99 protein-coding genes, 6 pseudogenes and 1 riboswitch (2 of these 106 running past the window's edge) are annotated in these 115,343 nt (G+C 60.2%); of the genes and pseudogenes, 65 read left to right on the top strand and 40 right to left on the bottom strand.

Annotation, left to right across the window (positions count from 1 at the left end; translation table 11 throughout):
- The 7 genes from ACVINW_RS06735 to ACVINW_RS06705 form a co-directional block, all read left to right on the top strand.
- Positions 1–744 carry the 3' portion of a CaiB/BaiF CoA transferase family protein gene (locus ACVINW_RS06735; RefSeq protein ID WP_456750571.1) on the top strand. It extends 456 nt beyond the left edge of the window, so the window shows 744 of its 1,200 coding nt (coding positions 457–1,200); the start codon falls outside the window, past its left edge; it ends in the stop codon at positions 742–744.
- A gap of 377 nt (positions 745–1,121) precedes the next feature.
- Entirely contained in the window at positions 1,122–1,937 is an 816-nt protein-coding gene (locus ACVINW_RS06730; RefSeq protein WP_456750570.1) for a crotonase/enoyl-CoA hydratase family protein, read from the top strand.
- A gap of 364 nt (positions 1,938–2,301) precedes the next feature.
- Positions 2,302–2,646 carry a CU044_2847 family protein gene (locus ACVINW_RS06725; RefSeq protein WP_456750569.1) on the top strand — a complete coding sequence of 115 codons (345 nt, stop codon included), beginning with the start codon at positions 2,302–2,304 and terminating at the stop codon, positions 2,644–2,646.
- A 33-nt stretch (positions 2,647–2,679) separates the two neighbouring features.
- Positions 2,680–3,726, top strand: coding sequence for a S1 family peptidase (locus ACVINW_RS06720; RefSeq protein ID WP_456750568.1), 1,047 nt, complete (start codon positions 2,680–2,682; stop codon positions 3,724–3,726).
- A 9-nt stretch (positions 3,727–3,735) separates the two neighbouring features.
- Positions 3,736–6,279, top strand: coding sequence for a hypothetical protein (locus ACVINW_RS06715; RefSeq protein ID WP_456750567.1), 2,544 nt, complete (start codon positions 3,736–3,738; stop codon positions 6,277–6,279).
- Positions 6,280–6,794: 515 nt separating this feature from the next.
- A complete protein-coding gene (locus ACVINW_RS06710; RefSeq protein ID WP_456750566.1) occupies positions 6,795–8,312 on the top strand; it encodes a CoA-acylating methylmalonate-semialdehyde dehydrogenase in 1,518 nt (505 codons plus the stop codon).
- 32 nt (positions 8,313–8,344) lie between these two features.
- Positions 8,345–9,817 carry an MmgE/PrpD family protein gene (locus ACVINW_RS06705; RefSeq protein ID WP_456750565.1) on the top strand — a complete coding sequence of 491 codons (1,473 nt, stop codon included), beginning with the start codon at positions 8,345–8,347 and terminating at the stop codon, positions 9,815–9,817.
- Here the strand turns inward: ACVINW_RS06705 and ACVINW_RS06700 are convergent.
- The 3 genes from ACVINW_RS06700 to ACVINW_RS06690 all read right to left on the bottom strand — a co-directional run bounded on the left by ACVINW_RS06700 (position 9,801) and on the right by ACVINW_RS06690 (position 12,420).
- Positions 9,801–10,748, bottom strand: a complete 948-nt coding sequence (locus ACVINW_RS06700; protein WP_456750564.1) for a LysR substrate-binding domain-containing protein — start codon at positions 10,746–10,748, stop codon at positions 9,801–9,803. The two genes, ACVINW_RS06705 and ACVINW_RS06700, sit on opposite strands and share 17 nt — an antisense overlap.
- Positions 10,749–10,854: 106 nt before the next feature.
- On the bottom strand, positions 10,855–11,550 hold the full coding sequence (locus ACVINW_RS06695; protein ID WP_456750563.1) for a substrate-binding domain-containing protein: 696 nt from the start codon (positions 11,548–11,550) through the stop codon (positions 10,855–10,857).
- A 135-nt stretch (positions 11,551–11,685) separates the two neighbouring features.
- Positions 11,686–12,420: a molybdate ABC transporter substrate-binding protein gene (locus ACVINW_RS06690; protein WP_456750562.1), complete on the bottom strand. Its 735-nt coding sequence runs from the start codon at positions 12,418–12,420 to the stop codon at positions 11,686–11,688.
- Positions 12,421–12,598: 178 nt separating this feature from the next.
- On the opposite strand from ACVINW_RS06690, the gene ACVINW_RS06685 reads away from it, so the two are divergent.
- The 4 genes from ACVINW_RS06685 (at position 12,599) to ACVINW_RS06670 (ending at position 15,623) form a co-directional block, all read left to right on the top strand.
- On the top strand, positions 12,599–13,837 hold the full coding sequence (locus ACVINW_RS06685) for an MFS transporter (RefSeq protein WP_456750561.1): 1,239 nt from the start codon (positions 12,599–12,601) through the stop codon (positions 13,835–13,837).
- A 27-nt stretch (positions 13,838–13,864) separates the two neighbouring features.
- Positions 13,865–14,266, top strand: coding sequence for a PaaI family thioesterase (locus ACVINW_RS06680; RefSeq protein ID WP_456756320.1), 402 nt, complete (start codon positions 13,865–13,867; stop codon positions 14,264–14,266).
- Positions 14,267–14,344: 78 nt separating this feature from the next.
- Positions 14,345–14,893, top strand: coding sequence for a pyridoxamine 5'-phosphate oxidase family protein (locus ACVINW_RS06675; protein WP_456750560.1), 549 nt, complete (start codon positions 14,345–14,347; stop codon positions 14,891–14,893).
- A gap of 109 nt (positions 14,894–15,002) precedes the next feature.
- Positions 15,003–15,623 (top strand): DsbA family protein, encoded by a 621-nt coding sequence (locus ACVINW_RS06670; RefSeq protein ID WP_456750559.1) that lies wholly within the window; start codon positions 15,003–15,005, stop codon positions 15,621–15,623.
- 116 nt (positions 15,624–15,739) lie between these two features.
- On the opposite strand, the gene ACVINW_RS06665 is transcribed toward ACVINW_RS06670, so the two are convergent.
- Both ACVINW_RS06665 and ACVINW_RS06660 read right to left on the bottom strand, forming a co-directional pair.
- Positions 15,740–15,958: a helix-turn-helix domain-containing protein gene (locus ACVINW_RS06665; RefSeq protein ID WP_456756319.1), complete on the bottom strand. Its 219-nt coding sequence runs from the start codon at positions 15,956–15,958 to the stop codon at positions 15,740–15,742.
- 171 nt (positions 15,959–16,129) lie between these two features.
- Positions 16,130–16,327, bottom strand: a pseudogene (locus ACVINW_RS06660) (Ada metal-binding domain-containing protein); the annotation flags it as partial.
- 174 nt (positions 16,328–16,501) lie between these two features.
- Between ACVINW_RS06660 and ACVINW_RS06655 the strand changes: the two are divergent.
- The gene (locus ACVINW_RS06655; RefSeq protein WP_456750558.1) at positions 16,502–17,740 is read left to right on the top strand and encodes an MFS transporter; all 1,239 of its coding nucleotides are present in this window, start codon (positions 16,502–16,504) and stop codon (positions 17,738–17,740) included.
- Here the strand turns inward: ACVINW_RS06655 and ACVINW_RS06650 are convergent.
- Positions 17,731–18,498: an enoyl-CoA hydratase gene (locus ACVINW_RS06650; protein ID WP_456750557.1), complete on the bottom strand. Its 768-nt coding sequence runs from the start codon at positions 18,496–18,498 to the stop codon at positions 17,731–17,733. The two genes, ACVINW_RS06655 and ACVINW_RS06650, sit on opposite strands and share 10 nt — an antisense overlap.
- Before the next feature lie 181 nt (positions 18,499–18,679).
- On the opposite strand from ACVINW_RS06650, the gene ACVINW_RS06645 reads away from it, so the two are divergent.
- The 4 genes from ACVINW_RS06645 to ACVINW_RS06630 all read left to right on the top strand — a co-directional run bounded on the left by ACVINW_RS06645 (position 18,680) and on the right by ACVINW_RS06630 (position 21,690).
- Positions 18,680–19,402 carry a TetR/AcrR family transcriptional regulator gene (locus ACVINW_RS06645; protein ID WP_456750556.1) on the top strand — a complete coding sequence of 241 codons (723 nt, stop codon included), beginning with the start codon at positions 18,680–18,682 and terminating at the stop codon, positions 19,400–19,402.
- 24 nt (positions 19,403–19,426) lie between these two features.
- The gene (locus ACVINW_RS06640) at positions 19,427–20,500 is read left to right on the top strand and encodes an NAD(P)H-dependent flavin oxidoreductase (protein ID WP_456750555.1); all 1,074 of its coding nucleotides are present in this window, start codon (positions 19,427–19,429) and stop codon (positions 20,498–20,500) included.
- Positions 20,404–21,141 (top strand): GFA family protein, encoded by a 738-nt coding sequence (locus ACVINW_RS06635; RefSeq protein WP_456750554.1) that lies wholly within the window; start codon positions 20,404–20,406, stop codon positions 21,139–21,141. The genes ACVINW_RS06640 and ACVINW_RS06635 overlap by 97 nt, the downstream gene beginning before the upstream one ends.
- A gap of 72 nt (positions 21,142–21,213) precedes the next feature.
- Positions 21,214–21,690: a DUF1330 domain-containing protein gene (locus ACVINW_RS06630; RefSeq protein ID WP_456750553.1), complete on the top strand. Its 477-nt coding sequence runs from the start codon at positions 21,214–21,216 to the stop codon at positions 21,688–21,690.
- 130 nt (positions 21,691–21,820) lie between these two features.
- Here ACVINW_RS06630 and ACVINW_RS06625 read toward each other — a convergent pair whose 3' ends face one another.
- Genes ACVINW_RS06625 through ACVINW_RS06610 form a run of 4 tightly spaced genes read right to left on the bottom strand, consistent with a single transcriptional unit; the run spans position 21,821 to position 25,945 of the window.
- Complete coding sequence (locus tag ACVINW_RS06625) at positions 21,821–23,041, bottom strand: MFS transporter (RefSeq protein WP_456750552.1); 1,221 nt, start codon at positions 23,039–23,041, stop codon at positions 21,821–21,823.
- Complete coding sequence (locus ACVINW_RS06620; protein ID WP_456750551.1) at positions 23,038–24,222, bottom strand: MFS transporter; 1,185 nt, start codon at positions 24,220–24,222, stop codon at positions 23,038–23,040. The genes ACVINW_RS06625 and ACVINW_RS06620 overlap by 4 nt, the downstream gene beginning before the upstream one ends.
- Entirely contained in the window at positions 24,219–25,577 is a 1,359-nt protein-coding gene (locus ACVINW_RS06615) for an NAD(P)-binding domain-containing protein (RefSeq protein ID WP_456750550.1), read from the bottom strand. Before ACVINW_RS06615 ends, ACVINW_RS06620 begins: the two co-directional genes overlap by 4 nt.
- Before the next feature lie 50 nt (positions 25,578–25,627).
- Complete coding sequence (locus tag ACVINW_RS06610; RefSeq protein ID WP_456756318.1) at positions 25,628–25,945, bottom strand: ArsR/SmtB family transcription factor; 318 nt, start codon at positions 25,943–25,945, stop codon at positions 25,628–25,630.
- Between the two features lie 140 nt (positions 25,946–26,085).
- Here ACVINW_RS06610 and ACVINW_RS06605 point away from each other — a divergent pair.
- The 3 pseudogenes from ACVINW_RS06605 to ACVINW_RS06595 all read left to right on the top strand — a co-directional run.
- A pseudogene (locus tag ACVINW_RS06605) lies at positions 26,086–26,409 on the top strand (ArsR/SmtB family transcription factor); the annotation flags it as partial.
- Between the two features lie 3 nt (positions 26,410–26,412).
- Positions 26,413–26,957: pseudogene (locus ACVINW_RS06600) on the top strand (arsenate reductase ArsC).
- Positions 26,957–27,706 (top strand): annotated as a pseudogene (locus ACVINW_RS06595) (aquaporin). The pseudogenes ACVINW_RS06600 and ACVINW_RS06595 overlap by 1 nt, the downstream one beginning before the upstream one ends.
- Positions 27,707–27,801: 95 nt before the next feature.
- Here ACVINW_RS06595 and ACVINW_RS06590 read toward each other — a convergent pair.
- From ACVINW_RS06590 to ACVINW_RS06580, 3 genes are read right to left on the bottom strand one after another with little or no spacing between them, the layout of a single operon-like run.
- Complete coding sequence (locus tag ACVINW_RS06590; protein ID WP_456756317.1) at positions 27,802–28,722, bottom strand: LysR substrate-binding domain-containing protein; 921 nt, start codon at positions 28,720–28,722, stop codon at positions 27,802–27,804.
- Between the two features lie 49 nt (positions 28,723–28,771).
- Positions 28,772–29,725, bottom strand: a complete 954-nt coding sequence (gcvA, locus tag ACVINW_RS06585) for a transcriptional regulator GcvA (RefSeq protein ID WP_456750549.1) — start codon at positions 29,723–29,725, stop codon at positions 28,772–28,774.
- The gene (locus tag ACVINW_RS06580) at positions 29,722–30,393 is read right to left on the bottom strand and encodes a TetR/AcrR family transcriptional regulator (protein WP_456750548.1); all 672 of its coding nucleotides are present in this window, start codon (positions 30,391–30,393) and stop codon (positions 29,722–29,724) included. The genes gcvA and ACVINW_RS06580 overlap by 4 nt, the downstream gene beginning before the upstream one ends.
- A 153-nt stretch (positions 30,394–30,546) precedes the next feature.
- Here ACVINW_RS06580 and ACVINW_RS06575 point away from each other — a divergent pair, with 153 nt between their 5' ends.
- Positions 30,547–31,197 (top strand): glutathione S-transferase N-terminal domain-containing protein, encoded by a 651-nt coding sequence (locus ACVINW_RS06575; RefSeq protein WP_456750547.1) that lies wholly within the window; start codon positions 30,547–30,549, stop codon positions 31,195–31,197.
- Positions 31,198–31,199: 2 nt separating this feature from the next.
- Positions 31,200–32,285 (top strand): acyl-CoA dehydrogenase family protein, encoded by a 1,086-nt coding sequence (locus ACVINW_RS06570; RefSeq protein ID WP_456750546.1) that lies wholly within the window; start codon positions 31,200–31,202, stop codon positions 32,283–32,285.
- Between the two features lie 26 nt (positions 32,286–32,311).
- On the opposite strand, the gene ACVINW_RS06565 is transcribed toward ACVINW_RS06570, so the two are convergent.
- Together ACVINW_RS06565 and ACVINW_RS06560 are read right to left on the bottom strand one after the other, a co-directional pair.
- Positions 32,312–33,832, bottom strand: a complete 1,521-nt coding sequence (locus ACVINW_RS06565; protein ID WP_456750545.1) for an amidohydrolase family protein — start codon at positions 33,830–33,832, stop codon at positions 32,312–32,314.
- Between the two features lie 179 nt (positions 33,833–34,011).
- A complete protein-coding gene (locus ACVINW_RS06560; RefSeq protein WP_456750544.1) occupies positions 34,012–34,629 on the bottom strand; it encodes a TetR/AcrR family transcriptional regulator in 618 nt (205 codons plus the stop codon).
- Positions 34,630–34,788: 159 nt separating this feature from the next.
- On the opposite strand from ACVINW_RS06560, the gene ACVINW_RS06555 reads away from it, so the two are divergent.
- On the top strand, positions 34,789–35,313 hold the full coding sequence (locus tag ACVINW_RS06555; RefSeq protein WP_456750543.1) for a DUF6622 family protein: 525 nt from the start codon (positions 34,789–34,791) through the stop codon (positions 35,311–35,313).
- 476 nt (positions 35,314–35,789) lie between these two features.
- Here ACVINW_RS06555 and glgX read toward each other — a convergent pair whose 3' ends face one another.
- From glgX to ACVINW_RS06540, 3 genes are all read right to left on the bottom strand, one after another.
- On the bottom strand, positions 35,790–38,003 hold the full coding sequence (gene glgX, locus ACVINW_RS06550; protein WP_456750542.1) for a glycogen debranching protein GlgX: 2,214 nt from the start codon (positions 38,001–38,003) through the stop codon (positions 35,790–35,792).
- A 127-nt stretch (positions 38,004–38,130) separates the two neighbouring features.
- Complete coding sequence (locus ACVINW_RS06545) at positions 38,131–38,619, bottom strand: YciE/YciF ferroxidase family protein (RefSeq protein ID WP_456750541.1); 489 nt, start codon at positions 38,617–38,619, stop codon at positions 38,131–38,133.
- An 85-nt stretch (positions 38,620–38,704) separates the two neighbouring features.
- Positions 38,705–39,781, bottom strand: coding sequence for a zinc-binding metallopeptidase family protein (locus tag ACVINW_RS06540; RefSeq protein WP_456750540.1), 1,077 nt, complete (start codon positions 39,779–39,781; stop codon positions 38,705–38,707).
- Positions 39,782–40,456: 675 nt separating this feature from the next.
- On the opposite strand from ACVINW_RS06540, the gene ACVINW_RS06535 reads away from it, so the two are divergent.
- The 4 genes from ACVINW_RS06535 (at position 40,457) to ACVINW_RS06520 (ending at position 43,394) form a co-directional block, all read left to right on the top strand.
- Entirely contained in the window at positions 40,457–40,684 is a 228-nt protein-coding gene (locus tag ACVINW_RS06535) for a DUF6894 family protein (protein ID WP_456750539.1), read from the top strand.
- A 40-nt stretch (positions 40,685–40,724) separates the two neighbouring features.
- Positions 40,725–41,408 carry a Crp/Fnr family transcriptional regulator gene (locus ACVINW_RS06530; protein ID WP_456756316.1) on the top strand — a complete coding sequence of 228 codons (684 nt, stop codon included), beginning with the start codon at positions 40,725–40,727 and terminating at the stop codon, positions 41,406–41,408.
- Positions 41,409–41,786: 378 nt separating this feature from the next.
- On the top strand, positions 41,787–42,020 hold the full coding sequence (locus tag ACVINW_RS06525) for a hypothetical protein (protein ID WP_456750538.1): 234 nt from the start codon (positions 41,787–41,789) through the stop codon (positions 42,018–42,020).
- A gap of 543 nt (positions 42,021–42,563) precedes the next feature.
- Positions 42,564–43,394 (top strand): haloalkane dehalogenase, encoded by an 831-nt coding sequence (locus ACVINW_RS06520; protein WP_456750537.1) that lies wholly within the window; start codon positions 42,564–42,566, stop codon positions 43,392–43,394.
- 566 nt (positions 43,395–43,960) lie between these two features.
- On the opposite strand, the gene ACVINW_RS06515 is transcribed toward ACVINW_RS06520, so the two are convergent.
- Together ACVINW_RS06515 and sdhA are read right to left on the bottom strand one after the other, a co-directional pair.
- A complete protein-coding gene (locus ACVINW_RS06515; RefSeq protein ID WP_456750536.1) occupies positions 43,961–44,503 on the bottom strand; it encodes a hypothetical protein in 543 nt (180 codons plus the stop codon).
- 133 nt (positions 44,504–44,636) lie between these two features.
- Positions 44,637–46,433, bottom strand: a complete 1,797-nt coding sequence (sdhA, locus tag ACVINW_RS06510; RefSeq protein ID WP_456750535.1) for a succinate dehydrogenase flavoprotein subunit — start codon at positions 46,431–46,433, stop codon at positions 44,637–44,639.
- Between the two features lie 875 nt (positions 46,434–47,308).
- On the opposite strand from sdhA, the gene ACVINW_RS06505 reads away from it, so the two are divergent.
- Positions 47,309–47,953 (top strand): DsbA family protein, encoded by a 645-nt coding sequence (locus ACVINW_RS06505; RefSeq protein ID WP_456750534.1) that lies wholly within the window; start codon positions 47,309–47,311, stop codon positions 47,951–47,953.
- A gap of 196 nt (positions 47,954–48,149) precedes the next feature.
- Here ACVINW_RS06505 and ACVINW_RS06500 read toward each other — a convergent pair whose 3' ends face one another.
- The 3 genes from ACVINW_RS06500 to ACVINW_RS06490 all read right to left on the bottom strand — a co-directional run bounded on the left by ACVINW_RS06500 (position 48,150) and on the right by ACVINW_RS06490 (position 51,611).
- Positions 48,150–48,554: a RidA family protein gene (locus ACVINW_RS06500; RefSeq protein WP_456750533.1), complete on the bottom strand. Its 405-nt coding sequence runs from the start codon at positions 48,552–48,554 to the stop codon at positions 48,150–48,152.
- Positions 48,555–48,602: 48 nt separating this feature from the next.
- Complete coding sequence (locus ACVINW_RS06495; protein ID WP_456750532.1) at positions 48,603–49,937, bottom strand: MFS transporter; 1,335 nt, start codon at positions 49,935–49,937, stop codon at positions 48,603–48,605.
- A gap of 213 nt (positions 49,938–50,150) precedes the next feature.
- A complete protein-coding gene (locus ACVINW_RS06490; protein WP_456750531.1) occupies positions 50,151–51,611 on the bottom strand; it encodes an L-lactate permease in 1,461 nt (486 codons plus the stop codon).
- A 657-nt stretch (positions 51,612–52,268) separates the two neighbouring features.
- Between ACVINW_RS06490 and ACVINW_RS06485 the strand changes: the two genes are divergently transcribed.
- From ACVINW_RS06485 to ACVINW_RS06470, 4 genes and pseudogenes are all read left to right on the top strand, one after another.
- A complete protein-coding gene (locus ACVINW_RS06485; RefSeq protein WP_456750530.1) occupies positions 52,269–53,432 on the top strand; it encodes a mandelate racemase/muconate lactonizing enzyme family protein in 1,164 nt (387 codons plus the stop codon).
- 6 nt (positions 53,433–53,438) lie between these two features.
- Positions 53,439–53,790: pseudogene (locus ACVINW_RS06480) on the top strand (sulfite exporter TauE/SafE family protein); the annotation flags it as partial.
- A 132-nt stretch (positions 53,791–53,922) separates the two neighbouring features.
- The gene (locus ACVINW_RS06475) at positions 53,923–54,828 is read left to right on the top strand and encodes an EamA family transporter (protein ID WP_456750529.1); all 906 of its coding nucleotides are present in this window, start codon (positions 53,923–53,925) and stop codon (positions 54,826–54,828) included.
- 433 nt (positions 54,829–55,261) lie between these two features.
- The gene (locus ACVINW_RS06470; RefSeq protein ID WP_456750528.1) at positions 55,262–57,241 is read left to right on the top strand and encodes an esterase/lipase family protein; all 1,980 of its coding nucleotides are present in this window, start codon (positions 55,262–55,264) and stop codon (positions 57,239–57,241) included.
- Between the two features lie 146 nt (positions 57,242–57,387).
- Here ACVINW_RS06470 and ACVINW_RS06465 read toward each other — a convergent pair whose 3' ends face one another.
- The 3 genes from ACVINW_RS06465 to ACVINW_RS06455 are packed head-to-tail and all read right to left on the bottom strand — an operon-like array spanning position 57,388 to position 59,752.
- Positions 57,388–58,119: a hypothetical protein gene (locus ACVINW_RS06465; protein WP_456750527.1), complete on the bottom strand. Its 732-nt coding sequence runs from the start codon at positions 58,117–58,119 to the stop codon at positions 57,388–57,390.
- A 47-nt stretch (positions 58,120–58,166) separates the two neighbouring features.
- On the bottom strand, positions 58,167–59,309 hold the full coding sequence (locus ACVINW_RS06460; protein WP_456750526.1) for a hypothetical protein: 1,143 nt from the start codon (positions 59,307–59,309) through the stop codon (positions 58,167–58,169).
- Between the two features lie 17 nt (positions 59,310–59,326).
- Complete coding sequence (locus tag ACVINW_RS06455; RefSeq protein ID WP_456750525.1) at positions 59,327–59,752, bottom strand: hypothetical protein; 426 nt, start codon at positions 59,750–59,752, stop codon at positions 59,327–59,329.
- Between the two features lie 634 nt (positions 59,753–60,386).
- Between ACVINW_RS06455 and ACVINW_RS06450 the strand changes: the two genes are divergently transcribed.
- The 5 genes from ACVINW_RS06450 to ACVINW_RS06430 all read left to right on the top strand — a co-directional run bounded on the left by ACVINW_RS06450 (position 60,387) and on the right by ACVINW_RS06430 (position 64,414).
- Positions 60,387–61,343: a hypothetical protein gene (locus ACVINW_RS06450; RefSeq protein WP_456750524.1), complete on the top strand. Its 957-nt coding sequence runs from the start codon at positions 60,387–60,389 to the stop codon at positions 61,341–61,343.
- A 10-nt stretch (positions 61,344–61,353) separates the two neighbouring features.
- Positions 61,354–61,554 (top strand): hypothetical protein, encoded by a 201-nt coding sequence (locus ACVINW_RS06445; protein WP_456750523.1) that lies wholly within the window; start codon positions 61,354–61,356, stop codon positions 61,552–61,554.
- 149 nt (positions 61,555–61,703) lie between these two features.
- On the top strand, positions 61,704–62,393 hold the full coding sequence (locus tag ACVINW_RS06440) for an esterase/lipase family protein (protein ID WP_456756315.1): 690 nt from the start codon (positions 61,704–61,706) through the stop codon (positions 62,391–62,393).
- 89 nt (positions 62,394–62,482) lie between these two features.
- A complete protein-coding gene (locus tag ACVINW_RS06435) occupies positions 62,483–64,009 on the top strand; it encodes an alkaline phosphatase family protein (RefSeq protein ID WP_456750522.1) in 1,527 nt (508 codons plus the stop codon).
- A 237-nt stretch (positions 64,010–64,246) separates the two neighbouring features.
- Positions 64,247–64,414: a hypothetical protein gene (locus tag ACVINW_RS06430; RefSeq protein ID WP_456750521.1), complete on the top strand. Its 168-nt coding sequence runs from the start codon at positions 64,247–64,249 to the stop codon at positions 64,412–64,414.
- A gap of 552 nt (positions 64,415–64,966) precedes the next feature.
- Here the strand turns inward: ACVINW_RS06430 and ACVINW_RS06425 are convergent.
- A complete protein-coding gene (locus ACVINW_RS06425) occupies positions 64,967–65,881 on the bottom strand; it encodes a LysR family transcriptional regulator (protein WP_456750520.1) in 915 nt (304 codons plus the stop codon).
- A gap of 125 nt (positions 65,882–66,006) precedes the next feature.
- On the opposite strand from ACVINW_RS06425, the gene leuC reads away from it, so the two are divergent.
- The 5 genes from leuC to ACVINW_RS06400 all read left to right on the top strand — a co-directional run bounded on the left by leuC (position 66,007) and on the right by ACVINW_RS06400 (position 72,030).
- Positions 66,007–67,428 carry a 3-isopropylmalate dehydratase large subunit gene (gene leuC, locus ACVINW_RS06420; RefSeq protein ID WP_456750519.1) on the top strand — a complete coding sequence of 474 codons (1,422 nt, stop codon included), beginning with the start codon at positions 66,007–66,009 and terminating at the stop codon, positions 67,426–67,428.
- A complete protein-coding gene (gene leuD / locus ACVINW_RS06415; RefSeq protein WP_456750518.1) occupies positions 67,425–68,033 on the top strand; it encodes a 3-isopropylmalate dehydratase small subunit in 609 nt (202 codons plus the stop codon). Before leuC ends, leuD begins: the two co-directional genes overlap by 4 nt.
- A 55-nt stretch (positions 68,034–68,088) precedes the next feature.
- Positions 68,089–69,423, top strand: a complete 1,335-nt coding sequence (locus tag ACVINW_RS06410) for a 2-hydroxycarboxylate transporter family protein (protein WP_456750517.1) — start codon at positions 68,089–68,091, stop codon at positions 69,421–69,423.
- A 39-nt stretch (positions 69,424–69,462) separates the two neighbouring features.
- On the top strand, positions 69,463–70,686 hold the full coding sequence (locus ACVINW_RS06405) for a mannonate dehydratase (RefSeq protein ID WP_456750516.1): 1,224 nt from the start codon (positions 69,463–69,465) through the stop codon (positions 70,684–70,686).
- Between the two features lie 84 nt (positions 70,687–70,770).
- Positions 70,771–72,030: a lipase family protein gene (locus tag ACVINW_RS06400; RefSeq protein ID WP_456750515.1), complete on the top strand. Its 1,260-nt coding sequence runs from the start codon at positions 70,771–70,773 to the stop codon at positions 72,028–72,030.
- Between the two features lie 284 nt (positions 72,031–72,314).
- On the opposite strand, the gene ACVINW_RS06395 is transcribed toward ACVINW_RS06400, so the two are convergent.
- From ACVINW_RS06395 to ACVINW_RS06385, 3 genes and pseudogenes are all read right to left on the bottom strand, one after another.
- The gene (locus ACVINW_RS06395) at positions 72,315–73,118 is read right to left on the bottom strand and encodes a hypothetical protein (protein ID WP_456750514.1); all 804 of its coding nucleotides are present in this window, start codon (positions 73,116–73,118) and stop codon (positions 72,315–72,317) included.
- Positions 73,099–74,778, bottom strand: a pseudogene (locus ACVINW_RS06390) (AAA family ATPase). Before ACVINW_RS06390 ends, ACVINW_RS06395 begins: the two are co-directional and overlap by 20 nt.
- Before the next feature lie 609 nt (positions 74,779–75,387).
- Positions 75,388–77,031 carry a hypothetical protein gene (locus tag ACVINW_RS06385; protein ID WP_456750513.1) on the bottom strand — a complete coding sequence of 548 codons (1,644 nt, stop codon included), beginning with the start codon at positions 77,029–77,031 and terminating at the stop codon, positions 75,388–75,390.
- 737 nt (positions 77,032–77,768) lie between these two features.
- Between ACVINW_RS06385 and ACVINW_RS06380 the strand changes: the two genes are divergently transcribed.
- Both ACVINW_RS06380 and ACVINW_RS06375 read left to right on the top strand, forming a co-directional pair.
- A complete protein-coding gene (locus ACVINW_RS06380; RefSeq protein ID WP_456750512.1) occupies positions 77,769–77,978 on the top strand; it encodes a DUF2945 domain-containing protein in 210 nt (69 codons plus the stop codon).
- Positions 77,979–77,989: 11 nt separating this feature from the next.
- Entirely contained in the window at positions 77,990–78,538 is a 549-nt protein-coding gene (locus ACVINW_RS06375) for a DUF488 domain-containing protein (protein ID WP_456750511.1), read from the top strand.
- A 34-nt stretch (positions 78,539–78,572) separates the two neighbouring features.
- On the opposite strand, the gene ACVINW_RS06370 is transcribed toward ACVINW_RS06375, so the two are convergent.
- Together ACVINW_RS06370 and ACVINW_RS06365 are read right to left on the bottom strand one after the other, a co-directional pair.
- A complete protein-coding gene (locus ACVINW_RS06370) occupies positions 78,573–79,727 on the bottom strand; it encodes a caspase family protein (protein ID WP_456750510.1) in 1,155 nt (384 codons plus the stop codon).
- 73 nt (positions 79,728–79,800) lie between these two features.
- The gene (locus ACVINW_RS06365; RefSeq protein WP_456750509.1) at positions 79,801–81,033 is read right to left on the bottom strand and encodes a hypothetical protein; all 1,233 of its coding nucleotides are present in this window, start codon (positions 81,031–81,033) and stop codon (positions 79,801–79,803) included.
- Positions 81,034–81,238: 205 nt separating this feature from the next.
- Here ACVINW_RS06365 and glf point away from each other — a divergent pair, with 205 nt between their 5' ends.
- Positions 81,239–82,447: a UDP-galactopyranose mutase gene (gene glf / locus ACVINW_RS06360; RefSeq protein ID WP_456750508.1), complete on the top strand. Its 1,209-nt coding sequence runs from the start codon at positions 81,239–81,241 to the stop codon at positions 82,445–82,447.
- A 64-nt stretch (positions 82,448–82,511) separates the two neighbouring features.
- On the top strand, positions 82,512–83,783 hold the full coding sequence (locus ACVINW_RS06355) for a serine hydrolase domain-containing protein (protein WP_456750507.1): 1,272 nt from the start codon (positions 82,512–82,514) through the stop codon (positions 83,781–83,783).
- A 101-nt stretch (positions 83,784–83,884) separates the two neighbouring features.
- Here ACVINW_RS06355 and ACVINW_RS06350 read toward each other — a convergent pair whose 3' ends face one another.
- Positions 83,885–84,172: a hypothetical protein gene (locus ACVINW_RS06350; protein WP_456750506.1), complete on the bottom strand. Its 288-nt coding sequence runs from the start codon at positions 84,170–84,172 to the stop codon at positions 83,885–83,887.
- Positions 84,173–84,614: 442 nt separating this feature from the next.
- On the opposite strand from ACVINW_RS06350, the gene ACVINW_RS06345 reads away from it, so the two are divergent.
- A complete protein-coding gene (locus tag ACVINW_RS06345; protein WP_456750505.1) occupies positions 84,615–85,916 on the top strand; it encodes a PQQ-dependent sugar dehydrogenase in 1,302 nt (433 codons plus the stop codon).
- 14 nt (positions 85,917–85,930) lie between these two features.
- Here ACVINW_RS06345 and ACVINW_RS06340 read toward each other — a convergent pair whose 3' ends face one another.
- Together ACVINW_RS06340 and ACVINW_RS06335 are read right to left on the bottom strand one after the other, a co-directional pair.
- A complete protein-coding gene (locus tag ACVINW_RS06340) occupies positions 85,931–86,785 on the bottom strand; it encodes an alpha/beta fold hydrolase (protein ID WP_456750504.1) in 855 nt (284 codons plus the stop codon).
- Positions 86,786–86,824: 39 nt separating this feature from the next.
- Positions 86,825–87,529 carry an alpha/beta fold hydrolase gene (locus tag ACVINW_RS06335; RefSeq protein ID WP_456750503.1) on the bottom strand — a complete coding sequence of 235 codons (705 nt, stop codon included), beginning with the start codon at positions 87,527–87,529 and terminating at the stop codon, positions 86,825–86,827.
- A gap of 166 nt (positions 87,530–87,695) precedes the next feature.
- On the opposite strand from ACVINW_RS06335, the gene ACVINW_RS06330 reads away from it, so the two are divergent.
- From ACVINW_RS06330 to ACVINW_RS06300, 7 genes are all read left to right on the top strand, one after another.
- Complete coding sequence (locus tag ACVINW_RS06330) at positions 87,696–88,301, top strand: CGNR zinc finger domain-containing protein (RefSeq protein WP_456756314.1); 606 nt, start codon at positions 87,696–87,698, stop codon at positions 88,299–88,301.
- A gap of 281 nt (positions 88,302–88,582) precedes the next feature.
- Positions 88,583–88,942, top strand: coding sequence for a hypothetical protein (locus ACVINW_RS06325; protein WP_456750502.1), 360 nt, complete (start codon positions 88,583–88,585; stop codon positions 88,940–88,942).
- 391 nt (positions 88,943–89,333) lie between these two features.
- Positions 89,334–90,803 carry a phenylacetate--CoA ligase family protein gene (locus ACVINW_RS06320; protein WP_456750501.1) on the top strand — a complete coding sequence of 490 codons (1,470 nt, stop codon included), beginning with the start codon at positions 89,334–89,336 and terminating at the stop codon, positions 90,801–90,803.
- 23 nt (positions 90,804–90,826) lie between these two features.
- Positions 90,827–91,624, top strand: a complete 798-nt coding sequence (locus ACVINW_RS06315) for an ABC transporter permease (protein WP_456750500.1) — start codon at positions 90,827–90,829, stop codon at positions 91,622–91,624.
- A 12-nt stretch (positions 91,625–91,636) separates the two neighbouring features.
- Complete coding sequence (locus tag ACVINW_RS06310; RefSeq protein ID WP_456750499.1) at positions 91,637–92,461, top strand: ABC transporter ATP-binding protein; 825 nt, start codon at positions 91,637–91,639, stop codon at positions 92,459–92,461.
- Entirely contained in the window at positions 92,461–93,054 is a 594-nt protein-coding gene (locus tag ACVINW_RS06305) for a GNAT family N-acetyltransferase (protein ID WP_456750498.1), read from the top strand. Before ACVINW_RS06310 ends, ACVINW_RS06305 begins: the two co-directional genes overlap by 1 nt.
- A 157-nt stretch (positions 93,055–93,211) precedes the next feature.
- The gene (locus tag ACVINW_RS06300; RefSeq protein ID WP_456750497.1) at positions 93,212–95,158 is read left to right on the top strand and encodes a DEAD/DEAH box helicase; all 1,947 of its coding nucleotides are present in this window, start codon (positions 93,212–93,214) and stop codon (positions 95,156–95,158) included.
- A 233-nt stretch (positions 95,159–95,391) separates the two neighbouring features.
- Here the strand turns inward: ACVINW_RS06300 and ACVINW_RS06295 are convergent, their stop codons facing one another.
- Positions 95,392–96,885, bottom strand: coding sequence for a sensor domain-containing diguanylate cyclase (locus ACVINW_RS06295; RefSeq protein ID WP_456750496.1), 1,494 nt, complete (start codon positions 96,883–96,885; stop codon positions 95,392–95,394).
- A gap of 116 nt (positions 96,886–97,001) precedes the next feature.
- Between ACVINW_RS06295 and ACVINW_RS06290 the strand changes: the two genes are divergently transcribed.
- Positions 97,002–97,259, top strand: a complete 258-nt coding sequence (locus ACVINW_RS06290) for a DUF7662 domain-containing protein (RefSeq protein WP_456750495.1) — start codon at positions 97,002–97,004, stop codon at positions 97,257–97,259.
- Between the two features lie 159 nt (positions 97,260–97,418).
- Here the strand turns inward: ACVINW_RS06290 and ACVINW_RS06285 are convergent, their stop codons facing one another.
- Together ACVINW_RS06285 and ACVINW_RS06280 are read right to left on the bottom strand one after the other, a co-directional pair.
- On the bottom strand, positions 97,419–100,295 hold the full coding sequence (locus tag ACVINW_RS06285; protein WP_456750494.1) for an EAL domain-containing protein: 2,877 nt from the start codon (positions 100,293–100,295) through the stop codon (positions 97,419–97,421).
- Positions 100,296–100,415: 120 nt separating this feature from the next.
- On the bottom strand, positions 100,416–101,414 hold the full coding sequence (locus tag ACVINW_RS06280) for an NAD(P)H-quinone oxidoreductase (RefSeq protein ID WP_456750493.1): 999 nt from the start codon (positions 101,412–101,414) through the stop codon (positions 100,416–100,418).
- Between the two features lie 287 nt (positions 101,415–101,701).
- On the opposite strand from ACVINW_RS06280, the gene ACVINW_RS06275 reads away from it, so the two are divergent.
- The 6 genes from ACVINW_RS06275 to ACVINW_RS06250 all read left to right on the top strand — a co-directional run bounded on the left by ACVINW_RS06275 (position 101,702) and on the right by ACVINW_RS06250 (position 105,891).
- Positions 101,702–101,893 (top strand): DUF1192 domain-containing protein, encoded by a 192-nt coding sequence (locus tag ACVINW_RS06275; RefSeq protein ID WP_456750492.1) that lies wholly within the window; start codon positions 101,702–101,704, stop codon positions 101,891–101,893.
- A 480-nt stretch (positions 101,894–102,373) separates the two neighbouring features.
- Positions 102,374–102,886: a protease adaptor protein RcdA gene (rcdA, locus tag ACVINW_RS06270; RefSeq protein WP_146988279.1), complete on the top strand. Its 513-nt coding sequence runs from the start codon at positions 102,374–102,376 to the stop codon at positions 102,884–102,886.
- Positions 102,887–102,920: 34 nt separating this feature from the next.
- Entirely contained in the window at positions 102,921–103,514 is a 594-nt protein-coding gene (locus ACVINW_RS06265) for a hypothetical protein (RefSeq protein ID WP_456750491.1), read from the top strand.
- A gap of 173 nt (positions 103,515–103,687) precedes the next feature.
- Positions 103,688–104,314 (top strand): FMN-binding negative transcriptional regulator, encoded by a 627-nt coding sequence (locus ACVINW_RS06260; protein WP_456750490.1) that lies wholly within the window; start codon positions 103,688–103,690, stop codon positions 104,312–104,314.
- Between the two features lie 199 nt (positions 104,315–104,513).
- Positions 104,514–105,128 (top strand): LysE family translocator, encoded by a 615-nt coding sequence (locus tag ACVINW_RS06255; protein WP_456750489.1) that lies wholly within the window; start codon positions 104,514–104,516, stop codon positions 105,126–105,128.
- A 430-nt stretch (positions 105,129–105,558) separates the two neighbouring features.
- Entirely contained in the window at positions 105,559–105,891 is a 333-nt protein-coding gene (locus ACVINW_RS06250; RefSeq protein WP_456750488.1) for a hypothetical protein, read from the top strand.
- A 197-nt stretch (positions 105,892–106,088) separates the two neighbouring features.
- On the opposite strand, the gene ACVINW_RS06245 is transcribed toward ACVINW_RS06250, so the two are convergent.
- Together ACVINW_RS06245 and rpmE are read right to left on the bottom strand one after the other, a co-directional pair.
- Entirely contained in the window at positions 106,089–106,595 is a 507-nt protein-coding gene (locus tag ACVINW_RS06245) for an N-acetyltransferase family protein (protein WP_456750487.1), read from the bottom strand.
- Between the two features lie 1,121 nt (positions 106,596–107,716).
- Positions 107,717–107,944, bottom strand: coding sequence for a 50S ribosomal protein L31 (gene rpmE, locus ACVINW_RS06240; RefSeq protein ID WP_016845230.1), 228 nt, complete (start codon positions 107,942–107,944; stop codon positions 107,717–107,719).
- 194 nt (positions 107,945–108,138) lie between these two features.
- Between rpmE and ACVINW_RS06235 the strand changes: the two genes are divergently transcribed.
- The 5 genes from ACVINW_RS06235 to ACVINW_RS06215 all read left to right on the top strand — a co-directional run.
- Entirely contained in the window at positions 108,139–109,995 is a 1,857-nt protein-coding gene (locus ACVINW_RS06235; RefSeq protein WP_456750486.1) for an ABC transporter ATP-binding protein/permease, read from the top strand.
- A 170-nt stretch (positions 109,996–110,165) separates the two neighbouring features.
- Entirely contained in the window at positions 110,166–111,656 is a 1,491-nt protein-coding gene (locus ACVINW_RS06230; protein ID WP_456750485.1) for an amidohydrolase family protein, read from the top strand.
- A 1-nt stretch (position 111,657) separates the two neighbouring features.
- Positions 111,658–112,581 carry a CobW family GTP-binding protein gene (locus tag ACVINW_RS06225; RefSeq protein ID WP_456750484.1) on the top strand — a complete coding sequence of 308 codons (924 nt, stop codon included), beginning with the start codon at positions 111,658–111,660 and terminating at the stop codon, positions 112,579–112,581.
- A 53-nt stretch (positions 112,582–112,634) separates the two neighbouring features.
- Positions 112,635–112,830, top strand: a riboswitch (cobalamin riboswitch).
- A gap of 107 nt (positions 112,831–112,937) precedes the next feature.
- Positions 112,938–115,220 (top strand): TonB-dependent receptor, encoded by a 2,283-nt coding sequence (locus ACVINW_RS06220; protein ID WP_456750483.1) that lies wholly within the window; start codon positions 112,938–112,940, stop codon positions 115,218–115,220.
- A 2-nt stretch (positions 115,221–115,222) separates the two neighbouring features.
- Positions 115,223–115,343, top strand: partial view of a PepSY domain-containing protein gene (locus tag ACVINW_RS06215; RefSeq protein WP_456750482.1) — the start only. It continues 1,379 nt past the right edge of the window; only the first 121 of its 1,500 coding nucleotides appear in the window; the start codon lies at positions 115,223–115,225; its stop codon lies off the right edge, out of view.

The following is a 115,343-nucleotide window of genomic DNA, read 5'->3' as shown; positions in this document are numbered from 1 at the left end:
ATCCAGTCACAGCCGGTGACCAATCGGCCGCAGATGATCCGTGCCATCGTCTGCGATACGACTACTGCTGTCATGACGGCGCAGGCTGTGGCGGCAGCGCTCTACGCACGGGAGAAGACGGGGCTGGGCGATCATATTCAGGTCGCGATGCTCGATACGATGATTTCCTGTCTCTGGCCTGAAGGCATGATGCAATACACCGTAATCGGCGCGGAGGCCCAAGCAGTTGAACCAAAAGATCGACCCGACCTCGTGTTCAAGACCTGCGACGGCTACATCACGTGCGGCACGATCTCGGATTCCGAGTGGCAAGGCTTTTGCCACGCCACCGGTGATCTCGAGCTCATCAAGGATGACCGCTTCTCAACACCGACAAGCCGAAGCATCAACGCGACGGCCCGCATCAATAAGATGCAGGAATACATTGTCCAGCACAGTACGGATGAGTGGCTTAAGCGACTCGATGCCGCGGACGTGCCCTGTGCTCCCATCCTGCGCCGCTCTGAAATCATTCACAATGAGCAGGTTGTTGCTCGCGGCCTGATTCAGGAGATCGATCAAACGGGTGTCGGTAGGGCGCGGCAACCAAAGCCCGCTGCGCGGTTCGAACTGCACCCGTCAGCTATTGCAGGACCAGCTCCCAGGATCGGTGAGCATTCACGAGAGGTGCTACTCGAGCTCGGCTACGATGAGCCTACCATCAACAAGATGGCTGAGGACAAGGCGGTTCGCCTCGTCGACTAAAACCATGCTCACAGCAGTTGATACCAGGACGGATGCGATTGAATCAGAGTTCATGCTAGAGGGACGCCATCTGAACTCCAGCAATCCGTCTTGCATGGAAGCGGGCAGTGATGCCGTCCGGGCAGTATGGATATCTTCCGCCTCAGCTGGGGGCGCCCAGGTGGTCAAGCAAAGAGTCTATTTCTCGCTGTCCTGTGGCCTGTTCCTTTTTTGCGCCGGCCGCTCGCCAATCAAGGGCGGCCGTAACGGTTGCTTTCCGATCGCGCAAAAGCCCGATGTTTTGCGTCTACGAAGTCTCGTGAGTTAGTGCTGCGTCGTCTCGTAGCTATGGTTGTCCAGATGGTACGTCCAACCTGAATATGAAAGGAGCAATTGTGATGGCAGTCCGTATCGAACGCGATGGCCCAGTGTTGACGGTGATTCAGTCGCGCCCGGAGGTGCGCAATGCGATCGATCCGGAGCATGCTGACGCGCTGCAAGATGCCTTTCTCAGCTTTGACGCCGACGAAACGGTGAACGTTGCGGTTCTTTGCGGTGAAGGCGACGTGTTTTGCGCTGGCGCGGACCTTAAAAGCCTTGCCACGCGCGGCATCGCTACGCCAGAGAACAGAGCGACCCACCGGTCCCTGGAGTTTCCTACAGACGGCGGCCCTGTCCCGCGGGGCTCGATTGGTCCAAGCCGGTTGCAGTTAAGCAAACCGGTGATCGCCGCGATCGAAGGACCGGCGGTCGCGGGCGGTATGGAGCTGGCACTCTGGGCGGACTGCCGTGTAATGGCCGAGGGGGCCTATATGGGGACCTTCAACCGACGGTGGGGCATCGCATTGACAGACGGCGGCACCGTACGACTTCCGCGTCTTGTCGGTGAAGGTCGCGCGCTTGAGCTCATCATGACAGCGCGAAGGGTGGACGCTGAGGAATGTCATCGGATCGGGCTCTGCGAGCTGCTGGTACCAAAAGGGCAAGCGCGACAAGCCGCCGAAGAAATGGCGCACCGCATTGCAAAATTCCCACAGGTGTCCTTACGGGCCGATCGCCGCTCGGTATATATGCAATATGGCCTACCAACGCTTGCCGCGCTCGAGCGGGAATGGGCCAACTCGGAAGGGACATTTAAATCAGAAGGAGCTGCCGGCGCCGCTCGGTTCGCGAAAGGTGCTGGACGCCACGGGGACTTTGGCGATTTCAGTTAGTCCTGAATTGCCATCAGCATGCGAGCATTACGAGGTTACGGATTGCGGTCCCCCTCTGGGGAGCATGCACATGCTCTTCACGCGCTAAACCTGCCTGAATTTGCGTCAGCGAATCTGGCGCGATCCGTCCCTTCGCGCGATTGCCCGGGTCCTTTGACCCTCTCATTCGATGCCTGCTCCAGCCCCAGTCCTCCGGGTGCTGCGGACGCCTGCGTTCGCAGTGCCGGCCTGACAGCGTTCGGCAAGTTCGATAGGCAGAAGGGTGTAATCCGAAAAAAGCGACGTCAGTGAGCGATCAACCTTGCCGTGTACCGTTCTTCCTGTTAGTTGAGTGTATTCCTTTTTTCTATCAAGGAGACCTACCTTGGATGCGGTCAGGGTTATACCCGTCGACGTCGCGGGTAAGGAGTTTCGGATAGAGGTCACGTCGCTTGGCGGCGTCGCGGACAACGAGCGGAATGTCGCGGGAGGGCTCGGAAACGCTCAGTTCTCCGACGTTCTGGATGGTATCGAGGCGATCACAGGCGAATTAGGAAGTCTGCTGAAGCGCGTCGCGCCCTCTAAGGCCAGTATTGAGTTTTCAATTGAAGTTGGAATTGAGTCCGGCAAGCTTACCGCCTTATTGGTCAAGGGTACTGGCAAGGCGAACTTTAAAATCGCAATGAGCTGGGACGACTTGCACGGACCCAAACCTACTACGACTTCTTAGGCAAATCATACGGCTTCTCTCAGGGGGCATGATTTGGACCTACAGGAAACCATTACCGGCTGCACGGTCAGGATCGTCGAAAAGGGCGGAAAGCGATTTGGCACCGGTTTTTTCGTTGCGCCTGGGCTCATCGTAACGTGTGCGCATGTGGTCGAGCCAGACGGAGGTCCGACCTCATTTGCAATCAGTGGCAAGTTCGGCAATGCCGAAGCTGTCGCTGAGCAGTGTAGACCAAGTGGACTGGCAGACCTCGCGCTGCTGCGGATAGGCCTCGAAGATCATCCTGTGGTGTTGCTCGGAGGCGCCCTAGAGATTGGGGACCCCGTTTGGACGTTGGGTTTCGTATCACATGGCAAAGAAACGCGTTTGGTGCCGTCGAGCGGTACTCATGAAGGAGAGCTGATTTCAACCGTCGACGATGAGAAAAACAGCGGCTCCAAAAGATACACGCTGATCAAATTCAAAGGAGGTCAAATTGTCCCTGGGATGAGCGGGTCTGCGCTTGTGAACACCCGTACGATGCAAGTTTGCGGCGTGGTCGCACGGACTCGCAACGAGCAGGGGGACGCCGGCGGGCTGGCCGTGCCGTTCCGCCTGATCTTGGCGTGCTACCCAGAGATCATCAAGGCTCAATCTGACCATCACTCGCGCAATCCTACCTGGAAAGAAGGAAATATTGTCCTTCCGTCATCTGAGCTGAGTACCGAGCAGAAGGAGGAAGCACTCCTTTTTTTTCCGGAAGGGCCTGGCCTCACCGTTGGCGAAGTCCCGCACGAAATCATGACGTCGTTCTTTACATTGGATGCGGGCTTCAGTGGATTGACCATCGCGCAAGCCAATAATCTGCGCCTTCGAAGTCTTCGTCGCGGTGTACCACCATATTCGGTACAAGTTCAGTTGAGTGATCCGGGTAAGGTACCCATCCCGTCATATTGGTTGGACGCGTTCACGACAGCGGCAGGGAGAGGCCCGCGGATGCTGGCCGCGCTCCTGTATGCCGCGCCTCCAGGCACGCTAGACGGGTTGGAGAAATCGGTCGCGAAATTTCTTTCAATGTTGAGGACTTGGCCAATCAGGTAGGGGAGTGCAATGAAGCGTTGGGCTCGATCCGCTCTTCTTAAGGCTGTTATTCTTTTCGGAGTTCTTACCGGTTCGCTTCAACCGTTATGCGCGGAGCAGGTTTCAGCAGATCAGCAGAAGCAGCTCAGTGATGTTACCGAGGCGCTTGCTGCGAAGGACCTGCGTATCTCGGAGATACTCAAGCAGATCGGTTTCCCGCCGTCACAAGCACCACCGACGTGGGCTAAGTGGACTCAATGGCCGGACGTTCACATTCTCGAAACAGCCTACCGGGCTGCTGAAGCCGCAAAGCCGCAAGCTGGCGGTGATGAGATGCTGAAACAAGTTGTTCGCTTGATTGCGGTACACAACCCCAGCATTCGCTATGAGCCGTCGCTGGCATTGATGTTTCGCGACGATCCGATCGATACTCCGATCAGGCATCAGGCGCAGACGATGGAATTCGTCGTTCCAGCAGGACAATCGGAGAAAGCTCAACCCCTGCCACCGAGAATTCGCAGCATCATACTGACAATTGCCAAGTACGCTGAATCTACCTCTCGCGCATTTTTGCTTAGTGCCTGCTTTGGCCTTTCAGAAAATGAGGCCTATAGCGTATTGAGAACGAGTCAGACTGACCACGCGGCCTTCGAAGCAGCAATTGCATTGAAGAAGCCTCCGCCAAGCGCAGTTAAGAAGATATCAAATTGCATCGAAATCATTCATCGCGACAATCCGGCGATCGCATTTGAACCCGACATTGAGAAATTTAAGGCAGCCGAGCTGCAGGTTATCGAGAAGGAAGTAACGGCGCAAGACGAGCAAACCGCGGACGATTACCGTAAGGCTCTCTTGCCGATGGTTGGAGGAGCTGCGCTGTTGCCCGGCACGGCGCCCGCTCCAAGCCCACCTAGAGGCACCGGGTCAGCGAGCGCCCAGGCCCTCAGTGACAGTTATACTGCGTTCCGCAATTCTCGATACCCGGGCGCGAGCGGCTCTGCCTCCGGAACCGGCGGCCCGGGAGGTGGACCAGGTGGTAGCCCCGGTGGTGGCCACGGCGGTGGCTGGACACATGGGAGAATGGTTAGCCGAGAAATTGGCTTTGGAGGCGTGATCTTTGGCAATGACATCGCCTCCACATTGCCGTCCGTCATTCACGTCTCTTGGGTTAGTGGTTTCAAGGCGGCCTCGTTGACTTCTCCCAGCGTGGTTGAGGAATGGGGTCGCTTTGCCTTTCAATTCAAAGATAACTCCGTGTTGTTCTCGAAAGTGATCCGTGCGGATTCGGCGCTCGCTGCAAAGCTGCTTGCTTTTGATCATAAACAAGGCGTAGGCGCTGGGTACGGCCTTGTAGGCCTCCTCGGACAGTTCCCGGTGGAAACACTCGATGGCACAGGCGCATTACACATCTCTGGATTCGGATTTTCTTACGTGGTGCATCCAGATCTCGTGGCGACGCGTCTTGCGCGCGCTCTTATGATGCTGGATATGTACCCGCTGCTGCTCGAACAGAGCTCCAAACTGCAACATCAAATCGACGATGCTGGGGCAAGATATCGCCAAAAGTTGGATGCAGTCTTCGCAAAGAAATTGGGCTGGTACAAGTTTAGTGATGTGAAGCTTGAGGTCGTCAAATCGACGGGCGGGATCATTACGGTGCAAAGGGCAAAGTCCGATTATCCGTCCGCAAGTGCGGAGACACTGAAGAAGGCTTTTATCACCTTGCACGCCTTTGACGGATCAAAGCCGCAGAGCGAGGCCGCGGTTCCGATCTATGAACTGATGCCGACGTTAATTGAGCGTACCGATCCCTTCGCACGCGCCAATGAATTTGCGGAGGCGTTCGCGCTCCTGAGATGGGTATCGAGTCGAGACGGGAGTTGGACGGGAGAGATACCTCGAAATCCACCATTGGGCTCCGTCAGCGCCATGTCTTTCGGTAAGGATGGCACCGTTAGCTATGCCAGTTCTGAATTGGCGTTCGTTCACCCTTTCATCAATGGATTGCAAGATCGCGCCTTGGAGATCGCAAAGGCTAGCGGCAACGAGAAACTCGAGCAAAGAACGGAAGAGATCCGAGCGCAGCTTTTGAAGTTCAGCACGTCTCGTTATGAGCTAAAAATCGTAGGGACTGTCGAAGACGTAATTGAGGCGAATCTGGCGCCCGAGGAGTTGCGCATTCAATTCCCAGAACCTGGCAAACGGCTAGCAGAGAAAAAGCGAACAGGGTTGGTTAGCGTCGGCGCAGAGAAGCCAACGTTAGCGCCCCCGATGGCGCGTCGCCCCAATTTGTCTACGGAAAAGATACCGGGAGTAAGTGAGCGCGTCTCGTTGGAATTGAGGTTATTGGCAACGAGTACGAAGCTGGTCGAGTCAATAAGCGATTTCAGCGGAGTATTCCCACCAGAGTTGGCCGCTAAGATAGATCAAGTACGTTTGGATGTTCAAAGCGGGCGATTGAGCTCAAGCGACGGCGTGAAGGGACTTATAGAAGCCACTAGGACGGCAATCCCTGGCTTCGAGCGCTGGCTCACTTTAGAGTTGGCGCTTGTTCAATCTATTGTGCTGCTCTGACTACAGTCTAAGCGCGCCTTGAGCAGTGCACTGACCGCAACGTGCCGAACTCGAACTGGCCCTGTTTTTAGCACGCGTCTTAAACGTTCAAGCCGCCATTGCGCTGAAGAGTGCCCGAACCAACTTCCGCCGCCGCTGTTGGCGGCAGTTCGGAGTGGTCGCAATGCTACTGGAGCAGCCAGCGGCAACTAACCCTCTCAGCCCGCAGAAAAAGCCTCTGCCAAGTGACGAATCAATAGCGCAGTCATTCGCTCGTGGCAGGGTCGATTCCGCTTATCTCGTCTCCAAACCAGCATCTTGCGAACGATTTCGATCGCGGTCCAACAGCGAATAGGGATCGCGTAGGCCTTGCATTCAACGCCAATCAGCTCCGATCTGGCATCGCTACGGTTGATCGCGCTCATCTCTAAATCTAATTTTCGCAGGCCCGCGGGTTGAACTAGTACTCCCAGAACTGAAGCGGCTGTGAGCCGACATCTCAGTGTGACTCCGCCAAGAATAAGGAGAGCGGGAGTATGAACAAGACCATTCGGCCCGAAATTCAGTCTATTCGGCATTTCATTGCAGGAAAGCAGGTCCACGCAGCCAAGGCCAGTGCAGACGTATTTAACCCCGCCACTGGCGCGGTGACCGGCAAGGTCGCGCTTGGGGAGACGGAAGACGTCGTTGCTGCAGTGGCATCGGCGAAGCGCGCTTTCGCCGAGTGGTCCGAAATGCCGCCCGTCACCCGAGCGCGAGTACTATTCCGCTTTCGTGACTTGTTGGATCGTTACACTAAAGACCTAGCTATGCTTATCACCTCTGAGCACGGAAAAGTGCATTCGGATGCGGTCGGCGAAGTTGTGAGGGGGCTGGAAGTTGCAGAGTTTGCGTGCGGCATTCCTCACCTGCTCAAGGGCGAACATTCGGAGCAAGTAGGGCGCGGGATCGACTCCTGGTCTATGAGGCAGCCCCTGGGGGTTGTTGTTGGGATTACGCCCTTCAACTTTCCGGTCATGGTTCCGATGTGGATGGCGCCGATCGCGATCGCGTGTGGCAATGCCTTCATTCTCAAGCCGTCCGAGCGCGATCCCTCAGCAAGCGTCCGGTTGGCCGAATTGTTCATGGAGGCCGGGCTCCCGGACGGGGTGTTCAATGTACTGCACGGAGACAAAAGGGTCGTGGATGGCCTTCTGGAACATCCGGACGTGGAGGCCGTCAGCTTTGTAGGCTCCACGCCTGTGGCTGAGCATGTGTATCGTACATGTAGCAACGCAGGAAAGCGGGTCCAGGCGCTGGGCGGCGCGAAGAACCATATGATCATTCTTCCAGATGCCGATATTGGGTTGGCAGCTGGAGCGCTGATGGGGGCCGCCTATGGTTCAGCTGGTGAACGTTGCATGGCCATATCGGTGGCCGTTGCGGTTGGCGACGACGTCGCAGACGCGCTGGTACGGGAGCTAAGGCAACGGATTTCGAAGTTGAAGGTCGGGCCAGGAAATGGCGCTGACGTCGAAATGGGTCCGCTCGTCACGCGCCAGCATATGGAAAAAGTACGGGACTATGTGCGCCTCGGCGTCGAGGAAAAGGCTGAGCTCGTCGTCGACGGTCGAAACCACTCAGTCGCCGGTCACGAGCTCGGGTTCTACCTTGGTGCCTGTCTATTTGACCGCGTGACGCCGAATATGCGGATCTATGCTGAGGAAATCTTCGGTCCTGTCCTATGCGTCGTCCGCGTGCGGTCGCTCGAGGAAGCAATCGATCTTGTGAACAGGCACGAGTTCGGAAATGGGACGGCAATTTTCACAAATGACGGTGGCTCGGCCCGGGGGTTCGCGCACAGGATCAAGGTTGGAATGGTGGGCATCAATGTTCCCATCCCCGTCCCGATGGCGTTTCACAGCTTTGGCGGCTGGAAGCGCTCGCTCTTTGGCGATGTCGCTATGCACGGTCCGGAAGGCATCAGATTTTACACCAGACTGAAGACGGTCACGGCCCGATGGCCGAAAGATAAGCGCGTAGTGGATGGGTTCAGCATGCCCACCATGAACTGAGAACAATATTCAACGCGAATATAGGAGGAGTTATGCAACAAGAAGTGGTTCAGAAAACAGCAGTGGGGTCCTGGGGACCGGTCGGACAATCGGCGCAAGATGGACGCGAACCGGCCCTCAAGCAGATTGCTCGCTTCGTAAGCGAAGCAAATTACGCACGCGTGGATGTTGAGACGCGGTTGGCGCTCAAGCGGACGGTATTGGATACTGCTGCCTGCGCTATTTCCGCCTTGGGAGGCGAGCCAGCTACGAAACTGCGCGAACAATTCAGTGAGTATGGCGGAAACCCGCTGTGCACAATGATCGGCGGGGGTAAGACGTCGCCAGACCAGGCCACGTTGCTGAATTCAGTTCTCGTACGGTATGTCGATGTCCTTGACACCTACATGTCGCCTGGTGGGCTCTGTCATCCTAGCGATAATTTTGGCGCGGTCCTCGCCGCAGCTGAAATGGCGGACCGGAGCGGGCAAGACTTCTTGCTCGCGCTCGGAATCGCTTACGAGGTGCAATGCCGTTTCACGGAAGTGGTTCCCGTGATGTTCCGCGGACTGAATCATGCCCTGCAACTGTCAATATCAGTCGCAGCCGCTGCGTCCCGATTGCTTGATCTGACACCGATCCAGGCAGCGAATGCGATGGCAATCGCAGCTGCGGATAACGTTTCGCTAGCTGTGGTGCACGTTGAGCCCGTATCCAACTGGAAGGGTGTTTCCCCGGGCTGGTCGGGCATGAGAGCGCTGTATGGTACCTCGCTTGCGAAAAAGGGATTTACAGGTCCAATTGGGCTCTTCGAGGGGCCGAACGGGCTCAACCGGCTATTCGATCAGGACATCGTAGTCGACTGGATCAATCCGTCGCTCCATGCATCGCGAAAGACCGTTTTCAAAAAATATGCTGCTCTGGTGCATGGCCAACCCGTGCTCGAGACTGTTCTTTCGCTCCGAGCTGAGCATGGCATTCAGGCTGATGAGGTCTCCGAAGTTCTGGCTGAGGTCTTCCAATTCGCGTACGAGATCTCTGGAGGTGGGCATTTCGGGAATAAAGACAAGCCGCAGAGCAAAGAGCAGGCGGACTACAATCTCAAGTACCTTATTTCGGCAGCCCTGATTGATGGGGAAGTCGGTCCTGCGCAGTTGGAAACAGAACGCGTAAGGCGAGACGACGTGCAGCGGCTTCTCCAGCGGGTGAGTATTAAGCCTCAGGATGAGTTCACTCGACTTTATCCGCAGCAACTCGCCTGCCGAATCACGATAAAGTTGCGGGACGGTCGGGAATTTGTCCGAGAGCAAACGGATTTCGAGGGTTCGGTGACACGGCCGTTCTCGTGGGAGCGCGTCGTGGAAAAGTTCCACTGGCTGTCCGAGCCATTTGCAGATGACCAGCTGAGGAATGAAATTGTTTCCGCCGTTGAGCATCTCGACGAGATCAAGACGTCAGAGCTTACCAATCTCCTCGGAAGGGTGAGTCCAACAGCGTTTCAGCCGCGAACTAGGAAGCCGCTCTAGTTGCCTCGCTAAGCGAGTTAGGCAGACGTTGTGCCGGCGAGCGTAAAGGTCGCTCGCCGGCATCGAACAGTGATCGCTGCTTCATCTGTTCAACCAGCATCCGGGCAGAATTTGAGAAGAATCCGTCGGCTCGACGGATAAAGACGGTATCCACGCGACAAGGAGTGGGATGCAGCGGTTGAGCGGAAATTCGTCCTTCGGACGCAGCTCGTGCGACGACCACCTTTGGCAATAGCGAGATCCCGATCCCCGCAGACGCAAGTCCCACGATCGCTTCTATCGTGCCCAACTCCATAATGCGGAAGTTAACAATTCCCCGGGCTGCCAGAATTCCCTCAAGCTGATGCCGATAAGAGCAGCCTGATTTCAAAACAAGGAGCACAAGTGAAGTGTCCAACAGGTTGTCGAGAGGAGCCTTATTCGGGGCGCCAACCAAGAAAAGCTCTTCTGGGAACATCACCTCTTCGATCAGTTCCGGATGTCGAACCAGGCCAGCAACGAATGCCCCCTCGATCTTATACTGAAGTACTGCTTCGACTAATTCTTGTGTCGTGCCGGTGCGGATCGCGATTTCGACATTGGGAAAGGCCTCCTTATAGCGAGCCAGCACGGGGGGCAGCCTTATAGCCGCCGTCGTCTCGAGCGTCCCCACAGATAGTTTTCCACTGGGAGGCGACACCTCGCTAACTGATGCGCGGGCTTCGGCCAAAAGATCCGCAAAACGCATGGCGTAAGGGAGGAGCTTTTGACCTGCAACCGTGGGGGTCACTCCGCGAGCATGGCGATGAAGGAGCGAAACGCCGAGCTCATCTTCCAGAGCATGTATTCGGGTCGTGACGTTGGACTGAACGGTATTTAGGATACTCGATGCCTTCGTAATCGATCCAACGCGAACAACGGTTTCAAACACTCGAAGATCTGAAGCGTCCATGAAGGCGTCGCCCTTTGCTGCTGTCCTCTAAACGCACCACAATGTGGTGATCGACGCATCTTCACAAATATGTTCTTGAGATTGCCGCTATCTCTTCGATTGATGGCTAGGCTGCAACGCAGCGCATCAGCCCGCGTGACTCGAACACTTGATCGGCGACGGGCGCAATAAGCGACTTGATCAGTGCTGTAGCCGAAGCCGATTGTCTCGTCGATGCATTCACCCCAGCAGACAATATCGCGTACCTTTGAATGGCGTCTGGAAAGCTTGAAACGAGCTCGACACCGTCAACAGGCAGCAGCTCGCTTACGAGCTGCACTGCGAGCGGAGCTTCGCCTCTGGCCGTGAGTTGAGCGGCATATCCGCCAGAGTAGTCGAGCTTGAGTTTTGGCTTGATCTGATCGGCGATGCCCAGTTCTGCAAGGATATCCAGGAAGTAGAATCCAGCTAACCCGTTGCCGCTCGAAGCGATCGATTCCGCCTCAAACAGGGTTGCTTTGAGGCTTTCGACCGAACTGATATCGGGCTTGGCTGCGCCTGTTCGAACTGCCAAGCCTAAGCCAGAACGTGCAATATCAACCACCGATGCGGCGTTTATTTTTCCCGTGTTCGCAAGCTCTCCAGCGATCGCTTTGGTCAGGATGGCAACATCGAATTCGGTGCCGTTTTCGATGTTTTCCTTGAAGGCGGTCGCAACGCCGAATGTAACATCGATCGCCGCCTTTGCCTGTTGTTCTAGCTGAGGCAGCAAAGCAGTGAATGCGTTCTGAATTCCGATAGTGCACAGTACTTTTAAGCTCATGATATCCGCCTGATAGTTCCGAGGGTCTAAGGTCGCGTTCCGCCTAGGTTGCGACAGAGAAGCAAGTGATTCGATACGGGGGTTGCATTGATAGGCGGCAAATGGCGTAAGAGTCTGCCGCCCTGGCAAAAATACTTAGGGAGTATCGAGCCCGACGTTTGCAATGACGCTCTTGGCTTGCGCTGACGACAAGAAGCGAACCAGCTCTTTTGCAGCGTACGCGTTCGGGGTCGAGTCTGAAATATCGAGATCCAGCTCGGTCACATTCTGCAGCTCGGCGGGAAACTTACCGAGCAGGGTCACTCCTTTGACTGGCAAGATTTCACTGACGAGTTGAACCCCGAGAGTGGCCTGACCTTCTGCGACTGCTTCGATCTCCTTGGCGCCGGTCATCGGAAGTAGTTTGTTCGCCAGCTGGTCCTCGAGGCCAAGCTGAGCGATTAGCTTCTTGAAGTAGCGACCGCTGGCGCCATCGCGTGCAAAGGAGATCTTGTCTGCGCTCAATAAGGTTTTGGTGAAAGCGTCTTTGCTGGAAATGTCTTGGGTCGGGCTACCCGTCTTGATGGCCAGTCCGACCTTAGCGTAGGCAAACACGCGATGGTCTGCGGCCGCGATATGCTTCTCGATCGTCAATTCTGACGAAACGTTGGAAGTGAGCAGGGCGACATCGAACGGGGTTCCCTGGTCGATCGCCTGCTTGAGAGCGGCTGCGGTATCGTAGCGTATTGTTAGATGATGACCTTCTTTCTCGAATTCAGGGGCAAGGCGCTCGACAGCAGCCCTGGCGCCTACTGAGCTCAAGAGAACAAGTTCGGCTGCATTGGCTTGGTGCAGGAAGGTAAGCGTAAGAATTAGAACTAGATAGCGCATTTCAATTCTCCATATGCGCGCTCATGTAAGGGCAATGGGGCAGGCTAGGAAAGTGAAGTTGTGAGAACACTTCGATCTCTAACTTCGATATCTCAAGCCCTCTCTCCTATACTCACTAGTGTAGCCACACACTCTCGCGAACAATCTACATTGCGGCTGAATGACGAGAGGATCAGCCATGAAGGCCAAAACATCGTTTTCGCGGCCCAGCATAGTCGTAATCGTTACAGTGGCGGCTGCGATCATGTCGATCTCGATGGGTATCCGGCAGTGCTTCGGGCTATTTCTTGAAGCGATTACGTCAGATCTCGGAATTTCCGCGACTGCTTTTGGCTTTGCGCTGGCTCTGCAAAATCTAGTCTGGGGGGTCACGCAGCCAATCGTTGGTGCCCTGGGTGATCGATTTGGTCCGCGGCCGGTCTTGGTCGGATGCGGGCTCATCTACCTTTTGGGACTTGTTTTGATGTCATTCTCGTCGAACCCGATCATTGGATTGGATGTTGGCATCGGCGCTTTTGCGGGACTTGGGATCGCAGGAACGGGCTTCGGTGTTCTCCTTGGAGCTGTTTCCCGAGCAGCTCCGCCCGAACGAGCGAGTCAACTTCTTGGTCTTGTTTCTGGGGCGGGATCAATCGGAGTCCTCGGTCTTGCGCCTCTTGGTCAACAACTTCTTCAGCTGCATGATTGGCGAATTGCGATTCTTGCTTACGCAGGAATTTGCGGCGCCATCATCGTTCTATCCATTTTCATCGGGAGCCGCCCGGCTCCGACGCAGACCGAGACTGGTTTGAGTTCATCCGATCAAAACATCGCGGGAGCGATGAGCGAGGCGCTATCGCACGGCGGGTTCGTTGCCATGACGGTAGCCTTCTTCGCCTGCGGCTTTCAGCTCGCGTTTATCACAGCGCATTTGCCGAGATTCTTGGGGTTGTGCGGGCTCCCACCCTCGGTCGGCGCGACAGCCCTAGGTTTGATCGGCGTATTCAATGCTATCGGGTCGTATACTTATGGTGTGCTTGGCGCACGGTATAGCCGAAAACGCTTGCTGGCGGGTATCTACGCGATACGGACGCTCACCATCATTGCCTACATCTCCTTCCCGATCACCGAACCGAGCACGTTTCTGTTTGCCGCAGTAATGGGCTTTACGTGGCTTGGTGTCGTGCCTTTAGTCTCCGGGTTGATCGGGCGCCTCTTCGGACTTGGTCATTTCAACTTGCTGTTCGGAGTGGTGTTCTTCTGTCACCAGCTGGGCGGGTTCCTAGGGCCGATTATGGGCGGTTGGGTCCTAGACACGACGGGGGGTTATCAGCTCGGATGGTATGCCATGATCGCGATCGGAGCGGCGGCAACAATCCTACAGTGGCCCATGAACGACACGCCTAAGCAGGTAGCCGGGCAACCTGCGATCGCATGAACCTCTAACAGGAGGATGCCATTGAGTGTGCCATTCGATTTTGAACGCGTACTTGCCCTGAACGCGAGTGCGGGGTTCAACTCCTGGGCAGCAATGCGCGTGATCCGAGCTGAAGGCGGTGAAGCTGAGGTGCAGCTAAGCTGGAAAGATGAACTTGGCCAGTATTCCGGCTTTCTGCATGCTGGCATGATCGGAGCTCTCCTTGATACCACGGCGGGATTTGCCGCTACGACCTTAGTCGGTCCGGTGATTGCCAGCCATCTTTCGGTGAATTTTATGCTGCCTGCCGTCGGCAATTCGTTCCGAGCGACGGGGCGTGTGGTTCGATCGGGAAAACGTCAGATATTCGCTCGCAGCGAGCTCTTCGCTTACCGAGAAGCGGAAGAAAGGCTGGTGGCGACCGGCGAAGTGTTGCTGCTTCCCGCCTAAAGGTACAATGCTGCTTGGTTTAACGGTCATATAGAGCGACGCGTGTGCCGTCGTCCTCCGGATGCAAGGAACATTGCAATGAGTTCGCCAAATTTGCGCCGCTCCGAAAAGGCTATGCCAGAAGACCAGGTCCTGCGGCTGCTTGAACGCGGATACGCTGGACGGCTCGCGACTATAAGTGAGGACGGCTACCCATACTGCATCCCCTTACTTTACATTTGGGCAGACAATCGGATTTTTGTGCATGGAACGCGCGCGAGCGGTCATTTACAGGCGAACTTGAGGTCGGAGCCCCGTGCGTGCTTTGAAGTCGACGAACCAGGCGACGTATTCGATTATGGTCGTTTTGAATGCGATAGCGGCCTCGCATATCAGAGTGTAGTCTTGTTTGGAAAAGCCCACATCGTCGAAGCTGATGCAGCCAAGCAGCTGTTCTGCGAGAGACTAATGGAAAAGTACGGGAAACCGAATTCAATCCGTCCGAAGAACTTCTTCCCGAGACTTGACGCTATCAATGTCTATGAAATGGCGATTGAACGAATGACCGGCAAGCAGCAAGCACTACCGGAGCTTGCCCAGCAATGGCCGCTGAAAGATCGCACGATGACGCCGGATGCGCGGCCCTAGCAGCGTCACACATGCCGGGTTCTCATCGGAACGCGTCGTATTGCGCCAGCGGCTGTGTTGCTCATGACGCGCATAGCGCGGCCGTGCACAAGAGCTCGTAAGGTGTCGAATGACGATCAAAATTGAGACGTACTACGATTTTCGTTCACCTTACGCTTATTTCGCCGACTACCGGATCCGCAAAAGCGACCTCGGTTTTCCGAAACAAGTTGAGTGGATTGGGCGGCCGATATTCATTGACGTCATTTTGAACCTTCAGGCCGGCCGCGGGCCATGGGCTTCGTACGTTGATGCGCTCATTCCGCCGAAGCGAGCATATCTCATGGCCGATGTCCGCCGCATGGCTGATTTTTACGGCGCGCCCTATCAACCGTCTTGGAAGTGGCCGTCTCGACCAAACCAGATCCCTGCACTGTGTGTCGCGTCATTGCTAACGGGAAAAGCAGAAGGGACATTCCGAAGCAGCATTTTCGACTGCTTGTGGCACGAAAAGAAGGATATCGGTGATCCGGCGGTCCTCAAAGACGTCCTGATTGGCAGTGGCGCTGATGTGAAGCTATTGGAGCGGGCAAGCGACCCGAGTGTTCAGCAGGCGCTGACGCAGCGGACTGTGGACGCTTACGCAAACGGTGTGTTCGGTACCCCTACATTTGTGTGGAATGGACAGATTTTCTTCGGGGCGGATCGCCTCGAAGTGTTGGCTTGGAAAGTCGCGCGCGAAGGCGTGTAGATTTCCGGCAGATGGCATTGCTACGGGGCTTTGCGGAGGTTTGGTTGGCAAACGTCCGCTAATGCCGATCTCGATCGAGTTGGGAGCGGGAAAGCAGGCGCGCGCCCGGGCTTGTCTCAGGCGGAGCTTTTGGCGATCTCTGACCGTCGTCTGCTGCGCCTGAGTTCGCTGGGTGATCGCCGGTACACCTCTGCGAAGACGGTGTTGAATCTTCTAATGCTGCCAAAGCCGGCGCGGAAGGCAATTTCGGCCAGTGGCAGGTTCGTCTCATCAATTAGCCGCTTGGCCCGTTGAATCCGGACCGTTTGAGCGACTTGAGTCGGTCTCGCTCCGATGTGCTTCTGAAAGAGTCGGCTCAGATGACGGACCCCGACCCCGAGGCGCTTGGCGAGGCTCTCTACGTCGCCACGATCCATAGCGCCTTGGTGGATAAGCCGCATGCCCCGATCAACGATCGCCTGTGAGCCCCTCCAAGCCGGAGAGAACGGCGCAGCTTCCGGCCGGCATCTAAGACAGGGTCGATAGCCTGCCACCTCTGCGGCGGCGGCAGATGGGAAAATCTCGACATTGGACGCGCGAGCCGGCCGCACTGGGCATACAGGGCGGCAATACACGCCCGTGGTACGTACGCCTGTAAAGAAGCGCCCATCGTAAGCGTGGTCACGGCTGACGCGAGCCTGCTCACACTCAATTAGATCCAACATCTTGACCTTTGGGGGATGGAGTCCGTTTCCGGCCAGCGCTTTTCGTTGAGTGTGCATATTTGCCAGCGGGATACCGCGAGGCAGGCCGCTGGATCCTGGGCTTTCTCCACCCAATAAAAGCCGCACCAGCCGAAACGAGGTTCTTCGAGACCGAAGCGAAGAGGAGCGCGCCAAGTGATTCCGAGCAATGCTGACAAGAACCAGTCGAGCTTTTTCGGTTGGAAAGTTGCGTGGGCGGCATTCTGCATTGCGGTCTTCTCTTGGGGCATCGGATTCTACGGGCCGTCAATTTTCCTGCAGACGTTATCGACGACACGGGGCTGGTCTATATCGACCGTATCTGCGGCTATCACCACGCACTTCCTGTTGAGCGCGGCGTTGGTCGCGCTTCTTCCCGAAGTGTACCGCAGTTTCGGTTTGTTGAGGGTAACGCTAGCCGGCATTGTCCTGACTGCTTTGGGCGTCTTGGCCTGGGCGAATGCTCAGCAAGAGTGGCAGCTTTTCGTCGCTGCGCTAGTCAGCGGAGCCGGATGGGCAGCCACGAGTGGAGCAGCGATTAACGCGATCGTTGCGCCATGGTTCGACCAAGACAGATCCAAGGCGCTAAGTATCGCCTATAATGGCGCGAGTGTGGGGGGCGTCATTTTCGGCCCACTGTGGGTTAGTCTCATTGCAAATGTAGGCTTCCCGTCCGCTTCCTTGCTAGTCAGCATGGCTATGGCTGTTGTTCTGTTGCCTTTGGCAGTGCTGGTACTGCGTCATTCGCCTACCGAAGCCGATGCTAAGCTTGATCCCGTGCCGCAAAGCCCAGCACGACAGGAGGTGGTTAAAGAGCCAAGCATGAGCCGAGGAGCTTTGCTGCGGGATCGGCGCTTCGTCACGGTCGCGGGAGCCTTTGCTCTGGCGCTGTTTGCTCAGATCGGATTGTTCACCCATCTGATCACGCGCCTCGAGCCGGAATTTGGCTCAAATGGTGCCGCCTGGGCCCTAAGCCTCACGACAGTTTGCGCTGTAATAGGACGTACGCTGTTTGGATGGATGCTACCGCGGTGGGACCAACGCATCGCGAGTGCTGCGAACTTCGCCATGCAATCAGTTGGAGTAATCCTGCTGACTCTAGGCGATCAAACGACCATTCTACTCGGCTGCGTTCTGTTCGGTCTCGGTGTCGGAAACCTAATCTCATTGCCTCCAGTGATCGCACAGAAGGAGTTTAAACGGAGTGAGGTGGGAGTGGTCGTGGCACTTATCACGGCGATCAATCAAGCGACTTTCGCGCTGGCACCTGCCGTCTTTGGGTTTCTCAAAGATGCTACGGGTCAATATGTTCTACCTTTCGCAGTGGCCGCGATCGGACAAGTCGCCGCCGCGTTTATTGTACTCGCTGGCCGTCAGCGATTGCCTCAGTCCTGAAATCTCGAAAAGTCCGGTTTGCGCTTCTCTTTGAACGCTTGCATTGCCTCGGACGCCTCACCTGAGCCGAGCTGGCTTTGGAAAAACTGCATTTCTCGATGCATTTGTAGTGCCGCCTCGTTGGTCTCGCTACGCAGTAGAGACTTGGTCAGCCTCACGGCGCGAGGAGGCTTAGAAGCGATCTTTTGAAGAATGGTGGTCATGGCCGGCTCCAATTCACTAGTGGGATGGATCGACCTGATGAGGCCAAGGCTCAAAGCGGCCTTTGCGTCCAATGCGTCGTCGCAGAACATCATGCCTGCTGTCCGCTGATAGCCAATCAAGCGCGGAAGCAAGAGGCTCGAACCGGCCTCCGGGACAAGGCCAAGATTGACGAACGGAAGGCGGAAGCTCGCGTTCTCGGACGCGAGCACGATGTCGCAGTGGAGGAGCATCGTCGTGCCGATGCCAACGGCCAGTCCATTGACGCCGGCAACGACGATCTTCGGAAAGCTCGAGAGCACGCGAAGGAAGCGGGGTGCTGGACGCTCACCGGACCGGCTCGGACCGTTGAGGAAGTCATCAATGTCGTTACCGGCCGTAAAGCTATCGCCACTACCAGTGATAGAAACAGCACGGATCTTCGGGTCTGCTTCCGCTTGTTCAAGACTGTCGGAAATCGCGTCGTACATCGCGCCGGTCAGAGCGTTCTTCTTGTCTGGTCGGTTCAATTGAACAGTCAGCACGTTAGCCCGGTGTTCAACCAGAACATCCTTCATTTTATCCTCCCGAACCGAACGTTCGACGTCCAACGTTGAAGCGTATGGCCGAATTTCGCGGTGTCGGTTGCGAGTGGCAACGTACTGCCGGGTATAGCTATCGCGCCATGTAGCCCGACCGGTGTGAGTAGAATTCAAGGGGGGCGTAACTTTTTTCGCTTGTTGCGGCGCGGAAACTGCGGTGCAGTCGGTTGCGTATTTAAAGGAAAATCGGGAGATGGCGGTGACAAAGGTCTCAAGTGAAAGTCCCACTCGGCGGAAGATCTTGGACGCTGCGATCGCCCTCTTCGATTCCGAGGGCGTACGATCCGCTACGGTCGACGCAATTTCCGCAAACGCGGGAGTGACCAAGCGAACGCTGTATTACCACTTTAGGAGCAAAGATGACCTTATGGTCGCTGCACTGGAGGAGCTACAGCATTCAGGGGACGGCATGTTGGATGCTAGCCTGATGGCGCGCGACGTGGATGCCAGGAGGTTTGTTGTCGCCGCGTTCGGTGAGGTAGCGGCAGGCGCGCGGGATATTCGTTGGAAGGGATGCGCTTTTATCAGGGCTGCGACCGAGCTCGCCGGGTTTCCTGGTCATCCAGCGGCAGCGGCCGCGAGAAAGTATAAGCAAGATATGGAGAAGCTCCTGTTCCACAAGTTGGTCGGTGAAGGCTTCAGGAATGCGCGCTCGCTAAGTAGGCAGTTGGTGCTGCTGCTCGACGGAGCGATCGTACATGGTGTGGTCCATCATGACCCAACCTATGCTCTTGAGGCGGCGCGTTGCGCTCTCGATCTGCTCGACAACTCGCCGATTGGGCACGACCAAAGAAGCGCAAATCAACAGAGCGAGCTTAGCCTCGCTTCCGATCCCTTTGTCGATCACGCCAGCAAGACCCCCACATCTTGTTCGCATTAGTTCAAGTCCTATCGGAGTAAGAAAGTGAACGAAGCTCTAACGCGTGCAGAAAAGTTTGCAGCTGCAATGGGAGTACGGGTGCCGATCTTCATGGCACCGATGGCGGGCGCGTGCCCAGCATCGCTTGCAATTGCGGTTGCTAACGCCGGCGGCATGGGTGCCTGCGGTGCGCTCCTCATGAAGCCTGACGAGATCTCCGGGTGGTCGCGGGAAGTCCGGTCGAACAGTAATGGCGCCTTTCAGCTGAACGTATGGATCCCAGATCCATCGCCGGTGAGGGATGAGGTCAACGAAGCCCGGGTTCGCGAGTTCCTCGGTAAATGGGGTCCGGCGGTGCCGCGGGAGGCGGGGGACGCAACGCCGCCGGACTTTGAGTCACAGTTGGAGGCCATGCTTGAAGTGGGGCCGCCGGTCCTGTCGTCGATCATGGGACTATATCCGGCACCGTTTGTGGAGAAGATGAAGAAGCGGGGAATCAAGTGGTTTGCGACCGCTTCTACTGTAGCGGAGGCGAAGGCTGCTGAAGCGGCTGGCGCGGACGTTGTCGTTGCGCAAGGCTCGGAGGCGGGCGGCCACCGCGCTAGCTTTATCGCCGGCGATGCCATGGCAAGGCAGGTCGGCTTGTTCGCTCTGCTTCCTGCCGTCGTCGATGCTGTGAGGGTACCAGTGGTCGCAACCGGCGGCATTTCCGATGCACGAGGAGTGGCGGCCGCGCTATTGTTTGGCGCGAGCGCGGTCCAAGTCGGAACGGGGTTTCTTCGCTCCCCTGAAGCCAAGACCCACCCCGCCTGGGCTGATGCGATCGGTAAGGCAGCTCCTGAGGATACGGTTGTAAGTCGGGTATTCAGCGGTAGAGCAGGCCGTGCCATTGCCACGAAGTACGTAGTGGCAGCCACGGGGCCTGATGCTCCGGAGCCTGCGCCCTATCCGGTGCAGCGCGGGTTGACGGCCGTTATGCGAGCAGAAGCAGGAAAAGCCAACGACGTGGAGCGAATGCAGGCATGGGCAGGCCAATCGGCCGGTCTGGCCAAGGCTATCCCGGCTGGAGAAGTAGTCGACGAGCTGTGGAAAGGCGCGCAATCATTGCTCGGTGGGTGAGCAGTGCAATGAAAGGTAGATCAACCGACAGGTATAACGCGCCATCTTTACGATCGTCCTGCGCAAGCTACATTGCGCCCGCCCGTCATTTCTTATCTGCCGGCAAAGCTTGTGGGCTTGCCGGCGAAAGGGCATCGGGGGAATCGATGAAGAGACCCTTTCGTACTGGCGGGTGCAATTGTGGTGCGGTGCGTTACACGGCCTTTGGCGAACCACTAACTTGCTTCATCTGCCACTGTCGTCGGTGCCAGAGGCGCACGGGCAGCGCATTCGGTATGTTTCTGGTTTATCCGACCGCAAATGTGAGGATCTCCTGCGGAAGCCCAGAGAAGACGACTAGGGTGACACCGCAAGCTGGAAGAAACACAACGACTGAATGCCCAGTTTGTCGTAGCAAACTGTGGGTGCAGCGCAATGGCTCGAAAGCCGTGAATTTGCGAGCGGGGACCTTAGATTACGTCGGCGATCTGAGGCCCGTTGCGCAGTGTTGGACGTCAAGTGCTCAACTGTGGGCGTTGTCGTCCGGCATTTTGTCGTTTGACGAAGAGCCATCAAACTACTTGGTCTTATTCGAAGCGTGGAAGCGTGCCTTCCCTCCAGACAGAGAAAGTAAGCGAGAAGAAGCGACGCGATCTACTTAACCCATACTGACCGCAAGATCACCAGCGCGGATGAACGACTGCTCTTCTTAAAAGTAACTAGAAGAGGCCTCAATGAACTTACTTCGACGCATTCGTCGCTACATCGAGTTTCGCAATGCCCTGGGCGAACTCTCCTCCATGGATCAGTTCACCTTGCAAGATCTGCGGATTTGGCCCTCGGAGTTCGAAGGTCTGGCAACGGAAGCGGCTGAAGCGCGCGCCGAGCCAAATAGATCGTCAAGACGCCATTGCGAACCTGATCACAGCTACATTCTGGCTCAGCTAAAGTTCACGAACCGGCGAGCCTATGATCGGTATACAGCACGTTTCATGTCGGTACTCAAAAAATTCAACGGCAGGCTGCTTATTGCAGACGAAAACGCCGAACTCTTGGCTGGCAGTTGGCCAATGGACAAAGTAGTCCTGCTATCATTCCCAAATAGGGAAGACGCGTTTAGATTTCACGTGTCGCCTGAATATGAGGAGATTGCACAAGATCGACGAGCTGGCGCGGAAGCCACCGTGCTTCTGTTGAATGGTATCTCGTGACACAGAGCTATAGTACGTACTCATAAATGGCCTGGGACGTCCGTCTTCGAGGGCGCAGCGACACCCGCGCTGCGCGCAGGCGTAGTCAGCCTATGACCCAAAGCGGTCATTTTGCCCAACAGTAACTGGTCTAATTTGCGCGAAGCTGTCGCAAGATCAGGAACCCCACCAACGTCACGATTGCCAAGTGGCCAAATCCTATCCCCCAGCCGAGTAAAGCGTTGTCTCCGCAAAGATCTAAGGAAAGGCCCACGCCGAGCGGGCCGATGAAGCCACCGGCATAGCCGCTCATGCTGTGCAGACCCATCGTGGTGCCACGAAGCTTTGGGTCGGCTGCTTGGACGGTACCCGCTGTTAGCGCCGCGCTGTCGATGAAGATGGTCCCCATCCAGAATATGATCAGCGCTGCCGACAGCAGTATCGATGTGCCGAGCGTCCATCCCGTCACCAGCGCAAACGATGCGGCCGCGCAGAATGCAAGCGAAACCACGCGAATTCGCCCATAGCGCTGCGCCAGTTCGTTTCCAGAGACGGAGACTACGATACCGGCGAAATTCGCGATCGACAGCAACACGGTCGGTGAGGGTAGCCACAACGGGGGCGCGGCCTGTGCCGCGGCGGCAGTCAGGAACGCGACGCCCCAGGCACGCAGCGCCGCCATCTCCCAAGTATGGACGGTATAGCCAGCGATCCAGGCCATCGCCGGGCGGTTGCGAAATATGGGACGGAAATCGAGCAGAGCGCGAGGGTCGGCCGCCACTGTGTGCGTCGACGTGGTGTCCGGCATGACGGCCCATGCGATCAAAAGCGCGATGAGAGCGGCGATGCCGCCGAACAAAAATGCGGCGGACGGACCTACCCAGGCGGCGAACAGCCCGGCGATACCGAATGAGCTGGCGCCTGCGATGCCGACGCCGGCTGCATGCATTGAAACCGCGCGCGACTGCTCGTTGCCCTCAAGCGTGTCGGCGATCGCCTTCAGACCCGGCATGTAGGCACCGGACCAGCCCATGCCAGCCAGCGCACGGAAGATTAGCGCTGACCAGAAACCGTCGGCAAGAAAGGCAAAGCCGAGATGCGCCATCGCGGTAAGGCCGGCGCCGGTGGCGTACACGTAGCGCGTAGGGACGCGATCGGTGAGTGCCACCAGGACCGGCACGGCAACCACGTAAGCCGCGAAGAAAATGCCGACCAGCCATCCGGCTTCGGTTTTCGACAGATTCCAGGCAGCGATGTAGGTCGGGAGCAGCGCCGGCAGGCTGAATGCACCGATTTGCACCAGCATTTGTGCGGCCACGATCGCCCAAACGAAGCGGCGGCTTTCGCGCGAGATGATCGGCGTTTCACTCATGTCTTGCCTGTGCGCAACAGCAGCAATGCGCCGAACGCGGACAACGAAAACAACGCGCTGACCCACAGCGCGCCGGTGCCCATGACTTCCACCAAAAAGCCGACGGCGAGCGGCGCCAGCGCGCCGGTTGCGCGCGCGGGCAGGGAGATCATGCCGACGCGTCGTCCGAATCCCTGCGGGCCAAACAGGGCCAGCGGCAACGTGCCCCTCGCAATAGTGAGGATGCCGTTGCCGGTTCCATAGAACACGGCGAAGAGGGGAGCTAGCAGTGGTCCTCCGATCGCGAGGACCACCACGCCGATCGGGTTGGTGAGTGTCGCGAGCCGCGCTGAGAGCAGGGGATGATAGCGCGCCAGCCAGCCCGCTTCGACGATGCGCGCCGTGACCTGGGCCGGTCCGATCAGCATGCCGGCGAACAATGCGGCCGTCGGTGTCGCGCCGAACTGCACCAGCATCGTGGGCAACAGCGCCGACAAGCCTGAACTTACAAAGCCAGTGGCAGCGAAGACATAGGCGACGACGACCATGGCTGAGGTTTCATTCTGTACTGCGCTTAAATTGCTCGATGCCGATGCTGCCGCCTTGGAGGCTGACGTGATGCTAGGCAGAGACAGATTGAGCGGTACAGCTATCAGCAAATGCACCGTCGCCCACACCTCGCAAGCCACACGCCAACCGTAGCGCGCCTCGAGCCAGGACGTGATCGGCCAGCCGACGGTGCTGGCAAAACCTGCGATCAAGGTGATGCCGGTGATCGACGAGCGCGCCGCGCTGCCGTAGATGCGTGTCAGCGTGGCGAAGGCGGATTCGTAGAGACCCATCCCCATGCCGATCCCAAGCAGAAGCCATGAAGCGCCGAGAAGCAGCGGTCCGTGAGCGAACGAGAGCAGCCACAGGCCGGCAGCGAGGGCCACGTTAGAGACGGCCAACAGGCCGCGCCCCCCCGACGTATCGACGAAGTGCCCGACTTGTGGGCCAAGCAATCCCGAGACAACAAGCGCACCGGACAACGCTCCGAAAATGACGGTCGGTGTCATGCCGAGGTCGCGCGCGATCGGGGCCGCCAGAATGGCCGGCAGATAATAGCTCGATGCCCAGGCAATGGTCTGGGCCGTGCCCAGCGCCAGGATGACGCCAATTGACCTGAAATGTCCCGGGGTGTCCTGCGCTACCTCATTCATGAATACCCGCAGCCGCTGGCGCCTGCCTTTTTCGCGCTCTCGTGGGCGGTGGCGCAGGCCGAGGCATCGGCCTTTGCGGCTCCGCTGCAGCAGCTTGCTCCCTGTAAGGAAGGCGCGGGGCTGCTGCAAACGCCTGTCTCCGGCAAGCTCAGCTCGACGCGTCGCGCCGCTTCCGCGTCGCCAGCAAGCTCGGCAGCGATCGAGCGGACCTGCTCGTAACCGGTGAGCATCAGAAATGTCGGTGCGCGGCCGTACGACTTCATGCCGGCAAAGTAGAAGCCTGGCTCGGGTTGCGCCAGCTCGCGCGAGCCATGCGGGCGCACGGTGCCGCAGCTGTGCAGATTGGGATCGATCAGTGGTGCGAGCGGCACCGGGCTTTCCACGGTCGGATCGACTTCGATGCGGAGCTCGCGCGAGAAATCGAACTGCGGCCGAAAGCCGGTCGCTACGATCAGTTCATCGACAATAACTTGCCGTCTCGCATCGTCCGCGCCAATAAGAAGGTTCGCTCCATCGAGCGCGATATGGGAGACGCGGAATTGGCGTTCGATGCCGATCTTGCCTTCGGCAACGAGCCGAGCGAACGCTGCGCCCAACGCCCCGCGCGCGATCAGCTTGTCGTTGGCGCCGCCGCCAAATGCTTTCGCGGGGTCGTTGCCGCGCAGCAGCCACAGCGGCCGCGTGTTAGGTTCTTGTTGCGCGAGTTGGGCCAGGTCGATCAGGGAGCCGATGGCAGAATGTCCCGCGCCGAGCACGGCAACCGTCTTGCCTGCATATCGCGTGCGATCCCTGCCGAGCACGTCAGGCATGCTATAGAAAACGCGGCTCGTTGCAGACTCTTCGCCGATGGCGGGCAGGCCGTTGGCGCCGGCCGGATTGGGCGACTGCCACGTGCCGGAAACGTCGATCACTGCATCCGCGCGCAAGACCTCCGAACCTCGGCCGTTCTGGTATCTAATTTCGAATGGGGCGCCCTCGCGTCCCGAACTCTTCAGTTTGTCTAAGCCTGCGCGGCTGATGTCGGTGACGCGACTCGATGTGCGGATATGAGCGGCGAGGGCGGTTCGAATGGCGAGCGGTTCGAGGTAGCGCTCCACCAGTTGCGCGCCGGTGGGGTACTGCTTTGGGTCCGGTGAATTCCATCCCGTAGGCTGAAGCAGCCGCTCCGCCGCGCGATCGATGCTGTATTCCCAAGGCGAAAACAGCTGGACGTGTGCCCATTGCCGAACCGAATGGCCAATCTTATCACCGGCTTCCAGAACGATCGGCTTCATCCCGCGTTCGAGGACGTGGCACGCCGCAGCAAGGCCAACGGGGCCGGCTCCGACTATGGCGACAGTTTTGGGCTCGCTCAAATCGCTTCTCCCATAGTACCAGAAACATCGAAATTAAAGACAGGGCAATGTCATGCCGCATTCTTGGCGTCTCCACTTTCAGAAGACTCGGCGCAGCACTCGGCGACAAGGTAGGCGACGAGTTCACGCATGACGCCGTAGTTGGCGTGACAGACCAGCGTCGTCGCTTCGCGCACCTGCGTTACCAGCCCTGCCACCACGAGCGCCTTAATGTGATGGGACAGGGTGGACGGCGCGATCTTCAGCCTGTCCTGCAGACGTCCAACCGGCATGCCGGGTCCGCCCGCGCGGATCAGCGTGCGGTAGATTTTCAGCCGGGTCGGATTGCCGAGGGCTTCGAGATGGGCGGCAGCGTCATCTAGGTTCATGATTTGCAATGTAATTCGAGTCGAGGCGTTCGTCAACGGAATTTCTAGAATAATCGAAATATAACATTCGTTTCCGATTGGCGCGTCGAACATACATCCATAAATTTAGATATATCAAAATAAAACCCGCTATCATCTCAATGGCCGCGCTGGCGCAAGCCACTCGGCTCGACGTTTTCCGGCTGTTGGTCAAGCGCGAGCCCGAGGGGCTTGCCGCCGGCGAGATCGCAAAGGCACTGGCCGTCCCGCAGAACACGATGTCAGCGCACTTGTCGGTCCTGTCGCGGGCGGGGCTGGTCACAGCGCGCCGGATCAGCCGTTCAATCATCTATCGCGCCGATCTGGCCCGCTTTCAGGCCGTGATGTCGTTTCTCGTCAACGACTGCTGCGACGAACGACCGGAAATCTGTGCGCCATTAATTGAATGCATCACGCCTTGTTGCCCACCGAAGCGGAAGGAAAAGCCAATGTCCGATCGCACGTTTGACGTTCTGTTTCTCTGCACCGGCACTACCGCGCGCTCGATTCTCGCGGAGTCGATCCTGCGCAAGGAAGGCCGCCGTGGGCGCTTCAAATCGTTCCCGGCTGGAAGCCAGCCCCCAGGGAGCGGACAAGCCCCTCGCGATCAAGGTTTTGCGCCACATGGACTATCCAGTAGAGTCCAGTAGAGGATCTTTCGGTCGAAGAGCTGGGAGGAATTTGCGCGGGCTGACGCGCCGGTGATGGATTCGTCTTCACGGTTTGCGACGACGCCGCGGGGGAGGCTTGCCCGATATGGCCGGGGCAGCCCATGACGGCGCATTGGGGAATCGGGGACCCCGCCGCCGTCGAGGGCACCGACCTTCAAAAGGAAGCGGCTTTCGTCCAAGCATTCCGCTACCTGAAAAGCCGGATAGCGGCCTTTGCCAGCCAGCCTGCCTTTCGCCAGCATCGACTCGCTGTCCTCGGCACGTGGCTGCGCGACATCGGCCGCATGGACGGCACTACGATCGAGCGAGGAAAGGCCGGTTGATGTCCGAATTCGATTTGCTGCGGCGGCTGGCGGCTGAACTGCTGGGCACCGCCTTGCTTGTCTCGACTGTCGTCGGCGGGGCATCATGGCGGAGACCCTGACAAAGGACGTGGCACTGCAGCTGCTCTGCAACGCACTGCCGACCGGCGCTATTCTCGTGGTGCTGATTTCTATGCTCGGTCCGGTCTCGGGAGCGCATTTCAATCCGGCGGTTTCGCTCGTGATGGCACTAAAGGGCGATCTCCCGGCGGGCGGGGTGGCCCGCTACGTGGTCGTGCAAATTTTGGGCGGAATCGCTGGGACCGTGATCGCACATGCGATGTTTGGCATGCCGCTGTTCGAATTCTCCATGAAAGTACGAACCGAAAGCGCAGTGGTTGGCTGAAGCCATCGCCGCCTTCGGCTTGGTCGCCACCATCCTTTCTGGCGTCCGCTTTGACCGGTCGGCTGTGCCTTGGCTGATCGGCCTTTACATCACAGCCGCATACTGGTTCACCGCCTCTACTTCTTTCGCCAATCCGGCGGTTGCGATCGCGCGCTCTCTGACCAACACGTTCTCAGGTATTCGTCCAATCGATCTTCCCGGCTTCATGGCAAGTGAACTTGTTGGCGCGGTGATCGGATTAATGTTTATGGGCTGGCTACTTCGCGGTGCAAGTGACACTGCAGCAGTAAGAAAAAACGCATCTTTTCGGCGTTACGTAGTTATTACGCAGGGGAAGTGGTGGCCCTTCGCATTGCGGAGCTGATGTCAGCTTGTGGCTCAAAGCCGAGATGCCGTGGTCACCGGGCGATGTCCGATTTTAGAGGGAGAGCCGATATGGCGGATTTATGGGTACGCGACCTAAGGCGCGGCAATGCGCCCGCATGTCTCGGACGAGGCTCTTTCCGACGAACTGACATCTAACAACCACTCACGAAAAGTCTGGGCGGCGCGTCTCCTGGTACCCTCAGCAGTTTCTAACAACCAATATCCTTCTTCGATTGAAACGCGCGCAGGATGGGCGGGCTGAACGGGGGCATGACCGGTCGACGTACTAAGCAGTGACAGCGGAACGCGTCCCATGGCTATACCTAACCCCGTAGCTGCAGCTCGAACAGCTAGCTGTAACTTGTCAAACGCAGCGTCTTGCCGGAATTCTAATGATTGCCCTGTGCCTTCGGCCCAGGTGCGCCAATCCGAGGGAAACGCCGACGTGTGTATGAAGGTCACCCGGCTCCAATCCAGCAACCCACCTGGTGTCCGCACGCTTCTGAGGTAAGATTCGGACGCAACCGGGACCAAGCACTCCTTGAAGAGGAGTGTTGCAGACGCTTGCGGCCAGCTGCCCTTTCCGTGCCGAATGGCCAGATCAAAATCTTCTGTTGCAGCCTCGGTAGGTTCCGAAGAACTAGCAATACTTACCTGGATCTGTGGGTGCCGCTCCCGAAAAAGGTGGATGCGCGGCAGTAAGAACAATCTCGTGAAGTCGGGCTCAGCCCGGACCCTGACCTGGGCGTCGCGCTCAGAGAGGGTGATGTGTGAGAGCCCAGCCGCGATCAACGACAGAGCTTCTGAGATATATGGCAAGTAGTCTGTCCCCGCGGATGTCAGTGAGACGCCCCGGGGACCGCGCAGGAACAACTCCACGCCAATGGCCTTCTCAAGGGCATCGACGGCATGGCTGACCGCACTGCCTGTCATTCCGAGCTCGGCTCCTGCGTCACGAAAGCTCCCGTGTCGCGCAGCCGCTTCAAACACGCGCAGGGAGGAAAGGGGCGGCATTCTCTGGCCTGTGGTCCGCGACGTGCCCTTCGTTCCCGTGCGACCGAGCTTAGCCATCGGCGTCCCCCGGCAACGCGCGATCTAGATCACCTTCCCGATGGACTAAACTCGCGTCCAGCAACCCAGGTCGCTTAATCTCTGCCTTTATCCACTCTCGGAACAGTCGGACCGGTTTACGTCGCTCGTTCTTCTCTGAACAGACCAGCCAATAACCCATGTCGCTAGGAACTGGCGCATTCCAGATTTCAACCAATCGACCACTGCTCAGTTCAGGATCAACGAGGGGCTTTCGTCCGAGCGCGACACCTAATCCCTCGGCGGCCGCTTGAAACGCCATCTCCAATGTATCGAAATGAAGCCCCTTTGATACATCGATATCCGGCCGGCCGGTGAGGCGCACCCAGGCTTCCCAATCGACACTGGCAGTGTCCACATGGATCAATGTGGCGCGATCGATAAGGTCCAACTGCTCCATCTGTGAAGCAAGGCGCGGGTTACACACTGGGACAAGAAGTTGGTCCATCAAGAGCTCGGCAAACAGCCCAGGCCATTCACCGCGGCCAAGTCTGATCGCTAAATCTACTTCTCCGTTAGCGACGTCGGAGTGGGTCGTCGCCGTGTCAAGCAATACCTTGATGATCGGGTTATTAGCCCGAAATTCGCGAAGTCGCGGCAGCAGCCAACGTGCGGCAAATGTGGGGGCGGCCGTGACGATCAACTGGTCGCCGTCTCCCCATCTGTTGATCTCAGCGCTGCTCCTCGAGAGCAATTCTAGAGCTTGGCAAACCGCTGGGTAAAAGCGCTCTCCCGCCCGTGAAAGCACGAGGCCCTTCGGTGTTCGGTCAAAGAGAGGGACGCCGAGCCATTCCTCAAGGCTCATTACGCCATGACTGACCGCGCTAGGAGTGAGCGCCAACTCGTCTGCAGCGCTCTTGAAGCTATGAAGGCGCGCGGATGCTTCAAATAGACGTAAAGAATTGAGTGGAGGTAGGCGATACTTCATCGCGCCGCCTCCGCTCGTACACCCACCTTAGCCCGACCAGCCCGACGCTTTGGAGGGCTCGCGGGCTGCGTCTGTGGCAGCCCACCCCCTTTGATCCATTCGTCGAAGAAAGTTGTTGCGATCTCTCGCGCCCGAAATTCGCCGTCTGGCCTGTACCATTTGCATATCCAGTTGAGTGCCCCGAAGAGCATCATGGCGCGGAGCTTTGGATTGCCTTCGGTTAGCTCTCCGGATGATGTAGCCTCTATCAAGAGGTCTCTGAAGCGGCCTTCGACCGCCTTGCGGCAACGCAGGACATAGGCTCTGTCGGAACTCGACAGCTCGGACAGCTCACAAAAGACGACGAAGCCAAGCTCATTTTCGGCCAGAACGTCACCGTAGTCGGTGCAAAGCGCGCGAAGGCGCTCTAGTGCGGAGGATTCCCGGCTGTATGGGAGCGCGACTAGGCTGTCATGTGCCCATCTAGCGCATTCACCGAGGAGGGACTGCTTATCTGGAAAGTAGTGGTAGATGGCAGACTTGCTCAGGTGAAGCGCCTGCGCCACCTCGGCTAAGTTCGTTCGATGGTAGCCGAACCGTGAGAAATAGCGTGCCGCTGCCCTGACGAGCTGATCTTTCTTTAGAGCGCGAAGCTCGTCGCCCGATGGAATACCTATCGTCCAAACCATGAGGTCACTCGACCGTCCCTGGAGTCGGTCAACAGTACACCGACTTGTGTAACGATTCAACGCGTTGGTTACGAAGTTAGTCAAAGTAGACTCTATAGTTTACTTTGCGCTGCGGCACCGAGGGTAGTGAAGCGGAACGACCTGGGAGCCCTTATGAAGCTGATGTATGCGCCTCAATCTCCATTCGCCCGCAAAGTTCGAATTGCCTCGCTTGAGTTGGATCTCGGTGATCGAATACAGCTGCGATACGCTGAGGCAGTACCTGGCAAAGACGCTCCAACCTCTCCGAAGCAAGCTAATCCGCTTGGAAAAATTCCGGCTCTGATCCTCGATCGCGGAGAAGTGCTGGTGGATTCCAACGTTATCTGCGAGTACCTAGATTGGCTCGATGGTCGGAGCCGGCTTTTGCCTCCCGCAAGCTATCTACGGTGTCGCCTCTTGTCCGATGTCGCAATCGCCAATGGGGTTTGCGAAGCTCTGATATCGATCAGGTATGAGACCTGGCTCCGTCCCCCAGACAAGCGTTGGGAGGGATGGATCCACGGCCAGTGGGAAAAGGTGTGGAGCGTATTGGACGCCTATGAGCTTCAAGCGCCGTCCATAGGCCAGGGGACCCTTAATCTTTTTCAAATCACGCTTGGTTGCGGAATCGGGTATCTGGATTTTCGCTTCCCCGAAACAAGATGGCGTCGTAGGTGCCCGAATCTCGCCTCGTGGTTCGACAAACTAGCCGAGCGCCCCTCGTTTAGTCGGACCATGCCCAGGGATCCTAATGCTAGCGACCAGAGCTCTCTAGCCAAATAAGAATGGATGTCGCCGTGATAAGCGAAGCAAAATCTCGAGCTCTCGATTGGATAAGAGGCGACCGCTCAGTTGAGGGCCTCGCACTAACTGGTCTGACTCAGGTCGGTCTACTTGGCGGCTCGCGAGAGCTTGACAGTTACGCGGCGATTGCGAGCGCAGACGAAGTCATTTTGTCCGAAGCAGGCTTGCCCGGATATGGCATGCTGTTTTCGGTTCGACAGCTCGTCGCCCGCTTCTTCATTCTAGGTTTTGGCTCTGACAAACAAAAGGACGTTTGGCTGCCGCGATTTCGTGATGGCAAAGCCTGGCCCGCGATTGCGATCTCTGAGCCCGGCGCCGGTGCCCATCCGAAATACCTAGCTACGAGTGCCTCACAAAAAGGAAATAAGTACGTCCTCACCGGCAAAAAGACATGGGTTACAAATGGCGGCCATGCCGACGTCTTCCTGGTCCTTGGTGTAACGTCGGTACAAGAAGGCCGCAAATCGTTCGGGCTTTTCTTAGTTCCTCGCACAACGCCTGGACTGGAAGTTAAGCGCATGGATTTGGGCGGACTGCTCGCTCCCGCGAGCCATGCGGAATTGATCCTCAACCACTGCGAAGTTTCGGCATGCCATCGTTTGGGCGATTCACGAGATGCATACCGCTCGATGGCCGAACCATTCCGAGATGTTGAGGATGTTGTTGTGGCCGCGGGGACCGCGGGATTTGTCCAGTGGATGATAAAGCGCGCGGCCAAGCTCGTAGCACACTCGGAAGAAAATGCGCTGCTATTGGGCCGGTTCACGGCGCTTCAGCTGATGTGTAGCATATCGGCCCAAAACGCTGTCTCCGGTCTCGATAATGGTGCAAGCGAGGGCGCGCTTATCGCAGCGGGGGTGCGGGATCTCGCATCTTCAATTGTTGATCAATTGCGTGGCTCTGTTCCGAAAGATGTGCTTGAGCGCGACTCTGACCTGCAAAACGCATTCGCCGCATTTGACTTGATGTCATCAACGGCTAAGCGTGCGCGAGCTACGCGCCTCGCCAGGCTGGGCAATAGCTTGTTAGTGGTAGACAATCGCGATATGCCGCGGAGCTCGGAGTAGCTGCCCCGCGGCATACCCTTCGGTTCTTAAGCTGGCTTTGTAATGTATCCATAGCGAAGATTGCTGCGGTAGTAGCCGAGCTGCTCATACTCGCTCTTCATTAGAGCAAAACGATCATTCGAGTCATACTCGGCTTTCTTGTTGTAGCCGAAGATACGAAGACCGTTCTCACCCAAGATGCCATTCTTCACCGGCCCGTCGGCCGCGCCAAGCGGCTTGAAGTTATGCTGCTTCTGCATTTCTTCGGGAATTTCCAGTCGCCGCATCGCTTCGATCTGCCATTGCGGTGATCCTGTCCAGACCGAATCTGTTCCCCAAATCACATGATCGGCGCCGAGGCCTCTTACCAGCGTCCCAAGCATTGCAGCCGCGATTGTCGGTTGAGCAATGACGGTCCAGGCAAAAATGGCTCCCAGATCGCCGTAGACATTGGTCACGCCGTGTTTCTCGGGTATTTCGGAAAGGTCAGTGAGCCACGGCAAACGTCCGGTCTGGCGCCATTCGCTGAGTCCTTCCGAAGGGTCTCCGCCCAGATGACGGTATCCGGAATGGTAGATCACAAAGTTGAGTTGTGGCCAATCTTTGGCTGCCTTGCCAACGTCGCCGACCGCAGCATGAGCGGTGAGGTGAGGCATTGCCTGCTCGGCCGCACGCGGGAAAAGACCTTTGTGAATACAGACATTCTTGATGCCTGCTCGGGCAATTCGCTCATAGAAGGGATACATGAGCTTTTCGTCGTCGAGCTTGTAAGCATAGTGCCCACCGTGAGCAATTACGACGTCGCCGATGGTATAGCCCTTCCAACCGTCCGGCTTATGTACCTCGATCGCCTTGTCGACACCCTCGAGCCAGCCAGCTTGTCCAGGCGTGATCGTGTAGTGAGCTAGCATTCGCCTCGAACCTGCCTCGGTATTGATCCGATCGCGAGCTTTGAAAACGGCCTCTTGCGGCAAGAGCCAGTCTTCCGGTGCATCTGAAGGTGCGTTGGTCAGAAGCGCGACCTTCGTATCGCTATCGAGATAGATCTCCTTGAAGAAGTTGTCGAACTTGAGATCTTCAGGTGTTGCAGCTCGCTTCGGCATGCCCTTGTCCCACCCAAGTTTGGCCGCCAACGACCGCTGCCACATGAAGCCGCCCGTACGGTTGGGATCTGCCAACAGCGGGCTCGGATCGTCTCGGATGAAGTGCGTGTGTGCGTCGAAGATCATCTGTCCTTTAAGACTCTTCGAACGATCAGCTGCAATGTCAAGGTTGGTCGCTTCGGCGGCGCTGGCCTCGAAGATATTTCCGTAGACCTGATTCATTACGTAATACGACGCCGCAAGTCCCGCCGCCGTTTGGAAGAACCGCCGGCGGCTCATTCCGTGCTTCGATGCTACCGTCTCGCCGAGCTGATGCAGCTTTGTCTCAACTTCCTTTTGTTGATCTGTCTGGCGTGCGGGCATGTATTCATCGCTTGACACGATCTGAGTGGGGATCGGGGAGACGACGGGCGCCTCCTCGGCCGGTAAGAGGGATGGCATCTGTTCTGGACCGATGAATCGCATGGCTCTCCTCGCGGGTTGGCTTCTAAGTGCGAGAAGAATGGTACTGAATGGTACCAAATGGCAATGGACCGGCGAGTATACGTCCACGTCACCTTATGCCGGCTAAACCGCGGCCTAAGGTTTACCGCGTACCGCAATTGGAGGGGACGCCGCCCTCCGCAATAGCCCTCCTTCGCCTTCTAGGCCGACTTCGCGTAGGCTGCCATCAGACGTTCGGTGGCCTGTTTTGCCCGCTGATCAATTTCTGCCTTCGTGGGTGGTTTCGCTAGGCCCATCAACAGCCGGATCTGCAGGTCGCCCCACAGCACCGAGAAGAAAAACTCGCAGATCTCTGCAGGCGGAGCGGGCAACAGCAGACCGCTCTCTTGAGCATTCTTGATCAATTCAATGAGCTTTTTACGGCTTGGCTCTCGGCCGCGTTCATTCAAGGCTTGAGCAATCTCAGGCGCTCGCTGAAACTCCGAAATGGCGAACCGAAATACAGCCAAGACATTCGGGTCGCACACTCCTGAAACGAGCACGGCTCCAAACTTAATCAGTACCGCTAACAATGTTTGCCGATCTGTGGGCCGCGGGAGTTCAAGTGGCAGCTGCATCTGCTGGGCACGCCACTTGATGCATTCGACCGCGATCGACTGCTTGTCCTTGAAAAGCGCGTATAGTTCTCGCTTTGAGACTTTAGCCCGCGTCGCGATTTCCAGAGTGCTTGCGCCGTCGAAGCCCAACTCCTTTAACGCTTCGAAGCCGGCGAAAAGCACGCGCTCGCGGATATCTCCGTCGCGCTCTCGAACCTGCACCGTCTTTTTCCTTGTACTCAAGGCCCCCCCCCTTGTCAGGTACTACTACGTACCATATACCTTTGTTATGTGGTACTGGTAGGTACCAGCGGCAGATGCAGGCTCTTCCGCAGAGGAATCTTCGATGCCTGCTTTCATTATCGCCTGGGAAACTAGCAAATGCTAAATCTCGCCACAATTCTTCAGCACACGCCCACTTGGGTTTACGCACTTTTCGCCGTCCTGCTGATCCTTGGTGCGCTTTCCTTGCGACCGCGCACCGTTGAAGTGTGGAGGCTTCTCATAGTGCCGGTCGTTTTCATCGCGTGGGGCATGTACGGCCTATTGCTGAGGCTAGATGCATCGACGTCATTGCCTTTCTATTGGGGGACCTCAGCACTCGTTGCGGCGCTCCTGGCTTGGTTCGGTACCAATCTGGGCAGCATGCAGCCAGATCCTGCTCGCGGGCGGGTCTATCTCGAGGGATCTGTGGTTCCGCTGGCTCGCAACATGATCCTGTTTTTTGCGAAATATTCGATCGGGATTGCGTTGGCCTACGGTCTTTACGATCGGCAAGTCCTTTATCCGCTCGATGCCGTCATCTCCGGAATTAGCGCTGGCTATTTCGTCGGATGGTTGCTTCGGTTCACTCAACGATATCGTCAGGCTGCAGGTGATGCTCGCCTGATGAGCGCCAGCTCCTAGCGAGGACTTGGGCGAGGCAGAGAAGCCGGTGTGCCGCCGCAAGCACGGCGGCAGAATGAGGCACGATACACATGGAGCAAGGATCTCGTTTCTGACAAGAGCCTTTAGTCGATGGATTGCTTGCTTTTAGTTGGACCAAGGCGCTACCCAATTCGCAAACTCTAGCGCATGTCTCGCGACATCTATTGAAGACGTGCCAGAAAGTGCGAGATCTACGTTACCTCGTAAGGCAGACGTCGGAGAGCGGCGCCCTCGGCAAACTTGAGGGGGAATTGACGCAGAGCAGTCTTAGCTCCGGTCGACCCTATGAGCAGCCGCCACAAGCAGAGGCGGACTTCGTTTTGTTGGTGGCGGTCTCACCGATTACAATTATTGTGTCGAGTATCACAGCATTCGCTGCCAGGTCTCGGTGACAAGCGGACGGAGAAGGACCTTGTTTCGACGTCACCAGCTTCTGCCGACAAGCAGCCGAATACTCAGGTGCTCCAGGCCGGACCATGGTCCGGCCTTCGGAGCAGCGATGTGGGCGCTGCGGAAGTGGCTAGACCAAAGGCGACAAGGGAGCGGCCGGTCAGCTCGTAGACCGTCCCAAAAGAAAAGCTGGATACCTCTGCGTTGGGCTGATTGGTGTCGACAAGTCCCTCCCAGTGCAGGCCCTCGGGCACGGCTGGGAGGGTGAACTTCACAACGTCGAAATGCGAGTTATAGAGGAGTAAGACCGTCGTATCCTCCCCCCGACGCAGAATACCGGACACCTGCGCTCGCCCGTCCAGCAGCATTCCGAAGCATTTCGCGTTGGCGTCGTCCCACTGCTCCTGCGTCATTTCTTCGCCCGTTGGCGAGAGCCAGGTAACGTCCTTGACCTCCAAGCCTTCATTATAGGTTCCAATAATGAAGCGTCCGCGGGATAGGACGGGGAAAGCTTTCCGCACGGCGATCAGTTTCTTAGTAAAGTCACGGAGTGCACGACCCTGCTGATCGATGGCAAGCCAATCGAGCCAAGTGGTCTCATTATCCTGCGCGTAGGCGTTATTGTTGCCGCCCTGAGAGTGCCCAAATTCGTCGCCGGCTAGCAGCATCGGTGTCCCGTGCGACAGCAGCATGGTGGCGAGAAGGTTGCGCTTCTGTCTTTCGCGCAATGCCAGAATTTCGGGGTCGTCGGTCGGTCCTTCGACGCCGTGGTTCCACGAGTGATTGTTCGAATGGCCGTCGCGGTTGTCTTCACCGTTGGCCTCGTTGTGCTTGTCGTTGTAGGAGACGAGATCGTTGAGGTTGAAGCCATCGTGAGCCGTAACGAAATTCACGCTCGCCCACGGCTTCCGGCCGCGTTTGTTGAAGAGGTCACCCGAACCTGAGATCCTTTTAGCGAAATCCGGCAGTACGCCTTCGTCGCCCTTCCAGAAACCTCGTGTCGTATCTCTGAACTTGTCGTTCCATTCCGCCCAGCCAGGCGGGAATTGGCCAACTTGGTAGCCGCCCGGGCCTATATCCCACGGTTCCGCGATGAGCTTTACGCTCGAAAGCACCGGGTCCTGCCGACATGAATCGAGAAAGCCGCCCCCCTCGTCAAAGCCGTAGGGCTCGCGGCCGAGGATGGTCGCCAAGTCGAAGCGGAAGCCGTCGACGCGCATCTCGGTGGCCCAATAACGCAGCGAATCCGCTACCAGCTGCAGGACCCGCTGATGGGAGAGGTTGACAGTGTTGCCGGTGCCGGTGTCGTTTATGTAGTAACGCTTGTTATCTGGCAGCAGCCGATAGTAGCTAGCATTGTCTATGCCTTTAAACGAAAGCGTCGGCCCGAGTTCGTTGCCTTCGGCCGTGTGATTGTAAACGACGTCAAGGATTACCTCGATGCCGGCGGCATGGAATTGGTTCACCATCGTCTTGAATTCGGTCGCCAGGCCAGTCTGGAGATAGCGTGGCTCTGGCGCGAAGAAAGCCAGCGAATTGTAGCCCCAATAGTTTCGTAGTCCTTTATCGACAAGATAACTGTCGTCGACGAAGGCATGGATGGGTAGCAATTCGGCGCTCGTCACCCCTAGGGAGCGCAGATAGCCGGGAACCTGCGAGTTAGCCAATCCGGCAAACGTACCTCGCTCCGTCTCAGGAACGAGCAAGTGGAGCTTAGTGAAGCCTTTGACGTGCATCTCGTAGAAGATTGTGCGCTCCCACGGCGTCTCGGGCTTTCGCGCCGACCCCCAAGTGAAGGCCGGGTCGATAACACGGCACTTCTGTATAAGGGGAGCGCTGTCGCTGTCGTCGAAGGATTTGTCCTTGTCCGGATGATCAAACCTATAGGCGAACAGCCCCGGTCCCCACTTCAGCTGGCCCACCAGCTGCTTGGCGTACGGGTCAATGACGAGCTTGTTCGGGTTGAAGCGGTGTCCGGCGTCGGGATCGAAGGGCCCGTGAACACGATAGCCATAAACCGTCCCGGGACGAGCCGACGGCAGATAGCCATGCCATACCTCGTCGGTATACTCAGGCAATTCGATGCGTTCGAGCTCTCGCTCGCCTCGTGCGTCGAAGAGACAAAGTTCAACCTTTGTCGCGTTCGCGGAGAATAGTGCGAAATTGACGCCGAGGCCGTCCCAAGTCGCGCCAAGCGGAAATGGCTTGCCTTCGCGTATAGTGGTTCGGTTGAGCCACTGCGCCGCCCGTGCCAACGTGTCCGTTGTATGCTTGTCCATCGATCCCCCCGCAGCCTCGCGAGGGATAACGGGATTGCTACGGTTGGAGTTCCCAACGTGGGCAGCACCGGCAGAAAGACGAGGGGGCCGCCACTGACGGTCCCCCAGAAGGCCACAGTCGATGCCGTCAAGCCGCTTCGGCGTTGATGGCCGATACGGCAAGCTTGCTCAACGCGTCGTCGGTCTTCTTTTCCTCGGCCAGGGTCTGGTCGAGAAGCTTGACCACGTCCTTGTGGCCGAGCTTGTCAGCCCAAGTTTTGAGCGTGCCATATCTGGATATCTCGTAGTGCTCGACGGCCTGTGCCGCGGCCAACAGGCCGGCGTCTAGGGCGGGCGTGTCCGCGTACTCGTCCATGATTTCCTTGCCTTCGTCGAGAATCCCTTCGATGGCGTCGCACTTCTTGCCGCGAGCGGCCTTGCCCAGCGATTCAAAGATCTGCTCAAGGCGGTCGATCTGTCCTTCGGTCTCGTCGTGGTGCTTCTCGAAGGCGGCGCGAAGCTCGTCCGAATTGGCTGCCTTCGCCATCTTCGGGAGCGCCTTGTAGATCTGCTTTTCCGCGTAGTAGATGTCTTTAAGGGTGTCTAAAAACAGTTCGTTCAGGTGTTTCTCAGCCATGCTCGCTCCTCCGCGATACCTCGTAGAAATTGAGACTCTCAGAACACTCTGAGATTGGCGACGTTCCTACGGATGAAACGCGGCGCTAGCGCTCGGACGGCTGCGGGCTGATCGTTGCCCGTCTCTTTTGAATTAGCCGATGAACGAACGCCAGCTTGGCAATCACGGCAGGCGCAAGCATGAACGGGTACAGGTCGTTCAGTCCAATCGCCCGGTTCACACTGTTCATGGCAAAGACGAACGGGAGCCAGGAAGCTACGACGCGGTCAAAATCAGAAATGGTGTAGGGATTGAAATCGATCCTAGCGGCCAGTCCCTCGGACGCAACGCCGGTGGGAGCCACTTGGATGCCGAAGTTCCCAGCCATTTCTAGTGTATCGACTATGTGGAGGTAGTGGGCCCACGTCTCGGCGAAGTCCTCCCACGGATGGACCGACGCATAGGCCGATACGTAGCGGTCTCGCCAGTCGGACGGCGGGCCGTCGTGATAATGTCGTTCGAGCGCCGATTGATAGTCTTGAGAATCGTCGCCGAAGAGCAGGCGGTTCGCTTCGAGCTCGCCGCCGTCGCGGACGAGTAAGTCCCAATAGTGATGCCCCACTTCGTGCCTGAAATGGCCGAGCAAGGTGCGATATGGCTCGCCCAACTCTATGCGGCGCCGCTCTCGCTCGATCTCGTCCGCTTCTGACAAAGCGATGGTGATGACCCCGTTTTCATGGCCGGTCATTACCTTGGCCGCAGGAGTATCGGCGAGGAAGTTGAAGATTAGCCCATGGGCGGGATCTTCATGGCGGGTCCGCAGCGGCAGCCCCCAGCGGAGCAGCGAGTAGAGCAGGCGATGCTTGGCCACCTCTAGCTTGCGCCAGAGGGCCAAGTTGTGCGTCACGGAAAGATCCGGAATCGTGCCGTTATGCCGGCAAGCCACGCAGAAGCCGCTTCCTTGGCACGTGGGGACGAGCCAATTGCAAGCGTCCAGGTTGGCGTTGTCGCAGAAGAGGCGCCTGGCGCCGCCACCCACGGAGCGAAATGCCGCGCCGTCGGTCTCCAGTGAGACTAGGGCGTCGGTGTCAGGATCGTATCCCAACCTGTGACCGCAGCGACCGCACGTTCGGTTCTCGAAATAGAGGACGTTTCTGCAGGACTGGCAGGAAAAGATTTTCATCTTTGTATTCGGTGGCGGGAGTCTGGAGGCTCCTCAATCCTCAAACTCGTCGTCGGTTCCCACGAAAGCGCAAGACATGAGCTCGCATGCTCGACGTACCTGCCCCCCTTGTGCTGAACACCCGATTCAATGCCGCATATGTCCAAAAGTGTACATAGCCAATCGATGTGGTCCGCTCCACGGACCCCGCTGCTTCGAGAAAGGCCCTCCTACCCGGTTCGCGCGCGCCACCGTTATCAGGGTCTCGCCGTTGAGAGCCGAAGTTCTTAGTAACCATCCCGACTACACCGCCTTTACTCTTCATGCATGTGAGGACGTCATTTGGTGCGGGTGAAAGGACAGCGGCGGCGTCGAATTTGGCTCGCTGCGACCTCACGGGAGCAAGCCCTAGAACGAGTTCTAGACGCCGTTGCGGAGGGGTGGACCGTTGCACTCATTCAAGGACGGCGCGATGTAGAACATGCAGCTGCGCTGAGCATGAATGCGGGGGAAGTGCGCCGGTACAACCTGTCCTGACGTGAGGAGCGGAGGATGACCGAAAATTCTTCGAACGGGGCCGAGCCGCGAGCGGCGCCGGCCAATGTGTCCGGGTAGGAGAATGGAGACAAAACCCAGGCTCCACAACACCTGCGGCTGTCTGTAGGAACCGGTCCCGAAATCGCGTGTTACGGCTTCATGACGCGCTTCTTTTTTGATTACCACCCATCAGATGGCGACGCCACGACTGACGAGGTAGGGGAAGAGCTGGAAGACCTTGACGCGGCGCGCGTGAAGGCGTTGGCTGCCGTCGGCGATGCTGCTTTTGACGAGGCTCGGGCCGGTCACGAATTCAGCTTGACCATCAGTATCAGAGACGGCACGCGTCCAGTTGGCCGGGCCAGCGTGATCCTAACAGTTAGCTGATCCAGCGATGCACCAACGGCTAATCTCGCGCTTGAAAGCCGTGTCCGGGCTCTCGGATGATGAGAGCGCGGTACTCAATGCACTCCCGCATACAGTTAGGACGCTTAGCGACCGCGAAAGCATTCTGAAGGAAGGCGACAGGGCGTTGAATTGTGTTGCCGTCATAAGCGGCTTTCTTTATCGGCAAAAAATTGTCGGCGATCGAAGTCAGATATTGTCCATGCATGTGCCGGGCGACATACCTGATCTCATGACGCTGTACCTGCCGATCATGGATCATGACTTGATTAGTGGGGGGCAAAGCATTGTGGCAACGGTCCCTCATGCTGCTTTGAGGTCGCTATTTGAGAAATGCCCCTCTTTGGTGCACACGTTTTGGCGCGAAACACTCATTGATGCGGCCATCTTCCGGCATTGGGTGGGCAACCTTGGTGCGATGGACGCAATTCATCGTGTCGCTCAGTTGTTATGCGAGCTTGCCGTTCGCCTTGAATTCGTCGGGCTTCTTGACCGAGACAGCTTTGTTCTCCCGTTTACTCAGGGCGATATTGGATCGGCTTGTGGCTTGTCGACGGTCCATACTAATAGAACGTTGCAGGCGCTGAGGAAGCGCCGGCTATTGAAGTGGCGCGGGGAGAAGGTGTCGCTACCGAACCGAAGGGCTCTCGAAGAGCTGGCGGATTTTGATGCCGCTTATCTTCAAGTGAAGCAGCAGAAAGCGTAAGCCGAAGCAAGCTGGCGCCGAGGCAACAGCCGGCGTACTGTTCTCTGCTGACATCGATCGCAATCGCCGATCTAATTTCACATCCAGCAGAAAAGTCGAAGGTGGCGGCCGTTCCGGTTGCGGAACTTTCCTGTCGCTACCGAGTTGTCAGCGCACTATCAAAGACGACATCAAGGATTCCGGAAAGGGCGCTATCCTTTGGCTGCTTGGTGGGCCGTTGCCTTTCATTCTGACTATTGCCCTGTTCTGGCATCACTAGTTCGCCGAACCACAAACGCTGGGAAGGGCTCTCGGCTCGAGGCCGGGAGCCATTTACGTCCAAAGCGCTTCAATCAACAAAGCGCTTCAGTCCCGCCTAGCCTTGATTAGGAACCGACGATGGCGAAGAAGGTGAGGAAGGCAAAGAAGCGCCCCGAAACTCATCTAATTGAAAACTTCAAGAGATTAGCGGTATCATCGCAGGCCGTGTTGCTTCTGAAACTCGGCAAGCTCTACGATAAGGCAATGATCACACAACGCGGATTTATGAAGGGGGAAAAGACAGAACGCAGCTCCGCGCCGAAAAAGAGGGCCACAAGGAAATCTCGCGGAAAGGCAACTTCAAAGAAATGAAGAGCTAGTTGCCACAGCGTACGACGTGCAGCGCTTGAAAAGCCACGCGATGTTGAGGCGGTTGCGGCTGCCTCCATTAATTTATGTGGCAGCCGTCTTCTGCTCGCTCAAAGCGATGGGGTAATAGGCAATCTGCGCTTCACCTAGACTGTATACTGGACGGTGAAAGCGTCAGGGCGCCAAGACTTTATACTTGTGGAATGCGAGCTCACCGCAAGCCCGACTTTGTGGACCCAGCCCCCGACTTGCCGAATCGCATACACGTGAGTTCGCTGGCCGTTCCGATCCGACTAAAAAATGCTCTATTACGAGCCGGGCTGACGACGGTCGGAGATGTTCGACGGGTAGATGCCTGGCATATTTTTCTTCGCCAGTACGTCAGGCAGCATTCGCTAGCTGATCTTCGCTCGGCGCTCGGCAAGTTGCAGATTCCAAAGGTGTGATTTCTCGGAATCATCGAAACTTAAACAAAAATATGTCCTTGGGTCGGTTATGACGAGTCACCAATTGCAGAAGCGCTTTGTCGACGTCCTTGGTGCTCGGATGGCTTACCATGAAGTGGGTACAGGGAATCCGCTGCTGTTTCTTCATGGAAACCCCACATCGTCTTATCTATGGCGCGACGTGATCCCTGAGGTTGCATCGGCCGGTCGCGTAATCGTCCCCGACCTAATCGGAATGGGGGACTCTGGTAAGCTGTCAGATGCGGGACCTGAAACCTATACGTTCTTGACGCACTCGCGGTATCTAGACGCATTTATTGAACAAGTAGTTGGATCGTCGAAGCCGGTCGTACTAGTCGTCCATGACTGGGGCTCGGCACTGGGCTTCCATTGGGCTAATCGAAACCGCGGTATGGTTCGTGGCATCGCCTACATGGAAGCCATCGTCCGTCCTTTTGAGGATTGGTCAGAGTGGAACGCGGAAGCGGCTTCAATATTCCAGGGGTTCCGATCGGACAAAGGCGAAAGCATGATCCTCGATCGCAATCTATTTATAGAGCGCGTACTGCCGGGATCAGTGCTCAGAAAGCTCACAGAGCAAGAGATGGCTGAGTACCGACGACCCTTCTTGATCCGGGAAGATCGCTGGCCAATGTTGACGTGGCCCCGACAGATACCGATCGCCGACGCGCCGCCTGAGGTAGCGGCGCTCGCCTCAAGGTATGCGAAGTGGATGTCTCAAAATCTGGTGCCCAAGCTATTTGTCAACGCCGATCCCGGAGCAATCCTAATCGGAAGGGTGAGGGAGTTCTGCCGCACTTGGCCTAATCAAACGGAGATTACAGTTCCTGGTTCGCACTTTTTGCAGGAAGATTCAGGGCGGCAGATCGGTCAAGCCATCTTGTCATGGATCGAGAAGCTGGAGGAATAGGCATCGAGGCGTTGACATCGTTCTACATGTATAGGCTCAGCGCTGCAGCCACAAGGAACTCATCCACGAGACTCGTTCTCGTGTGAAGTCCGGTTCAGTGCCGCTTGCCGACTTGGCTATCCGAACGCTTCGGTGTGCAACCTGTCACTTCCTGCGGATTACCCCTGGTGCCACCTAGGTCCTTGAATGATACAAACTGCTTCGAAAGAGAGCGACCGAGTGGCTCCATGGCTATCGAAGCAAAAGCTTTAGGGATTCCCCGCTGTAGGGACACCAATACGGCTGGAGGTTAGCCATAAATAGCGAGCATCGCATACATCATGTTAGGGCAGGCGTATCCGACTCGTGCTATTTGGCGACTTGTTCACTCTATGCAGATCCAAGGCAAAATGATCAACCAATTCGACTTTCAACGGAAATCGAATGACCTTTGGCGCGTTATGTTTGCACTTGCCTTGACGGCATTTGTTGTTGTCGGGGCCTATCACGCTTTGCGCTTCGTTTTCGGCTGAAGTCAGCGACTAGGCAAAAGCGTACTAAGCCCACGGCTTGCAGTTCGCTAGTACTCATGAACCGACCGCACTCTTTGGATAATTCAGGACCGCGGTTGCGAATGTTACGCTGTTTATCGATCCAATCTTCGTAATCCCAGAAACTATGATGCTGCGTGCGATAAAGCCACTTGCCGATAGGAAAGAAATAAAACTAAGCCACGTAAAACCTCTGTGGGCATTTAACCACTGTTTACCGCTTATCTGTTCTGCACGAAGTTTCTCTTGTGGCTCGTTTGCAAAGAATTGGGTTTGCCACGAGCTCGCATAGTAGCCTAATGAATAGGCTGAGCAAAACATTGAAGCGGCACTGAAGATCACCCCGAAGGCGTAGATTAGAAGAGACACTGAAGCCCACGCCACTACGTCCGGGGGCGGAGGCGCTTGCTTGGACAGAAATGCGAGGATTGCTGTGGCAGCGCCGCCGTTGATAAGAATCGCCGCCTGCGTAGCAGCGCGGCCGCTTTCGATGCTCGCTTGAAAGTCTTTGTGTGCTCGTTCTGCCTGATAGTCTTTGTGTGATTGCTCTGGCTGAGTAGCAACTGCTTCGTTCGTCATCGTCAGAACCTCAACGCGGGTGAGCGAATATTCTATAGCCTTGCGGTCATTGTGCAGCCGTTCGATCCATCCGTCGTCGCGTCAAGTCGGATAAGTGCGCTTCCCGGCAGCAGTGAGGGCGCGCTTCTCAAGATCAGTACACTCGCGCCTTTGGAGGGATGTACTGCACATCGTTTGTCATCGTGTAATTATGCACCGGACGATAATCGATCGCTATCTTGCCTCGGTCGCTAATCCAGGCGAGGCTGTGTTTAATCCAGTTCTTGTCGTCGCGATCGGGAAAGTCTTCTCGCGCATGTGCGCCACGGCTTTCGGTACGGTTAGCCGCCGAATTCATCGTCACGACAGCTTGCAGGATTAAGTTCTCAAACTCTAGAGCTTCGATAAGGTCAGAATTCCACACTAGCGAGCGATCTGAGACCGCGGTATCGGAACAGCCGCCATAGACCCTGGCAATCAGATCCTGACCTTCGTTCAGGATTTCACCCGTCCTGAAAACGGCGCAGCTATTTTGCATGACGTTTTGCATGCTGTCGCGCAGTTCAGCAGTCGCAGTGCTCCCTGCAGAAAAGCGGTAGCGATCGAGGCGGCTTAGGGCCTTCTCAGCCGAGTTTGTGGGTAGATCCGGTTGTTTGGCGCCGGGCGTCAGCTTATCGCCACATCGCAATGCCGCAGCACGACCGAACACGACCAGATCGATGAGGGAGTTCGAGCCAAGCCGGTTTGCGCCATGGACGGATACGCAGGCTGCTTCACCCAGAGCCATCAGTCCGGGAATAATGGCGTCATCATCGCCATTGCGCTTCGTGAGCACCTCGCCATGAATGTTTGTCGGGATACCGCCCATCGTATAGTGCGCCGTCGGGATAATCGGTATAGGCTCCCGAGTAACGTCTACGTTGGCGAAGATTTTGACGGATTCGGAGATGCCCGGAAGACGTTCCGCCAAGACCTGGGGCTCGAGGTGGTCGAGATGCAGGAAAATGTGATCGTTCTTCTTGCCAACGCCACGACCTTCTCGGATTTCGATCGTCATGGCGCGCGAAACGACGTCGCGAGATGCAAGATCCTTTGCTGAAGGCGCGTAACGTTCCATGAAGCGTTCGCCGTCGGCGTTGACAAGATACCCGCCTTCGCCACGTGCGCCTTCGGTAACCAGGCAACCTGAACCGTAAATGCCGGTTGGATGGAACTGAACAAATTCCATATCCTGCAGCGGTAGCCCAGCGCGCAACACCATGCCGCCGCCATCGCCGGTGCACGTATGAGCTGACGTGCAGGAGCCATAGACTCGACCGAACCCGCCTGTAGCCAAGATCGTGATCTGAGCCTGAAAGCGGTGCAGGGTGCCGTCGTCAAGCTTGAGCGCGATGACGCCCCGGCAGGTCCCTTCTTCATCCATGATGAGATCGATGGCAAAGAATTCGATGAAGAACTCTGCAGAGTGCCGCTGCGCTTGGCCGTACATGGTATGCAGCATCGCATGCCCGGTGCGGTCGGCGGCGGCGCAGGTGCGTTGTGCCAGTCCGTTGCCGTAGTCGGTGGTCATTCCGCCGAAGGGGCGCTGGTAGATTTTTCCATCTTTGGTTCTGGAAAATGGCACGCCCCAGTGTTCGAGCTCGTACACTGCCTCAGGTGCGTTGCGCGTCAAATACTCAATAGCGTCCTGGTCTCCCAACCAGTCAGAGCCCTTAACCGTGTCGTACATATGCCAACGCCAGTCGTCGTCGTGCATATTGCCGAGTGCCGCAGAAATCCCACCCTGCGCCGCGACCGTGTGTGAGCGGGTGGGGAAGACTTTGCTGATGCAAGCGGTTCGTAACCCGGCTTCGCTGCAACCTACGACAGCGCGCAAGCCTGCGCCTCCGGCCCCAACTACGACCACGTCATAGGTGTGATCTTGAATTGAATAAGCTGTTTCGCCGCTCATCTCGATGAACCTCGCAGCTTTCGGCTCCTGTTAGGGATCGTTCCCGCAAGAGAATCTGCCAGCGTCTTCATCCCCGATGTACCCGTTAAGCACCGCCCTGACGTTCAACAAACACACCCGGAAGTATACTGCGTCTGATTCAATGAGTGCCGCGACCGATTTTACGGCAGCTCACTCTTGCCTCTACACCGCTCTTTCCACCAACCGTAGGCTCCAAAACGATGTCCTCATCGGGCGCTAACTCCCGCCAAACTTGCCTGTCTTGCCTGGGGCAGAGGCGGCTCAGGGTTTCGAAAAGACGTGTCTGGTCGTACCAGAGCTCAAAAGCTTCCTGATAGGGTCAGGGCGTTATGCTGGCGAGTAGCTGGTCTTGTTCTCGCCAACGTACGTGCAGGTCCCATTTGCTCGGTAAGTGTGCTCGCAGCTCATCTTGGAGCAGCCCGACTGCCTTTGGTTCCTGAGCAGATCCGGGGTCAACGACGCAAATAGCGATTGCAGCCAGAAGCATTACTCGGCGCATGCGACTTCCCCGGGCTAGAGATGATCAACCGAAAGTCAGGCTCGAAACTACCCGAGATCAATACACTCTCGGGTATACATTGTCTCTCTGAACCGCTTTGAAGGCCCACGTACTGAGTAAAAGAAGAACGAATCGTACGGCGTTGAGTGCGAATTTGATGCTGCCGTCACCAGCAAGCGTGGCGGTAGCATACGACTCTGGGACGTAGACATGTTCACTTGCCTTCGCGATGTCGCTATCGAGCGCGATAATCATCTCCGCTTCATTGCAGCGATGCCTGCACAAGCTGAACTTCACCGGCTCGTATACTAAGCTACGGTGCACGCTCTTGATTGGAAGCAAAGCAAGTGGGTAGTTGGGTGATTGTCCAGGCCACGCAGTCTCTTTGAGGGAGCCAACATTGAACACAAAGCCACGGGTCGAGTTCTGGTTCGAATTTGGAAGCATGTACAGCTACCTGAGCGTGATGCGGATGGAATCCGAGGCGACCCGGTTCGGTGTGTCCATTGCCTGGAAACCATTTCTGCTCGGACCAGTGTTCCAGGCATTGGGATTGAAGGAGAACCCATTTCTGGCACACAAGCGGAAGCTCGCTTACGCGCAGCACGATCTCGAGCGGCAGTGCAGGAAGTACGGCTTAAAGTGGATTGAACAGACGACCTTTCCTCGCCTCGGCTTGCTGCCTCTCCGGATCGCCCTCATCGGTTCCGATGAGCCTTGGATGGCAAGCTTTTGTCGATCCGTCATGGAGTTGAACTACGGTACGACGCAAGATATCAACGATCCGGCAGTCGTTTCGCAAGTCCTCGAAGCACTAAAGCTCCCTTCGGCGAATTTGCTCGAACTTGCCAAGGCGGAGGAAACAAAGTCGCGATTGAGAGAGCAGACTGAGCTCGCTTTCAAGAAGGGCATTTTCGGAGCTCCGACATTCATAGCGGGCGACGAGCTATTCTGGGGCAACGACCGCATGGCGGAAGCCTTCGAATTCGTGCGCATGTAACCGAGGGAAAACCGTGGGCCGGGTGTGGGTTCGATGCCCTTATTGAGCAGCCCCAAAGCTCTCTCGCACAGTCGTTTACCATGACTGGGAGCCTCGCGATCAGAATGCGAGGCGCGCAAGCAGAAATAGAGGTAGGAAAGTCCCTCAACCACGCGGAGGAGACTTTGTTCGTTGAAGATCCGTCGAGCGGATCTCCTCAATCAATAACGGCGATCGCTTCAATTTCTACGAGCCATCCGGGCATCGCAAGTGCAGTTACGCCGACAAGCGTACTAGCGGGTGGGTGCGTCAAGTTGGCAAAAAATGGTTTTCGCGCAATGTCGATAATGATGCGATGCTCAGGCCGATAGTCGACCACGTATGTGACGGTTTTGACAACGTGTTTGTACTGAGCTCCCGCGGCCGCAAGCGCTCGGCCCACGTTAGTCATGGCGCGAGTAGCTTGAGCAGTGAGATCACCGCGTCCAATGAGCGCACCAGTCTCATCGATCGAAACCTGACCCGCCGTATAGACCGTGCGCTTTCCAGAAGCGACGACTACCTGCGAAAACGCCGCGTTCCTTAGAAGACCAGGAGCCAGAGGAAATTCGATTGCGCTCATTCAAATTCATACTTCCAAGTTGCGCATGTACCGCGCAGTGCGATGTGATCAGGGATAATTTGCCGCTGGCAGCGGTTCAGCCGGGGATCGTCCAATAAAAGCGACAAGTATCGCGGCAGCGAAGCACATCAAGCCTGCGAACAAGAAAGATTGTAAATACGTACCGAGATCCATTCGCGCGATGCCTGCGACCAATGCAGCAAGTGCGCCGCCGAATTGGTGGATCGTCATGATCCAACCAAATGCAATCGTTCCGCGTTCTGTGCCGAAGCTCGCGGTGCTCAAACGTATTGTAGCTGGAATGGTCGCGATCCAGTCCAACCCATAGAAAATGGCGAACGTGGACAGACCGTAGAATGAATCGAACCCGTACGGCAAATAGATTAGGGAGACGCCGCGGGTGCCATAGTAGAAGGCGAGCAGTAGGCGAGGATCAAATCGGTCACTCAACCAGCCTGACGCTGTAGCGCCAACGAAATTGAATATCGCCATTCCGCCCAATAGGCCTGCAGCAGCTAGTTCTGGAATGCCGTGATCGACGCAGGCTGGGATAAGATGCGTCCCGATCAAACCTTGTGTCGAGGCGCCACAAATAAAGATGCTAGCTGCGATAAGCCAAAAGTCGCGCGTGCGAGCACAACAGGATAGTGTCTGAAGCGCTACACGCATGGGATTGCCATCGGTGCGTGTAACGATTGATGATACCGACGGCTTGGCGCCATATGGTGCAAGAGCAATGTCCTGCGGGCGATCTCGCATGAGAACAGCAACTAGCGGGATTAAGATAACGGTAGCAAGCGCAATCATGCCACAGAGCCACCGCCAGCCCGCGACGTTGGCGATTTCGGCAAGCAAAGGCAGAAACAGCAATTGACCAGCTGCAGCGGCAGCTGCGAGTAATCCTGTTACCAACCCACGTCGGGCCTCGAACCAACGCGCCGCGACGGTTGCAGCCAGAACATTGGCGGTAACTCCAGTTCCGGCTCCTACAATGACACCCCATAGGGCCACAAGCTGCCAGGGCTGCTGCACTTGAGTCGTTAGAAGGACGCCTAAGCCGACGCAACAAAGCGCGCTTAACACGGTCCTGGTAAGTCCAAACGTTTCCATCAACGCTGCAGCGAACGGACCCATCAATCCATATGCGAAAAGATTGACGCTTACCGCGAGCGAGATCGACGCCCTCGTCCATTGAAAGTCCGTCTCTAGAGGCACGATCAGAAGGCCAGAGCTTCCGCGTACGCCTCCGGTGATCATCAGGACCGCAAAAGTGACAGCGGCGATGATCCACGCGTAATGGAGTTTGTTGCCGGAGCCGACAGCGTCATTTAAGGCAGCCTTGCTCGGGACCACTTCGTCGTTAGATCGGCCCACAATGGTCATGGCCAGGTACCTCGTGACGTGGATTTATATTGATCAAGATCTCAAGCCGAAGAGGCCGATATGGTCGCGAAAGCTCGCTAAGGTTTCTGGCCACTGGTTGACGTCAGCGTATGTGGGAATGAGGTCGTCGAATTACACCGACTGGTGTACACGCTACGAATCGCCGGCAGGATTTGTCCTGACCCTTCGAGCTCTACAGTCATGGCCGAGCAATCAGAACAACGCATCGCCGCTCCACGACATAAGGATGGCCGCCTCGGCGGTCAGGATTGAGATCATCGTCAGAGCTACCGGCCAAGCTTTCCGATAGACGTCAGATTCGGATAGGGAGCTGTGTACGAGTGCCGTAGCTAAGCCAATCCGTGGAGGGGACAACAAAGTGAAATTGCTGGCCGAAACGTTTTGAATTGCCGCGGGCCAGAGGGAATTCTGTACTCCAAGGGCGACCTGGACGGGCATCATCATTGCGGTAGAGGCGGAATTGCTTCCGACTAGAAAGCCGCCCAATCCCCCTATCAGGGGAGCCACCAGTTGAGCATGGCTTCCCAGCAACGACTTCAAGGAAGAGCCCAGAAGTTCTGCGCCGCCAGTGGCTGAGAGAACCTGCGCCAGGCAGACGAAGAGGGTAATCGAAGCGATTGGCCGCCAAGTTCTCTTTACTGCTTCAGTTAGGACGGAAGACCATTCGGTAGAGCGACCAATTGCAACGAGGTTTCCCGTCCCTGCAACGAGCAACCAGAAGCTCGGATTGTACAAGGGAGCAAAAGAAGGGAGCTCTGGGAATGGTTTGAATTCCAATGCGCCTGAGAGCAGAGATCTGATAGGTGGCATTGACCGTGTAATGATGAGAAGCGCAATGACAGTGGCATATGGCATTAGTCGCCGTAAGAGGAGGGACGCTTGAGCGATGCGCGGGCGCTCATAACACCCCCAATGGGTGAGGAGCACGAGACCGGCAGGAACGATCACGCCCAGTTCGACTGGAATGCATGGTGCGCCAAGTACGATTGCTGCCCCAAGAGCGGCCGTCCAAGCGACGTCCACTAATTTTTGACGGGTCGATATGAGACGCCCAGACGATGTGACCAAGCTCCAAAACACCAATAAGTACCCGCCCAGTAGAGGCGCTGTCAGAATAGCTGTAGCGAACGCGAGCTCTTGTGGTGATTGGTGCGAGAGTGCGGCGGCCGTAATGGTCCCAACCGACAGAGCGCCCCACGGCACCAAGATCTGGCTAAACAGCGCGAGTAGCACGGCATCGGATCCTGTTACTCCCAAAGCGAGGATCGCTGGCATAGCTATGATCGCGCCGACCCCAAATCCAGTTACCGACTCCGCGATGGGCCCGAGCAAGAAGCAGATAGACCATAGACCTCTGTGGGATAGCTTTCTGGTAGCGAGTGCAGGCGCTCCGGCGTCACCTCTCCGAATAACATCATAGAAGAAGTATCCACAGACAAGGACGGCCGCCGATTGCCAGGCTATCCACGACCCTTGCAGGGTTTCGCTCCACAATTGCAGCATCTCCAACTTCTGAGGGAGAAGCCCGACGAGCGCTTCGCCAACAGCGATCGAGCATCCGATGAGACCCGCCGAGAAGACCGTTACGCGGCGACTGGCGATCAGACCAAGTACTGCAGCGATTGGGATGACGGCACAGCAGATCGCTATCATAGCCGGCGCAGCCCGTTCCGCTGCCGATCGCAAATGATAGTTGCGACCATGGCCAGAACCCATAGGACGCTGGCAGCAATTGCGGACAGTGCGACGACGCCAAGGCTCAGCTGCACTTCATGACTCAACGAAGCGCCACCCGAGCCGAATGAGGTAGTCTGCAAAGTAGGCTTAGTTTGAAGCGTCCAAATCAACGGAGCGGTTCGCTACTAGCGTCAGAGCGCGGTCAGATTGCAGCAGGAATTTACGAACCGACCATGCATACCGGCACGAGGTCTGTCTTTATACGTACCAGTATACGGGTGCCCGAATGCAACCCGCGAGAGAACGAGAGATCGCTCGATCAGGCAGCGCATATGCTTGTTGCGACTAATTGAGCGGCGGCGGGCAGGAGGAGGATGTATCGAGTGGCTGATGTTCTATGCACGTACGCACAACCACTGAAGTGACGCGCGATCAGTAACTGAACTCGCAAGTGTACAAGAATTGATTGCGAGTAACAGAGTGATCGCCAACACTCCCTCTGTGGACCGGTAAGGGCAAGACGGCCATCGAGCAGATGAAGACATCGTTGATGTCGCCCGATCTGTCTACCCTCGGTGGGATGAACACGTGTTTCTCGAGGGTATCTTTCGCTTCAGATGACGAGCTTCTGCAATGAAAATTGAGCGAGTAGCGCCCCGCCGCGTGGGGCAATTTCTATTTTGTGAAATCTCAGCTTCGAACGGTTTGGCCGGTTATGGCGAAAGCGGTGCATGGGGGCACCTCGAAGCATCCGAGGCTGCGCTCCTCAAATTCGCACACTACCTCGAAGGGAAAGATCCGCGGACGATCGAGGCGCATTGGCAAGTCATGCACAGGTTTTCCCACCACAATGGCAGCGCTGTTGGCGGAGCCATTTCGGCGATTGATATGGCGCTATGGGATCTTAAGGCAAAATCGCTCGGTGTGCCTCTTTATGAGTTGCTGGGAGGAAAAGTCCGCGACAAGATCCGCGTCTATGCGCATGCATCGGCGGAAACGTCATCGCGTATCGCGAGCCATGCCCGTTCTAAGATCGATGCCGGTTTCACAGCCATTGGTCACGTAAATCCGTTGTTGGATGAGCCTGAAGATCGGCCTTTGGTGCATCACCGGACTTCTCTGATTCGTATGGGATTAGACACCGTCCGCGAAGTTCGCACTGCGGTCGGGAATGACATCGACTTGCTGCTCGAGCTGCATAGACGACTTACTCCCGCGGAAGCGATTGGCTTCGCTCAAGGGGTTTCAGAGTACCTTCCTGCATGGATTGAGGATCCGATCAAACCTGACGATGTAGACGCGATGGCCGAAGTAGCCAAACGTTCGCCCGTCCCAATAGCGACTGGTGAACGGTTTCATAGCATCTATCAGTTCAAGGCGGCCATAGAACGACGCGCACTTTCATATGCGAGAGTGTCTCTGGGGATTTGCGGTGGAATAACAGGTGCTATGAAGGTTGCTGCGATCGCGGAAGCCAATGAGGTTCAATTGGCACCGCACAATCCAATTTCACCGGTAGGACTAGCGGCTTGTGCAGCCATTGCTTTTAGTCGCCCTTGCGTATGGATCTTGGAGTATCCGACGGGTCTCGAAAATTTCGTCTTTGAGACGTCAGATGCCGCGCTTGGCGCGAATGTCGTCGACAGCGATCTTATTGTGCGCGACGGTTACATGTTGCGATCCGACAGGCCCGGACTCGGGGTTTCGGTGTTACACGACGCTGAACAGATACGCTCTCCGATAACCCGGCATGTTTCCATGCGACCACATATCGACGGCGGATTGGTTGACCACTAGTTACGCGTCGGCCCGCTGTCGGCGCTGATGGGCGTCGGCGTCGGGCTGTTCGCCAATCTGTTGATGACCTCCTACGGTCGGTTAATGCATCAGGCGGTCGCGACCTGGTCGGTGCTCGCGGTACTGAACTCGATCCCGGCGCGCTGGCCGGCTGGCCCGGCGCCGCGCGCTTTCCCAACGTCGCCGCGCTTGAATTGCCGTTTGCGCTCGGTTACGGCGCGCTGCTGGTGATGCCGACAACGCTCCCTGCCGCACCGCTCGGCGTCAAGGTCGCGCACGCATCGAAGCTTGCGCGCTGGAGGTAGCGTTAGGGGCCTATCTCTCAATCGTCGATGGACGGTTCGTGATCAGTTGCTGAGCGGCGTCTGAGCAGGCAGAGAACGCTGGCCGCTCCGCCTGAGGTATACTCAGCAGTGAATTTACACCGGTTTGGCGGTACTTATTTGTGAAGCCTAATCGCGGATCTATCCGCGGGAACTGCAGGCAGCTCGTGAAACCGCTCCACATAATTCTCGGAATACTTGTCGCAGCCGCCTGGGGCTTCAATTTTGTCATCATCCGGTGGGGCCTCGACAGTTTTCCACCTCTGTTCTTGGCATCAACTCGCTTCGCACTGGCTGCGACGCCCATTGTTTTCTTCCCTCGGCCGCCCATTAGCTTGGCGTCATTCATCGCTCTTGGTGCCACATGGTTTTTTGGCCAGTTCGCATTCTTGTTTGTTGGTATGTCGCTCGGCATGCCGCCAGGACTTGCTTCGATTGTGATGCAAACCCAAGCGTTCTTAACCGTGCTGTTTGCCGGGATTCTTCTCGGTGAGACTGTTCGGGCCAAGCAGGCTGTGAGCTTGGCAGTCGCGGCCGTCGGTCTGGCCATTATTGCTGGAACGGTGGTGACGGGCACAGGCGACGTAACATTGATCGGCTTCGTTCTGGTCCTTTTGGCCTCATTAAACTGGGCAATCGGAAACATTTTGGTCAAGAAAGTCCGTGCGCCGGACATGCTCGCCTTGGTATGCTGGCTTTGCATTGTCCCACCCTTACCTTTGCTTGCATGCTCCTTGTGGTTCGAAGGCTGGAGCGCAATCGCTGGCTCGATACACAATGTGTCGCTCAGGGGAGTGGGTGTGGTAGTGTATCTAGGATTGATTTCGACAATCTTTGCTTATGGCCTATTTGGCTTTCTGATTGGGCTCTACTCGGCGAGCGCCGTAGCGCCATTTGCGTTTCTCGTTCCGGTATTCGGTACGTTCTTCGCGTGGGCGATCTTCGGAGAAACGTTCTCGTCGTGGCGTCTCACTGGAATTCTCCTAGTGCTGTTAGCGCTTGCGATACTCCTGCTGCCACGTATCGATCTAGCAATAGTTCGACCCCGGCGAGAGCAACGTGGCGAAAGATGAAAGACAGTTGTCGCCCTAGGGGCAGATACTCCGTTTGAGGCTCTGCGCATACGCGTCGCATGAACATCGTGAAACGACGCAGCTCTGAGCCGGCAATTTGCCGGAGGCGCGGTCAACACCTAGGCGGACGGCGCTCGGTGGATCGCCGGCTGCACTAGCGGTGGGAGTATGGGACAACTCCGCTTCTAACCTGATGGGCTTTTACCCGCATTAGCGATGTCGGGCAAAAGCCAAGCTACTTTATAAGGTCAGATAATCGCTTTCGGAGCGACGGTCCCCCGGCTGCCCTGCTTCGGATAGGAGCAGTACTTCATAATAGGATCTTACAGCCATCTCTTGGATGGTGTAGGGTTCGGATTGCAAGCTTGGCGAGCAATGCGAGGCTTGATGTGCATTGCTTATTTCGCCGGCTCATTATTTTGGGGGCGGGCAGATGAAGGATTTTTTTCGCGTTTGGCGTTCGTTAGGAAAGACTTTCGCGAGCCTTTTGCTGATTCTATCGATCATCGGGTTGGACCCCGCTACACACGCGCGAGCTGATGCGGTCGCGTTTCGCATTCAACCTCCTCCCATGGCTGATCGTCAGGCGGCTGTAACAGCGCTGCAATCATCAGATCGCGCGGTCATTGACAGGGCGATCGAAAAGACGACCCCGGTTTTCATTTTCATACCGGGGATACTTGGCTCACGGCTCTCAAGGAAAGCGGGTGGTGTGGATGTGCCGTTCTGGGGAACGCTCACTGTCGCCGACCTTGCGAGAGACAATCCCGCTTTCAAATATAACCAGGGCGAGTCCGTAACCGTTAACGTGCTGGACAAGTTTTATCTGCCGCTTGGGCTAGATATGGACGTCTATGGTAAGGCGTACCGCGAGTTGGCTTTCGTCATGGGCACTCGGACGAACGTGCTCCGGTTTGCTTATGACTGGCGGCAATCGAACGTCCTAAGCGCTCGGGATTTTTCAAGTTGGCTTTGTAGCGCAGAGGTGCAGGCCGTTGCGAAGGACCGCCCCGTAGTCTTTCTTGCGCATAGTATGGGCGGGCTAATCCTCAAATACTGGCTTGAACATAGCTATGATCTCGAGGGGTGCTCGGCGGCCGGACCAAAATTCTCGAGTTATATGCCCATCCAAAAGATCGTGTTTGCTGGTACGCCAAACTATGGTGCCCCGAAGGCTGTCCTATCTTTTTCGCAAGGGCAAACATTGTATGTCGACCCGGATAATGACAGCGCGATATGGCGCGCTCTCATGACCGTCGATATAAAGACACTATCCCGAAATCTGAATTCCTATGGCATTCGTTACCCCAGCGCCTACCAGCTACTACCAATCGTGAATACGACAAGCTGCGTCAGAGAGCCGACATGGCGAACGGACCTGGAGTTCCGATCAGAAAATGACGTGTTAGGAGACATCGATCTCTTTGAACCGAAGTCGTGGGAGTTGCTTGGGTGGCCGGTGCAGCTCACCGGAAAGGAGCGAGAAAGCTTTATCGCCAACGAACTACCTTCATTGTTGAGTGAGGCAAAGACGTTTCTATGTGACGTCGCGCGATACGACGTAGACAAGGCGTTTGAGGGAAAAGTTGTGCACTTCTCCGGCTTTGATCAAAAGACGGTCTGCAAGATCGTATTTGCGGCGCCGGACTACCGAGGCGATTTTATTCCCGGCAAGTGTGAAGGGGACGGAACCGTTCCTTATTGGATTTCTGCAGACATATTTCATTTGAAAGCTGGTCAACCCTACGATCGTCAGCCCCACGCAGGGCTAATGGGCGCCAAAGAATTTTCGATGTTTCTGCAACAGCTTCACAATGAGATATATGCAGGCCTTGCGTTAAAGGCCCTGGAGCAGGAGGGAGGTGCGGCTGCGACCAAGAAGCTGTTCAAACAGCTCCGCTATGTACCCCCCGTAAATCCGACCATGTCGCCAGAACAAGCCGCGAGCCTCGGAAAGATTGCAAATGAAGTTGTCGCCGAGTTGGGCGTTTCGCCAAAAGACGACATTAGACAATTTGCGGACGACAAAACAAATCAGCCAATCGATCGCGTGAATGCCATGTTGCTCTACTCGACCCTCTCAGAGGTAACCGACAGGCAGCGTGCTTGGGCCTTAAATAATGCCGCACATATCAATCTGACCAACAAAGGCTTCGCTCAATCTTTCGAGTTGTCGAAGCGAGCAATAGGTTATGCCGATACCGTGCTGACAGCTGATCCTAGGCTTACCATCGAGATGAAGGATCTGAAGTCCAAAGCCGCTTTGACGGGCGCCATTGCATCCGGTCAGTTGGGGAACCAACGAGCATCCTATGAACTTCGGAAGCTCGCAATTGAAAATGGTAGCAAGAAAGCGCTGAGCTTCACCCCTCCTTCAGTTGAAATGGCGCGGGAGCCTGGCGTCAGCCGCTAATTTCCACCCAGTGCTACAATGAAGATCGCTGCAGGGCGACAGAAGCCTCTTCGATAGCGGAAGAGTCGGGCGAAGAGAGCGTCGAACGGCTAAGATACGCCGGGCGACGCTCCCTTCATCATGGCAATATGAGCCCGCCGTATGGCTTAAGAAGTTGCTGCGGCAGACCTAACTGGTAGCGGATAAAAAAGAACATCGAGTTGCTTCCGAACTTTGTACCTGGCTTTCCAGCTGCCTACGGTAAAGTTTTGCTCGAGCTTTTCTAGCGCGGATGAGTTCGAGTAAATCAAACGGCCGTCGCCTCCGCCCTCACCAAGAAATCCGACATGCCCAATGTTACGACCATGTCCAGCAACTTCCTTGGTTGGAGAAATGATGATGCCGCCCGGCAGGACTTGATCCTCGCTGCTCTCTGCACGAAAGCAAGCCTTGAGCTCTTCACCAAATTGCTCGGTACCATCGGTTCGCGTGATCCAGCGGCCGAGTGCATCGTGGGCCAACTGACGCACGGTCCAGCAGCATGCAAGGTTGCCATGGTCAGGGCCACTGCTTGAGCTAAACTTATCGACCTGCCCTTTGACATAGGCAAAAACGGTTTGATGGTCTGCTGCTGAGCTCGGACCGCAAGTGGTGCCGGCAGCGATCGAAGGCGCCGCTTGTCCACCCAGTGGCGCTTGGCTGTCAATAATTGTGTCATTCTGCACGAATTCGTACTTTTGCCCGTTCCACTTAAACAGAAGTTGTTGCCCGTCTTCACCTTTCTGCGTGACGAGCAAATAGCGATCGTCGCCATGTTTGAACTCGCTGGCGCTGTTTTCATAATCGTCACTCTTATCTAGATAATTGCCGATTCCTGGAAATTGTTGTTCGAGATCCATTGCAACGCTCCTGAAGAACGATGGTGCAATAAAAGGTCCAGCTGCAACTATTGGCCGTACTTTGCGGACAGTGACAGTTTGACAATGTCGACATTGGCGCCAGTCGTTTCGAGCTGGCCTTTGCGATAGCTCAAGGTAAGCGCAAGATAGCCGTAGGGGTCGAGGTCATAACTTAGTGCTGTGTCTAAGAGATCGTAGTTGCGCGAAGACAGTGTGTCGTAAAGGGTGCCGTAGGTTAGTCGAAAATGCGTCCGCTGGATGTACCAGGGTACGTCTGAAAAGCCGACGTCGTTGCCATTGATGGCTACGGTTACGCTTGGACCCACACGCATAATGCTACTGTGAGAGAAGAAAAGCGGGTCAGTCGAGCCATCCTGGGATGATCGATACTCGGCGCGAAACTTCGGCGAGATTGTCAAGAACCAATAAGGTCCAAGGTTCAACGGCGTCCCGAGATAGGAAAAGATCGTATCATTTTCTCCCTGCGGATTGCCGAAGGGTTGATACTCGAACGCCACATTCCAATTTTTTGTGGTGCCCGCGAAGCTCGTGTCTTCCTCGGCCATGAAACGGAAATAGTGGGTCGCATTCAGTAGATTGCCAACCGCAAATTCAGTTGAGAGGCCGCCTACAAGGTCGTCGACATCAGAAGATTTCTTGGTCGTGTTACTCACGCGATCGAAAGATACATACGGAGCGATCAAGGCGTGAACCAAGTAGGGTGATAGGCTCGGTGCCTCGACTAAGCTGAAGCGGTCTGCCACCAGTCCTCGTGCGGTCCAAGTATCATTGTGCGCAATTGCATCGCGCGCCCATGAAAACTCTGCACCGGTTGCTTTCTTTAGCGGGGTGGGTGAACCGAATGATCCGAGATCATCTAGCGAATTGCGTACCAAGATCGTGTTGCTCGTCTGCCACGAGTCGTACGGTCTTAAAGGATTTGCGGCGGGTCCCTGAGCTAACGGAGGCGCGGGCGTGTTGATCAGCGATGCTGCGGGAGGCGCTGTTGGCTTCGGCGAATGAGCCGCTGCCACTTTGGGCGTAGTCGGCGGCTTGCGGAGCGCAGCGATACATGCGCGGGCATCTACAACTTTGCCGCCAATCGTGCAGACGACATCCTGTGCTAAGGCCGCGGCAGGCGCGGATAAAAGGCCGCAAACAGCCGTGGCGATAAAAAATCGCTTCGTCATATTCGCTTTTCCAAACGTTAGAGTGGCCAGTGCATTTCATCAGGAGCCGCAAATTCAGCTCCCGTAAGTTTTTTGGCCGCTTTCTTGCCCGCTTTACTAAAAATCAAATCGGTAATATCACCGATGGTCGATGTCGTATCCATATCGCTTTGCGAAAGCTTGACGTTGAGCTGCTGCATCCAAGCCATATTATTGAATGTGTCCGCCAGCGCGTCCCAAGCCTCGTCGTTGACGAACGCATTTCTCACTTTTGTGCTGCGATCGAACTGCGATGCCGGCCGATCAAATCGCCAAGCAAAATAAGCTACTACGTGATTCTGAATAGTTTGCTTTCCAGTTGCCATGAACGCCCCCGAACGCACGCTGGCATGGTTTCGCGCAATAATTGAATAGGATATCGATTGGTTGTATTGAGTCAACTGGTTTTGAACAACCTGCGCCACAACTCTTGCGCGGTGCGGTGAGAAATACAGAAGTCAGCCGATTGAAGTTGAGGTTTGAAGAGCGCTCGCGGCCGCCACTCCGCGGAGTGTCTGGGCGCTGTGCTATCGACTGTGTTTGCGGGGCCCAAATCTGTAAACACACTTGGCGGTATACGTTTCGGCGATCTTGATCCTCCACGTCCTCGATGTCTTACAGCATGGACTTCGCAGACGCCTCCGCTTGTTAAACCGCCAGCCGCTCTTTCGTGAAATCCATTCGCGGACAAAGCGATGGCCAGGACGGCCCAGCTGCTGGCCTGGAGACAGTCTCGATACGCATATCATGGTGGTCCAATCATGGTTCGCTGACTCTCGTCATGCTCCAAACTTACGGCGCTTCCTTCTAGTGAGAGTAAACAAGCCAGAATAATAGAAGTGGCTATCGCTACCTATGATGTGGCCGTCGAGAAGAAGCGCGGCAGGCCGGGAGTTTGCTTCCGTTGCTCGCGAAGGCCGCGTTCGACAACGGAACGGAACGCTTCGCCCGGATCCCCGACCGCAGTTGACAGGCGCACTCTCTTTGAAATTGCTGGTACGAAGCTTGACAACCAAAAGCGCGCGTGCAACCTTTAGTTTATTTATTTCGAGAGTTTTATTGGAGATCTACGTGTTTCCAAAAAGCTATAGCTCCGAAATTATAAAGTGGCACGATGGCGATACCAGCAAATCGGACCCATTCTTCATTCTGGTGGTCAACAGCATCGCGCTAGAACGCCCGATCGGATCGGGCATCTTCGTTGACGACTTCGCGGCCGGCGATCTGGCGTCACGAAAACAATTCACCGCATGCGCCGAGTACATCGGCGAAAATCTATTCGGCAAGGTTCCGACTCAACAGGAACAAGTTCTTTCCAACTCGTCCTATGCCGGAAAAGTTAGATTCTGGTCCATGTACGTCTACGGTCTCGTATCGAACGGTGCTACGGCTCTGGTGGGAGAAGATGGCGTCAAGGGAAGTACGATCATCTCACCACGCCGGCCCGCTGTTCCTCCGTTCTTATCCTATATTGGACTTAATCCTGACATTGTGTTCATCGTGTCGCGTTCGCCCACCCATACCCGAGCGAGTGCATTCGGCACGACGGACGACGACAATCGAGGAGGAATCACCGCCTATTACGATGGCCGTGTGATCGTGCACCGTTACTATCACCTTATCCCGGGAATGGCCGCTATCAACGTCCAGCAAACACCGAGTGACAACGCGATGACGCCGGCTCACGAGTTCGGGCATGCCTTCTCAAGCTATACAAATGGTTTTGTGACCGACCTTTATGTGGACGGTGATGTCCAGTTCAACCGTAAGGCGGGAAGGCCTATTCCGGACCTGTTCGCGAACTATAACGGCGCAGCTTATGCATCCGATAAGATTCGCGACTCGCTGGGCTATCCCGCGGATTGGACTTCCTATCATTCGGAGCTTGCCGACGTGACGTCGCCGGCTCTCATGGACAATTTCTGGTATGCCAAGGGAGGAGCCTTAAATGCTCTTCATGATCGTCTGACCAAGACTTATCTCATTGACCGCATCCTAGCCAAAGTCTCACGGTGAGAGGTTCGACATGATTGCGCCGCTGAGGCCCGAAGAACGAGCGAGAATGCTGACACGCGGAACGGCAGAAGAAGTTGACGAGTTCGAGCGTCTATTGTCCGAGCGGTTTGAGACCGATCCGTCAAGGCCAAGAACCGACGCCGAACTGGCCAGTGATGCGGCTCGCAATGAGCGGCTGAGAATTCTGGGAGAAAAGCTAGGGCCGCAATAGCGGCGGAGGCATGAAAGAACTCACATCGATGGGCCGGCACTTCGAGCGAAGTCTGGCCGATCTTAAAGGACAGGCAAGACTTCCGTTCGCTCAAACGTGACACGAAACCATTCCGGGAGGAGGTTGAATTGGCACATGCAGCGAGTTTTATGGTCCAGCCGAGAGCTGCGTCCATTCGGTCCTTTGGGCCTACTAGCGGAAACCGCGGATCATGCGTCCTTTTGCACGGATGGGACGCGGACGGAAGCAGCATGAATGCCCTCTGCGCAGCGCTGCAAGCTCTTCCAGAAGCCGCAGGTTGGAATTTTTATGCTCTTACGTACGAAACCCACGCTGAGACGTTTGTTGTTGCGGCAAATGATGTTCTCCCGAACGTGCAGGCGCTACTCAGTCCCTTGATCCTAGTTGGCTACAGCGAAGGCGGCATCGTTTCTCGCCAGATGATTGCCGACGGTCTGAACGTCAGAGCCCTTGTAACGATATGCTCTCCGCATCTTGGCATCGGCGCTTGGCTTCCGACACCTGACCCGGGCTCCGCGTCAGTCTCGCCGTTCAGCCCCGAACTCAAGGCGCTGAATGGATCCGCCGCAGAGCATGCGCAGCGACATCTCTATCATTGTTTTGGGATTTCATGCACGGATCTCTGGGGAGATCACCCTGACGACGGCGTCGTTCCTTTAAAAAGCGCTTTGGCGGAGGGGCTTGGTGATATCGCCGAGCGGGCGTCGATCCACCTTGATTACAACGGCCACATCGCCGGCTGGGATCCTCATCTTCGGGGCATGGATCCCAACTATCTGCAGCCCGTCCTGGACACCTGCGCCAAACTTTTCAAATAGAACAAAGCTCGCCGCACCGGTGGAACGCAGAAGGCAGCCTAGCAGCTAAGTCACGTACTTGATCAACATTCGATCTCCAGGGGCGAACTATGGCAATTGATCATGTCTTCGTGCTGATGATGGAAAATCGGTCGTTCGATCATCTACTCGCATTCTCTGGACTAGCCGGCGTGACGCCGCCACCCGCGAAGTTTGGCTTTTCGTCTGGAGCGGTCGATCAACTCGCCAATGATCCTCATCACGAGTTCTTGGATGTCGCGGTCCAGATCAACGGTGGCGCAATGGACGGGTTTCTTAAGAACAATGGCCCGGATGCCATGCTGGGCTTTGATGAAACCGATGTCCCTGTGCTTATTGAGTTAGCCAAGAACAACCTTTATTTCGACAACTGGTTTTCATCAATGCCAGGTCCGACCTGGCCGAACCGCCTGTTTGCACATGCAGCCTCTTCCGGAGGCTTGGACAATAGTCTGCCCGCGTTCGATGCGTATAGGGCGGTTACGAACCCCGGATATGCGCTGCTGTTTCAGAATGGGCACGTGTTCGACCGATTAACGGCCAAGAATGTGAGATGGCGAGTTTATCACCACCATGGTGGCCTTGGTAACATCGACTTTCCGCAAGTGCTCTGTTTGAAAGGGATGGTCGGGAAGGCGAACGATCCTAACTTCTTCCGGCACTTCAATAGCTTTGCATCCGATGTAGCAGCCGGCGACGTGGCCGCATACACATTCATCGAGCCGAAATACAATCTGCCTGGTTACAGCAACGGAAACTCGCAGCATCCAGTCGGCACGATAAGTCGCGGTGAATTTCTCATAAAGGCCGTGCACCAGGCGATCTTCACGCAGAAGGTCGGCGATCACAGCGCGCTTCTGGTGACTTGGGATGAACACGGAGGCTTCTTCGATCAAGTGACTCCCCCTCACGCCGTGCCGCCAGGCGATCCTCCGGTCAATCACGACCGCGCCCAGAATCCCGGAAACTGCTCATTCGACCGTTTCGGCGTTCGCGTGCCAGCGGTGCTTATTTCACCCTGGCTACCAGCCGGATTGGGCTCGCATATTTTCGGGAATAAGCCGTTTGATCATTCGTCGATCGTCCGAGCGCTCCGCACGACGTTTTCTCTGGGAGGCAGCTTGACAGACCGCGACGACGCGTCCCCCGACTGGAATTCCGCCCTGCTGACGAAGCCCCGAACGGTCCCCTTGAAGCTTCCTTCTGTCAGTGCGTCCAAGCGAAGCAAGGCCCCCGATCCGAAGGAAATCGCGCGGCGAGCACCACCAAGTGGTAACGTGCTTGGCACAGCTCAGATAGCTGTCGACGTTGACTGGCACTCCGCCGAGCGCCTCCGTGTTGCGCCTCTTGTCACGTCCGAGTTTCAGGAGAGGCTTTTCCGCGCGACGGATGTCCTTTCCGATCGGTCAGTTCAAGCCGCTGACCCAAAGGCCGTCGGAGAGGCGCATGTTTCCATTCTCGATTATCTGTCAGCCGTCAGCAAACGCAGCGAAAAGCTACGGATTGCGGAACTAAAGAAAGGCGTCGTAGCTGGGAAGGCGCCTCGCGCAGTGAAACGATCAGCGAAGGGAAAACTGAAGCCGAAGCGGAAAAAGTGAGCCTACTGCATTCTTAAACCAGATCGACGTGATCTGGAGCGAGGCTAGCCGACATGACCAACTAATTCTCTTTCGTCCGCTTCTGACGAAAATGTGGATGCCGTTGGGCGGACGGATTGATGGACAGACGCTTAGACCGTTGAACTACGGTGCCCAGCTTTAAGGTTAAGTCGAGGTGCCCTGCAGTTTGGTGAACTGTCAATTCCTATCCGTCGTATAGTTTGCGCCGGAGGGAAGATGAAAGCCACGAAGAAGGATTTGCAGGCGTTGAGGCTGTTGCGGGTCTTCTCGGAGATCACGGACCCACAAGCACGCGAAGCCATCATTGCTTTTGCTGAGCATCAGGCCCGCGAGACAGAGCGTGGACAGACCCGCAATCCGCCCAATCGCGGCAACCCCGAATGATAAGGCTGAACAGGCTAACCAGCGTTGCATTAATTGCGCGGCCGCTGTCGGTCGGAGGCCGGAGCCCACTCCCTGCTTTCGGCCTTGTCCGTTTGACTGCTTTGCTGCCCGAAGGCGGAGCCCGTGAGGGCCGGCTATGCCGTCCTGACACCGACCGACGATATGAGCGCGATCCATGGCTTGCCGACTGAGTGTTCCTCTCGTGCGCCGTAAGTGGCAAGTAACCCGGTCGACAGAAGCACATTTGAGTGGTACAAACGGTAAGTAGGTCGTTGCGTTAAGCCTCTGATTTTGTTGATGTTTGATGGATCATGGCCCAGCCCGCCCCTGGGCACCATTCAGCTCAGCGCAGCCGTAGCCACCAAGCCGTCAGCACGAAAGTTCGTCCCGGCATAGCCCGAAGGGCGAAGCCGGACGGTTCGATTCTGCCCTGGGCACCAACGCTACGCCTTTGTGCGCTCGACTATGGTTTTACGCGATGGGATTGCGTCAGCGCTTCGCAGGGATCGATCTTGCGCTCGAGTAGCGCTCGGGACCGGCCACGCGAGAAAGCTAGCGCCCGTTTTTCTCGATGTGTCGCCAGAATGCCTCTGCGGCCTGTGCCAAGCGAAGCTTCGGCCGGAAGATGTGGATTTCGATAGGCACGAACCATTCCTGTCCACCTGCCGCGACGATGTCGCCTGAGGCAAGCTGATCGCTGATCAGGCTTTCAGGCAACCATGCCATGCCGCGGCCCGCCTGAACCATCGTCACTAACAGCTTCGCCAGATGTGAGGTGAATGTTGTACGCAGGTGCGCTTGCACCGGCGACCTTGTGCGGACCGCTTCGAGGATCCGTCCCATGCCGGATTCAGGGCGGAAGCTGAGGAATTCAACCGGCGCGCTGTCGCTTCCGGGAAGCTTGAAGCGAGGCTTTCGGTTACGGCGCGAAGCCGGCGCCGATGCCGGAATCAGCCGGTCGTCACCGACATGCAGCGAGCGAAAATGCGACGGCATCAGCGCTGTTGTCGCCGCAGGATGATAATGGCAGAGCAAGAAATGCGCATCCCCCGCCAGCAGGATCCGTTCACAACCTTCCATGTGATTAGCGACGAGCTGCACGTTCGGAACAAACGAAAGCTCGGTCTCGATGCGGCGCAGCCAATCCGGAAAGAAGGTCAGTGACAGCGCGTTGGTGGAGGCGAACTTCAAGACATCGGACGCGCCGCGTGCTCGTTCCTGAGCCTCGAGGCGGCCGGCCGCCAGTCGGCGGAGGATGTCTTCGGCGGTTTGACGAAACACTTCGCCTGCCGGCGTAAGATTGACGCTATGCGTTGTGCGCTCGAGCAACGGTGCGCCGGTCCACAGCTCGAGCGCCTGTATCCTGCGACTTAGGGCGGGTTGCGAGCAATTCCGCTCTTCGGCCGCTCGCGAGAAGCTGCGCGACGTGGCGACCGCAACGAAATCGTACAGCCAATTGATCTCCACGGAAGGCCTCCTCGGCAACTCCTGCGCTTATGCAGGATGTGCATAACGATATCAGAACACGACATTGGATTTCCAGCCATGCGCGCGGCACGGTCGAATGAAGAGCTTTTTCGGAGGAAAGCGCGATGGTCGCGCGCACGCTGTATGACAAGCTGATCGACGCCCACGTCGTTCGCAATCTCGATGATTCCGGTCTCGTGTTGCTCTATGTCGACCGCACCGTGCTCAACGAATATACCAGTCCTCAGGCTTTTGCCGGGCTGCGGGCGGCCGGACGCAAGGTGTGGAACCCCAAAGCTGCCCTGATGGTGGTTGACCACGTCAACCCCACCGCCGCACATCGGACCCTCGCCATGCCGGACCCGAGCGCGGCGCGACAGGTCGACTATTTCGCAGAGAACGCCAGGGACTTCGGCATCGAATATTTCGATATCCTCGACCCGCGCCAGGGCATCGAGCATGTGGTTGCTCCCGAGCAGGGGCTGGTTATGCCCGGTATGGTGATCGCTGCGGGCGACAGCCACAGCACGGCATACGGAGCCTTTGGTGCTCTCGGCTACGGCATCGGAACATCAGACATCGAGCACTATCTGGCGACCTCGACGGTCCGCTACCGCCGCCTCAAGACGATGCGCGTGCATCTGACCGGATCTATCCCGCTCGGCGTCACGCCCAAGGACATCGTAATGGAGGTCATCCGGCGGATCGGCGCCGACGGCGCGACCGGCTACGCAGTGGAGTTCAGCGGCCACGTCGTCTCGAATATGAGCGTCGAGGGCCGCATCGTGATGTCCATCATGATTGTCGAGGGCGGCGCGCGTGGTGTCGTGATCGCGCCGGATCAAAAGGTGCTGGACTATCTCAAAGGCCGCCCTCGCTCGCCGAAGGGCGAGATGTGGGAGCAAGCGGCCAAGAGCTGGCTGACACTGGCCTCGGATCCGGGCGCCCGATTCGACCGCGAGGTCGCGCTCGACGTATCGGAGGTCTCGCCACTCGTAACCTGGGGCACCAGCCCTGACCAGGCGATCGGGGTGACGGAGAACGTTCCCGATCCCGCGCAGGCTGCACCCGACCGCAAGGCGGCAGCCGCGCGTGCACTGAGCTATATGGGCCTGACGCCCGGTGTTCCTATTCAATCGGTTCCGATCGACTTCGCCTTCATCGGCTCCTGCACGAATTCGCGCATCGAAGACTTGCGCGATGCGGCCGAAATCTTTCGCGGGCGCCGTGTTGCGAACGGCGTGCGGGCGATCGTAGTGCCTGGTTCGACCCAGATCAGGGCGCAGGCGGAGGCTGAAGGCCTGGCCAAAGTGTTCACCGACGCTGGGGTTGAATGGCGGCAATCCGGCTGCTCGATGTGCCTTGCGATGAATGACGATGTGCTCAAGCCGGGCGAGCGGTGCGCATCCTCAACCAACCGCAACTTCGAAGGCCGCCAGGGGCCGGGTGCGCGCACACACCTAATGAGCCCGGCGATGGTGGCCGCGGCGGCCGTGACCGGACACATCACCGACGTGCGTCGTCTCCTGCGCGGGCCGCATCAATGAAGCCCTTCGATCAAGTGACCGGCACGGCCGCGCCCATAATGGTGCCGAACGTCGACACAGACGTCATCATGCCGAAGATGTTCCTCAAAGGCGTGGATCGCAGCGGGCTTGGCGAGGGAGCCTTCAACCTGCTGCGCTTTAGCGCGGGCAGGCCCAATCCGGAATTCATTCTGAACCAGCAGGGCTATCGCGACGCTTGCTTTCTTGTGGTGGGTCCGAACTTCGGCTGCGGGTCGAGCCGCGAGCACGCCGTCTGGGGTCTCCAGCAACTTGGCATTCGCGCGCTGATCGGCACCAGCTTCGCGGGTATCTTCAACGACAATTGTGCCAACAACGGTCTCCTGACGATTTCGCTCGACCCCGGCGTGGTGAGCGAGCTCGCCACCGTTGTGACCGACCGCGCGCGCAATGATGTCACCATCGACCTCGCGGCGCAGACGATCCGGTTCGACCGCGGTCTCCGCTCGATCACATTCGAGATCGAGCAGGCGAGGAAGGAGGCCTTTCTGACCGGCCGCGATTTCATCGGCTCCACACTCGCCTTCGCCGACGACATCCGCGAATTCGAAGCGCGGCATCGCGCGGCAAATCCATGGATGTTTTGAATTGCAAGACCTTGGAGCCGGTCCAGTCCGCCGCGCCACAAACGAACGATAAACAGTGGAGGGACCCTTGGTAGACACGACGTATCGCCCGGTTGAGGCGCCGGAAACAGCCGCTCCGACGAGGCTCGCCGCGCTCAAGATCGGCCCGTTACCGATCGGCATCTACGTTGCTGCGATGGCCGTCTGTGCTGCTGCCGTCTATTTCAAAAAGCTGCCGAATGATGTGATCGGCGGACTGTCGGTGCTGATGCTGCTCGGCTTTCTGCTCGGCAAGCTGGGCCAGACAATACCCGTCCTGAAGCAAATCGGTGGTACTGCGATTCTCTGTCTGTTCGTTCCAGCAGCCTTGGTGAGCTACGGTCTGATGCCGGATGAAGCCCTGAAGGCAATCACGACCACGTTTCGCACCGCCAATTTTCAATATTTCTTCATTGCCTGCCTCGTCGCGGGCTCGATTCTCGGCATGCCCTATCGTGTGCTGGTTCAAGGCTTTATCCGCATGTTCGTCCCGCTCCTGATCGGGACAATTGCCGCCGTGTCCGCCGGCATCGTGGTGGGATTGCTGTTTGGCTATAGCCCGAAAGACACCTTCTTCTTCATCATCATCCCGATCGTCGGTGGCGGCCTTGCCGAAGGCGTGTTGCCGCTGTCCATTGCGTACTCGGAGATTTTGCAGCGGCCACAGGCTGACCTCGTCGCGCACATGGTGCCGGCAGCGCTGCTCGGCAACGTGGTTGCGATCGTCTGCGCCGGACTGCTCGCGCGTCTTGGCGAAACGCGCCGCGATCTCAATGGCCAGGGTATGCTGGTCAAAACCGGAGACGGCGACATCCTCGGCGAGGCGCGGCCAGACCGTCCGATCGATCTCGGGCTGCTTGGTGCCGGTATCGTGCTGTCGTGCGCGTTGTTCGTACTCGGCATGACCTTGGCACCCTTCACGGGCATTCCTGGCCCCATCATGATGATCATCGCTGCGGTGGCACTGAAGCTGACCAAGATGTTGCCGACCGAGATGGAGCTCGGCGCTTATCAGATCAACAAGTTCATGTCGACGAACCTGACCTTCGCCATCCTGGTTGCGATGGGAGCATTGCTGGTCAAATGGGAGCAGCTCGTCGCCTCGTTCAACCTTGGCTACGTCATGATCTGCACGGCCACGGTGCTGGCGATGATCTCGTCAGGATTTTACGTCGGCAGGTGGCTGAACATGTATCCCGTCGAGGCCGCGATCGTGACGGCCTGCCACTCGGGCCTCGGCGGCACCGGCGATGTTGCCATTCTCGGTGCTGCCGATCGCATGGGGTTGATGGCCTTCGCCCAGATCGCCACCCGCGTCGGCGGCGCGATCATGATCGTGATCGCAACGCTGTTGCTGAAATCGCTTTCTTGACGGCCGCGCGGCCGACTTGCCGCGCTGAAGGAGTAACGGATGGACAGGCGAGATTTTGCCAAGGCTCTGCTGGCCGGAGCCGCAGGCGCCGCGGTGTCGGTTCCTGCCATTGCGGCGCCAGGGGCAAGCAACGGGGCGGTCCCTCCGCTGCCGGTGCGTGTCAACGACAAGATCAGGCTGGGTGGCCAGCGCAACTTCGACAAGGGGCCGGTGACGTCGCGCCAGAACATGCAATGGCATCAGCGCTGGGGCATTCGATATCTCGACATCTCGCTGGAAACAAAGAGCGCGGCTCCCGACGTTTTCGGAAACGATGCGCCCAATGAAGCGGCTGTGGCGCGCGCCCAGGCGCTCGGCACCGGTATGGGAGGCGCCCGGCTTCAGCCGACCACGCGGTGGAGTCTCGAAGGCATGATGCGCATTCAGGACACTCTGCAAAAGAACGATCTAAGCTGGGAAAGCGTCCGGATGGATTCGGCGTACATCGCCATGACGCCGGGTCCGGAACGCGACCGCTACTTGGATCTGATTTGCGAGAACGTCCGCACTGCGGGTCGCGCCGGTGTCAAGATCATCAGCTACCACTGGAATCTCACCCCTATCCGCCGCAATCAGAAGGTTCCCGGCCGCGGCGGCTCGGAATATCATGCGTTCAAGCTGGAGGACAATTGGCGCGAACTGCCGCCGACACCCGCGGGTCGTGTGTCCTCCGATGAGTATTGGGAGCGCCTGCAAACCTGGGCGTCGCGCGTTATTCCGGTTGCGATCGAAAGCGGCGTCAAGATGGCCTGCCATCCCTACGATCCGGGCGGCCTGCCACGAGGCTATCTCGGCGTCGACAGCTTTGATGCCGGCGATTACGCGGCTGCGCTGCTGAAATACGAGAAGCTCTACGATTCTCCGAACAACGGCTTCCAGTACGACACCGGTGTCTCACGCGAATCGATGCCGGCCGGTGATGACCAGTTCGCGCTTCTGTACGGCTTGCTGGAGAGAAAGAAGGTTCACCAGATCCATTTCCGCAATGTACGCGGCGGTCAAAACAACTTCGTCGAGGTCTACCACGACGAGGGCGACGTGAACCTGTTCAACATCATTCGCCTGCTGCGCGACACCGGCTGGGAAGGCTCCTTGCTCGCTGATCACAGCCCCTATCACCCCGATGATCCCGGCTACGTGATGGGCTTCGCGTTCGCGAATGGCTACATTCTCGGCCTTCTCCGTGCGGCACACGAAGAGGCCGTCAGGACCGCCGCTCGATAAGGAGCCGACAATTGCGTGGGCCAAGGCAGGTGAAAAAACTCCAGGTCCCAAGGGACCGAATACTCAATATCGTGAGGTGCGGAATTGAAGTCAGCCATAACGATCGCCATCTTTGCGGTGCTGGGACTCTCTCAGGCGCATGCGGGAAGCTCCACATTGCCGATCGGTCCGCAATGGGGCGATCGGGACCTGTCTCCTTTCTATCGTTGGACCGAAGCGCTGCCGTCGCGCCCCGGCGTGATGCTGCGCGAGGAGCCGATGCCGGCCCAACCGGAAATCGCGAAAGCGTCTCTTGCTGTTCGCATTCTCTACAGTTCGACCGACCTTCGCTGGCACGCTGGAATCGTACCCGTGAGTGGAACGCTCTATCTGCCCGCCGGAGAGCCCCCCGCCGGAGGCTGGCCCCTGGTCGCCTGGGCGCACGGTACGCTGGGCATTGCGGATAGCTGCGCGCCTTCCTGGACCGGGCACAAGCCGCGCGACGCCACATACATCGAGAGATGGCTGGAGAGCGGCTTCGCTGTCGTCGCCACGGACTATCAGGGTCTCGGCGGGCCAGGACCGCATCCTTATCTCATATGGGCGGCGGAGGGGCGTTCCGTGCTCGACGCCGTCCGTGCCGCGCTTGCTGCACATGCCGACAAGATCGCGGCGAAGGTCTTCATCAGCGGCCAGTCGCAGGGGTCGGGCGCGGCTTTGGGCGCGACGACCGTCGCACCGAGCTATGCCCCCGATGTGCCGTTGCTCGCCACCGTCGCCACAGGGCTGGTGTCGACCTTTCCCGACGGCCCTTACCGGCCGGCGCAGCCTTTCAAGGTCGGCTCGCCGATTTACCTCACGCTCATGATGCTCGGCGGCTCGCTTCCCGATGAGGCGTCCCCCGTCGACAAGCTTGTGACGGAGAAAGGAAGACTGGTGCTGCGCGCGGCACGAGAGAGCTGTACCGGCGAGATGCGCGCGATCGCAAAGAAGGAAGGCATCACGGCGGATAACGCCTATGTTGAACCGATTGGGAAGGTTGAGGCGAGCTTTCCGTCGCCGACGGACATGAGGCCGGTGCGCCTGCCGGTGCCTGTTCTGCTTGGCACGGGTCTCGCTGATTCCGTGCTGCCGCCGATCCGGCAATATGCCGCCGTGGCTGCCTTGTGCTCGGCCGGCAATGACGTGATGTGGAAGACTTATGCCGGCGTCACCCACAATGGCACCGTGAACGCTGCTTTCCCGGATGCTGTTGCGTTTCTCAACGAGGTGCTTGCGGGTGGCAAGCGGCAGGGCAATTGCGCGGGCATCGCCGAGCCAGGGCTTCCGACTGATCCGGCACAGGGCATACCTTTCAATGACTGACTGCAGTCCGCGCCGGGTTGAGCAACCTTGACGCGAAACTCGGGCGTGGGTTCAAACAGTCGGCCTTCGTGTGGTCGGCTCGAGAAATTCCTTGTTTTTCACGGGGGAGCGAGTGGCACTTTCCGCCATGATGCCGCCGCTCACGCCACCCTAGCAAGGACAAACAAAGGTTCCCGTGTCGGTGGTTGCGTGTGATTCCCTCCCTGGGCACCACGTTTCGCCCTAGCGGGCTCCGCGCGGCGGAGCCGTGCAGATCACAGCGGTGAAGCGGCGGACTTAGCGTCCTACCGATAGTCCTTGTTGTCGATCACCTTGCCGTCCTTGCCGCCGCCGGCGTCGGTCGGCATGCATTCGACCTGCACGAGGTCGGGATAGAGCTCCCAGGTTCGCACCAGGAATTTCCTGCGGATACCGTAGGAGGTGATGATGCAGCGGTTCAATACCGGGCTGACCGCCGCGGCGACGTAGCCGGGATAGAACAGCGAGCCGTGATGCAGCACGCTCCAGATCTCGTTGAACCAGGTCGCGCGCACCCGGAAGGTCACGGTGTTCTGCTCGGTGCAGGGCAGCGTCTCGCAACCGTAGACCTCGTGGACTTCCTGGCCTTCGGTCTGCGAACTGGAGAGATTCTGCGAGTTGGAAAGATAGAGCTGCTCGTCGTGCTGAACCGTGGCGAGGTACCAGGGCAAGGTCACGGCGACCGTTGCCGCGCCATAGATGAGGTAGCAGACGGCGATCGTTGCGAGGATCATGATTCCGCCGCGCGCCTTGCTGAATTCCGGATCGCCATAGGCGTCCTTGGCGTAGACGCAGCGCGCCCACAGCGCCCGGTAGCCGGCGAACGCCCAGCGCAGGAAGCGGTAGATCCGCCAGGTCACCGGCGCGATCAGCTGCAGGTAGATCCAGCCGCAGGAGCGGACGAACTGCGACCAGAACCGGCCGAGCATGGTCAATTCGCGGTGCGCGCGCCCGAGATCGGACTGGTCGTAGGACTTCTTGGCCTCATAGGCCTTGGTCTTGAAGTCGGACAGCGTCTTGTCGATGCCGTGCAGCAACGCATCAGCGTCGTTATGCGGCTTTTCGGTCATGGGCGATCCAGTTCGACGTGAAATTGCGGCTCGCGGCATCGAAGCCGATGTCGAGCGTCCCGCTGAAGGCGGCATCCGCCATCGTCTTCTCGACGATCATGGCCTCGATGCGCTTGATGCGCCCGGGCAGCCCGCGGGCTCCGATCTCGGGCGAATAGGTCTTGTCGCAGAACTCGCGCAACTGGGCCTCGGGGAAGCGTACCTCGATCGATTGCGCCGCATAGAAGGCGTTGATGCGCGAGATTTCGCGGAACACGATCTTCTCGATCGTCTCCATGTTGAGCTTGTGGAACAGGATGATGTTCTCGCGTCCCTCGAAGCGGTTCAGGAATTCGGTCCGGAACGACTTCTTGAGGTCGCGGATGGTGAGTTCATAGGCCTCTTCCTGGGTCAGATCGCCGGGACCGGTGCCGACCCGCAGCGCATGGTCCGCGCCGATATTGGTGGTCATCGGCATCACCACGTCGCCGAACTCGACCTTGCGGCCCAGATTGTCGCGGCAGCGGCCGTCGTCGAGGATGTTGAGGCAGATGTTGAAGATGTCGGGATGGGCCTTCTCGATCTCGTCCTACAGCATGACCTGATACGGATTGGCCCGCACCGAGTTGGTCATCTCGCCGCCGGCCGCGAAGCCGTCATAGCCCGGAGGCGCGCCGATCAGCTTGGTGACGTCGTTCTTCTCCATGAACTCGCCCATGTCGTAGCGGTTCAGCGCCTTGTCGGTGTCGAACAGCGCCTCCGCCAATCCCTTGGAGACCTCGGTCTTACCGACGCCGCTGGCGCCGCAGAACAGGAACGGCAGCGGCTTGTCGGTGCGCCTGCCGCGCCGCCAGACCTTGACCGCACGATCGACATGATCGAGCACCGCGTCCTGGCCGAACACGCGCCGCTTCAGCGAGCCGTGCAGATTGAGCAGCTTGACGGCGTCGTTCTGCTTCAGCTTGGAGGCGTCGATGCCGGAGATCAGCGAAAACTCGTCGATCACCATGTCTGCGGTGAACAGCAGCCGGTCGTTGATCTCCTTGGTGACGGCCTTGTATTTCACCCGGTTCTCGTCGACGGCCGCCTGGGTCCGCGCGATCTCGCCGCGCAGCTGGAGAATTTCGGGCGTCGCATAGCCGGACGCCCTGGCGATCAGGTCGAAGTCGGCATCGCCGGCGGAGGCCTTGCCCGCGGGCTCGTCGAGGTGGCGCTTCTTCTCCTCTTCCTCGAGGGTGCGCAGCTGGGCCTCCATGTGCGCGATCGACTTCTCGCCCTCGCGTTGCGCCGCGTAATAGCCCTTGATTCTGGCCTGGTGTTCGGCGAACTCGGCCTTGTGGCGGGCGATGGCCGCGCGCACGGTGGCGGCCTTTTCCTCGTTTCCGGAAGCCGATCCGCCGGCCGTGAGGCGCGCGAGCTCGGCTTCGAGCTCCGCGAGCAGCGGCGGCGTCGAATGCGCCCGCAACAGATAGCGCGCCATGCCGCGGTCGAGCAGGGTGCGGGTGCGCGCGGGCTGCGCCGCGGTGAGGCCGGTGTCGAGCGAGCGGTACTTGCTCGACATGTCGATCGCCGCCCTGACCGCCGCCGGATCGATCCGGACCCCGTAATTCTCCTCGAGGTCCTTGGCGCCATGCAGCGCGATCTCCTCGAGTTCGGCGCCGACCGGCTCGGTCAGGTCCATCAGCGTGAAGTGATCGCGGAAGTCGGAATGACATTTGAGGACCTGGGTCAGGTCGGCCTCGCGCACCTCGAGGAAGACCTGGGTCTTCTTCGCCTTCACCATCGCGGTCAACGCGTTGACAATGTGCATCAGCCCGCTGTTGCGCAGCGCATCGATCAGGTCGAGCGTGTCCTCGACGATCAGGACGCTGTCGGGCGTGCGGTTCAACCTCGCGAAGATGGTCTTGAACTGCTTGACGATGGCGTCGTTGTCGCCGAGGCCGAACAGGCCGTCGGTGTCGAGCCAGAACAGCCGCTTGTTGACGATGTCGAACGGCGCGTCGGGGTCGGCCTTGCGCGCCTGCAGCGCCTGCGCCAGCGTGGTGATGCCGACGCCGCTCGGACCGGACACGATCACGCTGTTGGCCTCCATCCGCGTCAGGATGGTGCACAGTTCCTCGAACTTGTCCGCGCAGCCGACCAGCTTGAAGTTCTTGCGCTCGGCGAGCTTCTCGCTTCCGGTGATCAGGAAGTTGTCGGCCATTGGGATGTCCATCGGTCAGGCTTGCACATCAAGGAGGCTTGCACATCAAGAAGGCCGGACCGGCCGTGCCGGTCCGGCAGGCGGGCCTCAGATCTGCCCGAACGTGATCTCCTTGTCGTCGACCGGTTTCGGCGTCGCGGCAGCGGCCGGCGCGCCGGCATCCTTGGCGTCCATGCCGATGCTCTCCTGCAGCCGCGCCCGGACGGTCGCGGTGACGTCGCTGAGCTCTCCGAGCCGGCTCTGGATGTTGGAGAGCCCGTCTTCCCGCAGCTTGTTGGCGGCCTGCAGCGATTCGGCGATGTTCGACATCGACTCGACCTTCTCCATGATCCGCTTGGATGCCTCGTCGACCTGCAGCGCCTGGCGGATGACCTCCTTGTTGGCGACGTCGTCGCTCACCGCATTCATCGCCCGCATCGAATCGCGCACGCTCTCCGAGGCCTCGTTGAGCGCCGAGTTGTTGAGTGCCTGGATGGTGGTGTTCAGGCTGGTGGCGACGCTCGCGATGCCGTCGCTGGAGAGCTCGCGCAAATTGACATTCTGCTTGCCGAGCGCGTCGTGGAAGGTGTTGGCGTCGACCGCGTCCTTTTCGAGATCGGCCACGGTCTTCTTGGTGCCGCGGCCGCTGTCCAGCAGCGCGGTGACGTGGCGCTCGAAATCGTTCTTCTTGCGCTCGCGCTCGAGGCGGGCGAGCGTATCCTCGCCGTCCTTTGCGGTCGACAGCGCCTGCACCTTCTCCTTGTTCGCGGTGCAGGCGAGGTCGATGCCCTTGTCGAGGATCGCGACCACGGTGATCATCTGCGAGTTGATCTTGACCAGCTTGTCGGCTTGCCCCTCGATGCCGCCGAGCTCGTCGCGCAATTCCGAGACCGTGACCTGCGACTTGTCGATGTAGTCGAGCGCCGCCTTGATGATGCCCTCGACGCGCTTGACGTGCTCGGGGCCGGAGATGTCGAGCATCTTGCGGACCTGGTCCTTCTCGGCCTTGAACTTGCCCTGCTTGGCGTCGTGCTCGGCCTTCTCCGTGACGATCGCCTGCGCCTTGTCGCGGCAGCTCTTCAGGGCCTCGATCCCCTTGGCGATCAGCAGTTCCTTGGCGGCGATTTCGGCCTGCGCGGATTTCTTGATGCCGCCGAACAGGCCGGTCTGGGTCTTCAGCTGCGCGATGTCGCGATCGAGCTTGTCCTTGTCGGAGTTGATCTGCCGCGCTTCGGACTCGACCTGCGCGGTACGGCGCTCCCACTCGGCCTCGCGCTTGCGATCCTCCTCGATCTCCGCGAAGGTATCCAGCACGACATTGTCGCCGGCGGTGCGCAGCGTGTAGAGCGCATCGAGATTGTCGACCAGCGGCCGGATCATCTCGCGGAAATCGAGCACGCCCTTGTTCATGTCGGCGAAGGTCTGCTTCATCTTGGCGAACACGGTCGTCGACGACAGCTCGATCAGCTTGCGTTGCATCAGCGTGCGCTGCTGCGCCAGATATTCCTTGTAGCTCTCGAGCTGCTTGATCGAGGCCTTGCACTCCTCCGCGAGGTCCGGCGAGAGCAGCGCTCCGATCTGGCGGCTGCGCTCTTCCGGCGCGGCATCGGGATTGAACACGATCTTGGCGACCGGATTGGCCGTGATGTCGACCGGGGCTGCCTGCGCCGCCTGCTTCGGCGCCATCCGCGCCTTGACGGCCTCATTGAGCGCGGTCGATTCGGCGAGCTTCGGGGATGCAGAGGTAGACATTGCAGTCGTCTCCTGGTCTGGCGGTTCCAAAAGGGAGCCGCTTGGGCAGCGCGGGCGTGAACGCCGCGCTGCGCGAAAAAATCGTCCTTAGGCAGCTAACATGAGAAATCCGGCCGATGCGGAAACTAGATGCAGCTCCTCAGCCGCACAACCATAGGGAGGCCCAAATCGAGCGGTTAACCAAACCAAGTCGCGACATTGTTTACGCATCGTTCTGCGGTTGCTGAGTGTTTCAGCCCGGAAGGAAGCTCATTGATTCATTTCGCTGGCTGATTTGTCCGCTTCGCGCCCTGTCCGGTTCGATTGAATCTTCGCGGGCCGGTCCTGAACTGATCATGGGTTGATCTGAGGCACACTTTGCGTTGGTCACCCAGGAGATGCGCTCTCGCCTTGTCGCCCGCAAGGGTCGACAGCGATTTGAAGTGAAGTCGGCGTGGCGCGCGGAAGCCGCGCGCCCAGAGCCTAAATATTTGAAACAGCTTCGGAAATGACCTCTTTATCCGGCTTTCGTCGACCGGTTGTCGACGCGAGAAAATCGCAGCGAGTTCAATGATATGCGGGTTCGAGATTTTATTTTGAATGGCGCATCATCGATGTCACGGCCGCCGTTTGGTGACAGGCGCGAGGGGCAGGAACCTGCATCGGATCCGCCGATTGTCGGGAAGCCAGATATGTCGGGGCGGTTAGGTTGGCCCGCCACGGCGGCCGGCATGCTCGATCAAGCTGGAGCGTACGACATGGCCAGGAGATTCAAGGTCGGCGATCACGTCGGATGGAATTCCGAGGCCGGCCGGGTCTCGGGCACCATCATCGCGGTTCACACCAGCGATTTCGATTACAAGGGTCACACGCATCGCGCCTCGGAGGCCGAGCCGCAATACGAGATCAAGAGCGACAAGACCGATCACGTCGCGGCCCATAAGGGCAGCGCTCTCCGACATGTGTAGCCGAGGGCGGCGTGGCGCTTCCGTTCTTCACGATCGGCCATTCCAACCGCGATCTTGAGGATTTCGTTGCGCTCCTCACCGAGGCCGAGATCGACCGTGTCGTCGACATCAGGACGGTGCCGAGGTCGCGAACCAATCCGCAGTTCAACAAGGACACGCTGCCCAAGCCGCTGGCCGCCGCGGGCATTTCGTATGAGCATTTGGCCGATCTTGGCGGGCTCCGCGGCAAGGCGCGCAGCGTGCCATCGTCCGTCAACGGCTTCTGGAGCAACGAGAGCTTTCACAATTATGCCGACTATGCGCTGTCCCCGCAGTTTCATGCGAGCCTGCAGCATCTGCGCGACCAGGGCCACCGGCAACGCTGCGCGATGATGTGCTCGGAAGCGGTGTGGTGGCGCTGCCACCGCCGCATCGTCGCCGATTATCTCATCGCGTCCGGAGAGACCGTCGTCCACATCATGGGGGAAGGGCGCCTGGAGCCCGCCCGCCTGACCGAAGGCGCCGTCGTGCAGAGCGACGGCAAGGTGGTCTATCCGGGGACGGGTGAACTGGACTTATGAGGGCGACGCCGGCCGTCGCATTGCGAAAGGCGTCTCACCCCCCGCTGCGTTTCCAGTAGCCGGTGCCGAGCTTGCCGGTGATCACGGCAATGCTGTCGCGGACTTCATAGGAGCCGGCGTCGCTGTAATTCCTCAGTCCCTTCAGCGCACGCAGCGTCCAGCGGCCGTTGACGAAGGTGACGGTGCCTTCATGGGCTTGTGCCGAGCGGAACGGCTCGGCGTGGAATTTGTAGGTGCCGTCGGCCAGGATCTGCCAGATCCAGCGCGACTGGCCGCGGCCGCTTGCCACCATGATCTCCCAGGTGCCGACCAACGCGGGATCGATCGCGCCAGCTGGGATTGCCGGCGCCGTCGGCAGTGCCGGAGCCACGGCGGCTGGCGCGGCGTTCGCCTGTTTCGCCGTCTCGGCCGGCGGCGCGCCCGCCAGATAGATCGCCTTGCGCGACAGCGAGCCGTAGACGAAGGGCTGCTGCTCGTTGCGGGTCGCCTCCATCACGTCGTCGCGGACGTTGCGGAACATGAAGGTGACCTCGACGCCCGGCGTCTCGATGTTGCGCAACAGCGCCGCGGCGAACGGGCTGTTGCGGCCGTCGCCGTCGAGCGCGGTGGTGCCGTCGCGTGCGGCATAGGCGACCAGCACGTTGCCGACCGGCTCGATGCGGCCGAGCCCGCTGGTTGTCGCCGCACGCATCGCGAGCGAGCGGCTCATCTTCGCCGCGAACGGATTGTTGCGGCAGGCATCGAGGATGACGAGGCCGAGACTTCCGGTGCTCGAGACCTGCAGCATCACGCTCTGCAGGCTGATCGCTTCATTGGCGGCGTCGGTGTCGCGCTTCAGCTCGGCATCGACCGGGATCAGCCAGTTGTCGCCGTTGATCTCCATGCCGTGACCGGCAAAATACACCGCGGCCATGTCGGCCCCGGCGGCATTGTGCCCGAACGCGATCAGGCCGCGCCGCATCTCGTCGAAGCTGCCATTGGTGATCAGCGTCACCGCGAAGCCGAGGCGCTTCAGCGCCGCGGCAATGTCGCCGGCATCGGTCGGTGGATTCGATAGCGCCGGCACGCTTTTGTAGGCGCCGTTGCCGATCACCAGCGCCACCCGCTTTCCGTCGGCCGCCGCCGGTGCGGCAAGGCCCGCGAGGGTCGCGACAACAGTCAGTCCCGAAACGAACGCGCGGCGGTTCATGCTGGACCCGATCGGAGGTGACCGGCACAGGGTATCGCAGCCGGCGCGCCGCGGCCATGGAAATGGCTGGCGGTCAGGCCGCCTGCTTCGGGGTCCAGACGCCGGCCGGCACCGGCTCGGCCGGCAGCAGATTGGCGCCGGCGGCACCCGCGATCGACATCGTGATCTCGTGGATGTCCTGCACCGAGCGCTGCATCGAGAAGCGCGGATAGAGTTCGCGCATCGTGGTCGCGGTCGCCGCCTGCGCGCTTGCGGGATCGGTCAGCACGGCCTCGACGGCGGCGGCGATGCTCGTCGTCTCCCGACCGAAGCTGTAGGGCGCGAGATGCGGCATCTCCCTGGTCGAGAAGCGGTTGGCGTCGAACACCGGCACGGTGCCGGCGCCGAGCGCGAAGAACACCCGATCGTGCACCGACCCGTCGATATTGGGATTGAGCGAGACCGCGCCGAGATAGCTGCCGAGGCCTTCGCGCATCGCATCGAAGGTCATGGCGCCGAGCACGCGGGCCGGACGGCCGCTGACGTCGAGATCGCTCCAGCCGCCGCCGATGAAATCGACCGGATAGTCGGCGAGCACCGCGCCGACCTCGCGGGTGCGCACGCCCCTGGTGTAGTTGTCGAGCCGGGTCAGGATCACATTGAACAGGTCGCCGCCCGGCTTCAGATAGACCAGATGCTGCGCGGCGACGTCGACGATGATCCTGGGAAACGCGCCGCAGGTCTTGCCTTGCGCCTCGGCGATCGCGTCGAACAGCAGCGCGAACAGCTTTGGCGGCATGGTCTTGCGCCAGCTGCGCTCGAGCGCAACCGGATTCCAGCCCGACTTGGCGAAGATCAGCCGGCCGTTGCGCTGCTCCGGCGGCAGGCCGCCGAAGAAGCCGGGGTCGGGGATGCCCATATGGGTCGCGAACACGCTGCCGTTTGCGCCGAGGTGATCGCGGTTGAACGCCGCGTGGTCCGGGAACACGTAGCCATGTGCGGCATAGCGGCTCTCGAGCCCGTGACGCTTGGCGAAATAGCAGGGATGGTCGCAGAACCAGGTGAAAACGGGGATCTGCGCGACGTCCCAGAACAGCCGGCCGTCCTTGGTATGGATGTCGAGCCCGATGCCGGAGAAGCCGAGCGCCATGGTCTCGGCCTTCCGCGGCAGCAGCGCGTTGAGCCGGGCCGAGAAATCCGGCGCCAGCAGGTCGAGCATCTTGACCTCGTGCCCGAGCCGGTCGAGCTCGGCGGCCGCCATCGCGAGGATGCCGCGGAGCGAATCATAGGTGGTGTTGCTGGAATACAGGACGCAGATCACGGACATGGGGCCTCCGCGCAAAATGCTGTTGCTGCGCGCGCGGACAAATCCGGTCGCTTCGCATGCTGTCAATTGAACGGCCGAGCCGGCGGTTCCGGGCACGGAATTATCGTGGCCTTAACCAAATTCTTCGCCGGAAGTCGGCTCCAGCGCCGTTGAAGCTCCGTCGGGATGTCGCGGCGGGCTATCGCCCGGCCCGCGTGGGGGCCAGATGCAGCTTGAAAGCTTCGACGTCGTCGTGGTGGGCGCGGGCTTCTTCGGCGCCGTGATCGCCGAGCAGGTGGCGAACAAGCTCGGCCGCAGCGTCTGCGTGCTCGATCGCCGGCCGCATATCGGCGGCAACGCCTACTCGGAGCTCGATTCCGACAGCGGCGTCGAGGTGCACCGCTACGGCACCCATATCTTCCACACCAATTCCGAGACCGTCTGGCGCTATTTGCAGCGCTTCACCTATTTCACCGACTACCGGCACCGCGTCTTCACGGTGGCGAACGGCCGCGTCTATTCGATGCCGATCAACCTTGCGACGGTGTGCGCCGCGTTCGGCCGCATCATGACGCCGGACCAGGCGCGCGCGGTGATCGCGGCGGAGGCGGCGGCGCATGGCGCGGCCGGGATCGGCAATCTCGAGGACAAGGCGATCGCCTCGGTCGGCCGCACGCTCTACGATCTGTTGATCCGCGGCTATACGCAGAAGCAGTGGCAGACCGATCCGCGCGAGCTCTCCGCCGACATCATCGGCCGCCTGCCGGTCCGTCTCACCTTCGACGATCGCTACTTCGCCGACCGCTACGAGGGCATGCCGGTCGACGGCTACACCGCGATCTTCCGCCGGATGCTGGAGCATCCCAGGATCGCCGTCGAGCTCGGCGTCGACTATTTCGATGTCGCCGACCGCATCAACCCGCGGCAGCTTGTGATCTATACCGGGCCGATCGACCGCTTCTTCGGCTATGCAAGCGGCCATCTCGGCTGGCGCACCGTCGACTTCGCGCGCGAGGTGCACGACGTCGCCGATTTCCAGGGCGCTGCCGTCATCAACTATGCCGACGCCGAGGTGCCGTTCACAAGGATCCACGAGTTCAGGCACCTGCACCCGGAACGCGCGCATGCCGGGGCGCGGACCACGATCTACCGGGAATATCCCCGCTTCGCCGGCCGCAACGACGAGCCGTATTATCCGATCAACACCGCAGCCGACCGCGCCATGCTTGCCTCCTACCATGCCATGACGGCGGCGCACCCGAACGTCATCTTCGGTGGCCGGCTCGGCTCCTACAAATATCTCGACATGCACCAGGCGATCGGCGCCGCTCTGAAGACGTTCGAGCACGAGGTCGAGCCGTTCTTTACCCGGGAAGGCATGCAGCCCGCAGACACCGCCGCGCGGCGCCACGCCTTGTCGGCTTTGTCGGCGTGATCTAATCCTGCCGGTGCGGGCAGCGAACCCATAACCATCGCCCGCGATCCCCGGTGAGGAAACAATGCGAAGAATCGTCATTGCCGCGGCTGCCGCCGCCACGAGTCTTGCTTTCAACATTGCTCATGCCGCACCGCCGCTGCCGGAGGCTTCGGCGCACCAGGTCGGCTTTTCGGACCAGGGGCTGGCGCGGCTCGACGACTTCTTCGCGCGCGAGATCGCGGCCAAGCGGGTGCCCGGCGCGGTGGTGGCAATCGCGCGTGACGGCAAGCTCGTGCACTACAAGGCCTATGGCCAGCTCGACCCGGTCAAGGGCACGCCGATGCCGATCGACGCGGTGTTCGCGCTGGCGTCGATGACCAAGCCGATGGCGGCGGTCGCGGGGCTCACGTTGATGGAGCAGGGCCGGTTGCCGTTGCAGGCCAAGGTCGCCGAGTACTATCCGGCGTTTGCCGACATGAAGGTCGGCGTGCAGCAGGCCGACGGATCGCTCAAGATGGAGCCGCAGGCGCAGCCGATCTTCATCCACGATCTCTATCGCCACACCTCCGGCCTGATGTATGGCGGCCGGCCCGACAGTTCGAGCGCGCTGGCGCGGCTCTATCCCGACGGCACGGCGCCTGCGGTCGAGGGCGACACGGGGGCCTTCATCGATCGCATCACCCAGCTGCCGCTGGTGCATCAGCCCGGCACCGAGTTCGAATACGGCTTCTCGATCGACGTGCTCGGTGCGGTGGTCGAGAAGGTGTCCGGCCAGCGGCTCGGCGACTATCTCGCAGCCAACGTCTGGAAGCCGCTCGGCATGACGAACGCAACATTCCACCCGGCCGATGCCCAGCGCGCCCGGCTGGCGCGCCCCTTCCCCAACGATCCGCTCACCGGCAAGCCGCAGGCGATCAAGCTGCTCGACACGCCGACCAAATTCGACTGCGGCGGCGCCTGCTCGTTCGCCACCGTCGGCGACTATCTGCGCTTCGGGCAGATGCTGCTGAATGGCGGCGAGCTCAACGGCAAGCGCATCCTCAGCCCGAGCACCGTGCGCCTAATGACGTCGAACCATCTCGGGCCCGAGATCAAGAACAACGTCGCTGCGGTCGAGCCGCATCGCGCAGGCTTCGGCTTCGGCCTCGCGGTCGCGGTGCGGACCAGCGAGGGCCTGTCGTCGGTGCCCGGCGATCCCGGCGAGTTCACCTGGAACGGCGCCTATGGCACGCAGTTTGTTTGCGATCCGAAGGAGCGCCTCGTCGTGGTGGTGGGAACCGCAGCGCCCGGCGAGCTGCGCAAATATTATCGTGAGACCGTGCAGGACATCGTCTACGGCGCGATGGTGAAGTGAAAGCGTCCTGAGCGGCGTAATCGTCAGCAATGACGGCCGAGTGAGGAACAGCAAAAGGCCCGCCGCCCAATCCGAGCGACGGGCCTTCACTCTTGCGTGGGCTACCACTGCCGGTAGACGCCGGTCAGCGTGCCGTTGTTGTTCCCTTCAGGGCCGACGTCGCCCTGCGTCGAACTCGGCGTCGGATGGTTGGTGCCATTCATCGCGCCATACCAGCCCGGTTGAACCTGATTGTACATCACCTGCGGCTCGTAGGTCTGATAGCGCGGGCCGCCATAGTATCGCGGGCCGGGGTTCCCGTAAGGATAGTAGCCTTGCGCGAACGCACCTGCCGTCGTTGCGATCAGCGACGCGGCGGCCAGAGCCATGATCTTGGTGTTCCGTTGCATTCTTACACTCCTTGCTGGTGTCGCGACCAACGGATGCCGCGGACCGGCGTTCCTGATCTGCCATGCGGCTGACGAAGGTGAATTTGCGCGGAGGTGGGATCAGGATTTGGTGAGGGGGCTTGCGTTCCGCGGGCCGCGCCGTCGCTCTGCCCGGTAGAATGCGTAGCAGGCCCGCTATGCTTTTCCGGCTATAACGTGCCGCGGCGGGCTGCGCCCGCCGGGCCTGGAAAGCCCGGGCGCTTCGGAAAAGGAAGCCCGCCGACCGGGGCGGGCAAGGTCTCAGGGAGGAAAACGCTCTGACAAGGGAGCGTGCGGTCAGTCTCCCCGATTCGGGTGCGGCTGCGAAGATCGTATAACTACTGTCATCAGGGCCGGCATTATGCCAATGCTGCTTGCCGGCCGACAACGCGCAAGCACAAAGCGCGACCAACAGGGGAAGTACATGAGCACGTCTGGAGTTTTTGCCCGCGTCGTCGCGGCGATCGGGGCCGGCGCCGTGGCGTGGCGGCGGATGCAGGGCGCACAGCCCGCGCCCGCCTGGGGCAGCGCGCCGCAGATTCCGGCGGCGAAGTCGCAGGGCGCGATCCCGACGCTGAAGATGCCGACGGCGCGCGGCTGGGACAAGGGCCAGCTTCCGACCACAGCACCCGGACTCAAGGTGAACGCGTTTGCGTCAGGGCTCGATCATCCGCGCTGGATCAACGTGCTGCCGAACGGCGATGTGCTGATCGCCGAGGCGACGCAGATCGCGGGCACCCCGCGCAGCGTCTTCCATTATGCGATGCAGGCGACGATGCGCCGCGCCGCAGCGCTCGGCGTCAGCGCCAACCGCATCACGCTGCTGCGCGATCGCGACGGTGACGGTGTCGCCGAAAGCCGCGGTGCCTTCATGGAAGGATTGCGCCAGCCGTTCGGCATGGCGCTGATCGGCGATACCTTCTATGTCGGCAACACCGACGGCGTGGTGGCATTTCCCTACACCGCGGGCGCCGATCGCATCACTGCGGAGGGACGCAAGCTCGTCACCTTCAAGCCCGACGGGCACTGGACGCGCAGCCTGCTGCCGAGCGCCGACGGCAAGAAGCTCTATGCCGGCGTCGGCTCGCTCAGCAACATCGCGGAGAACGGCATGGAGGTCGAGCAAGGCCGTGCCGCGATCTATGAGCTCGATCTCGCCGCCGGCACCAGCCGCATCTTCGCCGGCGGCCTGCGCAATCCGGTCGGGCTCGCATGGGAGCCGAACACCAATGTGCTGTGGACCGTCGTCAACGAGCGCGACGGCATCGGCGACGAGACGCCGCCGGATTATCTGACCTCGGTGCGCGACGGCGGCTTCTACGGCTGGCCTTATTGCTACTGGGGGCAGACGGTCGATGACCGCGTGCCGCAGGATCCGGCGATGGTCGCCAGGGCGATCCAGCCGGACTACGCGCTCGGCGGCCACACTGCTTCGCTCGGCCTGTGCTGGATGCCCAGGGGCACGCTGCCCGGCTTCCCCGACGGCATGGTGATCGGCCAGCACGGCTCGTGGAATCGCTCGACGCTGTCGGGCTACAAGGTAGTGTTCGTGCCGTTCGAGAACGGCCGTCCGTCAGGGCCGGCGCGCGACATCCTGTCGGGCTTACTTGCGCCAGACGAGAAGGTGTCGTACGGCCGTCCGGTCGGCGTCGCACTCGGCCCGGACGGATCGCTGCTGGTCGCCGACGATGTCGGCAACGTGATCTGGCGCGTCACGGGCGCGTAGCGGCGCGAGGTGACTCAGCGGCTCAGGAATTCGCGGATACTCCGCGCGATTTCCGCTGCGTGCGTCTCCAGCGCGAAGTGGCCGGTGTCGAAGAACTTGACGACGGCGTTCGGATTGTCGCGCTTGAACGCTTCCGCACCCGGCGGCAGGAAGAATGGATCGTTCTTGCCCCACGCCGCGAGGAATGGCGGCTGGTGGGTGCGGAAGTAGGACTGGAAGGCCGGATAGAGCGCGACGTTGCTCTTGTAGTCGCCGAACAGATCGAGCTGCACGTCATGCGCGCCGGGCCGCGCCATGTAGTAATTGTCGAGGTTCTGTCCGTCCGGCGACACCGCCTGCGGATCCGAGGTGCCGTGGGTGTACTGCCAGCGCGTGGTCTCCGGCGTCAGGAAGGCGCGCAGCGCATCGCGGTTCACCTGCGACGGGTCCTGCCAATAGGCCTTGATCGGGCTCCAGCCGTCGCTGAGGCCTTCTTCATAGGCGTTGCCGTTCTGCGAGATGATCGCGGCGATCCGCTCCGGATGCTTGAGCGCGAGGCGGAAGCCGGTCGGCGCGCCGTAGTCGAACACATAGACCGCGTAGCGGTCGAAGCCGATTATCTCGGTGAAGCGATCGATCACGCCGGCGATGCGGTCGAAGGTGTAGCTGAACGCGTCCCGCGGCGGCATGCCGGACAGGCCGAAGCCGGGCAAGTCCGGCGCCACGATGTGAAATTTGTCCGCGAGAAGCGGGATCAGATCGCGGAACATGTGTCCCGCGGTCGGGAAGCCGTGCAGCAGCAGCAGTTTCGGCGCGCCGGGCGAACCGGCCTCGCGATAGAACACCTTGACCCCGTCGACATCGGCGGTGCGATACATGATCTCGGACATCTGTCACTCCCTGTGGCCGTGATGTGGTGGGATTTGGAATTACGGCTTGCTCTGCGCGGAGACTGCGCTGACCGCTTCCCGGATGATGTCGGTGACATGCGCCGGCGCCGTGACGATCGGCGTGTGATCGACCGGATGTGAACGCACGACAGCCTGCATCCGCGCCGCCATGCTGCGCTGGGTCTCGGGCGCGATCATCCGGTCCTCTTCGGCAACCAGGAACCAGCTCGGGACGTCCTTCCAGAGCGGACGGCCGACCGGCACGGTGATGCAGGCAGGAGAGATCGGCCGCTGCACGGCGGCGAGCACCGCGAGCTCCTCGGCGCGCGCGCCTTGCGCGAAGGCCGATGCGAAGGCGGACTCGGGCAGCCAGATCAGGCCGTTGGCATCGGGTGCGAGCTTCGGCGCGAACGGATGCGGCGGTGCGCGGTAGAACACGTCGGCGACGGTCTCGCCCTGGTCTGGCGCCAGCGCCGCGACATAGACCAGCGCCCTGACGCGTGGTGCGCGGCTCTCGGCGATCACGGCGCCGGCATAGGCATGGCCGGCCAGCACGACCGGTCCCTCGACGCGGTCGAGCGTGCGATTCAGCGCAGCGACATCGTCGGCGAGCGAGGTCAGCGGCAGCGGCGCTGCCACCGCGGTGATGCCTTCGGCGTCGAGCGCCGTGATCACCCGCGCCCAACTCGAGCCGTCGGCCCACGCGCCGTGGGCAAGCACCACGCTGACATCCTTGTTCGACATCGTCCGCTCCTCGGCTCTATCGTAACCAGTATAATTGTATTTGACAGGTTACTAGACTCATGATCCAGTGCACGTAACTTGTCAAGAGGCGCTTAGGCGGTTATTTCCGATCGGGTCAAAAAAGAAGCCGCCAGGAGGTCCAGCCGTGCAACCCCATCCACCCGCGATGTTCATCGCCGATAGTTTGGGTCTCGATTTCATCAATTCGATCGCGACCCCGGTCGACACGCCGGTGGACTGGATCGGCGACGGTGACGGCCTGTTGCGTTGGCTCGCACAGGCGAAATTGGTGCCGTCGGATGTGGTCGACGCGCTCAAGGCCCGCGCGAAGCCGGGCGAGCTCGATGATGTCGCCGGCCAGGCGCGAGACCTGCGCGAATGGTTCCGCGGTTTCGTGCGCAAGCATATGGGCAGACCACTCGCGCCGCGGGCGCTGAAGGAATTGGAGCCGCTGAACCGGCTGCTCGAGAGCGATCAGGCGTTCAGCCGGATCGTGCCGCATCGTCACGACGATCACGACGGCTTCGCGCTGGAGCAGACGCGGCGCTGGCGCTCGGCGGAAACATTGCTGGTGCCGATCGGCGAAGCGATGGCCAAAGTCGTCTGCGAGGAAAGCTTTTCCGACATCAAGGCGTGCGAGGGCCCGGCCTGCACCTTGATGTTTGCCGATCACACAAGGGCGCGTGCGCGCCGCTGGTGCAGCATGGCGATCTGCGGCAACCGCGCCAAGCAGGCCGCGCATCGCAGTCGGATCAAGGACAGGGGAGCATAATCCGGAAACGTGCGAAGCGGTTTTCCGAAAAGATCATGCTCAAGCAAAGAAGCCAAACCCGAGCAAACGGGCCGCTATGACGCCAAAGGGTAACGGTCGTTGACGCATTACACGCCGGAGGGAACTCAAAAATCCCTCCGCGCCCGATCGCTCGGAAGCGCCTAAAACCGGAATGAAATCCATAGCGGTTTTCAACCATGCCCCTTGAGCCTTCCTCAACTTCCGCAGCCGATGCTTCGCCCGCCCAAAGGACCGACCAGGGATCGACAAGGAGCTTGAGCATGCCGGCCAAGGCAAGAACGACGGCAAGAACGACCGCGACCAACGCCACCGCGCAGGGGCGCGAGGATATCCTTAACGCGCATGCCATCAGCACGCTGGGCGCCGGCGTCGTCAGCGCGATGAGCGCGGTCGGCGCCGCCGTCATCAAGAAGAACAAGCCGGCACTCGGCAAGAGCCCGGACTGGTTCTGGCACATGTTCGCGAAATGCGAGGCCAAGGCCGCGCGTGTCGCCGAGCAGGCCGCGCGCGATCCGGAGGCCTGCGGTGACGCGACCTTCATCGAGGTCTATGCCGCGCAATTGCCGAAGCTGATGGCGTCGGCGCTCGAGAGCCACGACAAGGCGCTGAAGGCGAAGTGATCGGATCAGTCTTGTAGGGCGGGTTAGTACTACTGCGTCACAAGCGCTCTTTCAGCCGATCCTGAGAGGCCGTGAACGAATCCAGCCGTCATTGCGAGCGAAGCGAAGCAATCCATCGGCCCGCAAACGCGGTTGGATGGATTGCTTCGTCGCTATCGCTCCTCGCAATGACGGCGGAGGCAGAATTATGACGCAGTAAGATTAGGCGAAATCGTAACCCGCCATGGCTCCATCGCGTCGCGTTGCGGCGGGTTACGGCTTTGCCCAACCCGCCCGACGTTGCTGCGCGCGGCTGGAGCACCGTGTGACGCCAGTCACGGCAGCCACGCACGCCGCACGCCATTGATAGCGCCATGAACGGGCGGTCCTCCCGTCAATCATGGAGCTGAAGATGACGTCCACGCTTGCAATCAGCACTTCCGATGACAGCCTTGCTCTGGTGCCGGAGCACGATCAGGCCGCCGCGTCCCTGGTGCCCGCCGCGGTCGATAGCACCAGCGTGCCGCAGCGCCAGTTCTGGGAGACCGAGCACACCCGGCCGGATTTCCAGCCGTCCGACGATGCCGCGCCCGAGCTGGTCGCCGCGACCGCGAACTATCTCGGCGAATGCATGCGGCATCCCTATCTGCCGGTGTCGGACATCCGCGCGCGGCAATTCGCCCGCATCAAGCAACTGGTCGAGCTCGCCTATCGCGACATCCCGGTCTACCGCGCCAAGTATGATGCCGCCGGCTTCAGGCCGGAGCATCTGCGCGACTACGACGACATCCAGAAGATCCCTGTCATCACCAAGCCCGAGCTGGTCGCGGCATTCCCGGACCAGTGCGTCAACAGGAAATACAAGCCCGAAAACCTGTTTCCGACCCGCTCATCCGGCTCGTCGGGCCAGACCCTCTTGATCCGCGTCGACTACGACGCCGTGATCACCGACACCATCCAGGGCGTCCGCCAGTTCGCGATGCAGAGCGGCGGCAACTACCGGGCCGAAGACCTGCTCGCCCATGTCTACACCGTGCCGTGGTGGTTCGATTCGATCGGCGGCGATTATCCGACCGCCTTCATCTCGAACCTGATCCCGCCGGCGCGCGTCGCCCAGCATCTGCGCTATCTCGGGCCGAAGATCCTGTCGCTCTATCCGTCGAGCCTCGATGCGTTGATGCCGCATGTCGACGAGTTCCGCTCCTCGCTCAATCTCGCGGTGACGCATTCGGAATATTCCTCCCGTGCCGCCCGGGCGGAATGGTCGCGTCAGCTCGGCGTGCCCGTGCTCGACGAATATTCCTCCGAGGAGGCGACGCGGATCGCGCTCGAAATGCCCAACGGCCAGTATCACGTCTGCGAGGACACCGTGCATCTCGACGTGCTCGATCCCGTCACGATGCAGCCGCAGGCTGCCGGGCAGTCCGGCATCGCCGTGATCACCAACCTGCTCAACGAGGCGATGCCGTTCATTCGCTACGTGCAGGGCGACTACATCACCCAGCCGGCCAACCCCGCGCCGTCCGATATCAACTGGTCGCAGATCGCGAGCATCGACGGCAGGCTCAACGACGCCTTCGTCAACCGCGACGGCCGCAAGGTTCCGGCCGGCAGCATCCTCGATGCGACCTATCGCTGGATGTTCGACTGCAATCTGCACCTGGCGCAGTTCGAGATCGTGCAGCGCGGCGTCGACCTGGTCGAGGCGCGCGTCGTGCTCGGCCAGGATACGCCGCTGGGCCGGTTGCACGGCTCGGTCGCGCATCTGGAGGATCTGCTCAAGGCCTGCCTCGAGCATCCGGTCCGGGTGCAGGCTCACGCGCTGCTGGCGTTTCCGCCCAAGGTCGGCAAGCGCCGCCCGATCCGCCGCGAGTTCGATTGATCGCAGCAAATAGGGTGCGTGCCATGACACAGTCACTGAATCGCATCGCCGCCATGACGGCGCGTTATTACTACATCCTGCGCTCGTCATGGCTCCGGCTGCTCGAGATCGTCTACTGGCCGGCGATGCAGATGCTGGTGTGGGGTTTCCTCTACACCTACCTCTATGACAGCAAGTCGGCGATGGCCTCCACCGCCGGCCTCTTGCTCGGCGCCATCCTGCTCTGGGACGTGCTGTTTCGCGGCCAGCTCGGCTTCACCTTCACCTTCCTGGAGGAGATATGGTCGCGCAATCTCGCCAACCTGATGATGAGCCCGTTGCAGCCGTCCGAGCTTGCGGCCTCGCTGATGCTGATGAGCCTGATCCGACTGGTGATCGGCACGCTGCCGGTGCTGCTGCTGACCTGGTTGCTGTTCGGCTTCAACCTCACTGCGATGGGGCCGGGGCTGATCGCGTTCTTCCTCAATCTCGTGCTGACCAGTTGGGCGATCGGCCTTGTCGTCGCCGGTCTCGTGATCCGGCAAGGTTTTGGCGCCGAGAGCCTCGCCTATTCGATCATGATCGTGCTGCTGCCGCTGTGCTGCGTCTACTATCCGGTCGCGGCGCTGCCGCTCTGGCTGCATCCGGTCGCCTGGTCGTTGACGCCAACCTATGTGTTCGAGGGCATGCGCGCCGTGCTGCTCGACGGCACGTTCCGCACCGATCTGATGCTCGAATGCCTCGCGCTCAATGCCGTCTATCTCGGCATTGGCTTCACCACATTCGTCGCCCTGCTGCACAGCGCCCGCCACAAGGGCGGCCTGCTCACCATGGGCGAGTAAGGGGAGAGATCCATGAGCCGCATCGAACGCTTCCTGCCCCGCGGACATCTGACGCCAGTTTTGGCAAACGCTGCGCCCGCGCAGGGTAACTCGGACCGGCCCAACCTCGATGACACGCCAGCCATCGCCGTCGAGGATCTCTGCAAGAAGTACCGTACCCATTGGGCGGTCGACGACGTCAACTTCATCGTGCCGAAGGGCTGGACCGTCGGCCTGCTCGGCGGCAACGGCGCCGGCAAGACCACCACGATCTCCATGATCATGGGCCTCGTGGTGCCGAGCTTCGGCCGCGCCATGGTGCTGGGCCACGACATGGCGACCGAGCGTCACAAGGTGCTCAGCCGGATGAATTTCGAGAGCCCCTATGTCGCGCTGCCGGGCCGGCTCACGGTGCGACAGAACCTGACGGTGTTCGGCCGGCTCTATGGCGTCGCCAATCTGAAGGCCCGGATCGAGCAGCTGATCGAGGATTTCGAACTCGGCGACGTGCTCGACCGGGTCACCGGGCGGCTCTCCGCTGGGCAGAAGACCCGCGTCGCCGTGGCCAAGGCGCTGATCAACGATCCCGACGTGCTGCTGCTCGACGAGCCGACGGCATCGCTCGATCCCGACCGCGCCGAATGGGTGCGCAGCCGGTTACGCGCCTATCAGAAGCGCCGCGGCGCCACCATCCTGCTGTCCTCGCACAACATGACCGAGGTCGAGCAGCTCTGCGACTTCGTCGTGATCATGAGCCATGGCCGCGTCGTTGCGATGGGGCGTCCGCAGGAGTTGGCCGAGCGCTTCAGGTGCCGGGACCTTGACGAGGTCTTCATCTATCTGGCGAGGGTTGCGTGATGTCCTCATCTGGTTCTCCGAACGACAAGCCGGTTGCGATCCGAAGGGAACGCCGTTCGGACGTGGCGGCGCGAGACAGTCTGCTCGACGCTGCATTCGGTCCTGGCCGTTTCGCCAAGACCTCGGAGCGGCTGCGCGAGGGCCGCAAACCTGCGCGCGGCCTCGCGTTTGTCGCGCGCCGTGGCGGCCGCTTGGTCGGCACGTTACGGCTGTGGCCGGTCATGACCGCGACCGGTCACACCTGCCTGCTGCTCGGCCCGCTGGCCGTCGCCGAGGATGCCCGACGTCTGGGCATCGGCGCCGCGCTGATGCGACAGGCGCTGGCGCGTGCGCAACTGCTGGGCTACCGCGCCGTCATCCTGGTCGGCGATGCCGCCTATTACGGCCGTTTCGGCTTCTCGGCTGCGACAACCGGCGCGCTCCGCATGCCCGGGCCGTATCAACGCGAGCGGCTGCTGGCCTGCGAGTTGGTGCCGGGCGCGCTGCGCGGAGCAGGCGGCCTGATCGCCGCCGCCGGCCCGCGTCCATCGCGATTGTCCGGACTGATGGACCGGATTGCCGGAAGCCGGGCCCCGATCGGACAGCCGGCCTGATCCGCGGCACCTTTTCTGCCACGGAGGCATGGCGATTTGGCCGGTCTTGGCGTAAAGCACGCCAAATCGCCATGCGGCTGTGCCGCTTGCCGGGGTCGCAGCTTCAAGTCGTCCCGCTCGACGTTCTGCGCCCGGACCAATCAAGGTTTCCCATCTCGTGCCCTTTCCGACCACCAGTTCGCCGCTCGCCCGCGCCTTGGCTGAGCGCAACTACGAACAACCGACCCCTGTCCAGCTCGCCGTGCTGGCGGAGGATGCCGTCGGCCGTGACCTGCTGGTCTCGGCCCAGACCGGCTCGGGCAAGACCGTTGCCTACGGATTGGCCATGGCCAAGGACCTGCTCGGCGACGCCGAGCGGTTCGAGCAGGCCGCCGCACCGCTGGCGTTGATCGTGGCGCCGACGCGCGAGCTCGCCTTGCAGGTGCAGCGCGAGCTTGCGTGGCTCTACGAACATGCCGATGCCTGCGTGGTCTCCTGCGTCGGCGGCATGGACCCGCGCCGCGAGCAGCGCGAGCTGGCCGCGGGCGCTCACATCGTGGTCGGGACGCCCGGCCGGCTGTGCGACCATTTGCGGCGCGGCCGCCTCGATATCTCGGGATTGCGCGTCGTCGTGCTCGACGAGGCCGATGAGATGCTCAATCTCGGCTTCCGCGAGGACATGGAATTCATCCTCGAAACCACGCCGGACAGCCGCCGCACGCTGTTGTTCTCGGCGACGTTCCCGCGCGGCATCGTCGCGCTGGCCAAGCAATACCAGCAGCAGGCGTTCCGGATCGAGGTCGCGGGCGACGAAGGCGGCCATGCCGACATCGAGTACCGCGCCATCCGGGTGGCCGCCGACGACGTCGAGCATGCGGTGGTCAACGTGCTGCGCTTCCATGAGGCGCCGAGCGCGCTGGTGTTCTGCAACACCCGCGAAGCCGTCAGGCATTTGCAGGCGGCGCTCTTGGAGCGTGGGTTCTCGGTGGCCGCGCTGTCGGGCGAGATGACCCAGAACGAGCGGACCCAGGCGTTGCAGGCCTTGCGCGACGGACGGTCCCGGGTTTGCGTCGCGACCGACGTGGCGGCGCGCGGCATCGATCTGCCGAGCCTCGATCTCGTCATTCACGCCGACCTGCCGAAAGATCCGGAGGTGATGCAGCATCGCTCGGGCCGCACCGGCCGCGCCGGCCGCAAGGGTGTCAGCATCCTGTTGGTGCCGCCCGCCCGGCGGCGGCGCGCCGAATTGCTGCTCGATCTCGCCGGCATCGATATCGTCTGGGGCACCGCTCCGCAGGCGGACGAGATCCGCAAGCTCGACCATGATCGCTTGCTGAAAGACGCCGTGTTCTCCGAGGAGGCGACTTCGGACGATCTGGCGCTGGCGCAGGCCTTGCTCGCCGAACGCTCGCCCGAGGCGATCGCCGCGGCGCTGGCCCGGCTCTATCGCGCGCGGCTGCCGGCGCCCGAAGACATTCTCGATCCCGGTGAAGCCCGCGGCCGCGACCGCGGCGATCGCGCCGCGCGCCGCGAGGAGCGTGCCGCCGGGCCGCGATCGAAGACCGGGAAGTCTCCGCGCCACGGCATGGAGGAGGCGACCGTCTGGTTCCGCGCCGCGATCGGGCGGAGGAAGAATGCCGAAGCGCGCTGGCTGCTGCCGATGATCTGCCGCCGCGGCGGCATCGACAAGCGGGACATCGGCGCCATCAAGATCATGGACACCACCACCGAGTTCGAGATCGCCGCGCGGGTCGCGGACTCCTTCGCCGTCAAGATCAAGCGTCCGGACAAGGAAGACAGCATCCGCATCGAACCGTTGGCGGAGGCTCCGCAGCGGGAGACGCACGCGGAGAAGCCGGCCCGCAAGCCGAGGCACGAGCCTTGGCGCGACCAAGGTGATGGCCGACGCAGCGCGCCGCGCAGCGACGGGCCGCGTGATGAGGCGACGGCCAAGCGGCGCGGCAAGCCGGACCGCGAAACGAGCGTCAAATTCGACAGCGAGCCCAGGTTCGGCAAGACGAAGCATCGCAGCAAGTCCGGCTACGCCGGGCACACGCAATGGCCGGACGTGTCGACGGCGAAGCCGAAGTTCGGCAAGAAGCCGAAGAAGAAGCGCCGCGGCTGAGTTGGCGGCAGCAGCTGCCGCGCGCTCAGCTTGCTGGTGCGGCTTCGGGTGACACGCTGATGTCCGCCACCGTCATCCTGAGGAGCCGCGAAGCGGCGTCTCGAAGGATGCACGGCCCGGCCGGTGGCCGTGCATCCTTCGAGGCTCGCTCCGCTCGCACCTCAGGATGACGGATTTGATTGCTTTGCGGGGACGATGATGCGGTGAGAGTTGCGCGACTAACGCGACTGCCCTCACGCCACCAGCGCGATCTTCGGCACGGTGGCCAGCGCCGACTGGTTGCGGCCGTTGGCCTTGGCGGCGTAGAGCGCCTTGTCGGCGGCTTCGATCAGGTCGGCCCATGGCTGGCCTGCGGCCGGTCGCATGCTGGCGACGCCGATGCTCACCGTCGTGCTGAGCTCGCCCTCGCACCATTGCTGCACCTTGCCGCGGATGGTCTCGGCCAGCTTGAAGGCTTCGAGCGCGGTCATGTTGGGCAGCAGCACGGCGAATTCCTCGCCGCCGAAGCGCGCCGGGCAATCGCCGGCGCGGCGCACCGCGTCCGAAATGCAGATCGCGATCCCGACCAGCACCTGGTCGCCGGCCTGATGGCCGTAGGTGTCGTTATAGGCCTTGAAATGATCGGCATCGATCATCATCAGCGCGACCGGCTGGCCGTAGCGGCCGGCACGGCGCCATTCGCGCTCGATCTCGGCATCGAATTTGCGCCGGTTCTTCAGGCCGGTGAGGGCGTCGGTCGTCGCCATCTCCTCGAGCCTGTCCTCGGCGTCGGCGCGGCGGACGATCTCGCGGGCGAGCACCAGCGTCGCGCTGAGCACGAACAGGATCAGGACAGCCATGATCGCGCCGATGCGGATCGCCTCGGTGCGCCAGAGGTTGAACACCGCTTCCAGCGGCTTGCCGACCACCACATAAAGCGGCCCGGAGCTGCTGCGCCTGACATAGAGCCGCGGCGTATCGTCGACCGGACCCTTGCCGGAGAAGGAGCCGCCGACCTTCAGATTGTCGGCCTTCCAGTCCGATTGCTCCGCGAGGTTCTTGCCGATCACGTCGAGGTCGAACGGCGTGCGCATGATGATGGTGCGGTCGTTGCGCAGCACGGTGATGGTGTCGCCGGGCACCAGGTTCAGCCGTCCGAACAGATCGTGGAAATAGCTGAAGCGGATCGAGCCGACCACGACGCCGAGGAAGCGGCCGTCGTCGGCGGAGATGCGCCGGCTCAGCACGATGGCGTAGGCGCCACGGTGCAGCATCGGCCGGCTGACATAGAGGCCGGTGTCCGGATGGTCGCGCTGGATGGTGAAATACTGCTCGTCGCTGCGGTTCTCCGGGCGCGGATCGAGGCTCGCGGCGTCGATGGTCAGGTTGCCTTCCGCATCGAACACCTGGATCGCGCCGAAATGCTGCGCGGTCGCGGCATGGTCGAACAGGATCAGCTGGCGCAGTTCCTTGCTGACGTTGCGGATCTCCGGCATCTCTAGATTGCTGGCGACCGCGCGCAGCGACAGATCGTAGAGCTCGATGTTGCGGCTGATGTCGGCCTCGATGCCTGAGGCCAGATTCTCCAGGGTCCGGCGCGCCAGTTCCTCCTCGCCGCGGCGCATGTCGAACATCACGCCGGCGCAGACCGCGGAGAAGCCGAGCACGGTGGCAATCGACGCCGCGATCAGCAGCTTTGCCGATAGCCGCCAGCGCCGCTTAGCCTCGTTTCCCCGTCGAAATGGCATTTTCAGCTCCAATGCGCCGTCATGCATCGGGAAATCTTGTCGTCGCCTTAAATGGCGACAGCGGTCGCCGAATGGGTTAACGGGTGGTTGCCGGAATCCTGAGCCTTGAGGACGACGTGAACGACTACGACCCGCTGCGGGACTACCTGAAGAAGCAGCATCTTCCCGAGTTCGTGCTGACCTTCGAGCAGATCGAGGAGATCATCGACGCGGCGCTGCCGCGCGCCGCGCAACGGGCGTCGTGGTGGGAAACCCTGCGCAGCCCGCAGGAGAAGATGCCGCAGCGCGAAGCCTGCCTCGAGGCCGGCTACATCGCCACCCGCCAGGCCGACGGCAAGAGCGTCAAGTTCAAGCGCATGCCCAAGCCGCGTTAGAAGAGGCAACACTCCAGGTCGTCATCGTCCGCGAAAGCGGGCGATCCAGTATTCCAGAGACGTCAGAGTGATACGGATAAGCCGCGGCGTACTGGATACTCCGCTTTCGCGGAGCATGACATTCGTGAGCGGGGCAGGCAGAGTGCCCCCGGCCCGCGCCTAACTCGCGGCTTCCAGCCGTTCCTCGGTGAGCAGCCGCGTGGCGGCGTCGGCGTCCATCGGCTCGCCGAAGGCGAAGCCCTGCGCGTATTCGCAGCCGAGCTGGTAGAGCTCGACGGCATCCGAATCGGTCTCGGCACCTTCTGCGACTACATCCATACCGAGATCGTGCGCCAGCGCGATGATCGATTTCAGGATCACCGGGCGGGTGCCGCGGCTGGTGGTGCGAACAAAGGACTGGTCGATCTTGATGGTGTCGAACGGGAAGCGCTGCAGATAGGACAGCGAGGAGTGCCCGGTGCCGAAATCGTCGAGCGACAGCCCGGTGCCGAGCTCGCGGATTCGCGCCAGCATCTGGGCGGCGTGCTCCGGGTTCTCCATGACCAGCGATTCCGTCAGCTCCAGCTTCAGCGTGCCGCGCGCCACCGAGGAGCGCGACAGCACGGTGCGGATGTCGTGGATCAGGTCGTGGCGCAGCAATTGCCGCGAGGAGACGTTGACCGAGGCGAAGATCGGCTCGCGGGCGCGCATCGCGCGCTGCCACACTGCGAGCTGGCGCGCGGTCTGGTCCATCACGAACATGCCGAGATCGACGATCAGGCCGGTCTCCTCGGCGACGGTGATGAACTCCGACGGCGACATCCGGCCGAGCTTCGGATGATCCCAGCGCGCCAAGGCCTCGAAGCCGGCGATCGCGCGATCCTCCAGCCGCACGATCGGCTGGTACAGGATCGTGATCTCCTGGCGCTCGATGGCACGGCGCAGGTCGCTTTCCAGGGTCAGGCGGTCGGTCTTGCGTGCCCGCATCGCCGGCTTGTAGACGTCGATGCGGTCGCCGCCGATCCGCTTCGAGTGATACATCGCAAGCTCGGCGTCCTTGATGATCTCGTCGGTCAGCGGCGCCGCCGGATCGGACAGCGCAAGGCCGATCGAGGCGGTCAGGAAGATCTCGCGGTCGTTGAAGGCGATCGGGGCGCGGATGGTCTTGCGGATGGTCTCGGCGAAATTGGTGATCCGCGCCGGGTCCTGCTCCGACAGCAGGATCAGGCCGAACTGGTCGCCGGCCATCCGGGCCAGCGTGTCCTGCGGCTTGAGGATGCGGGTCAGCCGGCGCGCCAGCGTCAGCAGAATGGAGTCGCCGACCGCGATGCCGACGGAATCGTTGACCTGCTTGAAGCGGTCGAGGTCGATCACCATCAGGGTCGGCCGCAGGTTCGGCATGGTCTTGGCGAGGTTCGCCACCGCGCTGAGGCGATCCATGAACAGCTTGCGGTTGGGCAGGCCGGTCAGGTTGTCGTGCACCGAGTCATGCAGCATCCGCTCTTCGGAATTCTTGAACTCGGTGACGTCGGTCAGGGTGCCGACCACGCGCGAGACCTCGCCGTCGGAGCCGACCACCGGGCGCGCCTTCAGCGCGAACCACATGAAATGGCCGTCGGGCGTGCGCAGCCGGAAATCCTGCACCAGGCGGCCGCGGCGCTGGTCGAGCACGCTGTCGAGCGCGGCGCGGAAGCGGTCCTGGTCGAGCGGGTGCAGCACTTCGAGCCATTTCGCGGCAGGGCCTTCCAGCGTGCCGCGCTTCAGCCCGAGCAGCGCTTCGGTCTCCGGGCTGGTGAACACCTTGTCGGCCGAGACGTCCCAGTCCCAGATCAGGTCGCCGGAGCCGGTCAGCGCCAGCGCGCGGCGCTCGACATCGGAGACCACGCCGGTGGTGGCGCCGCCGCCGGCGAAGGCGTGCTGCATGACCGTGAATCCGATCAGCATCACGATCAGCACCAGGCCGCCGAGCAGCGCCGGGCCGACGATGTCGTTGGTGACCGAGCCGGCCACCGTCATGCCGGCCGCGACCACCCAGACCACCAGCAGGAACCAGGTCGGGATCAGCAGCACCGCGCGGTCGAAGCCATGGGTCGAGAGATAGACGATCAGCGCGAAGCCGGCGAAGGCGATCATCACCAGCGACATCCGCGCGATGCCGGAGGCGACCGCGGGATCGAACAGCGCCAGCGCCACCAGCGAGCCGAGGAACACCAGCCAGCCGATCGTGATGTGCGAGTAGCGCACGTGCCATCGGCTGAGATTGAGATACGCGAACAGGAACACCAGCAGCGTCGCCGCGAGGATCGCCTCGCCCGCCGCGCGCCAGACGCGCTCGGCGTTGTTCGACATGTCGAGCACCTTGCCCCAGAAACCGAAATCGACGCCGATATAGACCAGCACCGCCCAGGCCAGCGCCGCGGCGGCCGGGAACATGATGCTGCCCTTGACCACAAACAAGATCGTGAGCACCAGCGCGAGCAGGCCCGAGATGCCGATCACGATGCCCTGGTACAGCGTGAACGAGTTGACCTTGTCCTTGTAGGCGTCGGGTTCCCACAGATAGAGCTGCGGCAGCTTGTCGGTGCGCAGCTCCGCGACATAGGTGACGACGGCGCCGGGATCGAGCGTAATGCGGAACACGTCGGCGGTCGGGCTCTCCTGCCGCTCCGGGCGATCGCCGACCGACGGCGTGATGGTGGCGATGCGCGACAGGCCGAGGTCGGGCCACAACAGGCCCGACGACACGATGCGATAATGCGGCGCGACGATCAGGCGGTCGAGCTGGTCGTCGGTGTTGTTGGCGAGCGCGAACACCACCCAGTTCTGGCCGCCTTCGCGCGCGCGCACCTCGATGCGGCGCACGATGCCGTCGGTTCCGGGAGCGGTCGAGACCTGGATGCGGTCGGTTTCACTGCGCTGATGGTCGAGCACCGCGGTGAGGTCGATCGCCGGTGCGTCGCTGCGCACGCTGACCGCGTCGATCGCATACGCGGCAGGCGCAGCAGCAAACATCATGAGGCCCAGCGCCAGCAGCGCAAGGCACCTGATCGGACGCAATGTCAGTACTCCGCGATCGACAAACTGCCCGGGCCCGGCGACCGGCCCGGAGGTGGCGCGATAAATGACACGAAAGCGAAGGGAATCAAAGGGTTTCCGCCCTTCCATCCGCTGCGAGAGTTAAACCACCAACACAATTTTGCCAATATGTTCGCTGGTCTCCATGCGGCGGTGCGCGTCGGCGGCCTTTTCCAGCGGGAATGTGCTGTCCATCAGCGGTTTGACGCGGCCTTCGCGCAGCAATGGCAGCACCTTGGCCTCGATCGCCGCGACCATCGCCGCCTTGTCCGCATTACTACGGGGGCGCAAGGTCGAGCCGGTGTGGTGCAGCCGCTTCACCATCAGCTTGGCGAAATTGGCTGACGCCTTCGGTGTTCCCGACAGGAACGCGATCTGGACGATGCGGCCCTCGACCGCGGCGGCATCGTAGTTGCGGTCGATATAGTCGCCGCCGACCATGTCGAGGATCACATTGGCGCCGGCACCGTCGGTCGCCTTCTTCACCGCCTCGACGAAATCCTCGGTCTTGTAGTTGACCGCGTGATCGGCGCCGAGCTTGAGGCAGGCATCGGCCTTGTCCTGCGAGCCGACGGTGACGATCACCTTGGCGCCGAACGCCTTGGCAAGCTGGATCGCCATCGTGCCGATGCCCGACGAGCCGCCGTGGATCAAGAGCGTCTCGCCGGCTTGCAGCGCGCCGCGCTCGAACACGTTGTGCCACACCGTCATCAGCGTTTCCGGGATCGCGCCGGCTTCCTGCATCGACAGTGAGGGCGGCACGGTCATCGCCTGCGCGTCCTGCGCGATGCAATATTGCGCGTAGCCGCCGCCGGCGACCAGCGACATCACCTTGTCGCCGATCCCGTGCTTGGCGCCTTCGCCGAGCGCGACCACTTCGCCCGCGATCTCGAGACCGGGCAGGTCGCTCGCGCCGGGCGGCGGCGGATAGGAGCCGGAGCGCTGCGCGACGTCAGGCCGATTGACGCCGGCGGCCGCGACCTTGACCAGGATCTCGCCGGCCTTGGGCACCGGCACCGCGCGGGTCTCGGGCACCAGCACCTCCGGGCCACCGGGCTTGCTGATGGCGACGACGGTCATTTGCGCGGGCAGGTTTGGCATGGTTCGTCCCTGGTCGGTGAAGAGGATTGCCGGATGGCATACCGCCTTTTGCATCGAAGCGAAACGCCATTAAGCCCCGAACCGGGCCGCCAGATGCGCGGCTTTTTCAGGGCTGATTTTCTCGACCGGCGGGGGACGCCTTGCGGCCGGAGTGAGCCATTGGGTCAGCGCGGCACGGATGCGCGTCAGATGTTGCACGCACGGCAAAGTCACTGCAAAATTCTCCTGCGCGCGGATATTCACCTTCTCCGGGTGCGCGACATCGGATCACATCGCCGGGAGGGCACATGCCGATTGAGGATGAGGACCGGCCGCGGAAGAAGATCAGCCACGAGATCGGACAGGATCTCTATCTCTTGTCGGTCGAGGAATTGGCTGAGCGCATCGCGCTGTTGAACGCGGAAGCGGACCGCCTGAAAGAGGCGATGGCGAAGAAGAGCGCATCGAAGGACGCGGCCAACAGCATTTTCAAGTCGTAGCGCGCGAAGCGATCTCCTTCGTAGCCCGGATGGAGCCAACGGGTCGCGCGAACGCGGGCCCGATGACAGGCTCCGCGTAATCCGGAGGCGTCGTGTGCGTCTGCACCGGCCCCGGATTACGCTGCGCTCCATCCGGGCTACGCAGCGGCGTGACGCCACCTGTCCCAAACTAGGTCAATGGCCGACATGGCAAACAAAGCCTGAAGAAATCCGCTCATTTACGGTCGGTTAAGCTTTCTCGATTATGACTGCATTGTCCTCGTTTGGACACCGAGTGGCTCCTGTCCACTCTGTTTGACGCCTCCCTGTTATCAACTTCAAAGCCGCCGGAAACGGCGGCTCTTTTTTGTTGCGTCCACGGCTGGAAACCATAAATCCGGTTGCGGCTGGACTCTTCGGCGCGCCCGCGCAATGATTTGTTCATCATAAGCTGGCGCGTGAGATGCCAGCGGGCGTTACGATGGTGTGAGGGCGTTAACCATGGCCGATCGTTCCCAGAACGAAGCCGGGCTTGTGCTGTTCAGCGAACGGCTGACCAATTCTGCGGCATTCGGCGTGCTGTTCCGGGAAGGCATGGACCTGGTCGAGCAGACCGCCGCATATCTCGACGGCGACGGCCGTGCCGAGGCCAAGGCGCTGGAACGGTCCGTGAGCCTGACCTATGCCACCGAAAGCATGCGGCTGACCACGCGGCTGATGCAGCTCGCCTCCTGGCTGCTGCTGCATCGCGCGGTCAAGGAAGGCGAGATGACGCTGACCCAGGCCAATCGCGAGAAGACCAAGGTGAAGCTGTCGGCCGCCGATCCCGGCCCGGCCGACATGGTCGTGAAGCTGCCCGAGCAATTGCAGCAGCTGATCGCCCGCTCGATGGATCTGCAGGCGCGCGTCCGCCGCCTCGACACCACGATCCACGCCCCGGCGCCGGATCGCTCGTCGATCGGCAACCCGCTGGTGCCGCAGCTCAACCGTCTCAAGGCCGCGTTCGAGCAGTAAGTCCAAGCCGTTACATCGGCGTGAAGCTCGCGATGTGGAGGCGGTCACGGTGCTTTCTTGGCGATACTCGCTGATAGCGGCAGCCGCTTCGGTACCGCTTCTTGTCGCCGCAATCGGCAAAGCTGGCAGCCAGACGACCAGTCATCCGGAGCTCAAGACGCCTGCGGAAATGGCCGAGGCGATTGCTCATTCCATCGACGCGATGGCTCGCGCGTTCGATGCGAAGCGGGAGAAATCGGTGACCCCGCCGATTGCCTTCCAATCCGCGACGTCGCACGACAACGTCGTCGATGTGCATTACAGGGCGAATGATGCGGGAATGCTTCCTCGCAACAAGGCTGAAGGCGAGGAGCAGCGACTTGGATTTGCCGGCAGGTTTTGCTTTGATCGCCGCGTATCGCTGTTTCAAAAGAATGGAGTGGTGATCCATCGAGTCCTTTTCGCGCCCGATGATAGCGCCCCCTTCGAATTCACCATCGATCAATCGACGTGCGCCGCGCTGATAGAGGCCGCCAAAGCGCGCGCCGAATCCCCCAAGCGAGCAGCAGGGCCGGCGCCGAACTCGCTCACCGAGCCGAAGCGCGTGCACACGATGACCATTCGGCCGGAGCAGGCCGAACAGAAATAGCTCAATCGGCATCGAGCCGGCGCTGACCAGTCCATGCCCTGGTCTGCCGCGCACGCGGTCGACCGCTGATCGTGGCACGGAGGCGGGCATAGTGGACCAATCAGTTTGATCGAAAGTGGCCCTTATCCTAAGCCACTTTGGCGCTATCATGCGAGCAATCGAAGAGGTCCGTCATGTACCTGCCGCCGCATTTCAAGATGGAAGAGCTCGGGCCGATCCACGCCGCGATGCGGGCGTCAAGGCTGGCGACGCTGGTCAGCGCGACCGCCGACGGGCTGATTGGCACGCCGCTGCCGCTGATGCTCAACGTGGACGAGGGCGCGTACGGCACCCTGTACGGTCACGTCGCGCGGCCCAATCCGCAGTGGAAGCTGCCCGCGATCGGCGAGGCGATGGCGATCTTCATGGGCCCCGACGCCTATGTGACGCCGTCCTGGTATGTGACCAAGGCCGAGCACGGCAAGGTGGTGCCGACCTGGAATTACGTCGCCGTGCACGCCTATGGCGCGGCCGAGTTCTTCGAGGATGCCGACCGCCTGCTCGATGTCGTGACCCGGCTGACCGTCCTGCACGAGAGCTCGCGCAAGGAGGTCTGGCAGGTCAGCGACGCGCCCGCCGATTTCATCAAGGCGCAGCTGCGCGGCATCGTCGGCGTGCGGATGCCGATCACGCGGATCGATGCCAAGAAGAAAATGAGCCAGAACCGCAAGCTCGAGGACCGCGCCGGTGTGATCGCGGGACTCGGCGAAAGCGATAATCCGGTCGATCGCGAAGTCGCAGCGATGATCCCGGCGAACTGAGGCGTGATGAACGAACGCAGCTCGTCATTGCGAGGAGCGACAGCGACGAAGCAATCCATCCATCGGCATATGCGGGCAGATGGATTGCTTCGCGGAGCCTGTCATCGGGCGCGCGTTCGCGCGACCCGTTGGCTCGCAATGACGGCGGAGGAAGTCGCGTCCGTCCAGCCCCCTCGTTGTCCGGAGATTGAGTCTTCACATGCAATTGTATCTCGCCTTTGCGATCACCACCGCGACCTTCGCACTGATCCCCGGTCCCGCCATGCTCTACGCCGCAGCCCGCACCTTGGCGGGCGGCAGGCGTGCGGGACTGATGGCGTCGCTCGGCCTGCATCTCGGCGGCTATGTCCATGTCATCGCCGCGGCGGCCGGCCTCGCTCTGCTGTTTCATGCGGTGCCGCCGCTCTTCATGACGATGAAGTTTGCGGGCGCCGCCTATCTGGTCTGGCTCGGGCTGTCGCTGTTTCGCGATCGCGGCAGCAAACGTCTTGAGCTGGCGCCGCTCTCCGCCGAGCGCGCCTTCGCGCAAAGCATCGTCGTCGAGGTTTTGAATCCGAAGACCGCGATCTTCTTCCTGGCATTCCTGCCGCAGTTCGTCGATGCGTCGGCCGGCGTTCCGGTCTGGGCCCAGCTGGTCCTGCTCGGCACGACCGTCAACCTGACCTTCTCGGCGGTCGATATCGTCTGCGTGTTGTTCGCCAGCGCGGTGATGGCGAAGCTGGAGCGCTCGCGGAGGTCGCAGCGGATCATGCAGCGGATCGGCGGCAGCATCCTGGTCGCGCTCGGCGCGCGGCTGGCGTTCGGGGATCGCTAGCCGCGGACATTCTCGATCGGCGGCGATGGCGTCGATCAACTCGCTAACTTGCCTGCGAGCGACGTCTGCAGGCCAGCGCCTGTATCGATCCCGGAAACGGCCGGTCATCGTCAGAAATATCCTCAACCCTCGGTAGCGCAATTCGCGATCTATGCTACCGTGCCCTTCTCGGGACGGCTGTTCCGTCCCGGATTTGGGAGGGCAAGTCATGAGATTGTCGCCAGGCTTTGTCGCGCCTTCAGCTGCCGCCGTCTTGTCGACCGTCTTGCTGTGCGGTCCGGCCGCGTCACAAACCGATTCCGCCAAGCCGCTTCCGTCCATCACGGTCGAAGCGCCGAAGCCGGCGGCCCGGCCAAATCGTCCGACGCAGGCGGCGACCACCGGGGTATCGCACCGCGGATCGAGAACCGCCCAGACGAGATCGTCAACCGTGCGCGCGCCGTCGCCGGCGCCGGATACGGTGCTGGGCAGGATTGCCGCGCTGGAGAAGGTCGCCAGCAATTGCAACGGTGGTTGCGAGTCGAGCATGCCGCACGGCAAGGACCCCTGGGTCGGCTGCAGCGAGTCGACGGGCGGACATACATATGGACCGTTCTCGGCAACCTGCCGGGACAACCTGACCTACAAATCCTATGTCGATTGCGTCGAGACCAAATGGTTCCTGGGCGAGTACCGAAACCGAGCCTGGTGGCTTTGCAGCAGCCTGCAGGCCGCGGGGAAGTTCAAGGTCGCCGAACTCAAGCGAGCAAGGCATCCGCGATAAAGCGTGATCAAGCGGCAGCCCGAAGGATGGGTGGAGCGAAGCGATACCCATCATCTCGCCACGGGGTTGCAGCCTGATGGGTTTCGCGGAGCTTATCATCGGGCCGCGCGTTGCGCGGACCCGTCGGCTCTACCCATCCACAGACAAGAGCGCGATGACGATTCAACCGAAGCTCATCGCGCCTTAGCGGCGTGTGCTCATAAGATCCGGGGCCCGAAGTCGAGGACCATGAGCTCCTCATCGTAATACGTGTCGTCATACTTTGAGGCCTTTGTCTCCACGCCATATTCTCGAAAGCCCACGCTTTCATAGAGGTGTCGGGCAGGTTGGTTGTCTCGGACGACGCTCAACTGGACGAGTTCGACATTTTCACGCGCGGCATCCAGCACCGCGTTCAACAGCAGACGTCCGATGCCGAGGTTTCTTGAAGTTGGTCGAACGTACATGCCGAACAGCCTGCCCTTGTGAGCATTCGGTCGCCCTTCCTGGACGGCGAAGCCTGCTGTCCCGACAAGTTCGTCGTCTCGAAGCGCCCCCATGATGTGCGCGTTTTCAAGCCGGCTCGCGAACCATGTCACGTCCAACCCGTCCTCCAGCTCAAAGGTGCTTCGCAACAATTCTGGATTTGCTCTGAGCGCTTCCAGGCGGATTGCCTTGAAAGACGCCGCATCGCCTGACCTCAGGCGTCGGATCGCAGCGTTCATGCACGAGCCTTCCATTTCGCATTTCGTTATTCGCGACCTTAGCGGGCAACGACTGGCTGTCACAAGGTCGGGACAACGTCGCCTCTTGGCCCATCGCGACATGGCCGCAGTTGCGTAAGGGCCGGCCGGCGTCGGAGCGAAGCAGACATCGCCGAAGATTCGGGGGAACGTTCACTTGCTGCGTGCGACCTCCGCAGCCTTGCGCCAGCAATCCCGATGCGGCGGGTGCGACAAAACAACCCGACGGGCAACTCAGCAAAAACGCGTCAAGGGCTCGCTACAAAAATTTTTCGCTTTATCCGAAGAGCAATTCGGTGTATGAATTTTCCCGTCTCGCCCGACACGAGGGGCGCTTCGCGGTCGTCACGAACGCGGGTCGAGATGCGGTGGACGCGGATTGTGCAGTCGACGAATGCGCATGAAGCGGACGGTGAAATCGTGCAGGCCTGACGCCCTAGCGGTAGGTGTCTCTTCCGATTGCGCAAATGCGCGTTGTGAAGACGGTGACAACAAAGCCAAGTCTCGCCGGGGAGAGCACGTATAAGCCGTAACCCATCGCGCAGGGAAAGCCGGATTGCTCCGGTTACACCCGTGGTCCTACCCCCGTGCTTTCTACCTATTGCACGGGGCCCATGGGTGCGATCGGCACCCGGCTTTCCCTGCGCCCTCTGTGAGAGGAGGGCGGAACGAACAGCAAAGCTCGGGCAAATCATGTCGCGAGAATGCAAAACTGCGTCCTCATCTACAACTGTCATCGCCCGGCCTCGACCGGGCGATCCAGTACGCCGCGGCCTCTCGGCTCAAGCACAGCCGTCTCTGGAATACTGGATCACCCGCTTTCGCGGGTGATGACAGCGAGAGTGCGGCAATTGAATCGAACCCCATCCTCATCGTCGTCCTGGCGAAAGCCAGGACCCATTACCCCGAATGCGCATTGTTGCGCGCGCTGGGGCCACAATCCCGTTCATCACCGAATGTGGTGGTTATGGGTCGCCGGGACGACGGCGTGGAGGGAGTGGCGCGCTTGTCCATCCAACCGAGCCGGGCCGCCCCAAAAACAAAAACGCCCCCGAGACGGAGGCGTTTTGCGTTCGACCACGAGGGCGATCCCGAAGCGGACTTCAGTCCTTCTTGAGGAAGCCCGAAAACTTCTTCTGGAAGCGCGAGACGCGGCCGCCGCGGTCCATCAGCTGCTGGGTACCGCCGGTCCAGGCTGGGTGCGACTTGGGGTCGATGTCGAGGTTCAGCGTGTCGCCTTCCTTGCCCCAGGTGGAGCGGGTCAGGTACTCGGTACCGTCGGTCATGACGACCTTAATCGTATGATAATTCGGATGAATATCGGCTTTCATGACAGTTCCTTCGGCGCGCCGGCGCCCATCTCAAGACATTCAGGTACGGGATTTGGCCGGCTCTATAACCCATGGAGCCCCCCAAAACAAGCCAGGAAAGGGCTTTAAGCCCATCACCGGATTGGGACTTTACCGGATTTGCCAGCCGGGGGTCGGCGGGCCTATGTGGGGGGCAATAGAACCGGTCTAGATTGATGAGCATAGCCGAACAGCTTGAGACCCCGCACGGCGCCCCGCAGCCGCCGCGCGACGCATTGCTCGATGAGGAGGCCTTCATCGAGAGCCAGATCACGGAGCCGGCGAAGAGCCGCGCCCGCCTGCGGCCGCTGCTGGCGCTCGCGCCCTATGTGGCGCGCTACAAGGGGCGGGCGATCCTGGCGCTGATCTCGCTGACCATTGCGGCGATCACCACGCTGATCGTGCCGGTCGCGGTGCGGCGGATGATCGACATGGGCTTCACGCCCGAAGGCATCGCGATGATCAACAGCTATTTCAGCGTGATGATCGCGGTGGTCGCGGTGCTCGCCGGTGCCAGCGCCTCGCGTTACTATCTGGTGATGACGATCGGCGAACGCATCGTCGCCGATATCAGGCGCGACGTGTTCGCGCATCTGATCTCGCTGTCGCCCGCGTTCTTCGATTCCGCACGATCCGGCGAACTGGTGTCGCGGCTCACCGCCGACACCACTCAGATCAAGTCCGCGGTCGGCGCCTCGGTCTCGATCGCGCTGCGCAATCTGATGCTGTTCTTCGGCGCCGCCGCGATGATGGTGATCACGAGCCCACGGCTGTCCGGCTTCGTGCTGCTCGCGATCCCGGTCATCGTGATCCCGCTGGTCGCGTTCGGCCGCTGGGTGCGGCGGCTGTCGCGCACCGCCCAGGACACGCTGGCCAATGCCAGCGCCTATGCGAGCGAGCTCGTCAACGCGATCCGCACCGTGCAGGCCTATACCGGCGAGCGGCTCGCCAGGACACGCTTTGCCGGCGAGGTCGAGCAGGCCTATCAGGCCGCGCGCAGCTCGACCAAGGCGCGCGCGGTGCTGACGCTGATCGTGATCTTCATCGTGTTCGCCAGCGTCGTCGTAATCCTCTGGGTCGGCTCGCATGACGTGCTGGTCGGCACGATCAGTCCGGGCCGGCTCGGCCAGTTCATTCTCTATACCGCGTTCGCGGCGAGCGGCCTCGGTCAGCTCAGCGAGGTCTGGGGCGAGGTCTCGGCTGCATCGGGCGCCGCCGAGCGGCTGTTCGAGATCCTGCGCGTCAAGCCGCAGATCGCAGGCCCCGCGTCGCCGCGCGCGCTGCCGCAGCCGGCACGCGGCGATGTCGGCTTCGACAATGTCAGCTTCGCCTATCCGACCCGGCCCAATGCGCTGGCGGTCGACGGCGTCTCGCTTTCGGTTCGCTCCGGCGAGAAGGTCGCGATCGTCGGCCCGTCCGGCGCCGGCAAGAGCACGCTGTTCCATCTGCTGCTGCGCTTTTACGATCCGAAATCCGGCACCATCTCGCTCGACGGCGTGCCGATCCGGCAGGCCGATCCGGCCGAGGTGCGGGCGCGGATCGCGCTGGTGCCGCAGGATTCCGTGGTGTTCGCGGCCAGCGCCCGCGAGAACATCCGGTTCGGCCGGCCCGACGCCACCGATGCCGAGGTCGAGCGCGCCGCCGATCTTGCGCACGCCACCGAATTCCTGCGCCGGCTGCCTGAAGGTTTCGACGCCCAGCTCGGCGAGCGCGGCGTGACGCTCTCCGGCGGCCAGCGCCAGCGCATCGCGATCGCGCGCGCGATCCTGCGGGACGCACCGCTGCTGCTGCTTGATGAGGCGACCTCGGCGCTCGACGCCGAGAGCGAGACGCTGGTGCAGACCGCGCTCGAGGAATTGATGCGCCACCGCACCACGCTGGTGATCGCGCATCGCCTCGCGACCGTGCTGTCCTGCGACCGCATCCTGGTGATGGACCACGGCAAGATCGTCGAGCAGGGCACCCACGCCGAGTTGGTCGCCGCGGGCGGCCTCTATGCGCGGCTGGCGCGGCTGCAATTCGAGGGGATCTGAGCGAATTGGGGCGCCTATGCGCGCCGCCGATGCGATCCATATGCGCGGCGCGGCGGACATTCCGCCAGAGCATGTCGCCACAACCCTGACCCGGTTGCTGTGATCAGCGCGATGCGCTTCTCTGTGCTCGGAAAGCGACCGATCGGCTTCGGAATGCGGGGAGTGGCGAGATGGGTGGTTTGGTGATCAGCGGCGGCCGGGTGGTGGATCCGGCCAGCGGGATGGACGCGATCGGCGATGTCGCCGTCGTCGACGGCAAGATCGCCGCGGTGGGCACCGGGCTCGGCGGCGCGGAGCGGCAGATCGACGCGACCGGACTCGTGGTGGCGCCGGGCTTCATCGACCTGCACGCGCATGGCCAGACCATTCCGGCCGATCGCATGCAGGCGTTCGACGGGGTGACGACGACGCTCGACCTCGAGGCCGGCGTGCTGCCGGTGGCGTCCTGGTACAAGCGCCAGGCCGAGAAGGGCCGGGTGCTGAACTACGGCGCCGCCGCCAATTGGGCGTTCGCGCGGATCGGCGCGATGACCGGCTCGAATTCGGAAAGCTCGCTGGAATCGTTCGGCGCCGCGATGCGTGATCGGCGCTGGATCGAGAACGTCGCGACCGAGGGCGAGGTCGGCGGCATCCTCGAGCGTCTCGCCAATGGATTGAACGAGGGCGGCATCGGCATCGGCATCCTCAACGCCTATGCGCCGGGCGCCGGCGTGCAGGAATTGACCGCGGTGTGCCAGCTCGCGGCCAATCATGCGGTGCCGACCTTCACCCACGTCGCCTACATGTCTCGCATCGACCCCGAGAGCGCGGCCGAGGCCTATATCCGCCTGATCGGCTATGCCGGCGCCACCGGCGCGCATATGCACATCTGCCACTTCAACTCGTCGAGCAAGACCGACATTGAGCGCTGCGTTGCGCTGATCGCGAAAGCGCAGGCGCAGGGCCTGCCGATCACGGTGGAAGCCTATCCCTATGGCACCGGCTCGACCGTGCTGGCCGCGACCTTCTTCAGCGATCCGAAATTCGAGGAGCGCAACGGTCTCGGCTACGACTCAGTGCAGCGCGTGACTGACGGTCACCGCTTCGGCAGCCGCGAGGAGTTGCTGGCGGCGCAGGCCGCAGATCCCTCGGCGCTGGTGCTGTGGCATGTGCTCGATATCGAGAACAATTCGCATCATCGCGATTTGCTCGACATGGCGGTGCTGTATCCGGGCGGCGCGATCGCCTCCGACGCGATGCCCTGGACGCTGTCGGATGGCCGTCCCTATGGCGGCGACGCCTGGCCGCTGCCGGACGATGCCACCTCGCATCCGCGCTCGGCGGGTTGCTTCACCCGCTTCATCCGCGAATGGGTGCGCGAGCGCAAGAAGCTCTCGCTGCTCGAGGGCATCCGCAAATGCGCGCTGATCCCGGCCGAGATCCTGTCGGCGAGCACGCCGGCGATGCGCGCCAAGGGCAGGCTGCAGGCCGGCGCCGACGCCGACGTCGTGGTGTTCGACTACGAGACGCTGAGCGACCGCGCGACCTTCTCCGCGATGAATCGCCCGGCGGAAGGCGTGCGCCATCTCGTGGTCAGCGGCCAGCCGCTGATCAATGATGGCGTGCTCGACGTCGCGGCGCGTCCCGGCCGGCCGGTGCGCCGGCCCGTCACCGGAGGCTGAGGTGGCGGTCCCGATCCTGCTGGTCGCGGGCTTTCTCGGGGCGGGCAAGACCACGGTCGTCAACCATCTGCTGGCGCATGCGCAAGGACGGCGCATCGCCGCCGTGGTGAATGATTTCGGCGCGATCAATATCGATGCCGAGTTGATCGCGGGCGCCAGCGACGGCGTGGTCAGCCTGAGCAATGGCTGCATCTGCTGCACGCTGGAGGGCGACCTGCTGCGCACGCTCGCCAGTTTGCTGCGGCGTGATCCGTGTCCCGAGTTCATCGTGATCGAGACCAGCGGAATCGCCGATCCCGCGGACATCGTGCGCAATCTGATGGATCCCGTGATCTGGAAGGAGGCGCCGCTGGAGACCGTGCTGTGCGTGGTCGACGCCACGCAGCCGGTGGCCGCGCTGGACGATGCGCTGCTGCGCGCGCAGCTGCGGGCCGCCGATATGGTGGCGCTGAGCAAGGTCGATCTGGCCGATGCAGCCGCGTGCGCCGCGATTCGCGATGCCGTGCGCGTGGTGCGTCCGGCGGCGGTGATCGTCGATGCCGTGCATGGCGAGGTGCCGACGGAGCTGCTGTTTCCGGCGGATCTCGATCATCTGCCCGCGCCGCGCGAGACCGCGCCGCGACGGCCGGTGTCCGACCGGTTCGAGACGCTGAGCTGGACGTCGGAGCGGCAGGTATCGCTGCCGCGCCTGCAGCAGGCGATCGGCAAACTGGCGCCGAAGCTGGCGCGCGCGAAGGGCTTGTTCGAGACGGTCGAGCAGCCCGGACGGCTGACGGTGTTTCAGCTCGCCGGCGGTCGCGCGACCTTGGCTGCCGGCGGCGTGCCGGCGCCCGGCGTGCCACGCACGCGGATCGTGTTCATCGCCGAGATGGGCGCGCTCTCGCGTGCGGAGATCGATGAGGTGATGCAGGGATGCGTCGCGTGACATGAAAGCATGCGTGCGACAATCGCATCGAATTGACAGCCATGCCGACTGCACCTATCGTTTTCGCCGACGGTTCCCTTCGGGGATCAAAAGGGAATGCGGTGCGAGGGTAACCCCAATGCCGCAGCTGTCCCCGCAACTGTAAACGGCGAGCCTTTCGTCAAATTTGCCACTGGGCTATCCGCCCGGGAAGGCGTCGACAGGCGATGACCCGTGAGCCAGGAGACCTGCCGTCAGTCGTGGTCACACGCGAGCACATCGGGCGGGGGCGTCCTGGTGGGATCGGAGCACTGCCTTTTCGGCAAGGCCCCAGTCCGTGTTCGCGGTGACGTGCCACGTTACCGCGAGCCGTTTTCATGTCTCCGTCCTCTCCCGTTGCGCGCAAATGGCGCCTCGGTCTCGTCTGCTCCCTGTCATCGTTGCTGCTGCCGGCCGAAGGCTCGGCACAGACAGCTCCAACCACCAGCCTCGATCCGATCGAGGTCTCGCCCTCGGCCTCAGCGAAGCCGAAGCCTGCGGCGCGAGGCCAGAACCCGGCGGCGTCGTCGCGGCCGCGCGCGAGACCCGCAGCATCAGCGGCAGCGGGCGGCCCACCGCGTGCTGCAGCGTCGGGCACATCGGGGACGGCACCACCGACGCTCAACGCCACCACGCCAGGCAGCACCGGCAGCCGCCTCAACCTGACGCCATTGCAGACACCGGCCAGCGTCGAGATCGTCACGGCGCAGACCATTGCCGAACGCGGCCAGCACAATGTGCTCGATGCCGTCACCCAGAACGCGGCCGGGTTCATCGCAACGCCGGCGCCCGGCAATGGCGGCCTGTCGTTCAGCACCCGCGGCTTTGCCGGCAGCAACTCGGTGATGACCTTGTATGACGGCACGCGCTTCTATGTCGGCTCCGGCACCTTGACGTTCCCCTACGATACCTGGTCGACGCAGCGCATCGAGGTGCTGCGCGGTCCGGCCTCGGTGCTGTACGGCGAAGGCGCGATCGGCGGCGTCATCAACGTGATCCCGAAGAAGCCGCTCAACACATCGTATAACGAGGCCGAGGTCTCGCTCGACAGCAACATGACGCGGCGGCTCTCGGTCGACAGCACCGGTCCGATCAATCCCAATGTGTCGTACCGGATCAACGCCACCGGCAACATGTCGGCTGGCTGGGTCGATCGCGACAAGACCTCGAATGCGGTGGTCTCCGCCGCCGTCCGAGTGCAGGCGTCGGACAATCTCGCCTTCACGCTGTCCGAGGACTACGGCGACCGCAGCCCGTCGCGCTATTTCGGCACGCCGCTGATCAACGGTTCGATCCAGGACGCGCTGCGCTTCAAGAATTACAACGCATCAGACAGCGCGATCCGCTACCAGGACAGCTGGACCCAGTTCAGGACCGAATGGGATGTCGCCGACGGCATCAAGCTCAACAACACGCTGTATTATCTGGCCAGCGAGCGGCACTGGCGCGACATCGAGAACTACAGCTGGAATCCGAACACCCGGCTGATCGATCGTTCGAGCTATATCGAGATCTTCCATGACCAGAAGCAGTTCGGTAACCGGATGGATGCGACCTTCAGCGGTCGCGTGTTCGGTCTCGCGAACCAGGTCGTTGCCGGGTTCGACGTCAACCGGATCGACTTCACCCACATCAACAACTCGCCCTACGGCGGCGCGTCGTCGGTCAATCCCTACGTGTTCGATCCCGGGTCGTTCTTCGCGACCACGACGGCGACGACGCCGGGCTTCAATGCGGTCGTCAATCAATATGCGCTGTTCGCCGAGGATCGCCTGTCGCTGACCGACCAATTGTCGCTCGTGACAGGCGTCCGGTACGACCGGCCCGAGGTCGATCGGACCGACTACAAGACGCCGGCGAACAGTTTTGAAACCACGCTGTCGGGAACCAGCTGGCGCACCGGGCTGGTGTACGAGCCGATCAAGAACCTCGCATTCTATGGCCAGTATGCGGTCGGCGTCGATCCGGTCAGCAACCTGATCTCGCTGTCGACCTCGCAGAAAACGTTCCAGCTCGCGACCGGCAAGCAGGCCGAGATCGGCGTCAAGCAGTCGTTCTGGGGCGGCCGCGGCGAGTGGACGCTGGCCGCTTACGAGATCGTCAAGACCGGCCTGACGATTCCTGATCCCAGCAATCCGACCGCCGGCCTGGCATTGCAGATCGGCCAGCAATCATCCCGCGGCGTCGAAGGCTCGATCGGACTCGCGCTGAACGACGGCTGGCGTGTCGACGCCAACCTTGCGCTGCTGCGCGCCCGATACGACAACAACAGCCAGGTGGTCGGCGGCAAGATCGTCAGCTACAACGGCAATGTTCCGGTCAACGTGCCGCAGCAGGTGTCGAACGTCTGGCTAACATGGGATTTCGCGCCCAACTGGTCGGCCTATGGCGGCGTGCAGATCGTCGGTGCGATGTACTCCGATCTCGCCAACAGCCAATTGCGGCCGGGCTACAACGTGGTCAATGGCGGCATCAGATGGAAGCCTGATGACCGCACCACGGTCGCGTTCCGCGTCTACAATCTGTTCGACAAGGTCTACGCGGCGACCTCGAACGGCACCGGGCAATGGCTGCTGGGCACGCCGCGCACCGCCGAACTGTCCGTCAACGTGAAGTTCTGATCATGCGCAACGCTCTGATCCGGCGAGCGCGGCGATGGCTCTATGTCGTCCATCGCTGGATCGGCATTGCGACGTGTCTGCTGTTCGCGATGTGGTTCATCTCCGGCCTCGTCATGATGTATG

The organism is Bradyrhizobium sp. USDA 4461, assembly GCF_054055655.1.
This window is presented reverse-complemented; position numbering and strand designations above follow the sequence as displayed.

What these genes read in the sequence shown, in the direction of transcription:
- ACVINW_RS06555 (WP_456750543.1), top strand. Translation starts at nt 34,789, where the DNA reads ATGCTAAATCTCGCCACAATTCTTCAGCACACGCCCACTTGGGTTTAC.
- ACVINW_RS06380 (WP_456750512.1), top strand. Translation starts at nt 77,769, where the DNA reads ATGGCCAGGAGATTCAAGGTCGGCGATCACGTCGGATGGAATTCCGAG.
- ACVINW_RS06610 (WP_456756318.1), bottom strand. Translation starts at nt 25,945, where the DNA reads ATGAACCTAGATGACGCTGCCGCCCATCTCGAAGCCCTCGGCAATCCG.
- ACVINW_RS06260 (WP_456750490.1), top strand. Translation starts at nt 103,688, where the DNA reads ATGTACCTGCCGCCGCATTTCAAGATGGAAGAGCTCGGGCCGATCCAC.
- ACVINW_RS06310 (WP_456750499.1), top strand. Translation starts at nt 91,637, where the DNA reads ATGAGCCGCATCGAACGCTTCCTGCCCCGCGGACATCTGACGCCAGTT.
- ACVINW_RS06515 (WP_456750536.1), bottom strand. Translation starts at nt 44,503, where the DNA reads ATGACGAACGAAGCAGTTGCTACTCAGCCAGAGCAATCACACAAAGAC.
- ACVINW_RS06320 (WP_456750501.1), top strand. Translation starts at nt 89,334, where the DNA reads ATGACGTCCACGCTTGCAATCAGCACTTCCGATGACAGCCTTGCTCTG.
- ACVINW_RS06620 (WP_456750551.1), bottom strand. Translation starts at nt 24,222, where the DNA reads ATGAATGAGGTAGCGCAGGACACCCCGGGACATTTCAGGTCAATTGGC.
- ACVINW_RS06495 (WP_456750532.1), bottom strand. Translation starts at nt 49,937, where the DNA reads ATGACCATTGTGGGCCGATCTAACGACGAAGTGGTCCCGAGCAAGGCT.
- ACVINW_RS06230 (WP_456750485.1), top strand. Translation starts at nt 110,166, where the DNA reads ATGGGTGGTTTGGTGATCAGCGGCGGCCGGGTGGTGGATCCGGCCAGC.
- ACVINW_RS06395 (WP_456750514.1), bottom strand. Translation starts at nt 73,118, where the DNA reads ATGACCGAAAAGCCGCATAACGACGCTGATGCGTTGCTGCACGGCATC.
- ACVINW_RS06705 (WP_456750565.1), top strand. Translation starts at nt 8,345, where the DNA reads ATGCAACAAGAAGTGGTTCAGAAAACAGCAGTGGGGTCCTGGGGACCG.
- rcdA (WP_146988279.1), top strand. Translation starts at nt 102,374, where the DNA reads ATGGCCGATCGTTCCCAGAACGAAGCCGGGCTTGTGCTGTTCAGCGAA.
- ACVINW_RS06670 (WP_456750559.1), top strand. Translation starts at nt 15,003, where the DNA reads ATGACGATCAAAATTGAGACGTACTACGATTTTCGTTCACCTTACGCT.
- leuD (WP_456750518.1), top strand. Translation starts at nt 67,425, where the DNA reads ATGAAGCCCTTCGATCAAGTGACCGGCACGGCCGCGCCCATAATGGTG.
- ACVINW_RS06580 (WP_456750548.1), bottom strand. Translation starts at nt 30,393, where the DNA reads ATGGTTTGGACGATAGGTATTCCATCGGGCGACGAGCTTCGCGCTCTA.
- ACVINW_RS06245 (WP_456750487.1), bottom strand. Translation starts at nt 106,595, where the DNA reads ATGAACGCTGCGATCCGACGCCTGAGGTCAGGCGATGCGGCGTCTTTC.
- ACVINW_RS06570 (WP_456750546.1), top strand. Translation starts at nt 31,200, where the DNA reads ATGGATGTCGCCGTGATAAGCGAAGCAAAATCTCGAGCTCTCGATTGG.
- ACVINW_RS06350 (WP_456750506.1), bottom strand. Translation starts at nt 84,172, where the DNA reads ATGCAACGGAACACCAAGATCATGGCTCTGGCCGCCGCGTCGCTGATC.
- rpmE (WP_016845230.1), bottom strand. Translation starts at nt 107,944, where the DNA reads ATGAAAGCCGATATTCATCCGAATTATCATACGATTAAGGTCGTCATG.
- glf (WP_456750508.1), top strand. Translation starts at nt 81,239, where the DNA reads ATGCAGCTTGAAAGCTTCGACGTCGTCGTGGTGGGCGCGGGCTTCTTC.
- ACVINW_RS06485 (WP_456750530.1), top strand. Translation starts at nt 52,269, where the DNA reads ATGAAAATTGAGCGAGTAGCGCCCCGCCGCGTGGGGCAATTTCTATTT.
- ACVINW_RS06295 (WP_456750496.1), bottom strand. Translation starts at nt 96,885, where the DNA reads ATGCCATTTCGACGGGGAAACGAGGCTAAGCGGCGCTGGCGGCTATCG.
- ACVINW_RS06435 (WP_456750522.1), top strand. Translation starts at nt 62,483, where the DNA reads ATGGCAATTGATCATGTCTTCGTGCTGATGATGGAAAATCGGTCGTTC.
- ACVINW_RS06405 (WP_456750516.1), top strand. Translation starts at nt 69,463, where the DNA reads ATGGACAGGCGAGATTTTGCCAAGGCTCTGCTGGCCGGAGCCGCAGGC.
- ACVINW_RS06280 (WP_456750493.1), bottom strand. Translation starts at nt 101,414, where the DNA reads ATGCCAAACCTGCCCGCGCAAATGACCGTCGTCGCCATCAGCAAGCCC.
- ACVINW_RS06255 (WP_456750489.1), top strand. Translation starts at nt 104,514, where the DNA reads ATGCAATTGTATCTCGCCTTTGCGATCACCACCGCGACCTTCGCACTG.
- ACVINW_RS06445 (WP_456750523.1), top strand. Translation starts at nt 61,354, where the DNA reads ATGATTGCGCCGCTGAGGCCCGAAGAACGAGCGAGAATGCTGACACGC.
- ACVINW_RS06730 (WP_456750570.1), top strand. Translation starts at nt 1,122, where the DNA reads ATGGCAGTCCGTATCGAACGCGATGGCCCAGTGTTGACGGTGATTCAG.
- ACVINW_RS06365 (WP_456750509.1), bottom strand. Translation starts at nt 81,033, where the DNA reads ATGTCCGTGATCTGCGTCCTGTATTCCAGCAACACCACCTATGATTCG.
- ACVINW_RS06500 (WP_456750533.1), bottom strand. Translation starts at nt 48,554, where the DNA reads ATGAGCGCAATCGAATTTCCTCTGGCTCCTGGTCTTCTAAGGAACGCG.
- ACVINW_RS06335 (WP_456750503.1), bottom strand. Translation starts at nt 87,529, where the DNA reads ATGTCGAACAAGGATGTCAGCGTGGTGCTTGCCCACGGCGCGTGGGCC.
- ACVINW_RS06535 (WP_456750539.1), top strand. Translation starts at nt 40,457, where the DNA reads ATGACGCGCTTCTTTTTTGATTACCACCCATCAGATGGCGACGCCACG.
- gcvA (WP_456750549.1), bottom strand. Translation starts at nt 29,725, where the DNA reads ATGAAGTATCGCCTACCTCCACTCAATTCTTTACGTCTATTTGAAGCA.
- ACVINW_RS06575 (WP_456750547.1), top strand. Translation starts at nt 30,547, where the DNA reads ATGAAGCTGATGTATGCGCCTCAATCTCCATTCGCCCGCAAAGTTCGA.
- ACVINW_RS06675 (WP_456750560.1), top strand. Translation starts at nt 14,345, where the DNA reads ATGAGTTCGCCAAATTTGCGCCGCTCCGAAAAGGCTATGCCAGAAGAC.
- ACVINW_RS06325 (WP_456750502.1), top strand. Translation starts at nt 88,583, where the DNA reads ATGCCGGCCAAGGCAAGAACGACGGCAAGAACGACCGCGACCAACGCC.
- ACVINW_RS06460 (WP_456750526.1), bottom strand. Translation starts at nt 59,309, where the DNA reads ATGACGAAGCGATTTTTTATCGCCACGGCTGTTTGCGGCCTTTTATCC.
- ACVINW_RS06635 (WP_456750554.1), top strand. Translation starts at nt 20,404, where the DNA reads ATGGGCAGGCCAATCGGCCGGTCTGGCCAAGGCTATCCCGGCTGGAGA.
- ACVINW_RS06430 (WP_456750521.1), top strand. Translation starts at nt 64,247, where the DNA reads ATGAAAGCCACGAAGAAGGATTTGCAGGCGTTGAGGCTGTTGCGGGTC.
- ACVINW_RS06630 (WP_456750553.1), top strand. Translation starts at nt 21,214, where the DNA reads ATGAACTTACTTCGACGCATTCGTCGCTACATCGAGTTTCGCAATGCC.
- ACVINW_RS06540 (WP_456750540.1), bottom strand. Translation starts at nt 39,781, where the DNA reads ATGAAAATCTTTTCCTGCCAGTCCTGCAGAAACGTCCTCTATTTCGAG.
- ACVINW_RS06520 (WP_456750537.1), top strand. Translation starts at nt 42,564, where the DNA reads ATGGCTTACCATGAAGTGGGTACAGGGAATCCGCTGCTGTTTCTTCAT.
- ACVINW_RS06470 (WP_456750528.1), top strand. Translation starts at nt 55,262, where the DNA reads ATGAAGGATTTTTTTCGCGTTTGGCGTTCGTTAGGAAAGACTTTCGCG.
- ACVINW_RS06715 (WP_456750567.1), top strand. Translation starts at nt 3,736, where the DNA reads ATGAAGCGTTGGGCTCGATCCGCTCTTCTTAAGGCTGTTATTCTTTTC.
- ACVINW_RS06525 (WP_456750538.1), top strand. Translation starts at nt 41,787, where the DNA reads ATGGCGAAGAAGGTGAGGAAGGCAAAGAAGCGCCCCGAAACTCATCTA.
- ACVINW_RS06545 (WP_456750541.1), bottom strand. Translation starts at nt 38,619, where the DNA reads ATGGCTGAGAAACACCTGAACGAACTGTTTTTAGACACCCTTAAAGAC.
- ACVINW_RS06330 (WP_456756314.1), top strand. Translation starts at nt 87,696, where the DNA reads ATGTTCATCGCCGATAGTTTGGGTCTCGATTTCATCAATTCGATCGCG.
- ACVINW_RS06385 (WP_456750513.1), bottom strand. Translation starts at nt 77,031, where the DNA reads ATGTCTACCTCTGCATCCCCGAAGCTCGCCGAATCGACCGCGCTCAAT.
- ACVINW_RS06275 (WP_456750492.1), top strand. Translation starts at nt 101,702, where the DNA reads ATGCCGATTGAGGATGAGGACCGGCCGCGGAAGAAGATCAGCCACGAG.
- ACVINW_RS06710 (WP_456750566.1), top strand. Translation starts at nt 6,795, where the DNA reads ATGAACAAGACCATTCGGCCCGAAATTCAGTCTATTCGGCATTTCATT.
- ACVINW_RS06685 (WP_456750561.1), top strand. Translation starts at nt 12,599, where the DNA reads ATGAAGGCCAAAACATCGTTTTCGCGGCCCAGCATAGTCGTAATCGTT.
- ACVINW_RS06590 (WP_456756317.1), bottom strand. Translation starts at nt 28,722, where the DNA reads ATGCCGCCCCTTTCCTCCCTGCGCGTGTTTGAAGCGGCTGCGCGACAC.
- ACVINW_RS06465 (WP_456750527.1), bottom strand. Translation starts at nt 58,119, where the DNA reads ATGGATCTCGAACAACAATTTCCAGGAATCGGCAATTATCTAGATAAG.
- sdhA (WP_456750535.1), bottom strand. Translation starts at nt 46,433, where the DNA reads ATGAGCGGCGAAACAGCTTATTCAATTCAAGATCACACCTATGACGTG.
- ACVINW_RS06315 (WP_456750500.1), top strand. Translation starts at nt 90,827, where the DNA reads ATGACACAGTCACTGAATCGCATCGCCGCCATGACGGCGCGTTATTAC.
- ACVINW_RS06305 (WP_456750498.1), top strand. Translation starts at nt 92,461, where the DNA reads ATGTCCTCATCTGGTTCTCCGAACGACAAGCCGGTTGCGATCCGAAGG.
- ACVINW_RS06690 (WP_456750562.1), bottom strand. Translation starts at nt 12,420, where the DNA reads ATGCGCTATCTAGTTCTAATTCTTACGCTTACCTTCCTGCACCAAGCC.
- ACVINW_RS06490 (WP_456750531.1), bottom strand. Translation starts at nt 51,611, where the DNA reads ATGATAGCGATCTGCTGTGCCGTCATCCCAATCGCTGCAGTACTTGGT.
- ACVINW_RS06700 (WP_456750564.1), bottom strand. Translation starts at nt 10,748, where the DNA reads ATGGACGCTTCAGATCTTCGAGTGTTTGAAACCGTTGTTCGCGTTGGA.
- leuC (WP_456750519.1), top strand. Translation starts at nt 66,007, where the DNA reads ATGGTCGCGCGCACGCTGTATGACAAGCTGATCGACGCCCACGTCGTT.
- ACVINW_RS06340 (WP_456750504.1), bottom strand. Translation starts at nt 86,785, where the DNA reads ATGTCCGAGATCATGTATCGCACCGCCGATGTCGACGGGGTCAAGGTG.
- ACVINW_RS06650 (WP_456750557.1), bottom strand. Translation starts at nt 18,498, where the DNA reads ATGAAGGATGTTCTGGTTGAACACCGGGCTAACGTGCTGACTGTTCAA.
- glgX (WP_456750542.1), bottom strand. Translation starts at nt 38,003, where the DNA reads ATGGACAAGCATACAACGGACACGTTGGCACGGGCGGCGCAGTGGCTC.
- ACVINW_RS06695 (WP_456750563.1), bottom strand. Translation starts at nt 11,550, where the DNA reads ATGAGCTTAAAAGTACTGTGCACTATCGGAATTCAGAACGCATTCACT.
- ACVINW_RS06345 (WP_456750505.1), top strand. Translation starts at nt 84,615, where the DNA reads ATGAGCACGTCTGGAGTTTTTGCCCGCGTCGTCGCGGCGATCGGGGCC.
- ACVINW_RS06220 (WP_456750483.1), top strand. Translation starts at nt 112,938, where the DNA reads ATGTCTCCGTCCTCTCCCGTTGCGCGCAAATGGCGCCTCGGTCTCGTC.
- ACVINW_RS06565 (WP_456750545.1), bottom strand. Translation starts at nt 33,832, where the DNA reads ATGCGATTCATCGGTCCAGAACAGATGCCATCCCTCTTACCGGCCGAG.
- ACVINW_RS06235 (WP_456750486.1), top strand. Translation starts at nt 108,139, where the DNA reads ATGAGCATAGCCGAACAGCTTGAGACCCCGCACGGCGCCCCGCAGCCG.
- ACVINW_RS06370 (WP_456750510.1), bottom strand. Translation starts at nt 79,727, where the DNA reads ATGAACCGCCGCGCGTTCGTTTCGGGACTGACTGTTGTCGCGACCCTC.
- ACVINW_RS06355 (WP_456750507.1), top strand. Translation starts at nt 82,512, where the DNA reads ATGCGAAGAATCGTCATTGCCGCGGCTGCCGCCGCCACGAGTCTTGCT.
- ACVINW_RS06440 (WP_456756315.1), top strand. Translation starts at nt 61,704, where the DNA reads ATGGTCCAGCCGAGAGCTGCGTCCATTCGGTCCTTTGGGCCTACTAGC.
- ACVINW_RS06625 (WP_456750552.1), bottom strand. Translation starts at nt 23,041, where the DNA reads ATGAGTGAAACGCCGATCATCTCGCGCGAAAGCCGCCGCTTCGTTTGG.